This window comes from Paraburkholderia sp. BCC1886 (genome assembly GCF_900996245.1).
GTDB lineage: Bacteria > Pseudomonadota > Gammaproteobacteria > Burkholderiales > Burkholderiaceae > Paraburkholderia.
Genome location: NZ_CAAJGK010000011.1, coordinates 168,010 through 279,483 on the forward strand (window position 1 = coordinate 168,010; position 111,474 = coordinate 279,483).

The 111,474-nt window shown below is 58.0% G+C and carries 134 protein-coding genes and 4 tRNA genes (2 of these 138 cut by a window edge); 19 read left to right on the plus strand and 119 right to left on the minus strand.

Going from position 1 to position 111,474, the window contains the following annotated elements:
• Positions 1-766 carry the 5' portion of a hypothetical protein gene (locus FQ746_RS00955; protein WP_144106737.1) on the minus strand. Its footprint begins 209 nt before the window's first position, so 766 of the gene's 975 nt are visible here — the first part of the coding sequence; the start codon lies at positions 764-766; the stop codon falls past the left edge of the window.
• A 91-nt stretch (positions 767-857) separates the two neighbouring features.
• On the opposite strand from FQ746_RS00955, the gene FQ746_RS00960 reads away from it, so the two are divergent.
• Positions 858-3,377: a hypothetical protein gene (locus FQ746_RS00960; protein ID WP_144106738.1), complete on the plus strand. Its 2,520-nt coding sequence runs from the start codon at positions 858-860 to the stop codon at positions 3,375-3,377.
• 13 nt (positions 3,378-3,390) lie between these two features.
• Positions 3,391-4,266: a hypothetical protein gene (locus tag FQ746_RS00965; protein WP_144106739.1), complete on the plus strand. Its 876-nt coding sequence runs from the start codon at positions 3,391-3,393 to the stop codon at positions 4,264-4,266.
• A 63-nt stretch (positions 4,267-4,329) separates the two neighbouring features.
• On the opposite strand, the gene FQ746_RS00970 is transcribed toward FQ746_RS00965, so the two are convergent.
• The gene (locus FQ746_RS00970) at positions 4,330-5,583 is read right to left on the minus strand and encodes a hypothetical protein (protein WP_144106740.1); all 1,254 of its coding nucleotides are present in this window, start codon (positions 5,581-5,583) and stop codon (positions 4,330-4,332) included.
• A 189-nt stretch (positions 5,584-5,772) separates the two neighbouring features.
• On the opposite strand from FQ746_RS00970, the gene FQ746_RS35070 reads away from it, so the two are divergent.
• The 5 genes from FQ746_RS35070 to FQ746_RS00995 all read left to right on the plus strand — a co-directional run bounded on the left by FQ746_RS35070 (position 5,773) and on the right by FQ746_RS00995 (position 13,716).
• Complete coding sequence (locus FQ746_RS35070; protein ID WP_144106741.1) at positions 5,773-8,061, plus strand: hypothetical protein; 2,289 nt, start codon at positions 5,773-5,775, stop codon at positions 8,059-8,061.
• A gap of 112 nt (positions 8,062-8,173) precedes the next feature.
• Positions 8,174-9,583, plus strand: a complete 1,410-nt coding sequence (locus FQ746_RS00980) for a hypothetical protein (RefSeq protein ID WP_144106742.1) — start codon at positions 8,174-8,176, stop codon at positions 9,581-9,583.
• Between the two features lie 21 nt (positions 9,584-9,604).
• Positions 9,605-11,011: a hypothetical protein gene (locus FQ746_RS00985; RefSeq protein ID WP_144106743.1), complete on the plus strand. Its 1,407-nt coding sequence runs from the start codon at positions 9,605-9,607 to the stop codon at positions 11,009-11,011.
• Positions 11,012-11,049: 38 nt separating this feature from the next.
• Positions 11,050-13,062 (plus strand): hypothetical protein, encoded by a 2,013-nt coding sequence (locus tag FQ746_RS34610; protein ID WP_186310590.1) that lies wholly within the window; start codon positions 11,050-11,052, stop codon positions 13,060-13,062.
• Between the two features lie 135 nt (positions 13,063-13,197).
• Positions 13,198-13,716: a hypothetical protein gene (locus FQ746_RS00995; RefSeq protein ID WP_144106744.1), complete on the plus strand. Its 519-nt coding sequence runs from the start codon at positions 13,198-13,200 to the stop codon at positions 13,714-13,716.
• A 41-nt stretch (positions 13,717-13,757) separates the two neighbouring features.
• Here FQ746_RS00995 and FQ746_RS01000 read toward each other — a convergent pair whose 3' ends face one another.
• From FQ746_RS01000 to FQ746_RS01030, 7 genes are all read right to left on the minus strand, one after another.
• Positions 13,758-14,726, minus strand: a complete 969-nt coding sequence (locus tag FQ746_RS01000) for a hypothetical protein (protein ID WP_144106745.1) — start codon at positions 14,724-14,726, stop codon at positions 13,758-13,760.
• Between the two features lie 12 nt (positions 14,727-14,738).
• The gene (locus FQ746_RS01005; RefSeq protein ID WP_144106746.1) at positions 14,739-15,236 is read right to left on the minus strand and encodes a hypothetical protein; all 498 of its coding nucleotides are present in this window, start codon (positions 15,234-15,236) and stop codon (positions 14,739-14,741) included.
• Positions 15,233-15,619, minus strand: coding sequence for a hypothetical protein (locus tag FQ746_RS01010; protein WP_144106747.1), 387 nt, complete (start codon positions 15,617-15,619; stop codon positions 15,233-15,235). The genes FQ746_RS01005 and FQ746_RS01010 overlap by 4 nt, the downstream gene beginning before the upstream one ends.
• A gap of 39 nt (positions 15,620-15,658) precedes the next feature.
• On the minus strand, positions 15,659-16,198 hold the full coding sequence (locus tag FQ746_RS01015) for a hypothetical protein (RefSeq protein WP_144106748.1): 540 nt from the start codon (positions 16,196-16,198) through the stop codon (positions 15,659-15,661).
• Positions 16,192-16,770 (minus strand): crossover junction endodeoxyribonuclease RuvC, encoded by a 579-nt coding sequence (locus FQ746_RS01020; protein ID WP_144106749.1) that lies wholly within the window; start codon positions 16,768-16,770, stop codon positions 16,192-16,194. Before FQ746_RS01020 ends, FQ746_RS01015 begins: the two co-directional genes overlap by 7 nt.
• A 2-nt stretch (positions 16,771-16,772) precedes the next feature.
• Positions 16,773-17,621, minus strand: coding sequence for a hypothetical protein (locus tag FQ746_RS01025; protein ID WP_144106750.1), 849 nt, complete (start codon positions 17,619-17,621; stop codon positions 16,773-16,775).
• Positions 17,622-17,711: 90 nt separating this feature from the next.
• Entirely contained in the window at positions 17,712-19,961 is a 2,250-nt protein-coding gene (locus FQ746_RS01030) for a hypothetical protein (RefSeq protein WP_144106751.1), read from the minus strand.
• A gap of 103 nt (positions 19,962-20,064) precedes the next feature.
• Here FQ746_RS01030 and FQ746_RS01035 point away from each other — a divergent pair, with 103 nt between their 5' ends.
• Entirely contained in the window at positions 20,065-23,139 is a 3,075-nt protein-coding gene (locus tag FQ746_RS01035) for a hypothetical protein (RefSeq protein ID WP_144106752.1), read from the plus strand.
• 78 nt (positions 23,140-23,217) lie between these two features.
• On the opposite strand, the gene FQ746_RS01040 is transcribed toward FQ746_RS01035, so the two are convergent.
• From FQ746_RS01040 to FQ746_RS01070, 7 genes are all read right to left on the minus strand, one after another.
• Positions 23,218-23,622 carry a hypothetical protein gene (locus FQ746_RS01040; RefSeq protein WP_144106753.1) on the minus strand — a complete coding sequence of 135 codons (405 nt, stop codon included), beginning with the start codon at positions 23,620-23,622 and terminating at the stop codon, positions 23,218-23,220.
• A gap of 97 nt (positions 23,623-23,719) precedes the next feature.
• On the minus strand, positions 23,720-24,106 hold the full coding sequence (locus tag FQ746_RS01045; protein ID WP_144106754.1) for a hypothetical protein: 387 nt from the start codon (positions 24,104-24,106) through the stop codon (positions 23,720-23,722).
• A 51-nt stretch (positions 24,107-24,157) separates the two neighbouring features.
• The gene (locus FQ746_RS01050) at positions 24,158-26,134 is read right to left on the minus strand and encodes a hypothetical protein (protein WP_144106755.1); all 1,977 of its coding nucleotides are present in this window, start codon (positions 26,132-26,134) and stop codon (positions 24,158-24,160) included.
• 70 nt (positions 26,135-26,204) lie between these two features.
• Positions 26,205-27,848, minus strand: coding sequence for a hypothetical protein (locus tag FQ746_RS01055; RefSeq protein ID WP_144106756.1), 1,644 nt, complete (start codon positions 27,846-27,848; stop codon positions 26,205-26,207).
• Between the two features lie 37 nt (positions 27,849-27,885).
• Complete coding sequence (locus FQ746_RS01060; RefSeq protein WP_144106757.1) at positions 27,886-29,079, minus strand: hypothetical protein; 1,194 nt, start codon at positions 29,077-29,079, stop codon at positions 27,886-27,888.
• A gap of 329 nt (positions 29,080-29,408) precedes the next feature.
• A complete protein-coding gene (locus tag FQ746_RS01065; RefSeq protein ID WP_144106758.1) occupies positions 29,409-31,685 on the minus strand; it encodes a hypothetical protein in 2,277 nt (758 codons plus the stop codon).
• A gap of 56 nt (positions 31,686-31,741) precedes the next feature.
• On the minus strand, positions 31,742-32,317 hold the full coding sequence (locus FQ746_RS01070; protein WP_144106759.1) for a hypothetical protein: 576 nt from the start codon (positions 32,315-32,317) through the stop codon (positions 31,742-31,744).
• Between FQ746_RS01070 and FQ746_RS01075 the strand changes: the two genes are divergently transcribed.
• From FQ746_RS01075 to FQ746_RS01090, 4 genes are all read left to right on the plus strand, one after another.
• Positions 32,299-33,624 (plus strand): DnaB family ATPase, encoded by a 1,326-nt coding sequence (locus FQ746_RS01075; protein WP_144106760.1) that lies wholly within the window; start codon positions 32,299-32,301, stop codon positions 33,622-33,624. The two genes, FQ746_RS01070 and FQ746_RS01075, sit on opposite strands and share 19 nt — an antisense overlap.
• A 323-nt stretch (positions 33,625-33,947) precedes the next feature.
• Positions 33,948-34,379: a DnaB family ATPase gene (locus tag FQ746_RS01080; RefSeq protein WP_144106761.1), complete on the plus strand. Its 432-nt coding sequence runs from the start codon at positions 33,948-33,950 to the stop codon at positions 34,377-34,379.
• A gap of 145 nt (positions 34,380-34,524) precedes the next feature.
• Complete coding sequence (locus FQ746_RS01085) at positions 34,525-35,727, plus strand: hypothetical protein (RefSeq protein WP_144106762.1); 1,203 nt, start codon at positions 34,525-34,527, stop codon at positions 35,725-35,727.
• A gap of 24 nt (positions 35,728-35,751) precedes the next feature.
• Positions 35,752-36,423: a hypothetical protein gene (locus tag FQ746_RS01090; RefSeq protein ID WP_144106763.1), complete on the plus strand. Its 672-nt coding sequence runs from the start codon at positions 35,752-35,754 to the stop codon at positions 36,421-36,423.
• Between the two features lie 33 nt (positions 36,424-36,456).
• Here the strand turns inward: FQ746_RS01090 and FQ746_RS34615 are convergent, their stop codons facing one another.
• Positions 36,457-36,606: a hypothetical protein gene (locus FQ746_RS34615; protein WP_186310591.1), complete on the minus strand. Its 150-nt coding sequence runs from the start codon at positions 36,604-36,606 to the stop codon at positions 36,457-36,459.
• Between the two features lie 58 nt (positions 36,607-36,664).
• Here FQ746_RS34615 and FQ746_RS01095 point away from each other — a divergent pair, with 58 nt between their 5' ends.
• Complete coding sequence (locus FQ746_RS01095) at positions 36,665-38,770, plus strand: DEAD/DEAH box helicase (RefSeq protein WP_144106764.1); 2,106 nt, start codon at positions 36,665-36,667, stop codon at positions 38,768-38,770.
• Between the two features lie 12 nt (positions 38,771-38,782).
• Here FQ746_RS01095 and FQ746_RS01100 read toward each other — a convergent pair whose 3' ends face one another.
• The gene (locus tag FQ746_RS01100; RefSeq protein ID WP_144106765.1) at positions 38,783-39,094 is read right to left on the minus strand and encodes a hypothetical protein; all 312 of its coding nucleotides are present in this window, start codon (positions 39,092-39,094) and stop codon (positions 38,783-38,785) included.
• 221 nt (positions 39,095-39,315) lie between these two features.
• Between FQ746_RS01100 and FQ746_RS01105 the strand changes: the two genes are divergently transcribed.
• From FQ746_RS01105 to FQ746_RS01115, 3 genes are all read left to right on the plus strand, one after another.
• Entirely contained in the window at positions 39,316-40,662 is a 1,347-nt protein-coding gene (locus FQ746_RS01105) for a hypothetical protein (RefSeq protein WP_144106766.1), read from the plus strand.
• 72 nt (positions 40,663-40,734) lie between these two features.
• Complete coding sequence (locus FQ746_RS01110; RefSeq protein ID WP_144106767.1) at positions 40,735-42,003, plus strand: hypothetical protein; 1,269 nt, start codon at positions 40,735-40,737, stop codon at positions 42,001-42,003.
• A 10-nt stretch (positions 42,004-42,013) separates the two neighbouring features.
• Positions 42,014-43,333, plus strand: coding sequence for a hypothetical protein (locus FQ746_RS01115; RefSeq protein WP_144106768.1), 1,320 nt, complete (start codon positions 42,014-42,016; stop codon positions 43,331-43,333).
• A gap of 177 nt (positions 43,334-43,510) precedes the next feature.
• On the opposite strand, the gene FQ746_RS01120 is transcribed toward FQ746_RS01115, so the two are convergent.
• The 32 genes from FQ746_RS01120 to FQ746_RS01260 form a co-directional block, all read right to left on the minus strand.
• Complete coding sequence (locus FQ746_RS01120; RefSeq protein ID WP_144106769.1) at positions 43,511-44,368, minus strand: N-6 DNA methylase; 858 nt, start codon at positions 44,366-44,368, stop codon at positions 43,511-43,513.
• Positions 44,328-44,660, minus strand: a complete 333-nt coding sequence (locus FQ746_RS01125) for a hypothetical protein (RefSeq protein ID WP_144106770.1) — start codon at positions 44,658-44,660, stop codon at positions 44,328-44,330. The genes FQ746_RS01120 and FQ746_RS01125 overlap by 41 nt, the downstream gene beginning before the upstream one ends.
• A gap of 12 nt (positions 44,661-44,672) precedes the next feature.
• The gene (locus FQ746_RS01130) at positions 44,673-45,083 is read right to left on the minus strand and encodes a hypothetical protein (protein WP_144106771.1); all 411 of its coding nucleotides are present in this window, start codon (positions 45,081-45,083) and stop codon (positions 44,673-44,675) included.
• Entirely contained in the window at positions 45,080-45,472 is a 393-nt protein-coding gene (locus tag FQ746_RS01135; RefSeq protein WP_144106772.1) for a hypothetical protein, read from the minus strand. Before FQ746_RS01135 ends, FQ746_RS01130 begins: the two co-directional genes overlap by 4 nt.
• 87 nt (positions 45,473-45,559) lie before the next feature.
• The gene (locus FQ746_RS01140; protein ID WP_144106773.1) at positions 45,560-45,796 is read right to left on the minus strand and encodes a hypothetical protein; all 237 of its coding nucleotides are present in this window, start codon (positions 45,794-45,796) and stop codon (positions 45,560-45,562) included.
• Between the two features lie 16 nt (positions 45,797-45,812).
• Positions 45,813-46,277, minus strand: a complete 465-nt coding sequence (locus FQ746_RS01145; protein WP_144106774.1) for a hypothetical protein — start codon at positions 46,275-46,277, stop codon at positions 45,813-45,815.
• A gap of 101 nt (positions 46,278-46,378) precedes the next feature.
• The gene (locus tag FQ746_RS01150; RefSeq protein WP_144106775.1) at positions 46,379-46,741 is read right to left on the minus strand and encodes a hypothetical protein; all 363 of its coding nucleotides are present in this window, start codon (positions 46,739-46,741) and stop codon (positions 46,379-46,381) included.
• Between the two features lie 17 nt (positions 46,742-46,758).
• Positions 46,759-47,337 (minus strand): hypothetical protein, encoded by a 579-nt coding sequence (locus tag FQ746_RS01155; protein WP_144106776.1) that lies wholly within the window; start codon positions 47,335-47,337, stop codon positions 46,759-46,761.
• A gap of 134 nt (positions 47,338-47,471) precedes the next feature.
• Positions 47,472-47,921, minus strand: a complete 450-nt coding sequence (locus tag FQ746_RS01160) for a hypothetical protein (RefSeq protein WP_144106777.1) — start codon at positions 47,919-47,921, stop codon at positions 47,472-47,474.
• A gap of 234 nt (positions 47,922-48,155) precedes the next feature.
• A complete protein-coding gene (locus tag FQ746_RS01165) occupies positions 48,156-48,740 on the minus strand; it encodes a helix-turn-helix domain-containing protein (RefSeq protein WP_186310592.1) in 585 nt (194 codons plus the stop codon).
• A gap of 172 nt (positions 48,741-48,912) precedes the next feature.
• Positions 48,913-49,206, minus strand: a complete 294-nt coding sequence (locus tag FQ746_RS01170; protein ID WP_260853845.1) for a helix-turn-helix domain-containing protein — start codon at positions 49,204-49,206, stop codon at positions 48,913-48,915.
• A 19-nt stretch (positions 49,207-49,225) separates the two neighbouring features.
• The gene (locus FQ746_RS01175; RefSeq protein ID WP_144106779.1) at positions 49,226-49,603 is read right to left on the minus strand and encodes a type II toxin-antitoxin system RelE/ParE family toxin; all 378 of its coding nucleotides are present in this window, start codon (positions 49,601-49,603) and stop codon (positions 49,226-49,228) included.
• Positions 49,604-49,733: 130 nt separating this feature from the next.
• Positions 49,734-51,233, minus strand: coding sequence for a hypothetical protein (locus FQ746_RS01180; RefSeq protein ID WP_144106780.1), 1,500 nt, complete (start codon positions 51,231-51,233; stop codon positions 49,734-49,736).
• 129 nt (positions 51,234-51,362) lie between these two features.
• Positions 51,363-51,854 (minus strand): hypothetical protein, encoded by a 492-nt coding sequence (locus FQ746_RS01185; RefSeq protein WP_144106781.1) that lies wholly within the window; start codon positions 51,852-51,854, stop codon positions 51,363-51,365.
• Positions 51,851-52,375 carry a DUF6817 domain-containing protein gene (locus FQ746_RS01190; protein WP_144106782.1) on the minus strand — a complete coding sequence of 175 codons (525 nt, stop codon included), beginning with the start codon at positions 52,373-52,375 and terminating at the stop codon, positions 51,851-51,853. Before FQ746_RS01190 ends, FQ746_RS01185 begins: the two co-directional genes overlap by 4 nt.
• Complete coding sequence (locus FQ746_RS01195) at positions 52,372-52,977, minus strand: proline hydroxylase (protein ID WP_144106783.1); 606 nt, start codon at positions 52,975-52,977, stop codon at positions 52,372-52,374. The genes FQ746_RS01190 and FQ746_RS01195 overlap by 4 nt, the downstream gene beginning before the upstream one ends.
• 681 nt (positions 52,978-53,658) lie before the next feature.
• Complete coding sequence (locus FQ746_RS01200; protein WP_144106784.1) at positions 53,659-53,847, minus strand: hypothetical protein; 189 nt, start codon at positions 53,845-53,847, stop codon at positions 53,659-53,661.
• A gap of 14 nt (positions 53,848-53,861) precedes the next feature.
• Positions 53,862-54,302 (minus strand): hypothetical protein, encoded by a 441-nt coding sequence (locus tag FQ746_RS01205; protein WP_144106785.1) that lies wholly within the window; start codon positions 54,300-54,302, stop codon positions 53,862-53,864.
• Positions 54,303-54,399: 97 nt separating this feature from the next.
• Positions 54,400-54,558 (minus strand): hypothetical protein, encoded by a 159-nt coding sequence (locus FQ746_RS34620; protein ID WP_186310593.1) that lies wholly within the window; start codon positions 54,556-54,558, stop codon positions 54,400-54,402.
• A 178-nt stretch (positions 54,559-54,736) separates the two neighbouring features.
• The gene (locus FQ746_RS01210; protein WP_144106786.1) at positions 54,737-55,042 is read right to left on the minus strand and encodes a hypothetical protein; all 306 of its coding nucleotides are present in this window, start codon (positions 55,040-55,042) and stop codon (positions 54,737-54,739) included.
• Positions 55,043-55,223: 181 nt separating this feature from the next.
• Positions 55,224-55,376: a hypothetical protein gene (locus tag FQ746_RS34625; RefSeq protein WP_186310594.1), complete on the minus strand. Its 153-nt coding sequence runs from the start codon at positions 55,374-55,376 to the stop codon at positions 55,224-55,226.
• 15 nt (positions 55,377-55,391) lie between these two features.
• Complete coding sequence (locus FQ746_RS01215) at positions 55,392-55,715, minus strand: hypothetical protein (RefSeq protein WP_144106787.1); 324 nt, start codon at positions 55,713-55,715, stop codon at positions 55,392-55,394.
• Positions 55,716-55,821: 106 nt separating this feature from the next.
• Positions 55,822-55,989, minus strand: a complete 168-nt coding sequence (locus tag FQ746_RS34630; protein ID WP_186310595.1) for a hypothetical protein — start codon at positions 55,987-55,989, stop codon at positions 55,822-55,824.
• A 56-nt stretch (positions 55,990-56,045) separates the two neighbouring features.
• Positions 56,046-56,507, minus strand: coding sequence for a hypothetical protein (locus FQ746_RS01220; RefSeq protein ID WP_144106788.1), 462 nt, complete (start codon positions 56,505-56,507; stop codon positions 56,046-56,048).
• 152 nt (positions 56,508-56,659) lie between these two features.
• Positions 56,660-57,268, minus strand: a complete 609-nt coding sequence (locus tag FQ746_RS01225) for an RNA 2'-phosphotransferase (protein ID WP_222105832.1) — start codon at positions 57,266-57,268, stop codon at positions 56,660-56,662.
• 40 nt (positions 57,269-57,308) lie between these two features.
• Positions 57,309-57,767 (minus strand): hypothetical protein, encoded by a 459-nt coding sequence (locus FQ746_RS01230; protein WP_144106789.1) that lies wholly within the window; start codon positions 57,765-57,767, stop codon positions 57,309-57,311.
• A 29-nt stretch (positions 57,768-57,796) separates the two neighbouring features.
• Positions 57,797-58,120: a type II toxin-antitoxin system PemK/MazF family toxin gene (locus FQ746_RS01235; RefSeq protein ID WP_144106790.1), complete on the minus strand. Its 324-nt coding sequence runs from the start codon at positions 58,118-58,120 to the stop codon at positions 57,797-57,799.
• Positions 58,117-58,356 carry an antitoxin MazE-like protein gene (locus tag FQ746_RS01240; protein ID WP_222105833.1) on the minus strand — a complete coding sequence of 80 codons (240 nt, stop codon included), beginning with the start codon at positions 58,354-58,356 and terminating at the stop codon, positions 58,117-58,119. The genes FQ746_RS01235 and FQ746_RS01240 overlap by 4 nt, the downstream gene beginning before the upstream one ends.
• A 49-nt stretch (positions 58,357-58,405) precedes the next feature.
• Complete coding sequence (locus tag FQ746_RS01245; RefSeq protein ID WP_144106791.1) at positions 58,406-58,819, minus strand: hypothetical protein; 414 nt, start codon at positions 58,817-58,819, stop codon at positions 58,406-58,408.
• Positions 58,812-59,186, minus strand: a complete 375-nt coding sequence (locus tag FQ746_RS01250) for a hypothetical protein (RefSeq protein ID WP_144106792.1) — start codon at positions 59,184-59,186, stop codon at positions 58,812-58,814. Before FQ746_RS01250 ends, FQ746_RS01245 begins: the two co-directional genes overlap by 8 nt.
• Positions 59,187-59,237: 51 nt before the next feature.
• Complete coding sequence (locus FQ746_RS01255) at positions 59,238-59,675, minus strand: winged helix-turn-helix domain-containing protein (protein ID WP_144106793.1); 438 nt, start codon at positions 59,673-59,675, stop codon at positions 59,238-59,240.
• A 193-nt stretch (positions 59,676-59,868) separates the two neighbouring features.
• On the minus strand, positions 59,869-60,078 hold the full coding sequence (locus FQ746_RS01260; protein ID WP_144106794.1) for a hypothetical protein: 210 nt from the start codon (positions 60,076-60,078) through the stop codon (positions 59,869-59,871).
• A 199-nt stretch (positions 60,079-60,277) separates the two neighbouring features.
• Between FQ746_RS01260 and FQ746_RS01265 the strand changes: the two genes are divergently transcribed.
• A complete protein-coding gene (locus FQ746_RS01265) occupies positions 60,278-61,321 on the plus strand; it encodes an inovirus-type Gp2 protein (protein WP_144106795.1) in 1,044 nt (347 codons plus the stop codon).
• A gap of 141 nt (positions 61,322-61,462) precedes the next feature.
• On the opposite strand, the gene FQ746_RS01270 is transcribed toward FQ746_RS01265, so the two are convergent.
• The 24 genes from FQ746_RS01270 to FQ746_RS01380 form a co-directional block, all read right to left on the minus strand.
• Positions 61,463-61,538: transfer RNA gene (locus FQ746_RS01270), tRNA-Gln, on the minus strand.
• A gap of 6 nt (positions 61,539-61,544) precedes the next feature.
• A tRNA-Ser gene (locus tag FQ746_RS34635) sits at positions 61,545-61,636 on the minus strand.
• Positions 61,637-61,652: 16 nt separating this feature from the next.
• Positions 61,653-61,730, minus strand: a tRNA-Asn gene (locus FQ746_RS01275).
• A gap of 14 nt (positions 61,731-61,744) precedes the next feature.
• Positions 61,745-61,831, minus strand: a tRNA-Tyr gene (locus FQ746_RS01280).
• 672 nt (positions 61,832-62,503) lie between these two features.
• Positions 62,504-62,893, minus strand: coding sequence for a hypothetical protein (locus FQ746_RS01285; RefSeq protein WP_144106796.1), 390 nt, complete (start codon positions 62,891-62,893; stop codon positions 62,504-62,506).
• Positions 62,890-63,516, minus strand: a complete 627-nt coding sequence (locus FQ746_RS01290) for a hypothetical protein (RefSeq protein WP_144106797.1) — start codon at positions 63,514-63,516, stop codon at positions 62,890-62,892. Before FQ746_RS01290 ends, FQ746_RS01285 begins: the two co-directional genes overlap by 4 nt.
• Positions 63,513-63,836: a hypothetical protein gene (locus tag FQ746_RS01295; RefSeq protein ID WP_144106798.1), complete on the minus strand. Its 324-nt coding sequence runs from the start codon at positions 63,834-63,836 to the stop codon at positions 63,513-63,515. Before FQ746_RS01295 ends, FQ746_RS01290 begins: the two co-directional genes overlap by 4 nt.
• The gene (locus FQ746_RS01300; protein WP_144106799.1) at positions 63,833-64,054 is read right to left on the minus strand and encodes a hypothetical protein; all 222 of its coding nucleotides are present in this window, start codon (positions 64,052-64,054) and stop codon (positions 63,833-63,835) included. The genes FQ746_RS01295 and FQ746_RS01300 overlap by 4 nt, the downstream gene beginning before the upstream one ends.
• Positions 64,051-64,761 (minus strand): ClpX C4-type zinc finger protein, encoded by a 711-nt coding sequence (locus FQ746_RS35465; RefSeq protein ID WP_144106800.1) that lies wholly within the window; start codon positions 64,759-64,761, stop codon positions 64,051-64,053. The genes FQ746_RS01300 and FQ746_RS35465 overlap by 4 nt, the downstream gene beginning before the upstream one ends.
• Entirely contained in the window at positions 64,727-65,050 is a 324-nt protein-coding gene (locus FQ746_RS01310; RefSeq protein ID WP_144106801.1) for a hypothetical protein, read from the minus strand. The genes FQ746_RS35465 and FQ746_RS01310 overlap by 35 nt, the downstream gene beginning before the upstream one ends.
• A 90-nt stretch (positions 65,051-65,140) precedes the next feature.
• A complete protein-coding gene (locus FQ746_RS01315; RefSeq protein WP_144106802.1) occupies positions 65,141-65,368 on the minus strand; it encodes a hypothetical protein in 228 nt (75 codons plus the stop codon).
• A 10-nt stretch (positions 65,369-65,378) separates the two neighbouring features.
• The gene (locus tag FQ746_RS01320; RefSeq protein WP_144106803.1) at positions 65,379-66,437 is read right to left on the minus strand and encodes a hypothetical protein; all 1,059 of its coding nucleotides are present in this window, start codon (positions 66,435-66,437) and stop codon (positions 65,379-65,381) included.
• Positions 66,438-66,450: 13 nt separating this feature from the next.
• Positions 66,451-67,062: a hypothetical protein gene (locus FQ746_RS01325; RefSeq protein ID WP_144106804.1), complete on the minus strand. Its 612-nt coding sequence runs from the start codon at positions 67,060-67,062 to the stop codon at positions 66,451-66,453.
• Positions 67,062-67,808, minus strand: coding sequence for a hypothetical protein (locus FQ746_RS01330; RefSeq protein WP_144106805.1), 747 nt, complete (start codon positions 67,806-67,808; stop codon positions 67,062-67,064). Before FQ746_RS01330 ends, FQ746_RS01325 begins: the two co-directional genes overlap by 1 nt.
• 46 nt (positions 67,809-67,854) lie before the next feature.
• Positions 67,855-68,505, minus strand: coding sequence for a hypothetical protein (locus FQ746_RS01335; protein WP_144106806.1), 651 nt, complete (start codon positions 68,503-68,505; stop codon positions 67,855-67,857).
• Between the two features lie 126 nt (positions 68,506-68,631).
• Positions 68,632-68,958, minus strand: a complete 327-nt coding sequence (locus tag FQ746_RS01340) for a hypothetical protein (RefSeq protein WP_144106807.1) — start codon at positions 68,956-68,958, stop codon at positions 68,632-68,634.
• A gap of 76 nt (positions 68,959-69,034) precedes the next feature.
• Entirely contained in the window at positions 69,035-69,418 is a 384-nt protein-coding gene (locus tag FQ746_RS01345; protein ID WP_144106808.1) for a hypothetical protein, read from the minus strand.
• Between the two features lie 131 nt (positions 69,419-69,549).
• Positions 69,550-69,798, minus strand: a complete 249-nt coding sequence (locus tag FQ746_RS01350) for a hypothetical protein (protein ID WP_144106809.1) — start codon at positions 69,796-69,798, stop codon at positions 69,550-69,552.
• Between the two features lie 283 nt (positions 69,799-70,081).
• Entirely contained in the window at positions 70,082-70,741 is a 660-nt protein-coding gene (locus FQ746_RS01355; RefSeq protein ID WP_144106810.1) for a hypothetical protein, read from the minus strand.
• 61 nt (positions 70,742-70,802) lie between these two features.
• Positions 70,803-71,699 (minus strand): alpha/beta hydrolase family protein, encoded by an 897-nt coding sequence (locus tag FQ746_RS01360; RefSeq protein ID WP_144106811.1) that lies wholly within the window; start codon positions 71,697-71,699, stop codon positions 70,803-70,805.
• A gap of 36 nt (positions 71,700-71,735) precedes the next feature.
• Complete coding sequence (locus FQ746_RS01365; RefSeq protein WP_144106812.1) at positions 71,736-72,215, minus strand: lytic transglycosylase domain-containing protein; 480 nt, start codon at positions 72,213-72,215, stop codon at positions 71,736-71,738.
• A gap of 31 nt (positions 72,216-72,246) precedes the next feature.
• A complete protein-coding gene (locus tag FQ746_RS01370; RefSeq protein WP_144106813.1) occupies positions 72,247-72,684 on the minus strand; it encodes a hypothetical protein in 438 nt (145 codons plus the stop codon).
• Between the two features lie 13 nt (positions 72,685-72,697).
• A complete protein-coding gene (locus FQ746_RS01375) occupies positions 72,698-73,303 on the minus strand; it encodes a hypothetical protein (RefSeq protein ID WP_144106814.1) in 606 nt (201 codons plus the stop codon).
• 35 nt (positions 73,304-73,338) lie between these two features.
• Entirely contained in the window at positions 73,339-73,578 is a 240-nt protein-coding gene (locus FQ746_RS01380) for a hypothetical protein (protein ID WP_144106815.1), read from the minus strand.
• Between the two features lie 182 nt (positions 73,579-73,760).
• Between FQ746_RS01380 and FQ746_RS01385 the strand changes: the two genes are divergently transcribed.
• Positions 73,761-74,621 carry a C1 family peptidase gene (locus tag FQ746_RS01385; RefSeq protein ID WP_144106817.1) on the plus strand — a complete coding sequence of 287 codons (861 nt, stop codon included), beginning with the start codon at positions 73,761-73,763 and terminating at the stop codon, positions 74,619-74,621.
• A 50-nt stretch (positions 74,622-74,671) separates the two neighbouring features.
• Here the strand turns inward: FQ746_RS01385 and FQ746_RS01390 are convergent, their stop codons facing one another.
• From FQ746_RS01390 to FQ746_RS01605, 44 genes are all read right to left on the minus strand, one after another.
• Entirely contained in the window at positions 74,672-74,995 is a 324-nt protein-coding gene (locus tag FQ746_RS01390; protein WP_144106819.1) for a hypothetical protein, read from the minus strand.
• A gap of 26 nt (positions 74,996-75,021) precedes the next feature.
• A complete protein-coding gene (locus tag FQ746_RS01395; RefSeq protein WP_144106820.1) occupies positions 75,022-75,366 on the minus strand; it encodes a hypothetical protein in 345 nt (114 codons plus the stop codon).
• An 18-nt stretch (positions 75,367-75,384) separates the two neighbouring features.
• On the minus strand, positions 75,385-75,603 hold the full coding sequence (locus FQ746_RS01400) for a hypothetical protein (protein WP_144106822.1): 219 nt from the start codon (positions 75,601-75,603) through the stop codon (positions 75,385-75,387).
• A 9-nt stretch (positions 75,604-75,612) separates the two neighbouring features.
• Positions 75,613-75,969, minus strand: a complete 357-nt coding sequence (locus FQ746_RS01405) for a 2OG-Fe(II) oxygenase (protein ID WP_144106824.1) — start codon at positions 75,967-75,969, stop codon at positions 75,613-75,615.
• An 11-nt stretch (positions 75,970-75,980) separates the two neighbouring features.
• Positions 75,981-76,514, minus strand: a complete 534-nt coding sequence (locus tag FQ746_RS01410; RefSeq protein WP_144106826.1) for a hypothetical protein — start codon at positions 76,512-76,514, stop codon at positions 75,981-75,983.
• A gap of 94 nt (positions 76,515-76,608) precedes the next feature.
• Positions 76,609-76,872, minus strand: a complete 264-nt coding sequence (locus tag FQ746_RS01415; RefSeq protein ID WP_144106828.1) for a hypothetical protein — start codon at positions 76,870-76,872, stop codon at positions 76,609-76,611.
• Between the two features lie 21 nt (positions 76,873-76,893).
• A complete protein-coding gene (locus FQ746_RS01420) occupies positions 76,894-77,256 on the minus strand; it encodes a hypothetical protein (protein ID WP_144106830.1) in 363 nt (120 codons plus the stop codon).
• 79 nt (positions 77,257-77,335) lie between these two features.
• Positions 77,336-77,764: a hypothetical protein gene (locus FQ746_RS01425; protein WP_144106832.1), complete on the minus strand. Its 429-nt coding sequence runs from the start codon at positions 77,762-77,764 to the stop codon at positions 77,336-77,338.
• A gap of 2 nt (positions 77,765-77,766) precedes the next feature.
• Positions 77,767-78,057 (minus strand): hypothetical protein, encoded by a 291-nt coding sequence (locus FQ746_RS01430; protein WP_144106834.1) that lies wholly within the window; start codon positions 78,055-78,057, stop codon positions 77,767-77,769.
• Entirely contained in the window at positions 78,044-78,454 is a 411-nt protein-coding gene (locus FQ746_RS01435; protein ID WP_144106836.1) for a hypothetical protein, read from the minus strand. The genes FQ746_RS01430 and FQ746_RS01435 overlap by 14 nt, the downstream gene beginning before the upstream one ends.
• A 73-nt stretch (positions 78,455-78,527) precedes the next feature.
• The gene (locus FQ746_RS01440) at positions 78,528-78,881 is read right to left on the minus strand and encodes a hypothetical protein (protein WP_144106838.1); all 354 of its coding nucleotides are present in this window, start codon (positions 78,879-78,881) and stop codon (positions 78,528-78,530) included.
• Positions 78,878-79,117 (minus strand): hypothetical protein, encoded by a 240-nt coding sequence (locus tag FQ746_RS01445; protein WP_144106840.1) that lies wholly within the window; start codon positions 79,115-79,117, stop codon positions 78,878-78,880. The genes FQ746_RS01440 and FQ746_RS01445 overlap by 4 nt, the downstream gene beginning before the upstream one ends.
• The gene (locus FQ746_RS01450; protein ID WP_144106842.1) at positions 79,114-80,013 is read right to left on the minus strand and encodes a hypothetical protein; all 900 of its coding nucleotides are present in this window, start codon (positions 80,011-80,013) and stop codon (positions 79,114-79,116) included. Before FQ746_RS01450 ends, FQ746_RS01445 begins: the two co-directional genes overlap by 4 nt.
• Before the next feature lie 171 nt (positions 80,014-80,184).
• Positions 80,185-81,918, minus strand: coding sequence for a nicotinate phosphoribosyltransferase (locus FQ746_RS01455; RefSeq protein WP_144106844.1), 1,734 nt, complete (start codon positions 81,916-81,918; stop codon positions 80,185-80,187).
• Between the two features lie 28 nt (positions 81,919-81,946).
• Positions 81,947-82,774 carry a ribose-phosphate diphosphokinase gene (gene prs / locus FQ746_RS01460; protein ID WP_144106846.1) on the minus strand — a complete coding sequence of 276 codons (828 nt, stop codon included), beginning with the start codon at positions 82,772-82,774 and terminating at the stop codon, positions 81,947-81,949.
• Between the two features lie 37 nt (positions 82,775-82,811).
• A complete protein-coding gene (locus FQ746_RS01465) occupies positions 82,812-83,204 on the minus strand; it encodes a hypothetical protein (protein WP_144106848.1) in 393 nt (130 codons plus the stop codon).
• 12 nt (positions 83,205-83,216) lie between these two features.
• Positions 83,217-83,903, minus strand: a complete 687-nt coding sequence (locus tag FQ746_RS01470) for a hypothetical protein (RefSeq protein WP_144106850.1) — start codon at positions 83,901-83,903, stop codon at positions 83,217-83,219.
• A gap of 68 nt (positions 83,904-83,971) precedes the next feature.
• Complete coding sequence (locus tag FQ746_RS01475; protein ID WP_144106852.1) at positions 83,972-84,400, minus strand: hypothetical protein; 429 nt, start codon at positions 84,398-84,400, stop codon at positions 83,972-83,974.
• 21 nt (positions 84,401-84,421) lie between these two features.
• The gene (locus tag FQ746_RS01480) at positions 84,422-84,949 is read right to left on the minus strand and encodes a hypothetical protein (RefSeq protein ID WP_144106854.1); all 528 of its coding nucleotides are present in this window, start codon (positions 84,947-84,949) and stop codon (positions 84,422-84,424) included.
• A 6-nt stretch (positions 84,950-84,955) separates the two neighbouring features.
• On the minus strand, positions 84,956-85,270 hold the full coding sequence (locus FQ746_RS01485) for a hypothetical protein (RefSeq protein WP_144106855.1): 315 nt from the start codon (positions 85,268-85,270) through the stop codon (positions 84,956-84,958).
• 71 nt (positions 85,271-85,341) lie between these two features.
• Entirely contained in the window at positions 85,342-86,115 is a 774-nt protein-coding gene (locus FQ746_RS01490) for a hypothetical protein (protein WP_144106857.1), read from the minus strand.
• An 18-nt stretch (positions 86,116-86,133) separates the two neighbouring features.
• The gene (gene dcd / locus FQ746_RS01495; protein ID WP_409932347.1) at positions 86,134-86,721 is read right to left on the minus strand and encodes a dCTP deaminase; all 588 of its coding nucleotides are present in this window, start codon (positions 86,719-86,721) and stop codon (positions 86,134-86,136) included.
• Positions 86,722-86,950: 229 nt separating this feature from the next.
• Positions 86,951-87,520: a hypothetical protein gene (locus FQ746_RS01500; RefSeq protein WP_144106859.1), complete on the minus strand. Its 570-nt coding sequence runs from the start codon at positions 87,518-87,520 to the stop codon at positions 86,951-86,953.
• 212 nt (positions 87,521-87,732) lie between these two features.
• The gene (locus FQ746_RS01505) at positions 87,733-88,914 is read right to left on the minus strand and encodes a hypothetical protein (protein ID WP_144106861.1); all 1,182 of its coding nucleotides are present in this window, start codon (positions 88,912-88,914) and stop codon (positions 87,733-87,735) included.
• Entirely contained in the window at positions 88,911-89,123 is a 213-nt protein-coding gene (locus FQ746_RS01510) for a hypothetical protein (protein WP_144106863.1), read from the minus strand. The genes FQ746_RS01505 and FQ746_RS01510 overlap by 4 nt, the downstream gene beginning before the upstream one ends.
• A gap of 18 nt (positions 89,124-89,141) precedes the next feature.
• Positions 89,142-89,579: a hypothetical protein gene (locus tag FQ746_RS01515; RefSeq protein ID WP_144106865.1), complete on the minus strand. Its 438-nt coding sequence runs from the start codon at positions 89,577-89,579 to the stop codon at positions 89,142-89,144.
• Between the two features lie 80 nt (positions 89,580-89,659).
• On the minus strand, positions 89,660-90,208 hold the full coding sequence (locus FQ746_RS01520; RefSeq protein ID WP_144106867.1) for a hypothetical protein: 549 nt from the start codon (positions 90,206-90,208) through the stop codon (positions 89,660-89,662).
• Entirely contained in the window at positions 90,209-90,616 is a 408-nt protein-coding gene (locus FQ746_RS01525; protein ID WP_144106869.1) for a hypothetical protein, read from the minus strand.
• 20 nt (positions 90,617-90,636) lie between these two features.
• Positions 90,637-91,170, minus strand: coding sequence for a hypothetical protein (locus FQ746_RS01530; protein ID WP_144106871.1), 534 nt, complete (start codon positions 91,168-91,170; stop codon positions 90,637-90,639).
• A 175-nt stretch (positions 91,171-91,345) separates the two neighbouring features.
• Entirely contained in the window at positions 91,346-91,597 is a 252-nt protein-coding gene (locus FQ746_RS01535) for a hypothetical protein (RefSeq protein WP_144106873.1), read from the minus strand.
• Between the two features lie 53 nt (positions 91,598-91,650).
• Entirely contained in the window at positions 91,651-92,013 is a 363-nt protein-coding gene (locus tag FQ746_RS01540; RefSeq protein WP_144106875.1) for a hypothetical protein, read from the minus strand.
• A 160-nt stretch (positions 92,014-92,173) separates the two neighbouring features.
• Positions 92,174-92,896, minus strand: coding sequence for a hypothetical protein (locus FQ746_RS01545; RefSeq protein ID WP_144106877.1), 723 nt, complete (start codon positions 92,894-92,896; stop codon positions 92,174-92,176).
• 102 nt (positions 92,897-92,998) lie between these two features.
• A complete protein-coding gene (locus FQ746_RS01550) occupies positions 92,999-93,871 on the minus strand; it encodes a hypothetical protein (protein ID WP_144106878.1) in 873 nt (290 codons plus the stop codon).
• 75 nt (positions 93,872-93,946) lie between these two features.
• Positions 93,947-94,339 carry a hypothetical protein gene (locus FQ746_RS01555; RefSeq protein WP_144106880.1) on the minus strand — a complete coding sequence of 131 codons (393 nt, stop codon included), beginning with the start codon at positions 94,337-94,339 and terminating at the stop codon, positions 93,947-93,949.
• Complete coding sequence (locus tag FQ746_RS01560; protein WP_144106882.1) at positions 94,339-94,629, minus strand: hypothetical protein; 291 nt, start codon at positions 94,627-94,629, stop codon at positions 94,339-94,341. Before FQ746_RS01560 ends, FQ746_RS01555 begins: the two co-directional genes overlap by 1 nt.
• A 77-nt stretch (positions 94,630-94,706) precedes the next feature.
• Entirely contained in the window at positions 94,707-95,585 is an 879-nt protein-coding gene (locus tag FQ746_RS01565; RefSeq protein ID WP_144106884.1) for a hypothetical protein, read from the minus strand.
• Positions 95,586-95,624: 39 nt separating this feature from the next.
• Positions 95,625-96,809: a hypothetical protein gene (locus FQ746_RS01570; protein ID WP_144106886.1), complete on the minus strand. Its 1,185-nt coding sequence runs from the start codon at positions 96,807-96,809 to the stop codon at positions 95,625-95,627.
• 8 nt (positions 96,810-96,817) lie between these two features.
• On the minus strand, positions 96,818-97,522 hold the full coding sequence (locus FQ746_RS01575) for a tail fiber domain-containing protein (RefSeq protein WP_186310596.1): 705 nt from the start codon (positions 97,520-97,522) through the stop codon (positions 96,818-96,820).
• Between the two features lie 45 nt (positions 97,523-97,567).
• Entirely contained in the window at positions 97,568-100,600 is a 3,033-nt protein-coding gene (locus tag FQ746_RS01580; RefSeq protein WP_144106890.1) for a hypothetical protein, read from the minus strand.
• A 323-nt stretch (positions 100,601-100,923) separates the two neighbouring features.
• Positions 100,924-102,309 carry a radical SAM/SPASM domain-containing protein gene (locus FQ746_RS01585; RefSeq protein ID WP_144106892.1) on the minus strand — a complete coding sequence of 462 codons (1,386 nt, stop codon included), beginning with the start codon at positions 102,307-102,309 and terminating at the stop codon, positions 100,924-100,926.
• A 15-nt stretch (positions 102,310-102,324) separates the two neighbouring features.
• Complete coding sequence (locus FQ746_RS01590; protein ID WP_144106894.1) at positions 102,325-102,729, minus strand: hypothetical protein; 405 nt, start codon at positions 102,727-102,729, stop codon at positions 102,325-102,327.
• A complete protein-coding gene (locus tag FQ746_RS01595; RefSeq protein WP_186310597.1) occupies positions 102,726-104,732 on the minus strand; it encodes a tail fiber domain-containing protein in 2,007 nt (668 codons plus the stop codon). Before FQ746_RS01595 ends, FQ746_RS01590 begins: the two co-directional genes overlap by 4 nt.
• A 172-nt stretch (positions 104,733-104,904) precedes the next feature.
• On the minus strand, positions 104,905-107,727 hold the full coding sequence (locus FQ746_RS01600; RefSeq protein WP_144106897.1) for a hypothetical protein: 2,823 nt from the start codon (positions 107,725-107,727) through the stop codon (positions 104,905-104,907).
• Between the two features lie 91 nt (positions 107,728-107,818).
• Positions 107,819-109,915 carry a hypothetical protein gene (locus FQ746_RS01605; protein ID WP_144106899.1) on the minus strand — a complete coding sequence of 699 codons (2,097 nt, stop codon included), beginning with the start codon at positions 109,913-109,915 and terminating at the stop codon, positions 107,819-107,821.
• Between the two features lie 108 nt (positions 109,916-110,023).
• On the opposite strand from FQ746_RS01605, the gene FQ746_RS01610 reads away from it, so the two are divergent.
• Positions 110,024-110,689, plus strand: a complete 666-nt coding sequence (locus FQ746_RS01610) for a hypothetical protein (protein WP_144106901.1) — start codon at positions 110,024-110,026, stop codon at positions 110,687-110,689.
• A gap of 147 nt (positions 110,690-110,836) precedes the next feature.
• Here FQ746_RS01610 and FQ746_RS35555 read toward each other — a convergent pair whose 3' ends face one another.
• Positions 110,837-111,474, minus strand: partial view of a tail fiber domain-containing protein gene (locus FQ746_RS35555; protein WP_144106903.1) — the 3' portion only. 403 nt of this gene lie beyond the right edge of the window; only the last 638 of its 1,041 coding nucleotides appear in the window; its start codon lies off the right edge, out of view; it ends in the stop codon at positions 110,837-110,839.

The window sequence follows — 111,474 nt, forward strand, 5'->3', positions numbered from 1 at the left end:
CGTTGTGCGTGGTCTGGGTCGACTGGATCGTGGACTGCGTCGCGGTGACATTCCACGTGGTCAGATCCATCGTCAGCGTCTTGGTCTTCATGGTGATCGAATCGGGGATCGTCATGGTGAGCGTCGTGCCCATCATCTGCAAGACAGACTGGTCCCCGTTACCCAACTCCCAGCGGTTCTGGGTGGAGTCGAGCGTCAGGTAGTTCCCCATGCTGTCCTGCAGTTGCACCTGACCGCCTTTCGCATTGATCTGGAAGTCGTAGGTGGCAAATTCACCGTTCGCTTTGGACGTGTGCAGGGTGATCGACCCGGTGTGCGTCGAGACTTCGAGGAAGTAGCTGTTGTCCGCGGTGGTGCTCGCGCCTTCTTCCTGGGTGCCACTGAACGCATAGATCACCGTCTCCAGCTTACGCAGGTTCGAGTCATCCATCAGCGTCATCCAGAAATACTGGTCGGCGTCCGCAAACTGGTAAACCGCTACGTATGCGCCGCGCCGCACATCCGGCGATGTCTTACGGTTCCCGACACCCTGCTTGAACCACGTCGCCTTGATGGTGTTGGACGTGGCAACAGAGGTGTTGTAAGCCGTGCCGGTTGCATCTGTGCCGGTCGCGGTTTGGGTTGTGCCAGCGTCCGTGATAGCCCCGTTCAGAAAGGGCAAGTGTTCGATGGGAGTGACCTCGATGACGTCACTGGAAAGCGACTTGTTGGCAGCCACAATCCCCACGCTGTAGAACTTCAGCATAGAGGCTTTGATATCAGGCATAGCGTGCTCACAGACCGCGTGCTGCTCCGCGGATAAAAGTTATCTCACACGATTATTCTCTGTGGGCAAAACCGGGAAGAGAGACAACGCTATGCGCTATGCCGAATTGCTGCTCAAAGGCTATAAACGCTTGCAGCTCAATCAGGTCGAGACATTCATTCTTCGACCCACCCAGATCGTGCAGCTGATCCTGGGTACGAATGGTTCGGGCAAATCTTCCCTGCTCAGGGAATTGACACCGCTACCAGCCAACTCTGCCGATTTCGCCAAGGACGGTAAAAAGGCCATCACCATCGAAGACCGGGGACACACATACGTGTTGACCAATGACTTCGGTGCAGAGAAGAAACACAGCTTCATCAAGGACGAAGAAGAACTCAATCACGGCGGTACGGCCGCGGTCCAGAAGGAATTGGTCAAACAGGAATTCCAGATTACCAACGACACACATGAGCTGGTGACGGGGCTGGAAATCTTCACACAGATGAGTCCGTCGCGCCGTCGCGAGTGGTTCACGCAGCTCTCGGATGTCAACTACGACTATGCGATCTCACGCTACAACCGGTTGCGTGAAGAGTTCCGCAATGTGTCGGGTGCGCTGAAGCTCGACAAGAAGCAACTCGTGGTGGAGCAGTCGAAGGTCATCACGGAAGAGGAGCAGCAGCGCCTCATTCAGGAAGTCCGAGCACTGCACGTGGAGATGACCCGGCTCATTGAGATGCGCTCGCCGATCGAGCGACCCATCGAACAGGTGGATCGGGATCGACTGGCGGCCGAAGAACAGTTGCGCCTTCTCTCGGAGCGCCTCCTGCGCCTTCGAGTTGAAGCGCCAATGAGCATGGTGCGCAATGAGTGGGGCGAATTGCAGCGCGCGACGTTCGCTTCGGTCGGGGCAGTCGACCAGCACGTGGAAAACATCCGGCATCAGATCACGGCGCAGGAAGCCGTGCTCAGCAAGAGCGTAACGGATCACGAAAAGCTCAAGGAGAATGCAGACATCCTGAAGCGCCGTGGGACCGATGGCGTGAAGTCCGTACAGCTTCGCATCACCGCGGCGCGCGAAGCCCGCGACGAGCTTCTAAAGGGGCGTCAGCTGGGGTTGGAAGGGTTCGACCCGCGCGCTGCGCTCAAAGCGCTTGATTCGGTGGACCGGACACTCGAAGGGCTGCTCATGGAGCTGCCCGTCAATGAGGATCAGCGGTTCAGTTCGGCAAAACTCAACGAGCAGCGCGAGATCTCGGGACAGGTCAAACAGCAGCGTACGGCGAAGGCCGCCGAAGTGGCGCATTGGGAAGGCAAGAAGCAGCACCTCGAACAGCACAAGGCAAACGGTCGCACCGAGTGTCCGAAATGCCACCATGTTTTCACGCAAGGGGTGAGCGAAGAAGCGTTCACCGTGCTCACCAATCAGATCGAGAAGGCGAAGGCAGAACTCCGCGGGCTCGATGAAAGGCTTGCCGGTCTGGACGAGGTGATCGGGACCAACCAGTCCTATGGTGAGCTTTTCCGGGAGGTGCAGCTGACCTTGCGCGGGACGCCGGCGCTCAGTCCATTCTGGGATCACGTCCTGGAAACGCGCTTCCTGCAGAGCGCCCCGAAGCGAGTCGTGACCTTGCTGCATGCCTTGCGGCAGGACCTCGAACTGGAACTCAAGGCGCAACGCCACATCGACGAAATCGGCGAACTCCAGAAGCTCCTCGTGCAATCCGAAGAGCTTGGCGACGCCTCGCTCGCCGAGGTGACGCAGCAACTGGGTGAGGCGTCGCTCGTCATCGAGTCGCTCACGAAGGCGCTAGCTGGTGCCCGCCAGCAGTTGCACGCGTTTCAGACGTATCGCCGTCAACTGACCGAGGCTTTTGAGCTGCAGTTCAAGATCGAACAGACGGTCAAGAGCTTTGAGACCTTCACCCACCATCAGGTGGAGACACTGCGTCGCATGGCGATCCAGCGCTGCCTGGAGCAAACGCAGAGTGCACTTGCGCGCAAGGAAGAGATCCTCAACGTCCTCAACCAGCAAAAAGCGATTGTGGCAAATCTCACGCTCACGATCGCGCGTCGCACGCTGGAAGAGGAAGCGCTCAAGATGACTGTGCGCGCGCTCTCGCCCACGGATGGTCTGATTGCTGATGGCCTGCTCGGTTTCATCAAGAGCTTCACGCAGCAGATGAACCAGCTGATCCGCAAGATCTGGGCGTACCCGCTGGAGATCCTGCCGTGCGGGATGAGCAGTGATCGGGGCACGGAACTCGACTACAAGTTCCCGTTGATGGTCGGCACGCGCAGCAACGTCGTTGATGACATCAAGCGCGGCAGCAGCGGGATGCAGGAGATTGTCGATCTCGCTTTCAAGGTGGTCGCGATGAAGTATCTGGGGCTCGATCACGGTGCGCTCCCCCTCGATGAGTTTGGCAAGACACTCGACATGGAGCACCGCACGACGGCCATGCAGGCGGTCAAACAACTGATGGAGACGCGTCCCTTCACACAGTTGTTTTTAATAAACCACTACTCCGAGCTTTACGGATCGTTCACGAACGCCGAAGTCTGCGTGCTCGATTCACGCAATATCGCTGTACCGCAAACCTACAACACGCATGTGACGATGCATTAACTGAGATAGGACCATGAAACACAAAGACTTGACGGAGGCACTCACCGCCCTGAACCTGCGCGCCGGTGAGTTGCAACGCGACACGCTGCGGTTAAGCCTGCGCTTGCAGAGCGAAGGGATCGAGCCCGATGCGAGCGAAGGGGTCGCCGATCGCGATGCACCGACCGCCGTGCAGCCCGGCACCGGAAGCAGCGACGGCATGGCGGAACTGATCGGCGAGATCGATCATGTGCGCACAGAGCTGTTGTCGCACACCCCCTCGGCCGAGGAAGCGCTCACCAAGGCCAAGGATATCTTCCGCAATCAGGCCGAGCGGCGCGGCCAGTCCCATCTGGTCGGTCTGATCGATAAGGTCACGCTCGACGATCTGAAGGGGCGCTTACCCGCGAGCGGCACGGTGGTGCACGGCATTCAGGACAGAAGTACTGCCGCGCCTTCGGAACCGGTCGAACCGGGTCCCACACCGATCTACGATGCGAAGTCGCTGGAGAGCACGGGACTCGAAGGCTTGATCGGTCCAGGCAGCATCTTCCTGAAAGAACTCGACAGCATGACGATCACGGGCGGGTGCGGACGTGTGGGTCTGAAGACGCCGGCGTTCTCCCAGCACTGGGACAACGACGTTCTCACCATCGTGCAGTCGCGTCTGAAGAAGTGGCCGTCGGGCTTCTACCGCGACGAGAAGACCAAAGCCCGCCAACTGATGATCAAGACGGAACACTTCGCGATCGTCCTCGAAGGCTTGCCGGCCAACAATGCCACGCCACAAGTCCTGTGGTTTGGTCGCGAGGGCGGTTTCCAGCCGGTGAATGCTTATCCGGTGCAGGATCGCCAGCGTGTGTTCAACCTGACCAGTATCGCGCTGCGCCAGCTGGCCGTTGAATCCTGATCAAGCTGCCGTCATAGACGCCAGAGAGAGCGCAAAGCTCTCTCTGGCGCTTATGCCGTCTGGTTAGCTACCCGTGGTATTCAGGTCGCACCCGATCTGGAGCATGAATGCAGGGCTCAGGCACTGGGGCAACATCGGAATCCGTGCGCTACTCAACGTGGTCTGTTCCCGAGCATTCACGGTGCGCCAGAGGAAGTTATCCTTGAGCGAGTCTTCCACGGCCAGACTCCACTGCCCGGCATCGAAAGTCGACCAATACTCCGAGACCTTTCCATACCCCAGCACGAGCGGATAGTCTGGCTTGACATAGCTCACGTATGCATTCGGCCACGGAGCAGTCTGTACCGGAACCTGGTTCGTGAAGATCTCCGTGTTATCCAGCAGCACGATAAAGGACTGCGAGAGCGTAAGCAGGGCCTCGATGGTCGCGTCGGACAACATCTCACTGACGGTGAACGCTTCCGGGTTGTTCGGGTTCGGTGTCAGCGGTAGGCTCGACAGGTCAATGAACTTCTTCGACTCGACGTAGCGCTCAAAGAGCGGGTAGTTGTTGAAGTCGATCATGATCGATTGGGAGCCGACCAAGCGAAAGGTTTTCGTATCCAGCACATGTAGATAGCCACCGATCACGAGCATCACGGTCTTGTCCGTCAGGTCCTGCCCGACGTTCAGATAGGCGTGGTTGCAGTAGGACTGCTCGCTCGTCTGTTTGTAGAGCATGCTGCTCGTGATCGGGATGTAGGTGAGTGCGCCCAAATCCTCGAACGAGACGATCCCCAGCTTGTTCTTCCCGCACTGCACGGCGGACTTCATGCCGTTGATCACCCAGATACCGGTTTCATTGTCCGTCTCGAGCAGATGGAAGAAACCGTTGACCGAGACCATGCAGCTCTCAAAGAAAGTCTCGTAACTGATCCCGTCTTTCGTGAGTAACAGATCCGGCTTCGTTGCGGTGACCGCAGGACTGGAGAGCGAAGCCGTGTCCGAGATCGGCTGGATTGTGTAGCCCGCGCGGACGCCATCCTGATAGCGCGCGTATTTCGATTCGAGCGTGGGGATGGTGGTGGACGTCGGTAAGGCCGTGTTGGCCAGCGCCGTCAGGTACGCATTGAACGTTTGCGTCTGATCCGTGATCGTCGACAGGATGTCATTTAAATCGAGGCTCACTTCCCCCGTCACGAACGGGTTGGTCAAGACCGCATAGACCTTGGAGTAGCTTTGCGAGATGGTGAGAAACGTCATGTCGCCCAGATCAATGGCGCTCCACTGCTGGCTACCAGTGAGCGATTTTCCGATTGCGGAGACGAGCGTGTACATGGGTTTTCCTCTTCGGAAATCGAGTCTGTAGATAGCGTGTTTTCGTGCGACCCTTGATGCCGAATGCCCCTGTTTCAATGCCGTTTTATGCACTGTTAGGAGTCCCTAGCGGGCTAGAGCGGCGTACATCGTATAGTCAAGTCGACACAACCATACGATGGGCTTTCCGGATTTTCGGGGGTTTCAAGCATGACCACATCTTCAACTCTTTCGTATCCGTTCGATCCGACGGGTTCGTTGGCGTCGAATCTGATTTCGGGAGAGCAACAACAGTTGGTTGCTCAGAATTTCCGGGATCAGCACTTCATCGTTCCGCAGTTCGCCCCGTTCTTTTCGGATTCGCTGCAGATCACGTATCAGGACACGTCCGGCACCGTCAAGACCTTGGTCGAGGGTGTCGATTATTACGTCACGCACTGGTTTATTTCGGCGTCGCGCTCCTGTGCGATGCCGGTTTATGGCTCGATCAGTTTTATCGATACCGCCCTCGCTGGGCTTGTGTCGCTGAACTATCAGACCGTGGGCGGCGACTGGACCGTCTCTGCCTCCCAGATCGCCACCATCCTCGCCGATACCACGGACAATCCGCGCGTCACTGCGTGGGAGCAGGTGAGTGGTACGCCGTACGCGTTCCCGCCCGAAGCGCATAGCTGGGACATCACAGACCTCGTCGGGATGAGTGATGTCGTGACAGCGCTGGGTGCTATCCAGTCCACGCTGCAAACGACCGGTGGAGCAGGCCTCGCTGCGCACGAAGCTGATCACGATAACCCTCACGTCGTGACCGCGGCACAGGTAGGGCTGGGGAACGTCCAGAACTATGCCGTCGCCGCAGACTCCGACGGCGCCATGGGCACGTCGAGCACGCTCTACATGACGCCCGCGTCAACCGCCGCAGCCATTCAGACGCAGGTGCTGGGACTCATCGAAGGGCACATTGCCAACTACGATAACCCGCACCAGACCGATGCGGACCAAGTGGGTCTTGGCAACGTGCAGAACTACGGCGTGGCTGCCGACAGCGATGCGGCAAGCGCCACGTCAACGACGCTCTACATGACACCGGCCACGACGGCGGTGACCGTGAACACGCTGGTGGGTAACACGTTGTCCGCGCACATCCTGGACTACGACAATCCCCACGAGACGACGGCCGACCAGGTCGGCCTCGGACTGGTGCGTAATCTCACCACGGCCACGAACGACGACGCCGCGGCAGGGACGAGCAACGACCTGTACATGACACCCGCCACCGTGATGGCGGCCATTACCTCGACCGGTACCGCGGGCGCGCTGCAGGCGCACATCACCAACTACGACAATCCGCATGAAACCACGGCGGATCAGGTAGGGGCGTTCTCGCAGGACGAGATCAACACGATGTTGCAGGGCTACGTGAGCACCACGGGCACCGCAGCGAATTCCACTTTGGTCTACAGCCTCACCCAGTCTGAGCTGACGTCGGCCATTCTCGCTGGCACCGCCAACAACGCGGCGAACTTCGGGGGATTGACACCCGCACAGTGGCAGACCTACCTGCTGGGCCAGACCTCGGCGAACTCGACGCTCTTTGGCGACATGAGTGTCGACGACTGGCAGACCTACATCGCCAACGCCACTGTGGCCAACGCCACCCAGTTTAACGGGATGACGGCTTCGGCATGGACGGCGCAAATCGCCGGCATGACGGTCGCCAATGCGACGACGGTTGGTGGTCTGAGTGTAATTGCGCTGACGACGCAGATCCTCGCCGGGTCCGCGGCAAATGCGAACCTGGCTTATGGCCTCACGCAAGCGCAACTCACGACGGCGATTCTCTCGGGCACGGCGAACAACGCCACGTCGCTGGAAAACCTCACGGTCAACCAGTTGCAGGCGCAGTTCATCACGGCGTCGAATGCACAGCTCTGGACAGCAGGCACGGCCGCGGCACAGGAAACGGTCCCCGCGAGCACGGACACAACGGACGCGACGATCTGGACCGCACTGGGCAAGCTGAACATGCCGGGCTCCGCGCAATCGCAGAAGAACTTCCCGGACGTGCAGTGGATCGTCGTTGGGGGAGAGGCGAGTACAGACACGCAAAGCGGCGCATGGCTTGTGCGCTGCTCGGTACGCGATACGACGCAGACCAATAACGTCAACCTCCAGGTGATTAGCCTGATGGGTATCAACACGACGACGACGGTCTTCGGCTACACGATCGATAACTCGGTCGCAAACGCACCCGTACTGACCATCTGGACAAGCGCGCCTGGCGGGACCAACCCGATCACGGTGACGTCGCTCTCGGAGAACAGCAGCGAATTCCAGGCAAGCATCGCCACGGTCGTTGCGGAGCCGAGCGGCATCGTCTACAGCACCGCCGATACGTTTGCGCTCGCCTCCGAGATGAGCAACATGCTCACCCAGTTGACCACGGCGTTCACCGCCCTCGCCAATGCCGTCAATGGCACGAGCGACGGCACCAGCAGCTGACCTGTAGCACAACCACCAGCGTAAGCGACCTGCGGGGTGCAGTACTGCCCTGCAGGTCGTCTATTCCTTGTGCTGAACCTTTCTGATTCGGCTCAAGCCGGAGTTTTAGAACATGACGACAACCGCGATCACGCTTGCGCTGGATAAGACTGGCACGGCTGCAGCAAATCTGATCAGTAACGAGATTCAGGCGATCGGCACACGCGAGATTCGCGCGTTCCCGGTCAACTACGGTCTTTTTTTCCGTGAATCGCTGGTAGTGACCGATGCCGCCACCGGCGCGGTGCTTACGGAAGGCACGCAGTACTACCCGACACAGATGTCATATAAGGAGTCGCTCGATTGCGGCGCCGAGATTGACTCCGTGGTGGTCATCGTTGACCAGACGGTGAGCGCCAGTGTCTCGGTGACCTATCAGGCACTGGGTGGCATCAACAATGTCTCCCAGGTCGCGCTCGATAGCGCGATCGCGTCGCTCGATCTGAATGACGGCGCAGTGACCTGGTCGGAAGTGACGAACAAGTGGTCGAAGTATCCGGTAGCACCGCACCAGCATATTGGTGCCGATCTGTACGGGCTGGAATTCATGGTGAGTGCGCTGACGCGACTCTCCAGTTCGATCCTCATTGGGCAGGGCGCAGCACAGGCCCAGTTGCAGGACTATGCGCAGGATGTCATCGCGGAGCTGGAGGCAGCCATCGCGGCGGCCAACGCGACGCTCACCGCGCATGAAACGAATTACGACAATCCGCACGAGACGACCGCCGAGGAGATTGGCGCGTACACGACCGAGCAGACCACGGCGGCCATTGCCCTCGAAGCAACGAACCGCACGGCAGCCGATAACGCGATCCAGACGACACTCACGCAGCACGAGGACAACGACGATAACCCGCATGAGGTGACGGCACCGATGCTAGGTGGCTATTCGACGACCCAGAGTGATGCGGCGATGGCCACGATGAAGGCGGCAGTGACCGCGAGCATTGTGGCGAACGAAACGCTGATGTCTTCGCACTTCAGCAATTACGACAACCCTCACCAAACCACGACCACCTCGATCGGTACGTGGACAGCCAGTCAGATCACCAGCGCCATCACGGCGGCGGCGACGCCTGCGCAGGCATCGGTGACGTCGTACGAGACCAACCTGAAAGCGCACGAAGCGGACTACAGCAATCCACACGACGACACGGCCGCGGACGTCGGGACGTGGACGTACGACACGATCGAATCGACGATTGTCACGCCGTACGCATCGCACGCGAACAACATGAGCAACCCCCATGACGTGACTTATACGGAATTGGGTGCGTACGCCACAGCGACGATCAACAGCTCGATCTCGTCGGCCTACACAAACATCGTGAATCAGGTCACGGCGCTCAACAGTGAGCTAAGCGCGCATGAGACGAACTACAGCAATCCCCACCAGGACACGCTGGCCAACACCGGTGCCTCGGGGTACACCGCTGCCTATCTGCAGGCGCTGATCGTCGACACGCTCCACACCCCGACTTGATCGCGATATGAGAGAGATGAGATGACTCGCAACATTTATCGATATCCGCTGGATGTCACCGGCACGGCGCAGAGCAACTACGTGACGGGCGAGGAGCACGCCATTGGCGTTGCACCGAATCGAGCGATTGCGCCGACCTACGGCGCGTTCTTCGATGAGAGCGTACAGATCGTTGATCTCAACACGCTCGCCACACTCAATCGCAATCAGTTCCAGTTTCAGAATCTGCACACGGAAGCCACGTCGCTGACCGGGATGGCCGTCTGGGCGATTGTGGTCATCATCGATCCGAACGTGAGCCCGAACGTCAGCTTGACGTACCAGGCATTGGGCGGTGAGCACGGCATGCCATTGGCGGCCATTGCTAACCAGATCCAGACGCTTTCAACCGATGCGCGAACAGTTGCGTTTAGCAACATCACCGACAAACCCAGTACGTACACGCCGGTGCTGCACATGCACGCGATCGGTGACACGTACGACTGGGATTACGTCGTGACGGCGCTGGAGATGTGTCTGAATGCCGTGCAGTTGGCCGAGGCTTCGACCTACGACACGACGCTCGCCTACATCGATGCGCAAGTGGCGATGCGCAATGCCGACATCGCGACGTTTCTGCAGCAGTTGAATACGCACATTGCGAATTACAACAATCCGCACCAGACGACGCTAGCGCAGGTCGATGTGTTTGCGACGACCACGGTGCAAAGCCTGATCGCACAAGAGGCAGCGAGCCGACTGGCAGAAGACACGACGCTCACCAATGAGATCGTGGCCCATGCGACGGACTACAGCAATCCGCACAAGGACACCGCCGCAAACATCGGGGGTTACACGTCGGAAGAAGCCGATGCGAATCTCACAGCGATTTCCACTGCGCTCAATACCACGCTGACAGCAGACGCGGCAACGATGGCGGCACACGTCGCCAACGATGACAACCCGCACCAGGTGACAGCAGACCAGATTGACGGGATGAGCACGGCCGAGATTAACGCGGCAATCAGTGCAGCGATCACGCCGATCGCGACACAGCTCTCGACCGATGAGGCGTCCATGAACGCACACATCGCGAACACGGAAAACCCACACGAGTTGACCCTTGCTCAGATTGGTGCGTGGGACAGCGCTGACATTGCCACGGTCCAGAGCGAGATCAACGCGCACATCGCCAATACGAGTAACCCGCACCAGGACACCGCGGCGCTCGTGGGAACGCTGACGTCGACGCAGATCACAACGGCGATCGCCAACAACTATGTCACACCCGCTGAGAGCTCGTATCTGACGCCTCAGACAAGCAGCTTCAACGCACACGCTGCCAACACGAACAATCCGCACGGTGTCACACCCGCGCAATTGGGAGGCTGGACGTACGCGCAATGGCAGGCGGCGGTGGCGGCGCAAGTCGCGGCGCTGTCGTGGTAGTGGACACGCCGCTCTAGGCGCTAACGGGATTTTTAACCATGTCAGACATTTTGACTTTGCCGCTCGATGCAACGGGCGCGGCACCGACAAATCTGATCACGAACGAGAGTCAGAGCATCGGGACCGATCCGGTGCGGGCATTTGCACCGGACTACGGCGCCTATTACACGTCCAGTCTAAAGATCACGGACGGACTGACGGGTGCCGCGCTCACAGCGGATCAGTTCTTTCTGGCGGCGAGGATGGATCTCCCGACCACGAAGTACGGTGCGCCGCTCGGCACGAAAGTCGCCACCTTGGTGGTCATCACTGACGCCACCGTATCTGACACAGTGCTCGTAGAGTATCAGGCCCTTGGAGGCGGGTACGCCACGCCGCAAACAGCGCTCGCGAACGAGGTGGCCACCTACGAGCCCGCCACGCGGAGCACGGCGTGGCCGTCGGTGATCGATAAAGAGATTGACGCGCCGTCATCGGAAGACCTGCATGACGAGGGTCAGGAGGGGTTGATCACGTTTGAATACGTGGTCCACGCGATCGACCGGATTTCACAACTCGTGCTGATGGGCGATCCGGTGTCCCAAGGCAATGTGCAGACCTACGCCAACGATGCGGAGAATGCATCGGACGCGACGCTGGATGCGGGCATTGCAACGATGGATGCGCACATCGCGAATACCGACAATCCCCACGAGCTCACGCCCGCGCAACTGAGCGCGTGGACGAAGGCCCAGCAGGATGCCGCGATCCTCGTGGAGACGAACAATCGGGAGAGTGCGGACACGACCGTGACCGCGCAGCTGACCAGCCACACGACCAATTACAACAATCCCCACCAGACAACCCTTGTGCAGGTTGGGATGTATTCGGTTGCGCAGGCAAACGCGCAGATCTCCACCGCGCTGACGGCTTTGAACGCGACGGTGAGCAGCAACGCGACGGCGATCAATGCCCACATCAACAATCTCGACAATCCCCACAAAGACACAGTGGCGGACGTAGGGACACTGGCGGTGGCGGACATCCAGGCGGCAATCGCGGCCGCAGCTTCACCTGTGAATCAAAGCGTGGCGAGCGCAGCCAGCACGCTGGCAAGTCACGTTGCAAACGTGAGCAACCCCCACCAGGTGACGCCCGCGCAACTGGGGACGTGGACGGCGGCAGCGCTGCAGACGCTCACGAATACGCTCACGGCACACGTGGCCAATACCAGCAACCCGCACGAAACAACCCTTGCTGATATTGAGGCGATGAGTGAAGCGCAGTTCACGGCAGCGCTGGCTGCAGCGAACACCACCACGGCGGCACTCTACAACAGTAATGCAGCGGCCATTTCGGCACATATCGGGAACTACAATAATCCACACGACACGTCAGCAGAGACGATCGGTTGTGTAGGGTCGTGGTCCCCGCTGAGCACTGACTTGGCTAATGCACAGGCGCAGATCAACGCGTCTGGCTACCAGATCGTCGAGTGCGGTACGCAGTATTACGACATCAACTACTCGGGCTCGAACGCCACCAACTTCGGTACGTCGCTCTACATTGGCCAGGCTGTGGGCGTGTTTGCCCAGTCGGGTGGTGATAACGATGTAGTGGGGACCTGGACGAACCAGCCTTGCCCGGGTGGCGGGACCATCGCGGGACTGTATCGCTACGGTCCTTACCTCAGCATGTACGTGTATGAAGGTTCGCTGCATGGCGTGATCTTCCAGTCTTCATTGGGCGATTACGTGGAGTTCAGCAACGGGAGCTCGTACACCTTCATCTCGGGCTGGACCGTCTACTGCGTGCAGACCCAGGTGAGTCAGCTCAGTGCCTGTACGAGCTACGCCTGGCGGCTCATCGGTTCGCCCACAGAAGCACAACCGCCGTACGGTTACATCAACGGTGCGGCGCCTCCTCCACCCCCGGCCACAGATGGTGGTGGTGGCGATGGCGGTGGTGACACCGGTGACACTGGCGACACTGGTGACGATGGCGATGATGGTGACGATGGTGACGGCGATGGTGACGGCGATGGTGATGGCGATGGTGGTGATGGCGGTTAAAGCGTCCTGCCTGCGTATCTGAACCAGCGCATTCATGCGGCCCGTGCGGGAGCAATCCTGCACGGGCTGTATGCCCCCTTTTTCTTATGAGGCAGACCACCATAACCCGACCCGAAAGTCGAAGGACCACCCGCTATGCCGGCCCCATGCACCCCGCTCAACAAGTCCGCGCAAGATCTGCTGCGCGATCGAATTTTCCACTCCAATGGCTTCCTTGTGCCAAAAACCGGGATGCTGTACGGGGTGCCCAAGGCCGTGACGCCACTCCCTGCGGATGTCTACGAGCGCGATACGGTGATCCGTGTCAGCGTGGATCCGACGGTGCCGTTCCAGCGGTATCGGGGCGAGAAATGCTTCCTCTATAAGCGTACCGATCTCTCAACCCTGACTGCAGTCTCCAGCACACCCACACCGATTGCGGTGGCCAGTTATCCCACCACCACGTATGCCTTGCTGGTGCAGATCAATGCGTACTACGGTCTGCAGCTGACCGAGGATGATGTACAGGACATCACGTACGCGTCGTCTCTCTCACCGATCATGGCAGCAACCACAACGTCCCTGAACTATACGGGCAACCTCACCCTGAACCTGACAGGCACGTCGAGCGTGAGCAGTGACGGTGTTTCCGCCTCCGATGGGGTGACGGCATAGAAGCCAGAGAGACCGACCGGGTCTCTCTGGCCTTATGTCCGTTACTTGGTAATGGTCGTGCTCACAATGCCTGCGTGTGTGAACTGCGACCCGGTGCTCGCGGCCGTGGTTCCTTTGCCCGCAGGATTGGGGACCTGGTAATGCTGACCCGCGACTTCCATGGGAACGCTCGCCGGTGCACCCAGCTGCGCTTTTGCGTGCGCCTCCGCATGGGTCAGATAACCAAGCCCTTCAGGCATGTAGACCGAACGGGCACCCATCGCTTGCGTTTGCGCGGTCGCAAGGGGGTAGGGGTCGGTTACTCCCGCCGGGCGGGCACCCGATGCCACCACGCCGGTTGGCGCAACCGCGGAGTAGAGGTTACGCGTGAGGAACATGGTGTCGTAGAGCGAGCGCACCAAGGTTTCCTCTTCTTCATTGCGCGCGCCGGTCTGCGTGACAATCCACTGCAGTGCTTCGAAGGGGAATGGCGGGAACTCGATTTCACTGGAACGCAGGGGCGAGACGAACTGCTTTACTTCCAGATCGATCTTGACCCACGGGTGATAGCTGCCATCCGGCTTCAGGAAGAAGTCACATTCCCAGACCAGCCCCTTCCCCATGCCGGTCGGAACATCCTTGTCGGCGATCGGATAGCTGTAACGGTCCTTGATCATGCCGCGGTCCGACAGCACGCGAAACAGGTCGAAGTTCGCCTCGGTCGCAGCGATCGGACACTCGTCGTTCGCACCATCCGGGTGGCGGACCTTGGTGGTCATGACGTAATCGGGCTTACCCGCCTTCTTGCCTCGCAACTCCACCGTCTTACGGATACGGATACCGCCCTGACCACCATTCTGCTCGGACTTCGGGATTTTCAACTCCCACTGCTCCTGATGCTCCACTACGGCGTTATAGCCCGGCGGCACATCGACCGGCTCGGCGAGCCGTGCATAGAGGACGTATTCCTTCTCGTCGAACTTCTTGCCATGCGCCGCTTCTTCCAGCGCCAGTTTGAGCAGTGACTGCATTGCCGCTTCCTTTTATCCCGTTTTCAGATCGAGCCAGAGTTCGACGATCTGTTTAGCTGTGTCGAGCATGCCGCTCAGTGCTTGTCCCGAAGAGAGCACCCCCATGTGAACCGCCGTGGCCAAGACCAGGCCGATCATCACGGCAAAGAGGAAGAAGACGAACGCACCACCTAACCAGTAGATCTGGCGTTGCAGCGACTTCGTCTTTTCCTTGAGGACCTTCGGGTCGTACTCGTTCGGGGTGGTCAGATCCTTGGTCGCCTTGCTGTACCGCGCAAGGATGGCGACCTGTTGTTCAGGGTCGAGTGACTTGATGGCGTCCTTCAGGTCACGACCAGTGGAACGCGCATCGAGGTTACGCAGATCCAGGCGCGGGACCGACAGCGCACGGTACGCCAGCACCACCTCGGTAAGCGGGGAAGGGCCGGCGATCTGCCGATCGAGGAGCGACTCGTCGTCGATCCCGCAGAGAATACTGTCGACCAGGTTGCTGGTTTCTTCGTCCATCATGAGCTTGTCTTCGTCCCCGGGGCGCTGGCTGCAGCGGGTGCGACAGCGGTGGCCGGTTGGTTTGCGGCGTTCGCTTTATCGACAATGGCTTTCTGTTGCGTCCACCAGCTACGCAGTTGCGCCTTGTCGATGTTGCAATTGCCGACGTTGACCGTCTGGGCCGAGTACGAGTGGTTCCAGGCGTCTTCCTTGCCTTCGGCCGTCATCGTGGTGTACGCCGTCTTGTCGGGTGGGGGTGCGACCGGACACGGGGTCGTCAGGGTCGACGGCAAATCCGGCATCCAGTTGTTGTATTTGGTCTGCAGCGTGGGCAGGCTCGCCGGACATGCCGTGAGCGAGAGTAAGGCGGCGATGCAAAGCGCTAAGCGCAAGATGTGCTTCATGGTGTTCCTCGTAAGGTTTTGTGTGGGTCCGGAAATGGGCTAGGGTGCCGCGCTCGTAGTGGACGTTGGTGGGCTGGTACTCATCGCAGGGGTGCTGGCAGGCGTCGTGCTCGCCGCGGTGCAGCCCGCTGTGCCCGCTGGCGTGTTGTTGCAATAGGTTTGCCATGCGGCGTCGATTTGTATCGTGCTAATCGCAGTTTCTTCAGCCTGCTGATCCTGCGTAGAGAGGACCTGTGTGGTTCCCTGCGGCTGGTAGTGTTTCTTCACCGCGATGATCTGTGTCTGGGTGCTCGCGTTCACCGCGACTTGCGTCGTATTCGCTGTCGCTTTCTGTGTGGTGTCGGCTGCAGCCACCTGGTCATTCACCTTGCCCGACTGCTGTAGCGTCTTGATCTGTGCAGTCAGGTTTTTGTTCGAGTTCGTGAGGTCGGTGATCTGCTGTGTGGCCTTCCCGGCCTGAGAGATCAGAGACTTGACTTGATGGGCTTCGTAAAGGCCGTACCCACCCAGGCCAAGAATGGCCGCGACGACAAGCGTCCCGATGATGAGGGTGGCATATTCCTTGATCGTGTCTAACATGCTTGTTCCTTGAATTGTTTCCAGACGGTGAGCGCGACGGCCAAAGCGTCGATCGAGTGCTCGTCCAGGTTGTCGAGGGGGATATCCCCGCTGTAACGCAAATCCGGCAAGAGCATCAGCTTTGCCTTGACGCCGTCCTTATCAGCATTGCCTGCTGCACCGACGGCGTTCTTCACCGTGGGTGGATCGAATACGTACAGCTTCTTCCACGCGTCATAACGCATCACTGCATTGCGGATACCGCACATCACCTCTGTGAGTGCAAGTCCGGCCTGCGGGAAACGTTTATTGATGAAGGGGGCTTCTGACCCGATGAGGAAGGGCTGTGTGAAGAGGAACGTGCCGAGCAGTTCTTCCTCGAGTGCGGCAATGCGATTGAGTCGATCACCAAACATCGTGCTGGTCCAGGACTCCCGGTAGTACCGGTCACCCTGCAAGGTGCGAGCATCGCTAGAGACGATCTGAAAATTCGAGAGATCGACCCAGATCGTGCCCACACCCAAGGTGTTACTACCTGGATCGATGCCGATGATCGCTGCGATGGACGACGCCCCGTGGGGCATCGCTATCATGGTCAGCTCGTCGAAGTCAGGTTGTACAGCGGTTCGGTCGAGCCGGTATTCAGGTCGATCGTCACGCCGTTGTTCAGATATTTCATCGGATAGAACGCATCGATGAAGGAGCAGATCTGCGCACAGATCACTTCGGTCATGTTGTACGAGCCCGACGAGCCAGTGACGGTCGTGACCTGATCGACACCCGAGACCAGACCGATCTCGGAGATGATGGCAAGTCGTGCGTCGCCATAGATGATCGTCGCGCAGTTGACCAGCTCCGTCGCATCCTGCGCACTGAACGTCAGCCCCACGACCGACGCGGTCGAGATGTAGTCGCCCGAAACGACGTTGACGGAGTCACTCGAGACAGCCGGTGGCGTCGGATTCAGGTTCGAGGTGGTCGCCGCGTACGGCGTCGTGGTGGTCACGCCCGCCGACACGGTATTCATCGTGATTTCGGCTTCGACGTCGGTGAAGTCCATACGCCGCAGGTAATAGCAGGCGTACTGGATGCCGCCGTACGTCTCCACCTGACGCAAAGCATATTGAGCCTGTTGCGTCGTGGTCAGATCGCTTGTGACCGGACGCATGATGAAGGGCAAATGCTTGAAGAGCGTCGAATCCGTTGCTTCGTGCTGCAGCTCATCCGGCGCCGGAATGTTGTCCGCGCCGACTGCCAGACCATGCGCGCCATTGCCGATGCAGTAGTAGCGCTGTGCCGGATAGATACCGGCCGCTGGCGCGACCCCCGAAAGCACATCGAACTTCTCGTTGAGCGTCGTGTCCGTCATCATCGTGAACGGCAGCTGCTGCAACAAGCAGGTCTGCAGATACGCGCCCCAGGCGGTCCGAGTAGTGGTTTCCATCTTGTATTCCAGTACGAGAGAAGTGTTGAGACGCGCGTCACCCTCATGGATGGGCATCCCATGACACAGGATTTAGAAGCGAAGGTTTTCTTACTGCGATGTGGGCGGCGTATAGACCAGACCACTCAGCGTGGAGACCGGAAACACGTCGGTGATCTGCGCAATGGGCGTGTTGGCGGTGTTGTAGTTGGGGGAATAGACATCCACCAACGATTCAATCTGCTGCTCGGGCGTGAGCGCGAGCCACAGGTCCAGCCCCAGAACCGGGCGCAGCCCCCGGCTATTCGTCGGCAGGGGCGTGGCGGGACGCACTCCGATGCTCGCGATCGGCGCAATGCTGGTGACAAACGTGGGATGTTTGACGGGCCAGACTGTGTTCGCCACCGGGTGGTGAATCGTCGTGACGGCGGACGCACCAAGCATCTCGTTTGTCGCGGAGTTGATGTCGTAGCTAAGCTCGACTGAGCCGGTCACCGTCTCACCAATCACATCCGCGGTCGTGTTGCCGTCGTAAATGACCGCCCCGGCTTCCGTATCCACATCCCCCACGCGCACCATCGGCCAGTCGATGTCTTCGATGGTCGAGGTATTGATCGAACTCAGGTATTGCACGGAGTAGCTGGAGAGCTTCTCCATGATCCCGAGCATCGCCGCCTGGATGTTGGCAAGGGTCGTCGCGGAGTCGAGCGTCAGACCCGTTGCCGCTTCGATGAAGCTCTTGTAGAGCGACTCGTAATCGGCCGCCCCGAATGTCGACACGTCGATGTTGCGTGAATCGAACCACTCAGCGTACGTCTGGCCCGCACTGTCGCCCATCTGAATCCCGCAATCAGCGTAGATGCGCTCCACCATCCCGTAGACCATCCCACGGCGAACGTAGTGCTCCTGGAGGGCAACATAGCCGCGCTGATTGTTGGCCGCTGTCCAGATCTGGCTTGCTGCCGCATAGAACGACGTCACCGAAATCATCGGCACGATCGCGGGCGTCCAGCTCAAGACGTCCTCAGCCATATCTTGTGTCACGAGACTCGTGTCGACCACGGACATCAGGTCGGACACACTGGGGGTCGGTATGCGCTGCACGCGCTTGGCGGTTACCAATGGCACCGGCTCGTCGGTCAGGTCGATCCCAAACGACTGGCAGTAGCAGTACCACATGAAGACGTAGCCGTCCTTCGCATTCATCGGGACGATGGCATCGCCCGTCACCGGGTTGTCCACGACGATATAGGCCGTGTAGAGGCCCTGGCTGCTGAACCAGAGCCAGTGATGCAGAAGGATGTCCTCGAGCTTGTAAGGCGTCGAGTCCGACTCATCGATCATCTGCGAGCTGAGCACCTTCGTCTGGAGCGAGTTCGATTTGCTGTTCTGCATCGCGAACTGGATATCTGACTCGACGAGGGTTTGAATGGTTGCGTTGTCGGTGGCTTCACCTGCCTCGTTGGTGAGCATCGTGTCGAGCGTCCACGTCGTATCCGGCACGAGGTTGTAGCCGAGATTGAGCGGGGTTGCCTCGAAGGTGATGGTCGGCACCAGTGAGGTCGTCGGCATTAACGACAGATCGTGCTTCATCAGGTACGCCGCAAGGGGCACATTGCGTGGCGTCAGGATCTGGGCGATCAGCGTCTGGAACGTCTCCTGACGCCCGCAGTTGCGCTCCAGGTAGTTGATGTTCCGGTAAAGCCACATCGACTGCGAAAGCGTGAGCTGCGGGATGTATTCATCCAGCCCTAGGTGCGAGGCGAGGTATTGCTGCACGTGATAGCTGTGTGCTTCAGCCGTCCCGCAGGCTTCAAGTCGGAACGTCATGATGGCCATGAACAGGCCGAGATACATGTTGGCCAACTGGATCGTCGGGTAAAGCGCGTCACTGATCGCGTACTGCGGATTGATCCAGCGCTGCTTGAACCCTGTCACCCAGTTTTGCAGCTTCGCAATGAGGCTGTATTCATTCTCGTCCACATAGGTGGATGGATAGCCGAGGATCGTGCCGTCATCGGCGTCGATCGCCGTCGTGATGTCCACGGGATAGATGATCCCGAGAATCAGCGATACCTGCGCCGGATACATCGCCACTAGCGCGAGGTATTCACGCGTGCCGTACACATAAGCCGCAGCCGTTGCTGTGTGAATCGTCAGGTTCGCCACCGTGAAGTCAATGACCTCCATGGTGTCGAGTGACGTGACCGTCATCATCGTGTCGGTGAAATGGTACTGCCCCGAGATGTTCATGTAGTACTTCCATGTCGTCGGGTCGGTTTCGTCCACGTAGGACGCTCCGTAGTAGTCCGTCACGTATTGATTGAGGCCATCCACACTCTCCTGCGACTTGATGGCCATTGTTGCAGCCAGGCTCTGGCAGTCACTGACATAGAGCGAATAAACGTTACTGGAATTGGTGGATGCCACGAGGTTGTCCCCAGGAATACAAAAGAGGTTTGCAATGACGTCAAATGCTTATAAAAGCGCCATTGAATTGGCGGGAAGCGGTAAGAAGTTTCCCGTCATGCAGATGGTTCGGCAGGACCCGGGGATGGCAGCAACTATTGCCAAGCTAGTGCCGTCGCAGCACCCCACGCAGTACGACAACGCGGGTAACCGTGAGGTCACGCAGCCCAATCTGTACAACTTCCGCAATACCGCTGAGCAGACCGCGCAGAACGTCAACGACGCTGAAACGGTCATGCAGTTGCTGCCGGACATGGAGCTGGCCCAACAGATTCTGGTGTCGAGCGTGGGCTCTCCCAAGGACATGATGTCGTTGGAGTTGACCTACACACCGCCAGAGGGGCTGATGGCCTCCGATGTCAGCTCGGCTTTAATCGAGCGATATCGGCAGCACTTTGAACAAGTCCATAAAATAAAGCCGCTCATCCCCAAGATGCTGCGCGATATGCTGTTCGCAACCGGCTCGTATGCGATCGCCGTCATCCCGGAAAACTCGGTCGACGAAGTGATCAACGGGCAGGTGCGGCTGTCGATGGAGTCCCTCGCGGATCATCTGTATCCGGACGGTACGGTGAAAACCGTGGGGCTGCTGGGACCGGTACAAACCGAACAGCCCACTGAGACACGGCGCGCCGTGGGTGTCTCGATGGAGTCCTTCACGGACTACCGTTACGACACCAACAAGGACGTTGGTCAGGTGCGTTTTGAGAGTTCGCTGAAGTCGCCGCTGCACACAAGTGACGTGTTCCTGACCGTCACGGACAATCCGACGGTGCTCAAGGTCCCGCAGATCAATGCGAAGATCCGCGAGCAACGCATCATGCAAGCGATTGGTTCGAGTGCGCTGGAGTCGATCGGTTTTGGCCAGCAGTCGCTGACCAAGATGAACGACCGGGAACTCACAGGTCTGCTCTATCGCAACAAGACCTATGGTTACCAGCCAGTGGCCACCGTCAAGACGCAGGAGCAGCTGTCGCGCCGGATGATCGGCAACCCGATGGTGCTGCACATCCCGTCAGAAGCAGTTATCCCCGTGCATGTGCCGGGTAGCCCGAAGCATCAGATTGGCTTCTTCGTCTTGCTGGACGTGGATGGTCATCCGGTCGTGCGTCAGGAAATCACGGACAACTACCAGCAGATGGGGCAGCGCATGTCGACGAGCGGGAATTTCCCCTCGGCCATGCTCACGAAGGTCAAGAGCCAGATGCAGGGCTTTGACATCGGCAACAAGGACCACCTGGACTTCAGCTCGCGCGTCTACGGCGAGATGGTGGAGCAGGATCTGTTGGCGCGGCTGCGTAACGGGGTGTACGGACAGGGTGTGGAGTTGGCAAAACGCGAAGAGATCTACCGGATCATGTTCTCGCGGGCCTTGGCCAAGCAGCACACTCAGATGCTCTTCATTCCGGTCGAATTCATGACCTACTTTGCGTTGCGCTTTAGCAAGGACGGGATCGGCGAATCACTGCTCGATGAAATGAAGGTGCTGAACAGCCTGCGCACCATGCTGCTGTTTGCGAACGTGATGGCGGGGATCAAGAACTCGATCGGGCGCACGGAAGTGAAGCTCAAGTTCGACGAGGACGATCCCAACCCGGAGAAGACGGCCGAGATTGCGCAGGCTGAAATCATCCGCAGTCGCCAGAACTTCCTGCCGCTGGGGGTGAATTCACCAGCCGAGTCCGTGGACTTCATCACGCGTGCCGGGTTTGAGTTCACGTACGAAGGGCACCCAGGCATGCCTGATGTGTCGATTGACTTCGGCGAGAAGAACACGAACTACACACGACCGGATACCGATCTGGAAGATAACCTGCGCAAGCGGGCGATCATGAAGACGGGTATCCCCCCTGAGACGGTGGATGCGGCCTACCAGCCGGAGTTGGCGACGTCGGTGGTCACCAACAACATCCTCCTGTCCAAGCGCGTCATGCAGATCCAGGATGAGTTCCACCCGCAGCTGGCCACCCATATGCGGATCCACGCCATGAACTCCGAGCAGCTCATGACGGATATGAAGGAGATCTTGCGGCAGAACTTTGCCAAGATCCGCTTCTCGCGTGAGGACCATGCGACCGCGCGCAATGGTGCGGTCCCCAGTGCAGACACGAAAGTGCATGCGCCGGTGATCGAGGAAAAGCGCAAGACACCACAGATCAACGATGACCAGAAGGAGTTTCTGATCCAGCAAACGCTGATCGAATTCCTGATGAACATCGAGGTGTCGCTGCCGCGGCCGAACAGCTCGACGCTGGAAAACCAGGTCACAGCCTTGGAGACGTATATCAAGGCGCTCGACATGGGGTTGGAGGCATGGTTGTCCGAGACCTTCTTCACGACGGATACCGCCGGAGATATCGCCGAAAAGATCCAGCCGTTGAAGGAAACGGCCAAGTCATACTTCATCCGGCAGTGGATGTCGGAAAACGGCATGTTGAGCGAGCTTGCGCAGCTCACGACCACCGGCGAAGATGGCAAGCCGCTGATGGACGTGTTCAAGATCCAGGGCGAGCACATCGAACAGTTGAGCAAGACGTTCGGTGCGTTCTTCAAGGACATCATGCCACGCATCAATTCGACGAACGCTGAGTTCAAGAAGGTCGAGGACAAGAACACCACGCAGGGCGGTGGCGCTTCCTCGGGCGGTGGCGACGGAAACAGCGGCGGCGGTGGCGACGACATGTTCGGCGGTGGCGACCAAGGTGGTGAAGGCGGCGGTGGTGATGGCGGCCTCGGCGACATGCCAGACTTTGGTGGCACGGATGACACGTCCACAGGCGGTACGGGCGAAGAACCGGCGGCAGGCGGCGAAGGAGGCGGGAATGAAGGTGCCAATTCGGGTTCGGAAGGGAACGACAACTCGACGAGTGAAAACACCAGCAAGCCCGACAACAACGCCGAAGGCAGCAACGACAGCAATGATGGTGGTGGCGAAGGGAACAACGACGCCAACAACGAAGAGCAGTCGCTGAACGCAGGGACGGATGACGAAGACGAGAAGGATAAGGACAAGGACGAGAAGGACAAGGACGACAAGTCCAAGTCCGACAAGGCCTCGCCGAGTCTCTAAGCGTCTCTGAAACCAAAAAAAAGTGACGGCATACGGCCCACACCCGAAAGGGTGTGGGCTTTATGACGATTGCTTGGCTTACGCGGCGACGTCTTCGAACTCCACGTCGGTCACATCGTCGGGCAGCGGGGCATTGGCTTCGATGATCTCTTCCACCACGGCCGGGTCGGTGCCATAGACAACGCTGGCGATGCCCAGCGTGTCCGGATGGTCCACCGCGAAGGCCACGACCTCTTCGGGCGTGGCGATCTGCTTCACAGCGATCGGTGTGTCGAAGAGCGCCGGGCGTTCGGTGCGAACGAGATCCAGCAGACTCGGGATCTGGCTCACGTTGGCTTCGGTGTCACCTTGGGGCGACTCCACCGTGATGTCGGTAAAGCCAGCTTCCGTCAGGGCGTTCTGCACGACGCCGTAGACGAGGGCGCTGGTCTCGACGTCGCCGCCTTGGACCAGTACTTCGAGCGGTGCGTGTTGATTCGACATGTTGCGTTTCCTTGTGGTGATGACAGCTAGGTTGATAAGAAAGACAGGGGCGTCCTTCTGTTGATAAAGGCGTGCAGTAGGAATTACCTACCGTCCATCAGGCATCAGTGAGCTGGACATACTCCATCCACTTCTCACCTGAGGGCAGGCTTCGGAAGAATCTGGCAGATTCACGTTCATGCGGTTCGAGTTCGATGTGTCCCCCGCGCAAGATCGCACCAAAGAGGTAGAAGACGTCGCCCTGTACGGGTGCGCCGTGAGACTCTTCGATGCCGGCGAAGGTCTCGGTCGATGCCAGCACTTCGTCGTAGAAGAGGGTCGCGAGCCGTCCGCGCTCGGCTTGGATGTGGGTGTGTCGAATACCCGATTGCACGAGTTTCGTGGTTTCTTCAACGTCGTCTGGCAATGTCACGCCTTTGATGATGTCCAGATCGAGCATCAAATTACTAACGTCTTGCTGGAAGTCACTGCATGAATAAGTCATTGGGCCTCCTTCTGGGCATAAAGCGGAGAGCCGAAGCTCCCCGCATCCTGATTACTTCAACAGGCGGATCACGAACAGCTCGTCGCCCAGGAAGCCCACGTCGGCTTCGAGGATCTTGCCATCCAGCGTCTGGATCAACACACGGTCAACCGTCGCACTGAACGACTGCGCTTCTTCCACAGCATCCTTGATCACCTGATAGAGCACAGGCGTCTGGCTCTTCAACAGCACGGCCGGGATATCCTTCGCGAATTCGATGGACAACTGATGCGACAGGCAGTTGAGATACGTGAAGCTCACGTTCGAGACCAGGAACGTCAACTTTGGCTTCTTGCCCTCGATTTCCGCTTCGCCCAGGATCAATTCCGTCAGGGCGTTGTGCGTGTCTTCGCTTACTGTTTCGAAGATGCCGCGAATCAGCGTGCGCTGGTTCTGCACGAACGCCTTGAAGATCAACTCGCCCATCGAGTCGTTCAGATACGCGAGCAGATCTTCGATGTCGTGCGTGAAGGAATCGATGGACACTTCGGTGACGCTCATGTTCAGCGCGAGGACGCGGTTGACCATGTCCGTTGCACGCTTGTTCGCGCGATACCACAGCGCCGGCGAGACGTCGCCGAATGCATTGTTCAGCGCTTCCTTCAGTTCCAGGAATGTCTCTGCGTCGCGGAAGTTGTCCACGAAGGCCGATTCGTCCTCCAGACCCACTGCCGCTTCGGTTACCTGAGCGTAGAGGCGGAAGATTTCCGGCTTGACACCGTTCTCGGTCGAGTTGGCCCACTCGACTGCGCCCTTGAGCCAGCAACCCGCGACCGAGACATCCGCGTACCAGGCTTCACGTACACGCGTGGTGAGCTTGGCCGGGAGTTCTTCCGTGCGTTGCACGCGCTCCTGCTCGATTTCGACGACACCGCGGTTCAGATTTTTCATGATCTGATCGGTGTTGGTGAGATCGAGTGATGGGGCCATCGGTCCGAAGGCGCTGCTTGTTTTGTGACGATCGTAATCCATGATGTCCTTGCGTTGCGTGACGAACGCGTTGACCTGCCCCGAGGCCAACCGTTGATAGAAAAGCTGGTGCGTCACCGGGTTGTAAGACGGGTGGTATGGCTGGTGTTCCGATGGCGTCCACTTCAACTTAGTCGTCTGTGCGTCTTCCAGCGGCCCATCAGTGGGTTCAGCGATTGCGTTCACGGGTGTTCTCTCCTGGACTGCGTGTTGGACCGGCGAAGGGGCCTCCTGTGCTGCGGCGTAGCGGGGGGTAACCATGTTCGGCAGTTCGGCCGAGGAATAGCGATCCCCCATCGTGCGACCCTGTGGGTTCGCGGGCACTTGCTGCTGACCATTCGTGAATGGCGAATTCGCACCACCAGCGGCGTAACCCATGCGTTGCTGCTGCTGCTGGCCGCCGCCGAAGCGGGGATCACCCCCGGGATGACGCTGTTGATAGCCGTTATAGCCACCTCCACCGCCATTGCCGGCGTAACCACCCCGCTGTTGGTTGCTGTACTGCTGCTGAGGCGGATACTGGAGATAGCCGTTTTGCTGACGGAAGCGCTCGATGCGCCCAGACAGATTCTCGAAGCCGTAGATCAGGTTGTCGATCGGTTGGGATGAGTTCGGATTGATGTAGCGGCGCAGGCCCCGATAGAGCTTGAGCATGGTGGCCACCAGCATCTCGATGACTTCCGGCACCGCACCCTCGATCACGTTTTCCATCTGGCGATGCGGCTGTTCGCACACCGTCATCACGGAAAAGTCGATGATCGCCTGAACCAGATTCGTGAACTCAGGGTTGTTGAACTGGTTTTGCGCCATCAGGTTGAAGAAGAACTTACGGAGCGGGTTCGACTCGGCGGTGCGCTGAATCTCGTCTGCTGCGAGGCCCGCCACTAGCGGGACGTAGTTCCCCATCCAGTTCTCGATGGTCAGCTGCCCGACCATCGGCGGATTCTGCGGACCGAGATTCAGATACGGCCATTGCAGCTGATCGGCGCTGACGGGCAGGTTGTCCGTATTGTTGTACATCGCTTCATTCCTTGTTTGTTTGTCGGGCGCTGATGCGGCGCCCGATTATTAATGACTAATGCTTGGTCTTTTACCGCTTGCGTCGCGTATCTTCACTGTATCGATCGAGCATCGGCGCGAGGCGTGGGTCGCGTAGCACCAGGCCGGAGTGATCGAGCTTCAGGCGCTGGTTGATCCGGGAGCCGCCGGTCGGAGCGGACTTCGGCAGATTGCTGTAGCCACCCACTTCCGCGAACGAGACATGCAGGAACTGCGTCGGGTCGTTCAGGTTCGCGCGCTCTTTCAGGTTGCCCTGACGTGAGCTGCTGGACTGCGGCACGAGTACGTTCGTGATCTTCAGCGCCTTGTTGTCGCCCGAGCTGGCAATTGTGGTCACCTCGTTGTGCTGCTTGGTGATACGGAAGATCAAGCCCGTGCTGATGGTCTTGTTCATCCGGTCCACGATGTCCTTCTCGGTCAGTTCCTTTTTGGAGGCTGCCTTGAGCTTGAAATACAGCTTGAAGATTTCGGTGGTGATGTCCTTCAGCACGAAGTAGAGGATGGACAACTCTTTGTCGTACATGCTGTTGACCTTGTCCGCCGCCACGAACAGCCAGTCGGTGATCTTCTCGATGATGATCCCGAAGAACTGATACAAGTCCGTGGCCGGGATGCCGATCTCGATGAACTTCTTGAGCACGAGGCTATCGATGTATTCGTCAAGCGATCGGATGTGATCTTCCACATCGTCCGCAAGACGCCCTTCCGGCAGGTTCCCTGAGAAGAGCACGTGACCCATCAGGATGATCCAGGTACGCGTGTTGTCCATGTACTGCGGCAACGTGTTGTTCACGTACTCCGGTTTCACGCGTGTCGGGAAATGGTCGACGACATAGAAGAGACCGGCGATCATATTTCTTACCATCGTGCGCTCGTAGTCGACTCGCTTCACAGCGATTCGCAACGTCGAGGGCTCGTACAAACCACGGCCGAATCCCTTCGGCTTCACCTGTGTGCTGCTGCAGACGACCCATTGATCGGACGGGTACGTGTCTTCGTTGATTTCCTTGCCGCCCAGGATAGGGGTGCACTGGGCAAACATCTCGAAGGTTTTCATCAGCCCGTACTTACAGAACAGGTAATGCACCATGGTCGAATGCGCGCGCACCGTCGGCTTGATCTTCCGCATCTTGGCCGACTTGTGATAAATCATGGCCCACGCAACGTTCGCCTGTTCCCGATGACCGTTCACATTGAAGTTCTGCGTGACCCGCTCGAACGTCAGCACGTCGCGTAACAACCGTACGAACACGGTATCGGTGCCCACGCTAATCACACGGTCGGAGAGGACCGGCGAAATAAAGAAGCGCGAACCACTAATCGTGATCGAGCCTGCCTCCGATACGAAGGGCAGGTACATGTACCGCACAATCTCCTTGCCCTTGAAGTTGAAGAAATACTTCACCATGTAGAGGTAGGACACAGCGACATCGAACATGCGCTTGTTATTCCCCTTCTTGCGAGATGCCTCGTTGAGTTCCTCCATCGGCGTGCATCGTCGCCAGCCGGCATAGGTCAGTCCTTCCGGAAAGCCACGCGCTGCCGAACGAAACACCGAATCGATGTAGTTCAGCACTTCCGCTTCTTGAAGATGAGTGACAGCGAGACCATTTGCAATCAATGGGTTTAACTGCGCGCAATTGACATCGATGAGCCGCTCGATTTCGTGATCCACAGTTGCTACTTCCTTAGATGTTGTTCAGGTCTTTGTTTCATTTTTTGTTTGCGCTACTGGAGTTCATCTGAGCCGTCTTGTACGCGAGGTACGCCACGCCCAGTGCGCCCAGAATGGCCGGCAACTGTTTCAGCCATTCCGAGGTCTCCTTTGCTTCTTTCTTACGTTCCTGGGTGGCCTTCGCATCGAGCATGAGGCGCTCGTAGTGGGCTTTCATGCGGTCGAGTTCCATCTTTGCCCGAAAGGCTTCCTCCGCGAAGGCGGCTTGGGCACGCTCTAGCGCCTGCTGGATCCGCGTTTTCTCGACTTCCCACTCATGCTGTTCGCGCATCTGCGCCTGCTTAGCTTCAGCAAGTTCGCCCTTTGCTTTCAGGAGCGATTCTTCTTTGGCGAGGAGTTCCTGCTTGCGCTTTGTCTCTCCATCGCCACAGTGTTCCGCCTCTACGTAAGTTTTGTACAACTCCAGGATGTCGTCGGCCTCTTCCAAGGTGTAGCGATGCCAACCCACAGTCGAGGGCAGTCGCGTGTTTTCAAAGGGTTTGTTCCGGATTACCCAGACGCCATCCTCACGGGTGGCATCCGGAGTCGCAGAGATGCGATAGATGCTCCCGTTACGGTTGATAAAGCGGTCCCCGAACCGGCCCGCGTTATCAACGATCTTGATGGCCTCGTTGAAGGCTTCCCGCTCACCTCGCGCGACACTCTGGTCGAGTAAGGCCAGTGCGCGCCCCATTTCACTGAAAGGGTGCGGCCCAGCCTCGATACCGCGGAAGGTTGAGACGACGATATCGTGGTGATGGTCATAAATCTCGAACTTATGCTGGCGTAACTCCTCGTGGGTAATGGTCTCCTCTGTGCGAAACAGCATGTGCTGCTCAAGAGGGCCGAGCTGATGTTGGGTAACAATTTCCCGTAGGTCCCGAATCTGCTTCGATTCGTTTTCCCGTACCATCTTGATCCAGTTGATAAACGCCTGATGCATGGATCGGTGCACACGCCAGTCCGTGCGGATGACGAACGCCGAGCGCATCGGATCAGGGATCGAAGGAAATTCCCACTGCAACCCGTTACGTTCTATGACAGTAACGACGCATGGCAGGAAGTTGAAGTACCGGGTTCGGACCTCGAGAAGATCGTCGCGCTGGTTGGCACTCAGGTGTGCGAGGCCGAGCTGCGTGATCTCTACCCGCCCGTAATGAGCATCGGGTAGGAAGTGGTCCATCACGTTCATACGTACCGTCCATTTTCATTGCGAGCGAAATGGATCGCTTGAAAATCATGACTTTACCGAGTCAACTAATCGTCAAACCGCATCGCCTCCAAAGTTTCATCGTCAGGGATCGATCCCTTTTTACTGCTCATTACGATGATATATGTCTCAAACTGGATTGACGGTTTGTCAAGAGGCGATAAATAAAACAGATGGCATAAAAGCCCACTTGAGATACCCCGGAGGGCATCCCAAGCAGGCTTTCATCCCAGGGTACAACTCTCTCCCCACTGTCAACGCTTGGCAGAGACAGGTTTTCACCCGCTCTGCTATCGCGTCGAACCCGTCGATTAAACGGTGTGGAAGTCGACCGGCACCTTGTTGTAGGCGATGTTGCTGATGCCCGTCACGTTGATCACGCCCAGCACCGGCAGGTTCGTCACGTGCAGGTACGACGGCTGCACGGTCAGTTCCTTCGATTGCGCGCCGTTACGGATCATCGGCAGCACGACGGTCATTTCCGGCTTCCACGCCATGTTGCCGAAGTGCAGCGGATTGGGCACACCAGCGCGTTCGGCCGAGAAGTCACCGAACGACAGGACGATCTTGCCGCTCATGCGCTTGTTCAGCGTCGAGACGATCTTCACGTCGAACTGACCACCCAGCGTGCGCAGGTCGCCCGTCACCATCAGGTAACGTGCGATGTACGGATCGGTACCGATGATGACCGTCGGAACCGGAGCCACGCCACCAGCCAGTGCGTCAGCACCTGCCTTGTAGCCCGACTGCACGTACAGCGTGTACGAGATGTCGCGCAGCGCGTTCACCAGGGTAGCCTGGATGTCCGCAGCACGTTGATGCGCCGACAGCGAGTCGGTTTGCGTATCGACGGCCAGATCCTTCTCGATGTAGGCCGGCTGGATCACGAAGCGCGACACACCCATGATCTGCGGCGTGTCTTGCGGATCGTTCGGTGCGGCCAGCGTGTTCAGCGCGCTGGTCGTTTCCGCCAACAGGTCTTGCACGCGCAGCAGCTCGTCGACCGCGCTGTTCGACGTACGGATACGCGTCGTCGTGATCAGGGCTGCCAGATCGCTCGAGTCGTTTGCATCACCAACTGCCATCGGACGCGGGATCGTGATCGGAGCCAACAGCGGCACCGTGTAGATCTGGTTGTAGTAGTTGGTGTTCAACAGCTGACCGCGTTGACGGCGGTTGGTGTTCGTGCGACGTGCATCGAGGTCGTAGCCGATCACGACAGCGCCGTCGAAGAGGGCAGCCAGCGTTGCAGCGGTACCCGAGCTCGTGTCCAGCGCGCTGTCCGAGCTGTTCTTCAGCGACGTCAGCGAGACGCTCGAAGCGTTGATTTCGGTGTTACCCAATTCGAGGTTCACCGAACCGAACATCGACAGACCGATGCGCGCTTCGTAACCACCCGTGACGATCGGCGCCAAGATTGCCGAAGCCGCACCGTCGGCCTGCAGGGTGTTCGGACCAACCAGCAGCGTGTCGGTCTTGTACTGCAGGTTCATCTGACGGTAGACGTCTTGAACTGCGTAGTTGAACGTCGCCAGCGGCAGGTTCTTCGTGTTGAACTTCACGACTTCGGTCGTCGTCACGTCGTTGACCGTCTGCGTGAACTGCACGTACACAGCCGCCAACGCGAGTTGCGTGTCGATTGCATCGGTGATGTCCAGCAAGCCGGTTTCCAGCAACGCTTCCGTTTGCGAGATCGCGAGCAGCGAGAACTTCGCGCCGACCTTCAACGGTGCGGTCGTGACCGACGTGTCGTCCGACAGCAATTCAGCGTACGGCTCGACAGCCGACGAGGACACGAAGTACTTCGCGCTTTCGTCACGCACGACCGGGATGATCTTCGTCTGGTCGTTGCGCAGGATCGTCGGATCGATCACGGCTTGCACGATGTTGCGACGGTCGAAGTTCTTCGTCGGGTCGCCCGAGATCGGACGCTTCGGTTCGTTGTACGCTTCGATCAGGCGGATCGACACCGTGTAACCCACTTGGTCCGGTGTGACCACGACTGTCGGATAGAACGCTTCGCCGAATTCATCCTGGCGTGCGGCGTTCAGGTTGTACGCGACGGAATACACCACCGCGTTCTTGTTTTCCTTCTCGTCGTACGCTTCCAGCGCGGGCTTGACGCGCTCGAACATACGGTCTGCGCCGGTTTGCGGCGTGATGAACTGCATGCCTTCAACCGAGACACGGTCGTGCTTGACCGGTGCCTTCAGGTAGCCGGGAATGTCGCCCGTGATGGCGGCCATCGCGGTGGCCGCTGCCAATTGCGCGTCGGTGTACACCGGGTCGAACTTCGCACCGTGTGCGCCGTCGTGTTGACCTTCGACAGCGATGTGACGAGGTGCATGTTCCTTCACGATGCTGGCCAGTGCGCTGTGCAAATTCACAACGGACGAATCCAGATCTTGCTGCAGCATCGGGTCGATCGACTCGAGCGACCATGCGGCGCGCGATACCGAATCGGACACGAACGTGCCGCCTGCGTTGCGGCTCGTTTCTTCGCGCAGGGAGGCTACGACCTTATCCAGGATCGTCGCCGGCTGAGCCCCGATACGGCTTTTGTTTTGGAACAGGGAAGGGGTGGTCATGAGCAATCCTAACCTTAACAGTGGAAAAAGAGAGTTACTGGCGGGACCAGTGAGGCTCAAACTGTCAGCTGTTTGGCAGACAACAATCCGAGATAACGCTTAAACAGAGGCGTCGACGACACCTCGTGGCATGCGCTGTACGCATACAATACCTTTAGGATTGCTACGGTTAAGGCCGTGCGATACCCATCGGCACCGGCTTCTTCAGTGAAGAAACCAGGGTTCACCACGACGCCTACTGCTTCACGCGTGATGTCATAGATATAAAAGGGTTCTTTGTGGTGCGGGAGGCGCGACTCCGGTGAGAACAGCCGCGCGCGCAACTCTTCGTCGAAGGTAGGATTTTCCAGCAGCGGGAGAATAGTTTGCGAGAGGAACGTTTTGTTCTGACCTTGCGCGCTGTTCAACCACGCATCCAACAGATAGAGGCTCCACGTTCCGTGGGGTTCTCCCACCATTCGCCCCATCAACACCTGCGCGCTTAAAAAGCAGAGCAGGTCATTGGTGCTGGATACCGGGCGCAATTGCTCAAAGTCGAGACAGGCGGACAAAGGAAGCTTGTGGCGAGCGAGTGTCTCATGCACCCAATAAGGGATGAGCATCACCTGCTTGAGTGGACGGGCAGCGGACACGAATCTTTGCTCCAGCAATAAGGGAAGGAAGTAATAAAAAGAAAACGACGTTTTCTTCTATGTCCCGAGAAATCAAATTCTTCACACTATTTATCAAGATGAACCACAAACTGCTGCTGGTGAAGTGCATTACGCTCCTGTTCCGTGAGAGCCAGCTGCCGGGGGGTCATGAGAATTCCGCCACCTTGGTGCGCAACGTCATTGCGAATATCAAGGAAGCTCAGATCTCTATCGGTCTGGATCACGAACGCGAAGTCACCATCGCACTCAAGAAAATGGCGATCACCATGTGTGAGACGCCCCCTGATCACGAACACGATGTGGACGAAGCGCTGCAGCAACTGAAAGTTGCGTGCGGCGAGGATGAAACGCTTTTTGATTCGTTTCGCGAAGGGATCGAAAAGGAACTGACTGAAAACCGCACGAAGAAGATGGCGCTGAATCTGCGCCGCTCTTTGAACGAGTATTTCCGCGAGGAGAAGATCCAGGAGATCATCTTCAACGCGTCGAACAAGCTGCGCTTTAACCGCGGGCAGGTCATGAACATGAAACAGTTCGTGGCTGAAACCGTGGCGCTTCTCGAGCCGTATCAGGTCGACAGCGAAACGAAGGATCCGGCGATTGTCGCTTCGGTCAATCTCGCCATGGCCGAAGAGGTCAAAACGATCTTCAAGAATGTGCAGAAGGCCGAGCAGGGCGGGGGGATTCTGCGCACGGGATGGCAAGGCGTGAACCGCATGTGGCGGGGTGGCTTTCGCCGAGGTCAAGAAGTGGTGATCGGCGCGCTGCAGCACAACTTCAAAACCGGCTTCTCGCTCGGGGCCTTTATCGGCGTGGCACTTTTCAACACGCCCGAGACAGCATTCCCGGAAATCCTCACACCGAAGAAGCCGCTGCTCTATCGGGTCTCCTTCGAAGACGACCTCGAGCTGAACTTCCAGTACATGTACGAAGTGCTCATGGCCTACGACGGGCGTGAGAACGAGATTGTCGTCAAGACGAAGGAAGACTTCGAGGCGATGACCGCCGAAGAGCTCGAAGGCTATATCGACAAGATCTCGGCGTACGTGATGGAGCGCATGCGCGTCAATGGCTTCGAAGTGATCATGGAGCGCGTGAATCCGTCGAACTGGACGTACATGCATCTGTGCAATCGGATGCTCGAACTCGAATCCGACGGCTACGAAGTGTTCATGTGCATGGCGGATTACCTACCCATGTTGCCGACCACGGGCTGTCTGCAAGGTCCGGCCGGCACGGACATGCAGGACATGTACCGTCGTATCCGTAACTTCATGTCGGCTTAAAGTAATTTGAAAAACTTGTCAAGGGATTCGAATTCCAGGCCCTCGTGTAGGAAACTACACAAGTAAAACTCTTTGAATTGACGGGAAACCCCTGAGAGCTCTTCCTACCAAACGCATGGAGCAATTCATGCGCGGCCAGCGTAATGACCTGGGTACGGTAACAAAGGAAGAGATTGGGCAATCCGCAGCGAAGCTTCTCTGTGAGAAGAACGTTCAACGACTATGGCGTGACTGCCAGTACCGAGCAAGCGCTTGGGAAGTGAAGAGCACCTGACCGGCCACTGCCGAAGGTGAAGATATAGTCTGCTCCATTGGGAAAGCCAATGGCGGGTGTCATCGCACACCGGCTCCGTCTAGCGAACGGAGTGGACAACAGGAAGAAGATCGCGTTCCCGACCCCGCACCAGCTCTCGACCGACGCCAAGCAGATGATCCGCGATGGCAAGAGCGACTTCGTCAAGGAGTTGCCGGGTAAGGGCTATTACAAGGGCTGCAAGCAGATTGATCAAGAGGTTGATCTGGAGACGTATATCCACATCGAGAAATCGAACAACGAATCGTTCCTGACGATCCAGCGGGGCAAGCATCGGCTTATCGGTCAGACCAACCCGAAGGATCTCTACTGCGTGCTGCCTTTCACGAAGTACGGTTTGGCGTTTGATGTGGATCGTGCCGACACCACGCGCAAGAAGGTGGGCGGCGGTCCGATCGGCAGCAACGAAGAAACCCCGTTCTGGGAAACGATGGAAGCGTAACGCGGCTCCGGGTCGCGAACTAATCTTGTGTAACAAACGCCCGCCAGTAACACCGGGTCTGCTCAGGAACCCTGGCTCCACGAGGGTGTCCTGAGCCGTTCCTTTATGCAGTCTCCTTACCCTCCACCCCGTCGGCGCAAAAAAAATGAATACCGCCCCTACTTTTGACGTCCCTGCTTACAACGAAACCGATAACGACGCCCTGAGCACGGAGCTGTCGCACTTCGTCCTGGATCACGCTGATCATGAGCACAGCGTTCAGCTAATCGGCGAGATCGACGAATACCACACCCATGTCCTGCGGGCAGAGTCCGAGCTTCACCAGCTCCTCGTGCCGGCACTGGAGTCGGATGGCCAGACGATCGCGCGGGAAAACTTCATCGATACGCTGGGCGAGTACTGGCAGAAATTCCTGGCTTTTCTCAAGCAGCTTTGGGAGAAGATCGTCCAGTTCTGCATGCTCCACTTCACGATCCTCGGCCGCCGCCAGCTGTACGTGAAGCGCATGATCAAGCAGGTCAAGTCGCTCAGTACGAACCCCGAGGTCTACCAGCGGCTCCAAAAACAGGGCGATTTCACGATCGACGAAACCGCGGCGAAGTACTTCTGCTTCGAAGGCCACTACTGTTCGAACTTTGGTGAGCTCCAGCACGCGCTCGCCAAGACGGGGGAAGTCGTCACGTTCCTGACGGGCGACTATCCGAAGCGGGTCATCGCCTGTGGTGCGAAGATTGAAAACGCGATCCGCAGCGCCACGGTCGAAAACGCCAACGAGACGATGCAACAGCTCAAGGGCGAGCTGACTCGTATCGGCTATCACCGGATCGATGCCGGGATGCTGGGTGATGTGAGGGTGCGCTCCGGTTATACGGAGAACGAGCAGGGCGAAGATGCGAAGCTGACCGGACGGCAGGTGGTCTTCACACAGGGCGACGCAAAAATCACGGGTGCCAGTTTCAAGCCCATGACGATCGAAGAGCTTGCCCGCATCTTCACGTCGATGGATCTGATGCTTGCCCAGATCGATACCTTCAAGGGCGGACTGTACAAGGAAGTCGTCCAGCACTCCAGCTCGATGATTTCGGCCACGGACAAGTTCGTGAACATCGTCACGTCCTATCTGAAGTCGAACAAGTCGGAAGATGGGCAGCCCGGCAACGCCACGACGTACCGCGAGATCATGGGCCTGAACCGTCAGTATTTGAGTTGGGTGAAGGTGCCCCTAACCGATCTCATCACCAATCTCACCGCTATCTGTCACGGCGTGAGCACGGGGATGGAAAAGAACATTCAGATGTACGCCCCCGAGCCCGCACAAAACCTCTTCACGGTCATCGGCATTGTCTGACGCCTTCAGAACAAAGGAATGAAAATGTCTCGTTCATTACTGGGCTTCGCCCTCTCTTCCATTGCGCTGGAGGAGGTCATCAATGGTCGTCAGGCCAGCACGCACTTCACCGATGATTCGGTTCTGGCCGGCTCAGGCGGTGCCTGTGTTTTTGTCTTCTCGCAGATGTGCAAGCTTCGGTGCGGCGTCTTCCTCCGTGAACACAAGGACGGTATCCAGCAGGCGCGGGAAAGCAACAATCCCGGTCTCGTGAAGGAAATCGGACAGGTGATCAAGACGCCTGCCGACACCTACCTGATGCTCTTCAGCAACGAGCTTCGCTCACGCCTGGATGCGGCCGAATTTGAAGCTGTCTATCAGCACGAGTGCGGACACATCTACCATCGCCACCTCGAGCAACGCCAGCAAGGTACGTACGACGAGTTCATTTCGCGCGAGCTGGAGGCGGATGCACATGCCGTCAAGACGGTGGACCCGGGCGTGATGATGTCGGGGCTGGAAAAGGCGCTCACATTCGGCACGGAGCAGCAGGTGTTGTGGTCCCAGGGCACGTCGAACTCTTTCATCCGCAAGCTCTTCGATAGTGACATTATCGACGCGCTCACGTTCAAGACCGTTTATGCGATGAACAAGGCGGCGCACATCCGTCGGTTCAAGACGCTTGAAGCCTTGAAGAAGCAAAAAAATAAGGAATAGCGCAGTGCGGGGATATCCCCCCGCGCCGCGATGTCATTCCTTATCGTCACTCTCTTCCTTCCTTTTTTCTGCCGGCTCTGCATGGTCGCCCGTTTCCGGGTTTTGCACGATGTAGTCCGGTCTGAAACCCAACGACTTTTGATACTGGAACCACCTTTCAAGTAGTAACGCTTTGAGGGACATGATCCGACTCCGGTGAGGTTCATCAACTTAGTGATATGTATCTTCAAAAAGTTGAGATATGTTTTCTGCACTCAGAAGGTTAATTGGCCTCATCGAGGTCAGCGAGCAAGGCGATCTCATCAAGGTCTCCGGTCTGCCTGGCGACTCGGTCGCGGCGACCATCAATGAAGTCTGGGGCACGAGCAAGATCGTCGCCAATATGTTCTCGAAGGTGTCAGCCTCCGACATCACGTTCAACAAGTGGTTTGCCCCGGACGTGGTCTATTGCTTCGCGCGTATTGTCGCCGAGAAGCGCAAGGGCCACAACATCCGCGCGCTGAAGAAGGTCATCACCGGCATCTACGAAAACACGTGGATGAAGCAGACCCTCATCAAGCACCCAGATATTCTGGACTTCAACCAGCTACACCAGCTGGAGTGGAGCCCGCTTGATCACCAGATGAACTTCTTCAAGTGGTTCAACGAAATGCTGCCGCGCTTTGGTCTGAAGGGCGCAATGTTGGGTGCGGGTCCTGGTACAGGAAAGACCTTTATGGGCATTGCATTGAGCCTGATGCTCCATGCCGATGTTGTCATCATCGTCTGCCCAAGCCGGGCGGTGAAGAAGGTTTGGGAAGACACGATTTCTACCCAGTTCAAGCGCATCCCCAAATACTGGCACTCGCAGATGGGGACGGCGCCGACTCCTGGCAAGCAGTACTACATCGTGCACTACGATTCGCCCGAATCGCTACAGCGCTTCATGGTGTTTGCCAAGACCCAGCACTGGCACCGGCCGGTGATCCTGCTTGATGAGTCGCACGGCATGAATGAGGAGATGGCGCTGCGTACGGACCTCTTCATCCAGCTCGTGGTCCAGACGCGCTGCCAGTATGTGCTGTGGGAGTCAGGGACGCCAGTGAAGGCATTGGGTGGGGAGATGGCGCCGCTCTTTCGCACCATTGATGCGATGTTTGATCCAGATGCCCAGGAGCGCTTCCGGGCGATCTACGGCAAGGCCAGTTCGCGCGCGAACGACATCCTCTCGCACCGTCTGGGGAAGGTCACCTACAAGGTCGACAGCAACCAGGTCGTGACGATTTCGACGCACCACCATCCAACACCGGTGGTGATTCCGAACGGCAACGACTATACGCTCCAGTCGATCAGGAACGAGATGCGGGCTTTCATTGCGGAGCGGGTCAAGCACTATTCGGGGAATATGCGGCAGTACGAGCGCATGTTCGAAGGAGCGTTGAGCCACTTCTACCGGTCGCTGGTGACTTCGCAACAGAAGGATGACTTCAAGCAGTACGAGAAGTACATCAAGATGATCAAGCGGGGCTATGACCCGAAGCTGCACAAGGCCGAAGCCGCGTGGTGCAACAAGTACGAGAAGCAGGTCATCATGCCGGGCCTGCCCAAGCCGTACCGGGAGGAATTCAAAGAGTCGAAGTCGGTGGTCAAGTATTACAAGTTGAAAGTGCAGGGCGAAGCCTTGGGCCAGATCTTGGGTCGCAAGCGGGCCCAATGCATCATGGACATGGTGCCGCACATGGGGCTTGAGAAGATCATCGACGATGGCTTGAAGAAGACCCTGATGTTCACGAGCTACGTCGGCGTGGTCGATGCGGCCGCCGACTACCTGAAGCAGCGCGGCTACAAGCCGCTTCGGGTCTACGGCGAAACGAATAACGAGCTGGCCAGCATGGTGACCGAGTTCGGCCGCGATGAAGATGCCAACCCGATGATCGCCACCTATCAGTCGCTTTCATCCGCTGTTCCGCTGGTCATGGCCAACACCATGGCCATGGCCAACTCCCCGTTCCGCTCCTTCGAATACGACCAAGCGGTCGCCCGCTGTAAGCGTCTGGGGCAGGACGAGGACGTGAACGTCTTCGACATGGTGCTCGACACCGGCCAAGAGCCCAACATCTCCAGCCGCACGATCGACATCATGAACTGGAGCCGGGAGCAGGTCGATGCCTTACTGGGCTTCGAGAACACGCCCCTGATCGCAGCAGAAAGCGCTGACGGAATCATCGCCCTCTTTGAGCACCACATCGCTCACGAGGACATCGTGGATCAGGAGTTCGACGAGGAGATGATGGCGCTTGAAGGGGTGCAGGACTACACCTATTCGATGCGTCGGGAGCCCGCTTGGGCGCAATGGGCGAGCCGGTAAGCTGGCCGTCAGCTACTTCTTGCCCTTGGCTAACACCAGGGTGGTGAACACTGCCGTGGCGATGGTGGTGCCCACCTTCAGCGCCGCCTTGCCCACCTCTGCCGCGACATTGCCGGCCGTCTCCGTGCAGTCAGGGCACAGCTCGTGATCGTAGACCGCGGTTCCCTTGGCAAAGTCGTGACATCCGGGTGTGCGACAGACATAGAGGGGCTCACTGCATTCGGGGCATTTCAGCTTGTCCCGACGCACGGTGTTTTCTTCCACGATCTCAGGCGTCACGGCCTGATTGCAGAATGGGCATTTTCCTTTTTGTTTCGTTGGCATGGTCGAACCCGCGAATGGATTTTGTTGTTTTGGACCGGTCTATTAGCGCCGGCGCCTCGGTCCGGAATATACACGAGAGACGCACCACCATAACGACAGTCTTGGCGCTTTCTTTAAGACGCCAAGTTACCACGCATAACTTTACGAATCGCCTTCGGACTCGGTTAATTCTTTGAGCGTTTCGTCTCATCCATTCAACGAAATCCCGGAACCCAAAAAAAATGAATATCTTGCGTATGGCGCTGGAAAGCAGCGACAAGCCCGTCGACGAAACGCTCGACATGAGCGTGCCCGAGGGCGACGATCAGTGGCTGGCGGCCAATGCGGCCGCAGTGGACGATGCGTTCGAAGCGAACGAAGACGTGGCGATCGCAGCGGAAGCCATTTTCGCCTATCACGACCAGTTGGCCGACATGGTTGCTGCCAAGAAGACCAACCCGGTCGTGACGGGTCTGATCCTGCACGGCGTGAACCGTGAACTGACGTCGCTGGGTCTGGAAGCGATCGCCTTGCCGGCACTGGAAAGCGAATCGGAACTGGACGCGCAGAAGCAGGCAGAGCTGGCGTTGGAAGGGATTGCCACGTCGCTGAAGACCTACTTCTTCCAGGACGTCGTGATCCACTTCAAGCACTGGAAGGACATCGTGCTGGATTCGTTCAAGGGTATCGGCTCGAAGGTGTCGAAGTACGAGCAGAAGACGGCCGAGAACAAGCGCGAATTCGAAGCGAAGCGCCACGAGTTGCGCGGCGGCACGGAAGTGAACCTGCACGGTCTGTGGTACTTCTTCACGACCCAGCAAGGTCAGCCGGGCAACTTCATGGGCGCACTGTCGAAAGACTTGGGCATGTCGACCTACGTGTTGACGAAGTACCCGGTGGCCGTGATCCAGGAAATGGAAAAGCTCGCACAGGCTGTGCGTTCGGGTAGCGCCAAGTCGCCGGCCAGCATGCAGCAGCTGGTGAAGAAGGTCGAAGCCCTGAAGTCGCCGACCGAACTGTTCGAGTCGTCGTTCCTCGGTGAAGGCAAGTTTTTCAACGTGACGGGCCTGCATAAGGGCGAGCACGCCGTCGGTGGTTCGCGTCTGGATCAGATGAGCCGCCACGGCGCTGTCACCATGAAGACTTCGGGTTCGCACAAGCTGGCCAAGGGCGCGATGTTCGCGATGCGTCAGGTGGGCAAGGGCGTGGGTATCGGCCCGCTGAATGTCAAGCAGATCGCCAACATCAGTTCGGTCTCGGCCTCGGAAGAAGTCAAGCTGTCCGAGCGCGATGTGGCCGACGTGTTCGATGCGGCGCAGACCTACTGTGACAACGTGAAGTTCTACCTGGGTCTGGACGACAAGTTCGCAAAGGCAACCGACAGCCTCGGTGCTGCGATGGCTGCGCTTGCGCAAACCGCCGGCGACAACCACGATCGGGACACCGCGATGCTGGGTGAACGAATCGAAGCGTATGGTCGCACCCTGACGCGCGCGTTCCAGAGCCCGGCCCTGCAGGAAGCGTCGCGCTCGCTGCGCGGTAGCAAGTACTGCAACTACTTCGGCCTTCGCGCCATCTTCAACGCGTAAATAACGCGTGGTCCATCCAGGGAGACAGGGGCTTCGGCTCCTGTCTCCTTTTTCATTTGTCTGGGAAAAGCAATGAACACACAAACCGTGTCGGCCGACAGGGAGCTGTTGGCGTTGGAGGGCGAGATTGGCACGCTGCTGGCGGTCCGGTCCCAGATGCTCGCGCAGGGCTTCACGACCCACTTGGCACTCGAAGCCGACCAGCATCTTGGCGGCAGCCAGTACGCAAGCCTCGCCTTCTCGGGCAAGACCCGAAGCGTGAAGCTCCAGATCGCCATCGAAGGGATCACCACCACGGTGTGGGACGGCATCAAGAAGATGTTCCGTAAGCTGAGCGAGCTGATCAAACGCTTCGTTGCCTGGTTCAAGGGCGATGGCAAGAAGTTCGATGCTGCGCACCTGCAAGGTGTGGATGCTGCGGCCAAAGCCGTGTCGGACAGGATCCTGCAGCTGGACCGCATCATCAAGTCGCCGGAGCTGCGCATGCGCTTCGAAGAGACGCTCAATAGCGAACTCTCGGGCACGATGCCGCAGTCGGTGCGTGCCATGCTCGATGCGAACTCGAAGTACAGCGAAGCCATGACGGCGCTCTCGGGCGCCTTCGATCAGGGCGACTATTTGCAGATCGTCGAGAAGGGTGTGGCAGAAGTGATTGCGTGGTTCAACAGTCACCAGTCCAAGGCCCAGACCATGGATGCGACTACCGAGACCAGTCACAACGATCTGGAAGGCTTCGCGAAATCCATCCAGTCGATGGGAGGGGCTGCTGAGACCGCTGAGAACCCGCTACCAGCCCGCGGCGCGGGTCAGTCACTGCAACTTACCAAGTCGCGGTACGAAGCGCTCAAAGAGGCCAAAACCTCAATCAGTAGCGGTCAGTATGCAGCCGTGCCGCGCGAGATCGGTGGCTTGCTCAAGGTGGTGCTGGAAGCCCAGGGTCGTATCAAGATCACGGCGGCCGCCAATGTGATGCGCACTGCGCAGAACACGCTCGCCGACATGCAGAAGCATCTGGACACGATCAACCAGTCAGCCGAACGGCTGGCCGGGGAAGCAGGCGATGGCAAACATCACGGCGCCCAGATTGCATTGACGCACGCCTACTCCGCGCACCTGCGTGAACTGATCAGCCAGTTCCACACGGTGCTCTCCGCCCACGACTTCCTCTACGAGGTCTGGATCGAGACGCAGAAGGAAAGCCTCAAGATCTGGACGCAGATCTTCAAGATCTACGACAGCGTCGTGCCCGATGAAGCCATGTCGGATGCCGCCCGCACGGACCGTGCCGAAATCGAGAAGCAGGCCAAGGCCTCGCTGAAAGTGTTCGCTTCGGCGATCTAAGGGGAAACACATGCTACCGGTATTAGCAACAGGTGAGTTTCTCGCGCTCGAGGCGGAGATCCAGACACTGACGCAGGTGCGGGAGCGTCTGGTGACGGCGGGCGGCTTTGACATGCGAATCGCCATGGAGGCAGACGCATTGATGGGCTCGTCGGATCTAACGCGTTTGGCGTTCGAACGACGGCATAAGTCCGAGAAGCTGCGTGTGGCGCTGGAAGGAATCGGTGCCCGGATCTGGGAGGCCATCAAGGCGTTCTTCAAGAAGATCGGGGAATGGATTCGGAAGGCCATCGACTTCCTCTTTGGCAAGCGCGGCGTGAGCGAAGAGAAAGTCAAGGAGTTCGAGCAGACAGCTGAGGAATTCGAAGCCGGTATGAACGAGTTCAACGACGGGCTTCAGCAGATGACGCGCGAGGTTCACGCGGACAACACGACGGACGACCTTCTGAAGGAAGCCATCGCTTCGTTTGAGTCCGGCATGTCAGGTCCGATCAAAGCAGTGATTTCCGGCGGACCGGGAGTGCTGAGCCCCTACAACAAGGCAGTGTTGCATCTGGTGATCAGAATGCGAGACGATCCTGTTCAGATGGTCGGAAAGAGGCTCCGGTACATGGAGGAGTGGCTGGAGAAAGCGTGGCAGGTAGCGAGCAAATACGACGCGGATGTCGACGGACTTTCGTCTCCGTCAAACAGCGAGACCGTAACGGACGCCATCAACCACCTGAAGAAGGTCAACGACGCCGCTATCCGAGCCGACTACAGCCACGATGTCGGCCGCGGGTTGCTGAGCGATCCTGAGCTCGTCAAAGAGGAGATCAAGACGATCGGGGACATCCGGTCGTCGCCGCCAAGCAACGCTTCTGGCTCCCTGCGTGGGAACGTGAAGATTGTTACGCGCCGCATTGCTGAGATTCTGGAGGACGCGTACGTCAAGCTCGGAGGCAACCTCGACAAGACGCTCGCGGAGTTCAAGCGACTCGGAGCCAATTTCGATAAGTTCAAGGATCGCCTCGAGAACAAGCTGAAAGAAGCGCAGGCGGACCAGCAGCATGCTGCGCGGGAGAAAGTCGTCAACCTGTTGATGGATGGCTGCCGGAAGTTCGCCGAGGAAGTGCAACTGATCACGGCAGCTCTCATGACCATCACGACGCACTACCGGGACTCGCTGGATGCCGTCCTGGCATTGCAGAAGATGCTCATTGAGACCTTCGGTAAGGCTCTTTCCCATACCGACGTGAAGGGCACGAAGTTCGCTGCCGGCCTCGAAGAGAAATTGGGCCGCGCCAAGGCGGCGCATGCTGAAGCCCAGAAGATCCGCGCCAGTATCTAGGCCAAAAAAAGAAAGACGAACATAGTGCCCAGCCCCTGAAGGGCTGGGCTTTATGCTGCATTGCAACGTAGATCATTTATTTTACGTCAAATTGAAGGTGTAAGTAATACAACGTAAAACGGTAGATTCCTACCGTTTTACGAGGGCAACACGACATTACTCGGATAATGTCGGGTATCAAGCGGCTTCCTGCATCGTCGACCGCGCAGGGGTCGGCGCAGGGTCTTTTTCCTTGAAGGACCCGATGCCATCCAGCAATTGCCTGAACGTCTTCTCCATCCGGCGCTGCTGCAGCTTCTTGGGCCAGCCCGCTATGAAGAACGGCGGGGTGTACCAGGTGTCCCATTGCTCGAGCGTCAGGGCGTTGCCGTGGACGATCGTGGCCGCCACCCCCAGTAGCGAAAGCTGGACGTAAGCCATGTGGACACAACGGGGATCGATGTCGATACAGACGGCGTGCATGTGTTGCGGGTAGTTGAGACCGACCTGATGCATGGCGTCGGCCGTGGCCACCACCATGCCGGCCGATCCACAGGCAGGCTCATGCAGTTCGATGAAACCCTGCTCGCGGATGCTCTTGCCGTCCCCGATCGTCATCTGGGCCATCATGAAACTCACCGTGTACGGGGTGAAGAACTGACCCGCCCGGTCACTGCCGAGCTCCAGTTCCATGTAGATCTCACCCAGCACGTCCCCCAGCCCCTGCATCCGGTACTTGGCCATCCCTGGCTGCCCGTTCTGTTCGATGCGGTCCTGATAGAGCTGCTGCAGGTGCGCAAACATCTTCGCGAGCCGGTTCAGTTCCTCCTTGGTGTACTTGCCGATGATTTCGAAGTAACGCTTCTCCCGCCGATCGAACTCACTCAGGTGGAACTTGTTGGAGAGCGCGATCGCCGAAATCTCGATGAAGTCACTGAAGACATTGAAGAGACTGTGGCGAAGGGAGAATTCCCGCATGGCCTTGATCAGCTCGCCGCGGTGCGGCTCCACCCAGTTACGAGAGGCGCTGAGCTTCTGTTTGGCTCTTTTGCTCATGGCTGATCTCCAGGGGTTTCGACAGACGCTCACAGATCGCGAGCAGGTCGCCGTAGGTCGAGAGGGTGGAATCGAGTTCGTGCGTCTTGCAGAGGAAAGCCATCTGGTGGACGATCAGCCGAATGGCCGGGTCATCGCAGACGCCCTGCGTGCCGAGGCTTTCCTGATGGCACTGGTTGATAGCGCGCACGAGAGCGCGGGATACCCCACTGAGGTTGCTGGCGCCGGCCGTGATGGCCAAGGCGTCTGAGTGCCGATTGCGCGCGACAATCGACATGTCGTTGATGCTCATTGTGTTTCCTCGCTAGTTGCTGAGCGTCTCGTAGATCGGCTCAGCGAGAAAGGCATAGCACTGGTCTTCAGTGACGATCTGCGCGCTCTCCCAGAGATGTCGCGCATCCGAAATGAACTCCGCGGCTTCGTCACCAAAGAGTGCGATGTCCGGACCGATACTCACCACGTCCCGCAGCTCATCCACTTCGACACTGACCCGCCGCATGCGCCAAGCGCCAATGCGAATGAGCTCGTCGAGGGGAATGCCTTGGCGTTTGAGGTGCAGGCTGATGCGGCGCTTGGCGGCCGCTTCAGTTTTGCTGCGTATGGCGGCGTACCCCGGTCCTTCACGGTCGAGTAACAGCGCCTGCCAGTACGTTTGTTCGGGGGTGAGTACCTGCTGGACCTGATGCCCTTTGTAAGGGATCGTGCGGATGATCACGCAGCCGCTCGCTCTTCGTAGTAGACGTCCTCGACATCTTCCACGTCGCCAGAAAGATCGATGAACCATGACTTCGGCATGTTCGACCCATCGATCTCTTTCATGCGATGGTTCGCCTTGAACTGGCGGCTGCCGATCTCGATCATCGAAACATTGGGCACGTCCTTCTTCCACATGTTCGGGATGAGGCTGTAGGGCATGGAAATGTAAAAGCCCGTGAACTCCCCCTCGCGCATGACGCGATAGCGAAGTCGGCCCTCGTAGCGCATATTGGTCAACGGGGGCGTCTTGCGGGGGGCTTTGAGCGGCAGGTCGAGTTTGGGCGTGCGTGCTACGACCTTGAGCGGTAAACGCATACGCGTCGCGCTCCGAGCACGATTCGGAATCATGGAGCCTCCTTGAGGCGAAAAGGGGATGCGGCAATATGAGAAACAACCGAGATGCGGGAAACCCGCTGGGATAAGCAGAGTGTTTTCTTAGGGCTGATTGATGTAAGCAAGAATGTGGCGCTTGACATCCAGCACGTCGGGCTTGGTGTTCCTTGCCTCAACGGTAAAGCGATCGAGTTCCTGGGACTCGCTATAGGGACGGACACGAACAACGACGGTTTTGGAACCACGTTGCCATTCGAAGTGCGCGCTGCAGTGGGTCGCAAAGTAGAGGGTGTGGATGGCTCCTTGACGAGATTCCCGGGAAACGTTGATGTAATGCATGCGCATGCCGGCCATGTCACACAACGCGATTGGTGAACATATGCACATTGCGCGAGCCAACGGCCTTGGGCAGCTGGTAGTTGCGCCGGATGCCCCATTGCTTGGTGCTCGACGGCATCTCCTGCATCAGCTTTTCGTAGTTGGCCAGCAACTCATCCGTGAAGAGGCCCACAGTGGCGTCCTCTCCCCGGTAGACGATCGCTTTGGCTTCCATCCGTAGGAGCGCGAACTCGGCAAGCTGTCTGAGGCTGTGGCGATGGAGCATGAAGCTACCGATCGCGGGTTCATCCTTGACCCGTGCGTTCCACGGCCGCGAGACGATGCCTTGTGGCGGAAGGCCGAAGTAATCGAGCAGCAAGGCACACCCTTCCGCGTTCACGTCGCAGAGGATCCGGGTGCTATAGGCGCAGGCCTCCCCAGTAAGTGCGTTGATGCCGAAGTGTTGCAGGTCCTGCCAGTTGTTGATGTGAATGGAGTCCATAGAGGCGATTGGATGAAAAAAGGAGAAACGACATGGCATAAAGCCAGAGAGGACCGAAGTCCTCTCTGGCGCTTGAAAAGAAGGGATGTGGGGACTGCGGATTACGCTGCGACAGGACTGCCGGAGAACGTGTAGCTATACGTCTGGACCGTGGAGACATCAGCAACGTAGATGTCGTCGTTCACATTCAGACTCACCGTCACCGCCGCGTCCCAGTGATTCATGTAGGTAGCCCCGCCCCGATAAAGACTCACCTGCAGCACCCAGGCACCGGCGAGCGTCTGATAGGCCCAGACGGCGAAGTGCACGGTGTCCGAGGGGTAGGCAGCCTGCACGGTCGTGAGGGCTGCCTGGATCGCTGCATTGAGTGTCGCAGCGTCCGCACTGTTCGCAGTAAGCTGCGGGGTGACTGCATCCTCCACCTGCGAGAGGTTGCTGAAATTCTGTCTCGTCGATAAATCCATAACTTGTCCTTGTCGCGTTAGGGCGATCCGAGTGCTGCGCGCACGATGTCGATGGGGTTGCGATAGGCGGCCCGGATGCGTATGCCGTTCTTGTCTGCGTGGAGATCCACCGCAAACCGTTTGCTTCTGAGGGCCTGGAGTTCTTTCGCAGCGTCAAGCAGCTTATTGAGCGCTGCTTCTTCGGCGGCGTTCGTGCGCCAGTTGCATTCCCGTGCCTTCTGAGCCACAGGTGTTTCGTCTGGCAACGACAGCGTGATGGCGCCGTCGGCCGACTCGTTCAGTTGCATGGACAACTCACTGACCACCCGGCCGGTGTGGTGATGTGTGCCCGGTAAGACGATTTGGATTTTCACCAGCGCGTGCCCCGTCTTTGGATCCACGGCGCAACCGAAGGTGTAGCGCGGCGAGAACGCTTTGCCGCCGTTCAGCACAAGCGAGCGTTCGTAAAGCTTGTCGAGCCGCCTCACGACTTCGTTGACCGTATCCTTGGCCATGTAATCCGCCAATTCACCCCGCAGGAACCAGCTACCTGTCACGGACAGGGCCAGCAGCTTGCCTAACGCACGTCGGTCTACAACCAAACTGCTGTTTGCCATGATCAGTCTCCTGTCATCGGGTCAATTAGGTTAACGAAAAGAAAGGCCTTCAGGACCGCCCCTCATACGAAGAGGGGCGGGAAGAAATTACTGAAGTTCGGGAGTTTTATTTCTGATGGTGGACGTGACGACGCCTACCGGAACAGCCTGTTTCTGCGGTCAGAGACGTAATGCAGCTCTGTGTGAAAGAGCAGCGAGTTCTCGACGATAAATACTGATTCTTGTTGATCAGGCTTCTCGAGCATGGCGCTCGCAGTGAGGACATCGTGGTTGGGGTCGACCGCGATGATCTGACTACGAAAGCGGATATTGATGGTGCACGAGCGCCCGTTAGGCAGATTCGGAATACGCTCCAGTCCCGTGAAACTCACGGTAAAGAGTGGGGTGTGCGTATCGATGACCCGGAGTTCTTGTGGATCCCGGATCTGGCTGCGAATCGCCTGTTCAAATTCACCTGCTTTCTCGTAGCTGCCCCGAAATGCAGGGACCACGAGGTTGCCGATTCCCTTGAGGGAGAAGGTTGTCAGCGCTTGCGCGGTCTCGATCCACGTACCAGGAGGCTGGATGGGGTTCAAGTCGCGCATGGGGTGTTCCTTTCAGTTCGTGTTGTGTTTGTGATGGGTGTGCGTGCTGCGGTCCTACGTCGACGGCCTCGGAGCCGTCGTCCAGCGTGTCCTGCATTCAATCCTCCGAACGGACATAAAAAAAGAGGAGCCAAAAGGCTCCTCAAAGTCGGGGTCAAACTAAAGCAAGTTGGACGTTTTGACGGTCCATACTAAGGACTGAGCGCATTAAAATTGCCCAGGTCCACAGTGCGTTCAGCGCCAGCGCGGCACCATCGGGGACACATAGCCGCCTGCGGGGAACACGCCAGCACCAGCGAGTGCGCCCGCGTATCCAGGCATCGACATCGCATGGACTGTGCTTTCGTCGAGCGCTGCGCCGCTATCGAGCCACTCACGGAACTTTTCATCGATGCAATATCGAACGACGGTCGGACACTGACTCGCTGAGATCGGCAGATAGATGCCCGGACGGTTGCGCAGGCTCATATAGCCCTTGCTCTCGAAGAAAGCATCGGCGAACCGGAGCAGATCATCTGCGCCTTCTGCGATCACGTCGCTGGAGAATTCGAAATGCTCGCGCAACAAAGGAGAGATGCCATCACCGCAACGCAAGAACTCCGAGGGCTGCACATTGAAGACGCGCGCAACATCCACGAACTGGTCCAAGGTGATCTCGCTCGCGCCTGACTCGAGCTTGCTCCACCACGAGGGTGACCTATCGAGTTGCTCAGCGAGAAAGGCCTGCGTGAGACCGCGCTCCAGTCGCACCTCTTTTATCAGGACACGATAGACGGAGGAGACGTTCGTTTGCAGCTTGGCCTTTGCTTCATTGCTCATGGTGTTTTCCTTGTGACTTCGTTGGTGTAGTAAAGACTCGACACACATCTTCAGGAGAGTGATGTGTGCCTGAGATTGGTTTGGATCAGGTATCGCGTGAATCGGGACGAAAAAAAGCCGACCTCTTTCGAGACCGGCTTTCTACTTCTTCAACTATCTTCCCGTTACAGCTTTACAGAATGGCTTCGAGGCCCTTGCGGTCCAGCAGGTTCAGCAGCTTCGCCGCCGTACCCGTCGGTTTCTTATCGCCGCCTTCCCACGCCCGAACGCTCGACGCGCTTGCGTTGATTGCATCGGCGAGCACCGCTTGGCTCACATTCAGCTTTTTGCGAAGTGCCTTCACCGCGGCCGCGTCGTATTCCGGCACCGGCACGAGACACAGCTCATCGTACTCAGCCATCCGGCGCTTACTGATCACGCCACTCTTGTGCAGGTCACTCGCCAACTCATGCATTTCTGCCGCCATGCGACTGCGCGGCTTGGCCTTAACAGTCATTGCAAATCTCCTTGAAAGTTCCGTTTTCAATCTCGAGCTCAAGCGCTCTGGTCGTCATGGTCAGCACATCCCGGGCTGCTTTCTGAATGATCTTCAGGTCGGCCGAACTGATATTGTCCCGTTCGTTCTTCTCAAACCCAAACATGAAGAACCACCGGGAGCCCCGGTTGGTGGCCAGCAAGGTGCGGGCGCTCCCACTCTTGCCACGCCCGGGTAATGCGACCCTTTTTTTCACGACGTTGCCGCCTAGGTCGGCGTCAATCAGCCCGGCGATCATTTCGTCGACTGCCAGACACAGCGCTTCGTCGGTCAGCTCGGTCTTGCGCATCCAGCGCCCAAACGTTCGTGTTTTGAATACCCGTTTCATCGTCTAAACTATACCACTAAGAAGTATATTTTGCATTGAGGGGGTCCGGGATGATGTTAGAGGAATCGGTGCGGTTTTTTCTAGACGACATAGGGGCCCGGGGAGGAACCCCGGGCCTTATGCCGCTTGCTTACTTGTTGAACATGTTGCCAACATCGCGACTGAAAGCGCGCAGCGCTCCGACCAGATCGTTCAGCTCTTCGCGGGTGAACTGGGTGCCCTTGATGGTGTAGCTAGCCTCGACCAGCGTCGCCGTCTTGGGTGCGTTCTCGCGGAATCCTGCATCCACAAGTTCGCGATACAGTTGCTTGAGTTCCTCGAAACCGTAGGCGACGCCCCGGATTTCGATCTTTGCCACAAAGAGGGGCACGGGGGCGACTTCGGTCGGCACGACCTTCAGGAGCGTGCCGGTTGTTGCGGTGGGAGCGGACATGGTGGTTTCTTCTTCCTTGTGTTGGACTTGGTTGAGGGGGAGGTCAGCTTGGGGCTGCGATTCCTGCCGTGGTTCGTGGACAGTCGCCGGAGCAGCGGCGCTCGCTTTCGATCGCGGCTGCAAATCGTCGGGCATTTCGAGACGCTTCAAACGGTAGGTGTAGACAGGCTGGTTCCGCTCGTTCACTTCGGTGCGACGCGTTGTGTAGCCTGCCTGGTAGAAGCGCGTCATCGTGCCGGAGATCGATCCGGGCTTGAACCCGAAATCGGCCAGTAGGATCGTCACTTCGCCCGCGGTGTATTCCTCACCATCCGCCATTAACTTCCAGATCGCGACCATCACGTGATCAGTGCTGGCGATGGGGTCGTACTTCGGCTTGGCCGGCTCCTGCGTTAAACCCAGGCGGTCCAGCTCCGACTTGATGGCAGTATCCAGATCGTCGAGCATACGACCGCCGGCATCGGTCGTCGGGTCGCTGTGGGCATAGTCGAAGCACGCGCTCGGCTCCTCGTTTGCGGTCGTGACCGCCGGCATCGGGATATGCGCCTTCAGCTTGTAGAGCATGTTCCTGCCGCCGTTGCGCCGATCGAAGAAGCGATTGCTGTGAATGCGCCCATCGAGATGACGAGCGGCCTGCTGGTGATCGAAACCGAACTCCCGTAACAGTGCGTCCATCTCCTTCGAGGTGCGTTCCTTCCCGTCGCTCATGATCTTCCAGAGCGCGACTGCAACGCCCTCCTCAAGGCGGATCTGCCCTTTGGGATCGGGTATGTGCGCGGCCGCGATCTTGAAAGCCTTCGGGTCGGTTTTCTTCCTTGGTTTGATTTTTAGATCGTCGAGGGTGCGACCGCGACGCATGTGGTAGCAGGGGTTGCCAGCAACCACAGACGTTTCAAACCAACCCTGCGCGTGGAGCACGAGCATGGCGGGTTTGATGGATTCGGCCGAGTCGGCAAAACCACGGTTCATCAACTGCTCGCACACTTCGTCTGTGGTGTAGCTCCGGCTATCCATCATCAGCTTGATAATGGCGACTTCAACCGCGTCTTCATCTGTGATGGTGGATGCCAGATCGTCTGGAACCGTCGTTGGCAGAAGCGCTTTCTTCATTCCGAACTTACCCCTATTACTCTTAGCTCTGTAGAGATTGCGCAGGTCGCGCAGGTGATCGCCACGTGTCCCTTGGTCATTCAGCATTGCTAAGCCTCGTTTATTGGTTATAGATAGAGTCATCCTGGATGGATGCTCACCCACGTTATATAGGTCCCAAATCTTTTTCGATTGCAAATACGCGGCATAAGGGGAGGGCCGAAGCCCTCCCTAATGTCACCAGTCGAGATACGAGGGGCGTTGCTTTTCGTCGTCGTCGAAGTTGAACGACAGGCGCTTGGTCGCAAGCCACAGGTGCAGGTCAATCTGCTCTTGCATGCGGATGCCGGCCGAGATGGTGGATTGCGTCTTCCATTCGGTCAGGAGCTTGTTGTGGGCGTTGTCGTTCTTCACCCACTCGTCCTGCTCGAGGTTCGTGATCGTGTACAGATAGATCTCGAGCGTTTCCATGTCGCTGCGCGCAGGAATGCGGTTCTCCGGCACGCTCAGCTCGATCACGTTGCCATGCGCCTTGTAGCGCGTGATACCGCGAACCTTTTCCATCATGGAAGCGAAGGCCTGACCGATGGCTTCCTGCTTGTCGGTCGTCGCATAGAGCCACTCATTGGACTCGGTCTTGTCCCATCGGACGATCACACCGGAGCGCTTGAAGCCCGGCATGAGTTCTTTCTGGTTGTAGCCAGAGCCGTGGTAGAGGATCGGTCTCATGCGGCACTCGTGCGCTGGGCGAGGTAGTTCTCGATCGTAGCCCGTGCGGCCTGCGTGAGGGCACTGCCATGTGGCGGGTGAACAAGCCGGCTCAGCATGGTCAGACCCAGGCCCTGTTCGAGCAGATTCGCAGCTTCGATGGCCACGAGATCGGTCCGGTCTAACTCCGTGATAACGAGCGTCTCGTTCGTATGGCGATGAACCATCGTGAGCGATCCCTGCGCATCCAGAATCGCCTGCGGCCGCTTGGTCACGCAGAACAGGTAGGCCAACCATTCGGCGCGCTCGCCGATCAACTGCTGGACCACTTCGCGCTCGCCGAGCCGTACGCCGTCAAACTTGAACGCGTTCGTGCCGTAGATCGAATGGAAGAGACCCGCCAGCTGCACCTGCTCCGGATAGCCCCATTCAGCCAGCAACTTCTCGGTGCCCAGCAGATGCATGATGAACGCGCGACCGGTGTGACGCGTCATGCCGGTGCCGCGCTCACGCAGGAAAGAGAGGATGAGTTCGCGGTTCATGCTGCCATTCCTTTCGGAACGACCAACCGAGGCGCCACCTGCGATTTGAAAACGACACACTGACGCAACTCCGGACACTCGCGTGTCGGCGCGTTCGCTTTGTGCGGGATGTGTCCCGGGAAGCTCACGGCGCGGAACGGCATCGCCGGGACCGCCTTCAGGATGTCGCGCTCGCCAAAGTCGAAGAACAGCGTCTCGCCGCCCCAGGAACCCTTCCACTGGTCGGCCGCGTAGATGATCGTCGAGTAGTAGTTTTCCGTGTCCTTGTTGTCGACGTGCACGTAACCTTCGATGCCGTACGTGTGGGCATTGGCATAAACGCGCAGCGGCTCATGCCCCTGCAGAATGGTCTTGGACAGCAGGTCCCACAGTCGCGCGATAGGGACGGCGTTACGGTTGTTGGCCAGCTCGTCCGCACAACCGGTCCGGTTGTTGTGGTCGCCACCAGCGAAGTGCGCATGCCAGAACTGGAACCGGTCGTTCTTCGAGTTCGACTTCCAGCCGTACCGCCAGATGTTGCGCTTGAGCAAGGCAAGGATGGATGCCTTGAGTTCTTCGGGCACGAAGTTATCGTGCACAGCTATGCGTTCGGCCAGCGACATTTGTTTGCTCGTTTCTGAGGGTTCGGGTTTTACCGCATCCCGCAAAGCACTGTAGTGAACCAAGGCCAATTCCCTGCTCTGATGGAGAAACAGCAGAACAAGGAGGGCACAGGGGACCAGCGTCACACAAGACACTGACTCTTACGCACGAGTGTCTCCGAGGAAACACGCGCATGCGCACAGAACCGCAATGCACTGCAGGCTGCGCACTGAGAGCGGTGGCTCGATCAGTGGCATGTGCCTTGGCACACGCACTTCGCACAACTTCCTGGTGACATCTTCAAAGCCAGGCGTACCGATGAAGGGGACATTGCGTCAGCCTTCGCAGTCCGTTCTTCCGCCCAAGGAGAACGTTGGCCATAATCGGTGATAGATAGGCGACCGTGACCAAGACGACTTAAACAACGAGAAGGGTTTCAAGATGGTCCATCAAGGAATGCGTCACTCGCTGTCTCCCGACAGTGATCGCGCCCGCGCGCGGGTGACATACTCTGGCTTCTCGTAACTACCCGGGATGCGGTCCCAGTGTCGTCAAGGTTTCGCAGGCCTTTCACCTGGGTGAGGCGACTGGATACGCGGCATTGCACCACGCACCAACCCACTGGGGACTCGAACCCCTCATCAGACAGTTTCCAAGCGATGGCTGGCATCGCTCGCATACCATTACGTACAGGGTAATTCTTACTGCAACAGTCGCATTACTTCGCGCAGGCGTTCGTAGGTCAGCCCCGCGTTCGCTCGCGCGGTGCCCGGCGGACAAAGCAACAGGTAATCCGTCCAGGCGGAGGCGGCTGCATCGAGCGAACGCTGTGCGCGCACGCGCGCCATCTCGATGGCGTCTTCTTCGCTCAGAAAGTTGTCGTGAACCATGGTGGTCTCGATAGTTATCGGGGTGCGTGAGGTCCCGGTGCACCATCTCCATCGCTACCGTCGCCATCCCCATCGCCGCCGGCGCCAGGGTCAGGTGCAGGGGGTGGAGGCGCAACAGCGGGAACATTCGGGAACGGCGCTTCTGCGTTCTGCTTCAGTCGCACGCCCGCGGCCGCCGCGATCATCTGGACGGCGAGGGCGCTTGCCCCGGTCGCAAAACCCATCTGATTGAAGACGTGGTGAACGTGCGTATCCCAGATCGACATCCAGAGAAACGCCAAGCCGTAAAGCAGGATGAGCGCATACACTAGCCGGGCCGGGTCGAAGTCGCCATTCCAGTTGGTAAAGCAGTCGGTACAGACTTTCCAGATGGTGTGTCGAATGCGTTTGAGCGTAATGATGGCTTTGGTCTTTCGCCAAAGCCGCTTTTGCCATGAGATGGGCTTTTGCGTCATAGGGGGTCCCCGTAGATAACGTGTTGCACAGGATTGCCACCCGGACTGCGAGGAACAAAAAAAAAGAGGGATCCTCTCCTCTTTTGTGCCTGATCACTCAGGCGCCAGCGTCGATACTATCGATCAGGTTCGTGGCCGTAAGACGCTCGCGATCACTCATCGTCATGGCGATCTCACGCATCTGGCGAAATAGCCCATAAGCCTGTTCCCGCAGCTCATGGATCTGATCCATCTTTTTCTGATCGTCGTCGTTCACGAGTGGGTACCCTGTTCTGCAGCGAGTCGCCGACGGGCTTCGTCGGAGATGCTGACGGTGTAATCGAGGCCGGGCGTGCGGGGTGCTTCAACGACCGCCTTGAATCGCCCCATCTCCTGGCAATTCAACTGGCGGGACGTCTGCCAACAAAGTGGCACGATAGGGGTGATCGGTGTTGTCATGCGGTCATGGGTTCCAGTACGGGATCCGGCAGGAGATGCAGCTTTGAGGGGCGTTCATCGCCGGTGAACTTGTTGAACAACCCCTCCCAGAAAAACTCACTGAACCCAGGCTCTGCGAGGCGCACGACGCCACTACCCAGATCGACATAGGCGCAGGAGCGATGCATCAACTGCGGCTCGCCACCGCGGCGGGAATACCGCGTGAACTTGTTGTAGGCATTCGCCAGTCCCACGCCGAGCGTGATTGCGGAAGGCGCTATGAAGCAGAGCGCGATGACCATCAGCGAAAAGTTGGTATGCATGAGATAGCTCGGTGAAGTAGAAAAATAAAAGGACACCCGAAGGTGTCCTGAATAGTTGGGGCGCAAAACGACAGGCGGTGCTACTTGCGACTGACCTTTTCGTCAAAGACAGCCTTGAGCGTCAGGCCAAAGAGAAAGCCCATGCCGACGTATCCTGCGGCCTTTAAAAATCTGTCCATGGTTACTCCTTAGCGGGTTGGGTGGGTTCAGCGGGCTTGGCTTCCTTGCCGACCTTCAGGGCAATCGGCAAGGCGATGGCGAGCGCTACGCCCGCGGCGAAGAGACACATGGCAGCGCCGTTGCTGAGCGGTGCGGTGTCTTCGGATTCGTACATGGTGATGTCCTCGATTTAGAGCGTGACCAACATGGCGCTGAGTTGGTCGATGCGATGGTGATACTCAACCACGCGTTGGTAATCCTCGTGATCGTTCGGTGCGAAGGCGAGCGCCATCGCGTCGTTCCACAAACGCGTACCGGCAAACTTATCGAGCAGGGCGTGGAGTTCGTTCAGGACGAGTTCTGCTTCGTCCATTGCCTTCTTGGTGTGCTCCGCACGATCGAGTCGTTGCTGGAGTGATAGTGGTCCGACCGGCTTGGCCTGCTCGTCAAACTTCTCAAGCGTGGCGCGTGCGATGTGAACAGTGCGAAGCAGTGCGTGGTGTTGGTTGTGCATGATGTCCTCAGGGAGTCAGTTGCGTACCGTTTGGAGAGCCCGCGCGGCGAAAACGGGTTCTCCGAACGGCACACGGGGCGGATGCCCCACGTGTCGCCGGATGGCCTTAGGCTGCTGCCGAGCTGGAGGCACCCGTGGCTTGCGCTGCGGTCTTCTCGACCGCTTCCTGCTCGCGCTTGTTCAGGTACTTCTCGATCGCGACGACCGCCTTGTAGCCAGCGTAGAGACCGACGACGGTGCCAGCTGCGGATGCTGCAGACTTGAAGAATTGCATGATGTTTCCTTGTGATGAAATTGGATGGATGACTTACTGCGACAGGGTGTTGGCAATCAAGCGGCTTGCTGCTCGCTTTGCTTCTGCGCGTTTTGCGCTTCAGCGCTCAGGCGCGCTTCTTCTTCACGTGCTGCATCGAGCAGGGCTTGTGCGGAACGGACACCTTCCTCCAGGGCTTCACGACATTCACGTGCTGCCTCGGCGGCCGTCTTCGGCGCTGCAGGTGCGGCTGCTGCTTGGGGTGCCGCTGGCTGAGCAGCGCTCGGCGTAGCGGTTTGGGGTTGTGTGGCTTCGGCTGCCGGCGTGGTGGCCGGTGCTGCAGCCTCGGTCTTGGCTTCGCCCTTACGGGTCGAGACGTAGACCGCCGCGCCAGCGCCAACTACGACGAGACCGAGGCCGGCGGCAATCAGCATTTCGTTGTTGGTCATGAAGGGGCTCTTGGTGCTGCCGGTTTCAGCAATCGTGTCAGCGTTGTTTTGCGCTGCGTCGAGGGCCATCGAGAACAGGGACTTGAACATGGTGTTGCTCCTAAAAGGTCGTAGATAAGTGGGTTAATCAATTCCATTCGTGGTCTTGATTCAGCGTGGTCATATAGGTCTGTCTTTTTTTAGAATCGTGGTTTGGGCGGGGCAGACGGCATAAAGGCCAGAGCTTTCGCCCTGGCCTAGGTTCACGCAGAGGTGTGGGTGCCGTTTGCTTGCGCGTTGATCCGCTCGGCGATCTCGTGGTTGGAGACGAAGTGTCCTACCGGGACCTGGTCGACCAACCAGACGTTGTTGTCGGACAGGTAGAAGACGAAGCCATTCTTCGCCATGGTGAGCGCATCGATAATGAGCACCACCGGCTTGCCGTGTCGCGCACCGACACTCTTGGCGGTGTCGAACGTCTCCGACAGATGCACGTGATGTCGACCGGCAGGCTTGATCCCTTCCTTGCGGATCGAGTCCATGAAGCGTTCCGCGGTCCCGTGATAGAGATACTCGGGCGGCAACTTCACCGCATAAGTCATCTCGACGGTCTGGGTCGAATGACCCTGATTTGCCCGAACGCGTAAGCCGTCTTCGGAGATGGCGTATCGCTGCTTGTCGCAGGTAGCAACCACGTGGTCCAGTTCCAGTCGTGTGAAGCCCTGCCCATCGAAATGGGCCTTTTCGATCAGCGTACCGATATCGGTCCATCCCTCCGAATCCAGCGTAATGCCGAGGTATTCGGGTTTGTGCCGCAGCACAAAGCTCAGCAGCTTGCTGACCTGTACTGCCCGCTTCTTGTCCATGTCCATGCTCACCTCCCAGTGGTTGACATAGGGTGGAGCGGTCACGTTAATTAAAACCGAACGTCGGGGTATAGGGAGCGGCCGGTGGGAAGGCGTGTCGGGAGTTGGACAGCTCGCCCGCAAAACGGATGTTGCCCGCACTGCCAATGACTAGATCCAGTCGCACGTATTCGGGCTGGTAATAGTCGGTGCTGAGCATGCCGGAGGGGCCCGCGATGACGGCCAGCTCCCCGGCGTTGTTGTTCCAGAAGTAATAGAAAGTGAGTGCTGTGCCTGTCGGCAAGCTCAAGGCATTGGCGTAGACGACGAAGCGCTGATACGCCTCGTCGATATGTTCCCCGTTTGACGTCGCCGGGCCGGCATAAGTGGCAATCTGGGCTTCGAGATCGGCCGGTGTAACGGCGACAAGCGTCGCGCTCTGGACATACTGCAAGATGCCATTCATCGTGAATTCCCTTGGATGGTGATGATCCAAAGGATTTCGGGCAAAAAAAGAGGCACCCATAGGCGCCTCGTTTCATTGTGGATTCCTAATTAATGCAGACCCAGAAAATGGCGCAGTCGGATATCAACCTGCTGCATGTGCTGGGGCGCCAGCTCACCGAACGCCTTGCCGACTTTTTCGACCACCAGCGTGAAGATCTTGTCGATCTGGACCTGAGAGTATTTCTCCAACCCGTTTGTCGGTGTCGGCTCGACGTCCACGCGAAGGAGCGGCAACTCCGCCAGGTGGCTCGTCACGAGTAACACGACCATCGACGGATGTGAGGTGTGGAGATCCGACTGCACCACCAGGGCGGGTCGAGCTTTACCGAAGTCACCCTGAAGGGCGACGGTCACGAGGCTGCCGCGTTTCATTCTTCTTCATCTCCCCAGTGATGCTTGTAAAGCTCCTCCAAGAATTCCATTTCTTCTGGATCCTTTCTGTGCAGCTGACAGGCGAGTTCGCTTTGCCGCCGCGCTTCCTCGGCAAACCCGGGTGCGTCTGGATCGAGCACGTAGGCGACGACCTTCTTGTAACCGGCCGCCGTCAGTTCGTCATCAGTCATGTCACGCCCGTCGATCTGCGGGCGCTTGGCTAGAGTGGATGCCATGTTGGCTATCTCCTTGCGTACGGAGTCATTATAGTCCGGCGTAGTAGGGTCAGACCGTCTGAAGCAGCTGGGCCTTCATCAGGCGGATTTCGTCAGCGATGTACTGACTCGTATTACCATCGCGACCGCTCTCGAAGTAGACGGCAAGTTCCTCTAGTACCTGGTTACGTGTCTCATGGCGCTGTAGCTGGGCCTTCTGGATATCCCGCAGGGCGATGACTGCCGCCATCTGTACGCTGGTCTGCGCAGCATTCCGGCCCTTGGTGGGATCGAAATACTGCGTGACACCCCGTGGCACGGGCATGCCTTGGAGAAATTCGCGCCAGCACCGCTGGAGCGCCTGGTCGCCATACGGGAACGAGAAGGTCTTCGCGAGGCGGGTCAGTTCGGCTTCAGAGAGCTTGTCCGGCACCACCGTGTACATCGAGGGATCGATTTGTAGAGTAAGGAGACCGTCAGACATCTCCGCGCTCCTCAAAATTGGAATAGCTGTCGATCACAACCACCGACACGTCCTTCGGCAGGTCCTTAAATCGTTCAGCCCACACTCTCGGATCAGGGAGCGCTGACCTCGGCGCAGGGTGGATCGACTCTACAGCTTTCGGGACACCGCCCAGTCGCACACCGAACACATTACCGCGATGCCAGCCCCGTTCCATGAAGTCACTGAAGCCGGTGTACGGGCGAATCGGAGTGAGCGGTGCCCAGGATGAAATAGAAGGCTCACGCAGCTGACGTGAGATAAGCAAATACTTGCCGGGATGCTTCAGACGGTATTGCTGGCGCATCCGATTAAAACGAATGCGGGTTTTGGTTTCTTTGCTGAGCATGAGCGTTCTCCAAGGAAGGGGACCGGGGAGGGCCTGCTTCCGTAGGGTTGGTTATACCCAGTTCGACACAGCCAGTGCTGCATTGATGGGTTTCTGGTTCGTGGTGCTTTTCAGCACGCGGTCGGGTGGTGTGCCATCTGCTGCTTTCATTTGCGGCTCGAGCGAATCCGGATCGTTCTGTCGCAGATGCTTCAGGTCGGCCGAAATGGTCGAATCATTCACGCCGATGAGTTCGGCAATCTCCGAAGCCTTGAACCCGGACTTGTACATCTGGGCCACCAGCCGGCGTCGGATACTGGAGTCGAGGTAGTGGTGATAAATCGGCGATTCATCCAGAAACCAACGGCGCTCAATAATGCCATTAATCTCGGCGGTAATGAGCGTAAAACCATCGAAGTGCGACATCTGCACACGGCCCCGATAAGGCGGTTTGCAGGCGAGCGCATTCTGGGAGGCCTCGACGTAGTGCTGCAAAAGGGGCGTCAGCATAGCGGTATATTCAGTGGAAGGTTATGCGTAGGAAGTCATCGGATTGCGCTGGTCAATCAGAATTACCCAGTCACGCGAAAGGCACGCGATTAAGTGCTCACCTTCGTGATATACGGCTGAAATAATCTAACGGCATAAACAGAGAGACGACCCCCTGGCCGTCTCTCTGTCTTAATACGCGGATGCACGTGGGTTAAACGCCGTTTCTTATTTTCGCTACGTCGACGCCGGCGGCAGCGGCATGAACGCTCGAGACCGGAATCGGTGCAGCCACCGGTATCGACGAGAGCACGTTTCCATCAGCCTCACGAATTACCCGCTGGGCAAACAGGAAATGCTTGCCGTATCGGGCGACGCCCAAGGCGCCTGCAATGACGAACAACGCCATCAGTGATTGCCACATGGTTCCCTCCGTGGGGTCAGACGCAGGCCCGGCCTGCATAGGATGACCGCTTCCCGGAAAGTCAAAACCGCACCGTCTTGGCTCGACGCTATTCCTACGACGAAAAAGAACTAACTCGACGGCCGCTAGGAACTAATTGTTGGCCGAAACTGCGGTAGAATCGGCAGCCTTTACGTGAGACCCAAGTCGTGAGGCAGTTGTGTTCGGTAAGTTTCAGCAGGAAGTAGATCACGGGGTGCGCGAGCGCATCCATGCGTTTATGCACGTGCCGGGTGGGTTCCGCCGGGCGAGCGTGCACGAGGAGAACGCCCAGCTTGAGACATTCGTGCGGCTTATCGAGCTGGTGGAGCTGCTCAAAAAGCAGACGGGTGACGCCGTCCCCCTCAGGCAAAATCCCCAATCCAAGCGCGTGTTCATTCCGAAGACCAAATTCACGAATCTGCTTCGCTACTGGATTGATAGCGAGCCCGACAATATCCAGCAGCATTTCCCGTTTCATCGCCTGCATCCTTGGCTGCATATCCTGACGGAGTTCGTGCCGAAACTGTCACGGCATCGAGATTGGCTGGAAAACCCCAGCCTGTTAAGCAGGGCTGCATTAGTCGAGCGGGTCGATGCGATAAATCAGGTAATCACCACTACCAAGGCTCACCTGTTTAATTCGGAGACATTGAGCGCGGCGAGCGACTTCACGCGCAACGCGAACAAGAATAGGCTGAGCCTCAAACGTTATACCGAGTCCCTCCTGGACCATTATGGTCCGCTGCAATCGCTTCGGCTCGATCTGGGTTATCTGGATCGGGTCACGTATGCCGCTCGCCATTTACCGGATATTGCGTTTCTGGATATGGAACAACATCGCAAGCGATTAATTGAGTACGTTCGCCGCCAATTAGCCCCGTCTCCGGTCGGCTATATCTGGAAGCTTCAGCATAGCGCGACGACTTCCTACCGGTTTCATCTAATTCTGCTGTTTCGACAGGACGACCTTTCGTTTGCGCAGTTACGGGGGGACCAGATCGGCCGGCATTGGGTACAGGCAATTGCACAGGGGAGGGGCGGATATTTCAACTGGAATGTGCCCGATAATGAATTCGAGCGAAACGGCACTGGCTATATCCGCATCCCCAGCGAACTCAAGAGCACCATCGAATATGTCACGCGTCTTGATCGGTATATGCGACTCACCACGCCCGTAAAGTCCCATACCCTTGTGAAGGGCACGATGCCCAAATCCAAATGACGGCATAAAGCCCGGGATTGCTCCCGGGCGATATACCTCGAAGCGCAACCGACTCGGTCTGATTCGACAGTACAGTCAGCGGCAGGTTAGTGCATGCAAAGTAAAGGACATAGTTTCACGTCCGGTTACGCTTCGACTCACTGGCAAGGGTGGCAGGAATCGAACCTACGACACGCGGAATCAAAATCCGCTGCTCTACCAACTGAGCTACACCCCTAGAGTGTGGCGGAGAGGGTGAGCTTCGAAGTCACGGAAGGCCCTCAAGCCCTCACTGGTTTTCGAGACCAGCGCCTTCGACCGCTCGGCCGCCTCTCCTAGATACTGCTGAAACTGGCTCCGTGACCTGGGCTCGAACCAGGGACCTCCGGCTTAACAGGCCGGCGCAATCTACCAACTGAGCTATCACGGATCTACTACGGAAACTGGTGGGCAGGGTTGGATTTGAACCAACGAAGGCGCTAGGCCACCAGATTTACAGTCTGGCCTCTTTAACCACTCGAGCACCTACCCAGGGTGTAGGAACAACAACCCGATTTATTCCTCGTGATCCTTTTCGGATCCTTGTCAGTTGTCTTCACCGGCAGCACATGCGTCCACCGGATGCGGCGCCTACGGACCGCCGGTCCGTGCTACCTTGACGCCGGTTGATTAGTCCGGCCCGACAATTAAGAGGTATGACTCGATTCACCCCAGCTGACCCCGCCATCAGTCGGTGCCTTCTGAATGGGTGCGTGCCGTTGAGTCTACTTCCGCTGCCCGCGCCTCGAAGGCGGACAGTAGCCATGAATCTGCAGAGCGGCCTAAAAGGTTGCCTGGCGATGGGGAGGACCCATTAACATGGTTCTTGCTTCGATTAGTGCGGTTGCAACTGTTACGTCGAGTATGGTCATTGCTCTCTGAGGCGGGATTCGAACCCGCATCTGACTTTCGTCACACCCAATGACAGGCGGCCAGTGTAATCCCCTTGGGAGGGAGCTGATTCACTGACGTGAGCTTCTTGCCTTTCGGCTCATCCCTTTATATACCGATTTCACCACTCGTCTCTTCGTAATCGTCTTACCTACTTTGGCGCGTACAGCGAACATCTTTCAATGTCCGCGTCACGGCTAAGGTTTGGGTCTGAGGTCCCTCGTCCGTGAATTGTGCTGCTCCTACATAGAAATAGGCTTGCAGTGTAAAAAATTACTGCGCCGCCGCCTCCATGATGTCGATTTCGAGGATGACCCACTCACCCTTGTAGGTCCTCAGCTCATTCAGCAGATCGTGACCACCGATCATGACATCTTCATCAGTCCACAGATACCCAGTCGCTTCAGAGTAATGCGCGCCGAAATCGCAGTTCGCAAACCCCATGAGCTTATGCACAAAAGCGATCTCAGCCTCCTCCCTTGCGACCTCTTTATCCGTGATCCAATACCGAACGGAGACAAACTTGCCGGCAATGTCACGCTCGAGAACCTCTGCCAAAGGTTCATCCAAGGATTCGATAAAGAGTAGGTCTGAAGCCTCTTCGTGATCCCGCTCGATCAGCTTCCCGGCGTAGGTTTTGGTTTCGCTTATACGTTTGGTCATTGTTCCTCGAGATCAGTCGTTTGGGCGCTGCGCAGTACCATCGCCAGGCGCCGTTCCAGCGGATACGCGAGCACTCGGATATGGGCCCGGATGTCAGCCTCCGTCAGGGGCACTTCCGTCCACCCATTGCTGCTGTAAATCCCGCGTGTCGTTCGCCCCTTGTTCACGATGAAGGGCTCGCCGGATAACACTTCTGCGGGCGTCAACTCATTCAGGCTGTCGTCGACCGTAACGAGGAACGCATTCTGGTTACCGGGTCGATCTTCCCGCCCGTTCGCCATTGCAAGAATCGCTTCAGGTGACTGCAGGCCTGCAAAGCAGCCTTCGTCGGAGAGGCGCTGGATAAACTCGACCAGCGTGGTCGTCTTCTTTTTCGCAATGGGAACTGTTTGTTCGTCCATGATCTTTCTTCCGTCTCGTTTGAGTTTGTCGAGTAGCTGCAGCAACCGCTTCTCCCGCCGCTCCTGCTTCATCTGCAAATCGGAGTAACCTTCCACACCACAGGACGGACAACAGATGCCGCCCCTTCTCCAGAAGTCACTGGACAGTTTGCTCAGGTAGTCGCCGGTCTTCCGGATCCGGCGCCGAAGGTGTGCGAGTTCAGTGCGCAGTGGTCCAGTCACGACATCTCACTTCGGGACTTGTGATAGCCCGCTGCAAAGTCCCGCATCTGATCCATCGTGTAAAGCGCAGATTTCGGGTCGTCGGTTGGGTCGTGGTAATGCAGCCGCGCATCACCGGAAGGCATCACGCGCAGCTTCCAATCAAGTGCGTCGTAGCGCCCGATGAAGACCAGGAACGAAATGCGGATGCGCCGAAGGAGCTGTACGCCCCAGTAGCACACTGGTCGAACGGGTTGCCAGCCCAGTACCGGATCGAGCTGTCGCACGGTCTGGATGTGTTCTTCCAGATTGCGAATGTTGAAAAGGTGCGGGACGTTCACTTGTTCTTCTCCAGTATCAGTTCGATCTTTTTGCGACGCCCTTCGAGTTCCGCCAGATAGGGAATGCCAACTGCTTTCATCCGCTGCTCGGAGTAGTTCACGATGGCGCGCTTGTAGTTGTCGATTTCTATTTGAGCAAGCTGCACCAGATGTTCGAGCTTGCCTGCGGTCAGCTTCTCGATATCCCGATGCTCTTTGCCGTTGATCCAGATATTCATCGTGGCGTCTCCGGCTGCTTCAGCACACGAAGGGTCTCATCGCAGATGTCCGCGATCGTGCCGCGGGTATGGGTGACCTGCGAGTCTTCGCTCCAACGCGGATGACGATCTCCAATCACAAGCGACTTGATCCGCATGAGCGCGCCCATCACAATGCCAGCGCGGGCTTTGGCCGCGGCCTGTACCTCAATCGGCTTGTTCACCAGGTCACGTAACGCCGGATCGTGCTGCGTCTGTGCGTTAACGATCACAGAGGGGATCGGTGCAGTCGGCGCGTCTACAACTGGCGTGGGCACCGGACCCTCGCGAGCACGCGTCGCCTCAACCATCGCATCGTAGTTACGGCTCGAGAATTCACCGGCGATATACGAACCGCTTTCTCTCAGGAACGCCGGCATCTCGGTCGGCAGCAAGATCCTCGAATGCTCGCGAGCGAACGCGACACCGCTATGGAAAGCCGACGCGATATGGTTACGCACATTGGGTGCCGGATCACGTTCAAAGCGCGACAGGATCCCGACCATCGCCTCGCCTTCGAGTCGGTCGTAGTCTTTCTCCTCCGGTGCCTCGTAGACGATCTCGCAGCACACGTCGACGCATTCGTTGCAGATATGAACGTTGTGCGGGCCTGCGACGAGATTCTTCACCTGCTCCTGATCTTTGCCGCAGAAATCACACGCCAGCAGTTTTTTGGTCACGATGCCCATCGTCTTTCATCTCCTCAATCATTGTCAGAATGCTGCGGACCTTTTCGAGCATCTGCTCTTGCGCCAGCGCCTTCGCTTCTTCCAGCGTGCGGCCGGAGGCGAAGTACGACATGGCGTCGCTGTCCCACGAGACGGCGTAGCTGTCGTATTCCTTCCAGCTCTTCCATGTGATCATCACGCGACCCAGCGGACAGTCCGCAAACACATGGTCGTAGTAGCTCGTCTTGCCACTGTCCGGCTTCGCGGGCTCGCTCCACTGGAGCGGTTTCAATTTCAGTTCAAGACTCATCGTCCACTCCGTTTCACTCACACTGGATGGACGAGGGGAGTAAGAATTCACGAGACGGCATAAGCAGCAGGCCGAAGCCTGCCGCGTGGCTTAGAGCTGCAAGCCCAGATGGATGGCCAGCTTTGCGATTCCTAGCGTGAACGCGAGGAAGAACGCGAGTGACCAGAACTTCAGACGCGCCACCTTCTTCTCTACGACACGCACGCCGTACTTGGCGCGGTGTTGTCTCAGACCGTGTGTTTCAACTTCGACAAAGAGAATGATCGTGATCGCCAGTGCTGCCACCGCACAGACGAGGTCGTTACCTGTGATTTCCATGACGTACCTGTTAGCCGAGGGTGTCGGTTGCCCGAATGAGCCCATCGGCGCCCCGGCCGAAGGCATTTGCGCTGTAGGTCGTTTGCGTGATCAGCCCATAGAGCGATCCGATCTTCAGCTTGTTATCGCAGTAGTGGTCCATTTCCGTCGTGTATCGGCGAATGAATTCACGGGCCGCCTGCTTGTAGTTGTACTGACTGGGAGATGCGCCCCACTTCGCCATCTTCCCGCTCATCGAGAGTTGCTGGAACCGCTCGGTATTAAAGAAGGTTTCGAAGTTCTTCAGGTCCGCCATCGCCACCGCGCCCCCGTTGGCAAACACACCGGTAAAGCTCAGGGTGCGTAAGGACACGCTTTGCCACTTGCAGGTGAAATTGACCCACCACATGAAGTCGGCCATCGTCTTGACAGGCAGGGGACACTTGCTCGCGAGCTCTGCCATCTGCACGAGGAGCTTCGCGTGCGCTGTGGGGCGCAGGCGCAAGGAGGTCAGGAACTTGTTTAGGCCGGTCTCACCGTAGCGTTCCTGCAAAAGCCATGGGTGTTTGAGCACGCGATCGCTACCAAACATCTGGTCAGCGTTTTCCCCCTGCACGTAGCGCTCTCTGAGATCGCAGTTCTGCAAAGTCTGGAGGCTCGACTCCAGCTGGAAATGCGGCCGGATATAGCGCTCCCAGAACACCGGGTTCTCCGACACGGATGGGGGCGTGGCAGAAATCACGACCTGATCCCAGCTACCCGTCTGCTGGCAGGCCAGATAGAAGGCGAGGGCAACTGAAGTGCTATCCAGTCCGCCGCTATAGAGGATGTGGACCCGCTTTCCCTCGTTCAGGATGTCATGCGCACGCTGCACGCAGGCATCATCAAAGCTGAAGTCCACACTTTCCACCGCCGGAACCGGATACATGTTCAGATACTTGAACGGCGTCTTCAGTGTTTGCGTGCGATCGATCACGCTTGCATTCACGTTGACGATCTTGAACAGCTCGCAGAAATCGAGCAGATCCTCGTCTTGTTCGGCCACTGCTTTCTTCGCAAGGAAGAGCGGCATGTAATACATGATTTCCATGGCTGCGCTCCCGTTAGACCTGGCCAATGCCGATGACGTTATCCCGCACGATGGTCTTCCACTCTTGCAGGCTCTGTCGGGTGGTGACCTGTTTGAGCGTGCGACCATGCACCCAAAGCAGTTCCTTACGCCGCAAGGTGATCTCCAGCATGTTGCGGTGATCAAACTTCAGTTGGGAAAGGGCCTCGTGCTCCGGAACGTCGTGGCACTTTGCGTAGAGCTGCGCGTAGTCCATCGGAAACTGCACGAACATCGGCAAGTCATGCATCTCCAGACTGCACGTCTGCTCGAACTGCGCGAGGACACTGCCGGCGTGAAAGAGCAGGTAGCGAATGCCGGTCGCATAGATGTCGGCCTGTTCGAGCCGGGCCCGGGCCTGCTCCGCCACGTGCGCGTACGGAATCATGCGGTGCTCAGCGTCCTTGCCGATAAAGACGGCGCCCGGCTGCCCCGTCTTTGCCAGCTCCTCGATGCGCTGGATACTGACCTCGTTTAAGCGACGAATCTGCGTGTTGAGCATGCTGCTGCCCACAAAGTTCGCAATGTCGTAGCTCACCTTCGCCACCAGCGCGAGGTTGCTCTCGCGATCGATGACGTAGTAGTTCCTGTAAGTCGGCAGGGCCATTACGCCCCCTTCTTCAGGTAGGTGCGGTTCAGCATGGTGTGGTTGTGATCTTCCGGACCCCAGTCACCGTCGGGATGGAAGGCGAGCACGTCCATCTGGCTCGTCTCCGTGATGAAACGATGCTGCTCCATCTCTTCGATGTACCAGAGCATGCCCGGCTGGAGCGCCGCCGTCGTTTCACGACCGTCCTCGAACGTCGAGGCGAGACCGCTCCCCGACACCACCATCCCTACGCGAAAGCTGGGATGGATATGGACTGATTGCAGGATGCCCGGTGGAAAGTGCAGATGATTCAGCGAGGGATCGCCCAAGCGCGGCGGGTAGATGAGGAGGGAGTCCGAGCAGCCATCGATGTAGCTCAGACGTCCCTTCGCCTCGACCGCCACCCCGAAGTTTTGCTGGCCAAGGAACCCGTATCGCACGACCAGCATCACAGCCACATCTTCCAGATCATCATCGAAAATGCTGATGAATGGGTCCCGCTCGACACTACCCTTGATCGGAAAGCTGAACGCCTCGCCAGCGAACAGGGTGCGACTCATTCCGTTGGGATTGCCCGCCCACTCGTGGAGGAGTTGCGCTGCGACGTCGCCCGTTTTCTTACCGGACTTGCTCAACACATAGCCGTAGACGGTAGCGCCCCGGGCCTTGATATCGATCGAGGGTCGCCGCTCATCGAGGAGGAACGCTTCCGTCGGGTACATGGAGTCCCGCAGGTCGATGTGATTCTTGTCTGTGATTTTCATGGTCTTACTTCGTAACGGGTTTTGGACAGCACAACAACGGTGCAACTTACGACGCGACTTTCGCGACGGTCGGGAACGGATACTTGCCGACGTAGTCGGTGGTGTAAGCGCTCGTGTAACCCTGGACGGTCGTCAGATCGGTCGCCGCGATGATCTTGGCGGTCTCCGTCACCCGTGCGACTTCGGTATGCTTCAGGTTGCCCTGATAGGCGGCTTCCTGAGCAAGGACGGCCACGGCCTCCTGCGTGAGCGACAAACCGCTTGCGTTTGCCGAGGCGAGGAGCGTCGGATAATTGCCTGGCACGATCGTCGATCCCGCTGCGACGTCTGCCTGATATTGGGTCGCCTCCGCCTGCTTGAGCTGATAGGCGAAGAACTGACCCACCAGCGTTTTCGCATAGAGGTGACGCGAGTTGCCGATGGCTTCGGTCAAGGCCTGCAGTGCCGCGCACTTGGCGCTCAGCAGCGCGACCGCTGACGCATCGGCCGCAGCAATCGCCGTTGCGGTGAGCGACTTGGCGCTCGCGTCATACACGTAGCCCGTGACGGTGCTGTTGTTAAAGCCAGCCGGCTTGGCCGTATGGAAGCGCGCTACCGACAACACACCCGTCTTGGTGAGCGGCTGCAGGTAGTTGTTGTACGCGTCGTTATAGAAGATCGCGCGGCCCGACGAGGGCACGTAATAGACGAAAAACATGGAGTTCTCCCGGGGGTGGCTGGACGTCAGTCACACCATGGCCGCGTGGCGGCAAAAAAAGATAGGCAGACATAAGCCGGGAACCGCGTGGTCCCCGGACTTACTTAGTGCGTAACGCGTTGATGCTTAGCTGCTCGCGCCGTCGCTCGATGCGCCGTCGCTGGAACTGCCATCGCTGTCGGGCGTGGTGGTCGTCGTACCGATCTGGTAGGCGTAGCGCGGGTCCCCCGGGACGATCGGGGTATTCGTGCTGCCGTACGGCACGTACGGAATGCGGCGGACCTTGAAGTTTTGCGGCTGCGACGGGTCGGTCACGACGATGTCGACGGGACCGTCTTCCCAGACGTGAACGACGGCCGCGTCAAGCGGCGTGGCGCCCGTGTCGCCGTTGATGAACTGCACGGGCTGATCGAGCGTCGGCGTCGTGATGGGAGCGGTGCTGGTGGTGGTCATGAAGTTTTCCGATGAAAGACGAGGGAAAGTAGATGGCCATACAGTAGCCACCGACATACGATTCGTTCTTTCGTCGTTACGCTTCCCACCCGCGAGGTATCCGCGCATCACCGAGAATCAGCACGCGGGTACCGATTCGCCCTCTGTAACGATAGGGCAGGACACCTCGCTTCGGATGGTAGGCGCCCGTCTCGATGAGCTGCCGGTAGAGTTCCCGATAAAGGTTAGAGATAGTCGGTCCAATGAGATCCATCTGGTTGACCGGAAAGCTGTGGTCGTGGAGATGCACCAGATAGGCCTGCAGCGCCGTCATGGCATCGGCACGCTTTCGCAGTCGCAGAAAGAGCGCTTCGAGAATTGTGTCGAGCCGTTTTTCGTTATGGTCGAAATGTCCGAGCCACGTGTCGAGGATTGACACCTCATCAACGGCGGCCAGGATAATGGAAGTAGGGGTGGTCACTTTCGGCTCCGATGCTTTCATTCTTCTTCACTAAATTGATCGGGTAGAAAAAAATCACCGAGTGGCCTTATCGAGACAACAAAAAAAAAGAGGACCCGAAGGCCCTCTCTTCCTCTATGCACTCGCACGAGTTACTGCTTATCCATCATCACGAGCGTTGCTTGTAGTTTCGCAATCAATGCACAGATGTCGTCGCGTTCCAGCACGAACGCATCACGACCCGAGACGTCCTTGAATAGCGGGACATCGATCAGCCTCTCAAAGCGCTGGTTAGTCACGACGTTGAAAGTAGACGGAACGTCGTAGCAGTGTTCCGCGGGATGCGCGTAGATCGTTCCGGGTGTCTTCAGCAGCAGGTCGTTCTCATTGACGATTTTCATGACGTTATTCCTATCCGAAGATCCCCTTTCTTTATGCCGTCTGGCGTACAAACGCATTGCTCGACAATTCCAGGTCAGCCCACTTCGTCTTCCCGTCGTCCGACTCACGGTAGTTCAGGGGTGTCGCGCAGATGACCGAGCTTGTCAAACCCAAACCAGTTTCAATCCAGACTTCGGTCGGGTTGCCGTCGTCGTCTTCCTCCGGCCAGTCCTGAAGCAGGTGCTTGAGTTACCGCACCGTCATGCCTTCGTAGATCGTCTTCTTCATCATGTTCCTGCTCCTTTATTGCGCGAGCATCCAGCCGTTGTCGGTGTTGACCATGTTGATAGTCGCCGTCATCTCTGCCTTCGTGCCATCAAGCAGCTGGGAAACCGACTGGTAGACCACATCGCGCATGCCAACGCTGCCCATACTGCGGCAAGCACCCGCGACCGTGTTCTGCCATTGCGCTGTTCCCTCGTTGTTCAACTGGTATAGCTTGATGCCCATGTCATGCACTTTAGCGTTCAGTGCATTACTTTGCTGCACGTCCGGATTGTCAGCCATCATATCCTTGAGCTCACGATGATCGTCCGGATGGGTACTGGTGTACTCGTTTTCCTCTTGCAACACTTTGTTGTCAAGCTCCGCGGCCTGTTGCTTGAGGGGTTCGAAATCCTCCAAAAGCGAGGCCTGCTCCTTCATTTTGTCAGTGAACTGGCTGTCCGGCTCCTGAAGCTTCAGGACGTACTTGACCGACACGCTATAGCCATTGTCGCCTTCAGGAACACCGTTCACCTTCTCGAAACTATCGAGTTTGATGTATTGGCAATCGCCGATGGCTTGCTCGAAAGCGGCTTTGGCTTCACTATCCGAGGGCTTGTCCGAATGACATGCGGACAGAGAGAATGCGATGCCCACTGCGGCCGCGAGTTTGGAGACGTTGATGAGTTGCTTGTTCATGATTGGTTTGGCCTTGTAATAGTTCGTGATACAGCTTGTCGTGAAATGATTGACTTCGGAATTACTGCTCGATCGCTTTAGCAAATACCTTCGCATCAGCCGCTGCTTTGACTGCTTCCTTATCGGCCGGAATGACTTGTGAGTTAAGCCCCAGTCCGTCGAAGAATTGCCAGAGCGGCTTGTCCCATGCGTAGTAGCCGTCCTTGCTGAAGAAGTGATGGGCGTCACCATCGGCAAAGTTGCCCTCGTCGACATAGGTCGAGTTCGGGTTGCCAGCGTGATACGCCGAGAAGAACTGCTTGGAGAGGGTCCCATCTCCCCAGTGACCGTCGTTGTCGCCGTAGAAGAAGATGGTCGGGATCGTGGAGTCAGCGCCGTAGGCTTTGTAGGAATCAACCAGCCCGCCCTCCCAACCACCGCAGCGTTCGTCGCGGCTCCCGCCGGCGAAATTCACGATGCCCAAGACGCCCGGCAGATTGCGCTCACCCAAGGCAACGGAGGTGATGCCTCCTTGGGATTGCCCGATGACCACGATCTTCTTGTCATCAATTTCAGGCAGCTTACGAGCGTAGTCGATCGCGGCTTGCACGCTCTCGGCCCAGACACGTGCGTTGTCTTTTACATCGCATCCACTGATATAGCCGCCAGTGGACTTTCCAAGACCGGGGCGGTTCGGTGCCAAGACCGCATAGCCGCGCTCGAGGAAGACACGCGCCTGCCACTTGAACATCGTGTCGGGCTGCATCTGGCCACCCGGTGACTTGCCGTGATTGAGGACCACGAGTGGGAAGGGACCTTGACCGGGCGGCAGGTACAGATAGGTCGAGAGCTTCGCTCCGAAGAAGCCCTGCTTCATCGGAATAAAGAAGTGTTCAAAGCGCACCGTGCTGTCTTGCGCATGCGCGATTGAAAACGTGAACGCAGCCAAGACTGCGAAGAATAAACGACGCGATTTCATTTTGTTACCTCTGGCTTTCAAAGGGGTTTAATTGGCTTACTGCATGGCGAGCAAAGCCGCGGCGTACGCCTGATGCGCACGCTCACGGGTGAGTTCTGCCCAGACCAGGTGGAGGTATTCGCGGTGAAACTTGGGTGTGGCTGAGTGATAGTTGCCCACAGCGGTCCAAAGACTTTGATGCGCATTGAGATTGCGTCTTAATAGCCAGGCCGCAGTGTAGATGTTCTTGCAACTATTGAGGAGATCCCGACGATGGATTCCTCGCTTATTTAGCTCCGGCATATGCACTGTGTTGATTTGCATAATGCCGATATCGATCGACCCGTTGCGGTTATGCCGGATCGCTCTGGGATTGCTATTGCTCTCCACGTGTGCAATCGCCCGTAATAATCTCGCGCTCACGCCTTCTGCAGTCGCGGCATGATCGAAGCAATCCGCATGGGCTGACAGGCTGATGAAAGCCAGCGTCACGAACCATAAGGCTGCGACGTATTGTTTTACTGTTCGTGCGGACATCGCGTTTGTGAACTCCTTTGTGTGTGATGCATTAGTTGTGGGCGACGGCCCAAGCGATAGCGCGTAGCTCGTCGCGATTGGCGGGGGTGTTCTCACTCGCGCGGGCTTCCAGGACCCGCTCGTACCACTCCATCTCCCGCTCGAGCTCACCGATACGAGCAGGGTGTCTGACGTCGGCGAAGTGACGCTCCATGGCCAGCAAGGTCACGTCATAGCGGTGGTGTGCAACCCAGATGGCCTTGGCATGCAGCAGCTCCATGCGAGCGCGATACTGGATGAGCTGCGCCACGGCAAGGCGCGGCCACCACTGGTCGCCTTGTCGCTCGAACATAAGCAAGTCGTGATTGATCATCGCCTGCTCCGTTGGCTGGAGATGCGCGAAGAGCGGGCTGGGATTACCCATGCGCTGCACCACTTTGATTACGCGGCGGGCTTGGTAGTCGAAGTCAAACGCTGCATTGACAGACATAGTGGTTTCCTTTTTATTCGGCGACAGTGGGGACGCGAAAGGTGTTGCTATAACGCTTCGCTCTTTCCCGGAGCCGTTGGTTGAATTTCGTCATCGCATGCTGCCTGCGCTCGGTCGAAGGTAGAGCTTCCGGTGCAGTTCTCCTTCGACGATCGAGATAGACGGAACGGGTGTGCAGATAGTCTTTCGGGCGAATCCATACGCCTGCAGTCCAATGACGCTGATCCGGATGCCGAATGATCGATTCGGGTGTCGGACACTGGTCAGCTAGTAGATGGAATAAGATCGTGAAGGCCAGTTGCTCAATCGACACGTTCTCTCGCGACACACGGGCTGACGCGATGCCGGTCTCGCCAGAATCCCAAGCCTCCTGCCTAGCCGAGACTATCGATACGAAATACAGTTCTATCTCGCCGCGAGGCGCCGGACCAGCGAAGAAGAATCGGTCCGTTCCTGCAGCACACAGAGACAGCGCCTTCTTCCCATCGACTGAAACGTTCGCTTGAACTGTTAGTTCAGTATCCGTTCCAATTTTTAATACCGAAAGATGCTGACAAATTTCTTCGAAACACTGTGCCCATGGCGTATTGAGTGCCGGTATGTAGTTTGTGATTTTCATTGGTGATCCCTGTTTTAGCGTTGGTTCTGTTTGCCCTAATAAAACACCCGGTCATTCTTGATGAGTGTGTCGATCGCGTTATAGCGATCGGAAAGTACCCAGCGTCCGCACTGGTCAGGCGGCACTGTCTCGAACTTCTTCTCGACCACGTTTAACAGCAGCAAGATCGGTTGCTTATCGGCGATGACTGCATCGAACTGCTGACGCGTCGTAATGGCCCGTTTCTCGACCGTGGCAACGGCTTTCGCCTGCACGTCGGCCTTGGGCTTCTTCATGTCCTTCTTGTCGTTCTTGTCTTGCCTTCTCATCACACTCTCGGAAACAAAGGCGTGGATCGGGAAGTACTGCGACTTCTCTACACGGCGGTTATATAGGGCTGAAACTTCTTTCAATCGAAGCAAGAGTTAAAAAATACAAATCGTGTGGCACTACCCTCGTCAAACCCAAAGGGAACCACATGACACACGCAACTCATGCCGCACCCGTCGCTTCCAAGCCGACCCGGGTGTACAACCGCAAGAAAAAGACGCTCGACAACCGCGATCGCGGCTATGCCGGTCACATCCATTTCGGTGATGCAGCAATTCCTTCCAAGGTCAGCCTGCTCGCCCACGTTTCCCCGGTGAAGGACCAGGGTCAGCTCGGGAGCTGCACGGCCAACGCCTGCGCTGGCGCGCTGGAATACGAAGAGAACATCGCGCATAGCTACGACAGCGCGTTACCGCTCTCGCGTCTGTTCCTGTACTTCAACGAACGTGCGAAGGAAGGCAGCGTCGACTCGGACGCCGGCGGTGAGATCCGGGACGTCGTGAAGGTGGCGTCGAAGTTCGGTGCGCCGCTGGAAACCACGTGGCCGTACAGCGACGACGGTCAGCAGTTCAAGTTGAAGCCGTCGACCGAGGCCTACGCTGAAGGACTGGGTCACCGTGCCGTGCAGTACGAAGCCGTGCCGCAGAATCTGGATGCGTTCTTCCATGTGCTGGCGGTCTACAACCGTCCGATCGTGATCGGTATCACGGTGTACGAGAGCTTCGAGGCAGAATCGACGATGGCTTCGGGTGTGATCCCGATGCCGAATACGGAAACCGAGCAGTGCATGGGCGGCCATGCGGTGCTGGTGGTCGGTTACGACAAGGACAAGCAGGCGTTCCTCGTGCGTAATTCGTGGGGCAAGGATGTCTATCCGGAAGCGATCCCCGGCTCGGGCGAGACCGGTTCGTTCTGGTTGAGTTTCGACTTCATGATGGACCCGAACCTGGCGGACGATTTTTGGGTGCTGAGGGCGGTTTTTGATGATGCCGTGAAGGGCGTCGTCTAAGCAAAAAAATAAAGGCAGAGGGGGCTACGGTCCCTTCTGCCTTTATGCCGTCAGATGCCTGGTCGATGCGTGGTAAGCACGGCCACAATCTTCCCGTCCACGACTGGAAAGTAGATGGACTGGGCGCTGAAATTCATCTCGCCCTCCCAGATAGTCAGGCTGGTGAGATAACCCATGAGATCTTGGTCACACCCCGAATACGTGGGTTTGACTCTGATCCGCACACTCACGGGGCCGACATTTCGTTCTTGTAGGGTGTCGACCGTTTCCATCAAATACTTGGTGACGTAGGTGGTAGTATCTACCCCGTCCATGGCGTTATTTCGCAGCCACCTGATGAGATCATCCGTACTCTGAATGTCGCTGTGATTCATGTCTCTTTCCTTTATGCCGCTACGACTTACCACCAGTAAAGAATCACTCGTGTGTCCGCCGGCATCGCTTCAATGTACGCCACCACAGCTGCGTCGCTTTGATCGTAAATAGCATCTCGAAGTATCGGCGCAAGCGTACCGGCTGATAACCAGCATAGTGGACTGCCATAATTGTCCGTCGTCAGCACGACCGATCCCTTTTCGTCATCGTGGGCGTCGAGACCCGCGTCGAGTACTATTGCGATGGATCGGACCGCTTCTTCTATACGCCGTGTATAGCCGCTAAACCGCAGACGCGTAAAAGGCTGAACAGTGCCATCAGGGAGCCCTTGGCGATTCTGATCGATAATCAAACTGAGCGATAGGCTCATCAACACTCCTTTAAGTCGTCATTTCTGACGGGCGTTGAATTCTGCCAGTCCATTGAGGAGCGCATGCGTAGCTGCGCCCGCCCGAACGGCATAGCTGCACATGTACGGGATTGGGATGCCTGCGGCACGGATCGCCTCCCATGCAGCATTCACATGGGCACAATGCTCGTGATGATCGTTATCCAAAAACACAATCTGCACGTCACCTTTCAGTAACGCGTCCATCAATCGAGACATGTTTCCTCCTTATACGGCTGTCTTGATCCGCCGCTTCCAACCTATGCTTAGGAGGAGTCGCTGGCCTTCGTCAATGTTCGTGACGCTGTGCTCTTCGATATCAGGACGAAAGAACGAAATCCGCCAGAAACGGAAAAGACATCTGCCGCACTGAAACTCGCCCCCACGCTTCGCCTTCCTGACTTCGATGTTCAGGCGATAGTGACCATGCGTGGGTTCGACCGGATCCCGATGTGGCGGGATAGAGGAACCGGTCGGGTAGGCGATCAGATGCATGTCCAGAGCAAAGCGTTTCGAGTTGATCATGGTGAAGAGGCGGTACCCGGTATTCTGTCGACCCTCCTGCCACCGGAACAGCTTGCCCATCGATATTCCCCTTATGCCGGCTCGGAAGTCGGGTGCTTCAGATATTCACCCATGGAAGCGAAGAGTTCGTCGTAGGACATAGACGTGCTCGTGGTCGCCATCACGAAACGGGTCAGCTCATGCTGCACACGAACAAAAAGGTTGGCGAGTTCCTGCTCGCCGTCCACGTTCAAGGTCTCTTCGACCGTATCCGCGTCCTTGAAATAGCCCCACTCTTTCGCCTGCCACGCAAGCCGAAACCAGAAGTGAACGAACGCCACATTGAACGCATCGGACACCATGTACTTCGCGTAGAACGCCTCGACTTGTTCCGGCGACATGTAGTCCGCCATGATCATGGCCGAACCGCTAACCAGTAGCTCGCCACCCTTGATTTTTGCGATCTGCTCGTCGGTTGTCCATTCGGCATAGGTTGGTGCGGCCAGCTGGTAGGTCGATAAAATCAGCTGCTGCCGGCTGAACATCGTGCCAAGGGAATCTGCCCAGCTTTCCAGCTCTGCGACGTCTTCCTTGGCATAGAGTCGCTTGGCAAGGCGCTGCTTCATGTTATCGGGGAGCAAAGGGAGCCTGAATACCGCGTTTCCCAGTGCCAGTCGTAAGTTTCGATTTCTCGACATGTCTGTCTCCAGGGAGGGGCGTTCAGTAATGGTTGCGGATCTGGGAGATACGCGACTGGGTGAGATCGAACGCATCGGCTAGCTGCTGGGCAGGCATGTCGGCATTGCGGATGTAAAAGTCGCGCAGCTTGCGCGCGCTCTGCGAGAGATCACGCAGTTGCTCGACTTCTTCTTTCGAGAGCAGATGCTTCTTCTGCTTGATCTCGACCATGGCTTCGTCCAGGGCAGACTGTGCCTTGGCGAGTGTCTTGACGGTGCGTGGCGATAGGACGAGTTGGCGTTCCATTTGTGATACTCCCTTGTGTTGTTATGGTTGGTTCAAACGACGGTTGTCGGTGTAGCGTCGAAAGACCACGGATTTACCCATGACGCCATGAAACTCGTAAGGAAAGGTTTCGTCCTCACGGGTGTAGACGCCGTACTTAGCGAACTCTTCAATGAGAGCGCCCCCGAGTGCATCGGCGGCCTCCATGAAGATTTCCATCTGGTCATCTGGAACACCGGAGGTGGAGTAGCTGATGTCGGCTACCGCGTTCCAGATTTCCGCGCCGGCGTTTGCCTTGGTACTGACATAGCAGGCGAGCCAGCTCAGCATCGCGTGAGGGTCAGTATCAAAGTCACCAGCCAATGCCTTGACCGATTCCGTGTAGTCGCGAATCGGAATGGTCATGTCCAGCACGATTGTGTCGGGGTACTGCGTGAGCGGACTCGGGGAGGAGCGCTGCACTGTGATCAAAATAGCCTCCAGCTTATGCGGGAAGGGGAAGGGACGGATCGTTGTCGTGCCAGAGCAGAGGCAGCTCGTCCCGCTCCGCGACCCGTTCTTTGAGCACGACACCGGCGGTGGTACTGATCATGACTTTCCAGAGCCGCAGCTTCACGCCGCGGCGTATCGTCACGGAAAAGCCACGGGCGTTGTTCCTCGCAATCGTGCCGATGAGCGCGATCTTTCGGGTGAGCCACGTGGCGTCAAGCTGCCGACCGCCAGTGCCTTCGAAGCGGGCATCGCGCAAGCGCACCATCGCGCCCACGGCGAGATGCATCTCCTGCACCTTGTAGATGCGTTCACCATTGCCGTACTCACCGAACGGATGGATCTTGACCATATCCGGATTGAGCCAGCCTTCCTGACCATCGGGAAAGACCACCGAGATGGCGTAGTAAAGTTTGCCGTCCACCTTCAAATCTCCGTCAGCGGGAAAAGCCCCAGCGAATCGATCCAGCGAAAGAGCGCGCGGTAGCCAACCAATGCCCGCGGCATGCCTTCGACATGGATCACAAAGCCGTCGACCGGACTGATGCGTCCGCCACCCAATTGCACTGCAGCTGAGCGATTGACGAACGTGGTCACCTCAAAGCGGGCATCCTTCAGCATGCGCTCGCACATCTTGAATTCGAGGTGATCGACAACAACCTCGTCGGTCATGATGACTTTGGCCGAGTGCCGCCGGACGCCTTTAGGTAGGCTCATGTGTAGCTGTCTCCTTCTGGCTTGCTTCAGCGACCTTTTCGCTACGTGCAAATTCGTCAAGGCACTTCGTCGCGATTTCCTGGCTGAGGACCAGTCGCTCCACCAAGCTCGCCATTTCGAGTGTCTCAAGGTCACTCATGCTCGCTTCGATCTGGGCGTCAAAGCGTTCGTCGCGTACGCAGTGCTGGGCGAACTCGCTATGGGCCTTGCGGTGCATCTCGAACTGTTCAACGAGCTGCTCGATCGGGTTGACCGTGACGCCGAGCCCGTGCAGGCTTCGTGTCACTTGCAGCTCGCGGATGTAGTGACCGGGACCGTTCAGTGCCAGCAACACGTCCTGGAGGGCAGTGAAAGTCACGGCGAATCGCGTGTTCAGGGGAACTGTTACGTCACTCATGAGGCGTCTCGTAGGTCTTTGGAAATAAAAAGGCAGCCCGAAGGCTGCCCGTTATGCCGCTCACTCGCGCGACTTAGAACGAATGAACCGCCGTATCGTCTTCAGCGCACCACGGTGTAGCGGGCGTTTGCGACGGGAATTGGGTCCCCGCCGGCGATGCGATGGAAGTGACGTCCGAGGCCAGATGGCCAACCGAGGCGGTCTTCGTCGCCTCGACGAGCTGGTAAGCGAGCAGCTCGCTCGCATCGATGTCCGGTACGGCCGCTTCCAGTTGCTTTGCGAACACGGCCTTGATCATGTTCCCCTTGATCAGGCCGGTATCGATAAAGGCTTGCAGCTCATCGACGCTGAGTTCCAGCTTCTCGGCAACGGCTGCCACGTCCTGCTTGACGAGGACTTTCTGCAAATAGGCGACGACGATGTTCATGGTTGTTCTCCCTGTGTGAAGGTGGGTGTTGGAATCGATGCGTTGGGGTCAGGCCTGTCTATCACCCAGATCCCCAGTAATGCGATAGCAGCCACGGCGACGACCGCGATGAAGAGCGCCACCACCACCCAGACTGGCGATAGCACCGTCCACCACGACCAGTGAAGCTGGTCAAAGGACTTGAGCACGATCAGCACGATCGTGACCGTGAGAAGGATTCGCCCGAGAGCTTTCATGTTTTATCCGGGGGAGGGAAGGAATCGCCTGGCGGCAGACTGATTAGACCGGTGGCGCCAGACGTCACGACGGCCGTGCTGCTGTTCTTCCTGCGCTCCGCGGCCAGCTTTTTGCGCAGTTCCTTGATCGTCGCTTTCAGCTCGCTCTCTTTAGCTTCGCGTTCGTCGAGCTGGCGGACATACTCGGCGTTGTCTTCGGCAGAGACCGCCACGACACGGTCTAGCGCACTTTTGCGCACATAGGTCAGGGGCAGAAGTTTTCGAGGAAGCGCTGAGAGAAACCGACCGACCGACTTTGACGGAATGCCCTCGGCCATGCCCACGCGATTGAACGACGGCATCGTGTGCTCGTCGCCGGCGTCGAATTCCCAAACGTCGATCATGCCGCCGGAGTGCGGGTCAACGCGGAACGTCTCGTACATGGCGCGTATCGGATCGCCGTGCTCGGCAACGAACTTCGTGAAGAGCTTGGCGCCGGACCCGTAAGCGAGCGAGACGTCTTTCTCCACCTTTGTGTACTGAAAGCCATCCGGTCGCATCGCGAACTGATGGTTGAAGCGCTCCCCGATCATCAGCAACTCGAAGATGTTGCCCGTCTCCACCACAAGCGCTTGCTCGGCGACCATCTGGTAGAACTCGAACACGGTTTCGAAGCTCTGGTTCTTGTCCGCTTCGACTTTGCGCAGCTTCGTAACAAAGGCTTCCATGGCGGGCTGACCACCCGTGCCCGCGAAACCCAGGATGCGGTCCTGGATCTCAAAGCCCTTGATGCTACTCGTGATCTCCATCGCGGGATGGATGCGTTTGATCTTGCTCAGCGAGTCGAAAAGCTCGGTTCCCTTGACGATACGGGAGTCTGCGTAGAGGCGGTTTTCGGTATAGACGATGCAGGTCATGGCGGTGGTTAGTTAGAATTGGTGGATGCTATTTGTTCCAGACAACCGGTTGGTTCGCTGGGAGGTTCAGGGACGTGATATATGTCCCAGATTCCTTTCAGAGCCAAAAAAGAAAAGCGCTTGAGAACCCCCGGGCCGAAGCCCGGGAGTCATCTAGCGCGAGGCTCGCGATTACTCGAACACAACCGTACCCGGTTCCGGGCAGATCCACGATGCGCGCAGGCGAGCACGCATTTCAGCGACCGACGCTTGATTCAGGAGGGTGCCATTACGGTAGATCGGCTTCAGCTCACCGCCTTCGAACTGCTCGAGCGTCTGCTCCTCGTGCAACACATAGCGACCACCTTCCTTTTCCACCCGTAGCAGACCCTTGGCCGACTTCTTCGTGCCGTCGTCCGTTGCGGGGTCCTTGTAAATCGCCACTTGCACGTCGCCCACCTCCGCGTAGATCGCCTTCATCGCCCAGCCGAAGGTGTCCCGCGAGAGCATGTTGTACGTGTACGAACCGATCCCGAGCACGACGTTGCAAGATGCAAATCCGCGACGCATCAAGCGCTGCATGATCTGTACCGCGCGCTTGAGCGTGATGCCATCGCCGTAGATCAACCCGACGTGCGAGTCCAGAACACGATATCCAATCGATGTTTCGGTGCCACCGAAGATATCCCACAGGCACTCAACAGAGCCTTTGAGCTCAGCTTCGGTAATCATCTCGCCAGTTGCTTTTACACGGTACTTGCCACCCATGAGACACGGCTTGCCGGTGGACGCCCAGCAGACAACTTCATCATCGAAGTAGCCGGTCAGAATCTTCACGGGATCGCCCGAATCCGGACGGAAGACCACCTTCGCCTGTCCCAGTTCGTTTGTTGCGCGAGCGAGAATCTCGTCCTTCAATTCCCGGGCCGCCACAGTGATGGTGTTCCAGTAGTCAAAGGAATCGGCTACGATTGAGATGATGCCGGTGGGATAGTCCACCGTGATCAACTCACGAATGACTTCCTTCTCGGCCTCACGACGACGCAATGCGACAGCGTCAGCGTGCGCGTATTCACCCGGCTCGCCCAGTTGCGCAAGCTTGAGCAAGATCCGAAGCGTCATCACGCTGTGTTCCGTAGCCGGGACCGATGCACCGATCAGCTCGGTTTCCGCGTCGGCGTTGTAGAAGTCTTCGAGATAATCTATCGCCGGAATCGTGTCCGTGCCTGCGAAGGAGAGCAGGTGCCCCGCGCCACAACGCATTGCGTCATGTACACCGCTCATCCCCCGCATCGAGAAGTCATGCCCCTGAAAGTCAACGAACTCTTCCGGTGAGGCCGTCATCTTGGCGAAGTACGTCAACAGCTTGCGGAACTCGAAGGCGATCGTGGCCACCGTCGACGGCTTCCAGTTCTCGCAACTGAAGAGCGTCTCGAAGTAGGTCGCGAGCCAGACGAAATCCGGGTGCGTGCTGATGAAGAGGATCGGAGGCACCTTGATGTCCACGCGGGTGCCTTCTGCCAGTGCTCGAATTTCGAGTGGTAGATAGCCCAGATCGTAGAGATCCTCCAGATTCTTGCCCGTCACAACGCCCTTGCCCAGGGACGTATCCATGCGGCGCTTGTACTTCTGGACGGCGCGTGCTTTTGACCCCGCAGCAAAGAACTCGTCGCTGAACAGGCGGATCAGGTATTCCTTGATCCACCCCTGGAGGCCAAACCAGACGACCTTATTGTCGAAGAACTCCTTCAGCACCGGCGCATACTTGGCGCTCCGGGGCGTGAAGTTCGCGACGAGCTTGGTCGTCTCAGCGGGGTACATCGAGGGATGACCAGTCTTGTAGAAGTCCGCCAGATTGAACGGCACCAGATTGTTTGGAACTCGGGTTTCGTCGACGTTCCCTTCGTGGTCCTGATAGTCTTGCATAGTTTCTTTTCCTTGTTTTGAGGTTCGTTTAGACCGTGAGACAGCGGGGGTCGTCGATCCAGTTATTTGAACTAAAGATACCGTCGAAATGCACCAGAAGGTCATCCAGACCTTTGCTGAATATGCCGTGGGTGACGTACAGGTACAGGTAGCTCGCGCCGGGAAGGACTTTGCCAAGTTCGATGAAAGTGCGGCCTCCGTCGCAGATGTCGTCGATCACGAGCAGCGGTGCATCCGGGACGATGCCTTGCACTTCCGTACCGGTGATCGCGCCGGTCTTGGTGTCGCGCACCTTGTCGGCGTAAATCACCTCCAAGTTCAGAGCTTTCGCGATTTTCAACGTACGCTTGCGAGCCCCGGCGTCGGGAGAGATCAGGACAGGAGCCTGACCGGAGTGTGCTACCACCTGCGTCACCACGCGCGCGATCGCCGGGAGAGGATCTTGCACCACGACGCGATCAAGCAGCGCTGTAGTCACGTCGCTGTGCGGTTCCTGAATCGTCACGCTGTTGTAGTTCTGCGCATTGATGAGACTGCAGAACACTTTACTGCTGTGCGACTCACCCGGGTTGTTCACCCGGTCCTGACGTGCGTAGGGCACGTACGGCATGTGGAGATTCAGCGGCGATCCGGGGTAGCTGCGCCGTAGCGCGTCGGTCACCATCAGCAGCTCCATGAAGGCGTCCGCATTCGGGAGATGCGCAGTAATGTCGAATTCGCACAATCGATCCCCCTTCATGGCGGATACATGCTCACCAAGCGTCACGTGAATTTCACCCCCGGGGAATCGAAGCGCCGTGTGGGGGAGAGCCACCGGGTCACGACCGAACATCGTCAGGCCAGTCAGTTTGATCATCTTGTTCTATTCCTTGCTTGCTTTGGTTGGTTGTTTGTCACAGTTCGCCAGTCGCAACGAACTTGTGGAGGTGGGGTAAGAGCTGCGCGACCGTCTGCCGGTCAAGAAGCATCCGGCGTCCTTCGTCCAGTCCGAGCCAGACATGTTGCTCCATTGCGGAACTGGCTTCCTGAAGCCGCGCCGAGCGCTCCGCAACATCAAGAAAATCAACACGCTTCAGACCGTCCGCGTCGCTCACCTTCAATTCGGTTTCGATCGGGGGCAGATCGAATGCACCGAAGAGCAGCATGCCGTCCGGACAGTTCTCCCAATCCCACTCAATGTGATCAAGGGTCTGGACTTCAGCGTCCGGGTACGTGCCGTCCTCCATGCTCGCCTCGCCCTTTGCAACACGGGCAATCGGAACGAACGCTTGTGTGGCTTTTGTCATGAGCAAGACCTACTACTTCAGGAGTTCATGTTTGCCCAAGAAGCTCTGTGCTTCCTTGTGCAGCTGCGGACTCCAGCCCTTCTTGACGTAGCGTCGAAGCAGCCGAATGACCGCGTTCACGTCATCCGCTTGCGTGAGGGGCAGGTCTTCATGCGCTGGCATACTTGTCGTCGCTTCCAGATGGGCCTGGTAGGCCTCTGCACCATCGAAGTCCGGTGATCCGGGCTGGGCTGACGTGTCGTAGTCTGGCGATACCAACGAGGGCGAGCGGTGCCGCATCAGCGCCCGATGGGCTTCGGAGCGACAGTACGCGAGCGAAGAACTCGCCCAGATCTTTCCAACCGTCCCGTAGAGGTCGTCGGCCTTGCTCCGCTGCGCCGCTTCGCCATCCACCCGTTCGGCCTCTATGGAAAGCGTGGGCTCAGGAACGGACTTCGCGGGTACATTCGCCTTCAACAGTGCCGTGTCCAGCGCGCCCCGGGAGTCGAGCCCCAAGGTTTCGCTTCGACCAAAGCAGGTAGCGTTCTCGACGAAGCCCGCTGAGATCACACTGCCTTCTTCGTGAAGTTCCCGCCGCCAGTTGCGCTCCGAGCCAAAGCGGATGGCTTGCAGCGCCTCAGCCATGCGGTCGTGGTCCACGCTACGTGGGAAGACGAAGATCGTCTCCTTACCTTCGATGACTGCAACTAGATATTTCACGACGCGTTCCTTGTTTTGGTTTGTTCTCGTCGCGCATGCTCGCGACGTGTGTTTTGGGTCTGATGCGTTCAGGTCGCCATGAACCGTGCCAGCAGCTTCTTCGTCTCGTCGTGGCTCTTCTGGATCTCGCTGTTCTTGACCACCTTGATGTAAGTAATCGGGCGGGCGTCGTGATCCAGTTCGATGTAGCACTGGTACACCGCCATGACTTCAGCGATCTCATCGACCTTTTCTTCCGTCAATTCCCCTTCGATGGCCGGGACCCCGACGAGGCGCATCCGCCACGCTCGCACTGTCGGTCCGTCGATCAGTTCAAGGTCTTTCACTTCCACTACGGAGAAGGTGACCGGCCAGTTCGTGCGACCCATGACCTGCAAGTCCGCGAGACTCTCCGCGACGAAGTTCCGGAAGTCATCGGCGAACACCGTCGACATGACATGCTCTTTGATGAAATGATTCGCCTCTTCGCCAATAGCGATTTCTTTCACGATATCCATGATGTTCCTCGTTGGTGATGCCTAGCTGGCTTGTTGGGCGGCCGCGGTCGTCTCTCTTCTTTTTGCTTCATCGCGCTCCCGGTAGTTCTGCTGCACCTGACGCAGATTGCGCATCGTGCCTTCGAAACTCCCCACAAACTGGTAGGCGGCCTTATACATGTCGACCTGCTGGCGTCGGGTCGTCAGTTCCTGGACTTCGTCGGTGAGATTGAGCGCATCTTTCAGCTGGCGCATCTCGTCGCCATTCAGACCAAAGGTCTCGACACGCTGGTAGCGCTCGCCCACCGCGATGAGACTGTCGATCGCTGCTTTGTAGACGACATCGAGCGTTTCTTGATCGTCCGCATACACCGCGAGACACGCACCCACGATCACGCGAAAGGCGACAGACGCGAACTCCGCCTTCGTCCCGCGCCGATCGAAGATCGCTTGCAGATGTTGATGTGGAATCAGCTTTAACTTCAGGTCGTCGTTTGCTGAATGTCGAAAGATCGAAGGGAGTTTCGGCGGGGCTTTCTTTTGCTGTTGGTAGAATTGTGGTCGTGCCATGTATCGTTATCTTCCAATAACCTGAATGCGGCGAATCTTGGCCTCCGCACCAGGGATCTTCGTCTGTAGGTCCTGAATCATCCGCAACTCATCGTCACTGAGACAATGCGTCTGATGAGTGATCTTCTGGCGGGCGGCCCCAGCGTCTTGTATGGCCGCTACAATGTGTTTGAGGAATGCGAGCTCGGCCTTTGCGTTCGCCAGTGCGGCGCTGTTGACGCGGCGCGGTTTCGCTGGGATGCGCAGCGCCACCTGGCTCTTGAACTTGAGCTTCTCGAAACGGCGGTTGAACTCGTCGTAAGACGGGGGAGCGTCAGCCATTTCACACCTCCGATGGACAGAGTGGATGGGAAGTGCGCTTGGCGTCGAGCGAGCAACGCCAGCGCGATCAATCACTTCTTCTTATCTCCTGACTTCTGGCGCCCGAACGCCGCTGCACGACTCACGCCGCGCTGCTCCACGGCACCACTGATCAGGTCTCGTAGCGTCGTCGGCTGGGGTGTGGCTTGCTCAAGCTTTGGCGCAAGTACGAGACGCTTCGTCGTGCTCGGCCTCCCAGCAGGTCCACCAGCTGACTTAGGAGGCGTCTGCGAAGATTTGAACGCCATCGGCTTGCCGTCGGCATCGACCAGCGCGGAGCGCAGTGTGTTGCCATGCGCACCCGCCGTCGCATTGCGTTCGAACTTCTCGCGCGCACCCACCAGATTGGAAACCACCTCCGAGGGATTGTGCTTCGCGCGGCTCTTCATGAATTCCTTGAGCCGATCGTTGTGCATGGTTTTCACTGCACTGATCCACGCTTCTTTGGACTCACCTTCACGGACTGTCGCCAAGCTCTCGATCGACATCCCAATGACGTTGCGAAGAATGGCTTGCGTCAAGGGAATGTTCGTGTACGCGTCCCGAAGGGGGTACTTGTACCAACTCAACTCGAAGGCAATCGGGCGGAAGACAAAGTTCTTCTCTGTGCCTAAGCCGCACTGGGGGCAGAGTGGTTTATCGCACCAGCAATACGGACGGATTGAAAACACCGCGTTGTCAAACTTCTCGCCGTAGCTGTCCTGACCCATTACGTCAAGGAGCGCGGTAAAGAGCGGTGTGTACGTGTCGCGATCAACCTCGTGTTGGCCACGCGAATGACCAAATAGCTCGTTTCCCAATTCCATAGTCAGCTTCTCCTTTGATCAGACCTTCGGCACGATAGGAGCAGGGGCTTGCCCCATGTACTTGCCGCCCCGGTCCTTGTAGGACACTTCGCACGGTTCATCCGACTGGAAGAACAAGATCTGCGCAACGCCCTCATTCGCATATATCTTTGCCGGTAGCGGGGTCGTGTTGCTAAATTCGAGCGTCACGTAGCCTTCCCATTCCGGCTCAAAGGGCGTCACGTTGACGATAATTCCGCAGCGGGCATAGGTCGACTTGCCCAAGCAGACTGTCAGCACATTGCGCGGGATCTTGAAGCGCTCGACTGTGCGGGCGAGTGCGAATGAATTTGGCGGGATGATGCAGGCATCCCCTTTGAAGTCGACGAAGCACTTGTCATCAAAGTTCTTCGGGTCGATCACCGTGGAGTTCACATTGGTGAAAATCTTGAACTCATTGGCGCACCGAACGTCGTAGCCGTAGCTGGAGGTTCCGTAGGAGATGACCGGGGTTGTCCAACGGTAGGACTTCATCTCGAAGTTGAACGGATCTGCATCCTGCTCAGCCCTCACTTCCTCCGGCGTCTTGTCGGGATCAGTCGACGAGAGGTGCCATTTTTCCCGCACCTGCTCACCATGGAAGGGCACGATCATGGGACCGACCTCTTTCATCCATTGATCTTGCTCGGCCTGCGTCAATTTCCTGATGGGTGTCGCTGTCGCGTTTTGTACGGGGAAGCCGTTCTCACGGATGACCCATTGGCCTGCGTCGTCCTTGTTCAAGAGAATATGCCCATTACCCATGGCAACGATGCCTTCCGGGGCCCGACACATCCGCTTGATCCAGCCATCACTCTTAATGCTCATGTTCTTGCTCGGTTAGTTGGTTATTGGTTGCAGTTCGTTGGCTGTGCGCCCTGTCCATCAGCATCTTGTACGCGAGGTCATCCATGTCCAGGTCATCGATCCGATCGATGTAGATGTCCCTCTGGACGGTGAGTGAGTAGAGGTCCCGGAGTTTCTCCTGATCCGCCTCAGCATCCGTTTCGCTCCAGTAGAACTTTGCAGCGCGAATGTCGGTTCCACGGCAGGGCGAGCCCTTGAACTCTGAGTAGTAGTCGGTCCAGCCCGGCACGTTCGATTCGGTGTGGAGGACAAAAGGAATCGCTTCTTCAACAGGTTGTGTAAATTCTGGAGTAGCGACAATCCGCGCTACGGCCATTCGCATCTTCACGTAGTCCTCGCCCCGAACGAGGTAATAGAAGTGCTTGCCGATCTTGGTCGATCTGCCTGCCTGATAACTCAGAAGCAGGTTATGGGCCCTTAGAGCGGCGGCGTAGAACATCAAAAACAGCATGAGGACACCCGTAACGAGGCATCCCCACGCAAAGTCTTTGGAATGTTGCAGGTAGGCGATGTAGTCCATAGGTGCGTCAGGTCGTGGGAGGGAAGAAGCGCTCGTACTGTGCGCGAGTGATGCCGCCGGCGGGGTATGCGACGACGTTTAAAGGATGTTCCGTGAGCTGCGTGCGGGGCGGAATTCCTACATCTTGAGGTTGTCGGTTGGCTGCCCACTGTCTCAATTTCGTGTAGTGCTGCCGGTAGTGCTTGTAGCGCCACCTGATAATCCGACGATCTTTATTCCATTTGATTCGGTCTCTCGTTTTTCTGTTCAGCATTGTTGTTATCCTTGTCGCAGAAGTTGCCCTCAACCATCAAGCCGATCTTCATACCCTCGTGCAGAATCCTAGTCGCCGGTAGCTCGACCGCTACTACGTCACGCTCCACGCCATCGATGACGCAACTCGTGCGCAACAGTCCACCGATGACATCGCGATCGCCGCCGGTCGGACACTCGATCACGAAGCCCGTCCAGTTCTTGCTGGCGAGATACCACTTGCCGATCGAGGCGTAGCTGATGATGCCGCGCTGGAAGAAGCGCTCCGCCGGACTCAGGTTTTCGAGAGGAGCCGCTTCAGCAGGCTGAATGACTCGATCCGGGAAGCGCGCGTTCCATCTGCCTGTGATCTCGTGGAAACACATGGCGTAACCGTGTGACCCCGGTGGGTATTCCTTCGGGATATTCGCAACGCGCTCTACGAGAACTGCATGAAGACGATCCTGCTCGCCTTCCGACATGGTGTTCCAATAGTCGCTATCGGCCTGACACCGCGTCACGAAGTCCCGGATGTCGCCAACAATGTCTTCTTGAGACTTGTGATCGACGATGTCGAAGCAGCCCGTCAGCGGATCACGTTCGAAGTTATCCTGACTCAGTACTCTCATCGGGCCATCACCGGGTCCAAACTTCAGGAAGCGTTCCGATAGTTCCGCGCCGGTGTACCGTGGGTTGTAATCCGGCTGGCCATACAGATCGATGAACCTATCGCTGCGGTGGCCTTCCAGATTGACGAGTAGCGTCGGCTGTTCCCACATGAGGGTGCTCAAAAACGACACCCGGTTCCGACTTGGAAGAAGCGGAACGGTTATCGGCGTCAACTCCCCACGACGAAAGCCACCCTTCGCTATTTCCGGAAGTCCCGTTGGCAACTTGATGTCATCCGGGACCAGGTGCTCGATAAGCGGAAGAATGAAATCCCGTGTCCGCTGCGCCGAGTCTTCCAGAACCATCCTGAACGGCTTCGTGCCCGCCATCAGAACTCCTCTGGTCTGCAGTTCGAGGGTGTTCATGATGGTGCGCTGGAGTCGCAAAACCCTTTGAAGCTCTCTTTCTTCGCGTCGACCGGACGCGGTCCGCATGCGGACCTTGCGGCGTTTGTTTTGCCTGATGCGTTGTTTCACTGCCTTGCTCAGCATCATCGTCCCCAGAGTGCGTTATCGATCAATTGCATCTCGGCCTTCAATCGCGCCTCAAGCGGAATGCTAAATCCCCCGAGGTGGTTGTCGCAGAGAGCTGTCACGCCCAGATCCGCCTCGTGGACGTAGAGACCTTTCACCTCGATCCTGCGACGCGATACACGCCGCAGGCGGTTGGTTCGAATGCGTATCCTTACGGCCTTGCTGCGCATGTTCCTTCTCCTGGTTGATCAATCGTCCCGGACATCCTCCCCTGACGTTCGATCGAAACCCAACGAACGACGGCGTTTGAAGATCGCAGCACCTTCCGTTGCGAGTCCCGCGAAGTAGTAGTCAAAGAATCCGTCCCTTGAGTAAAAACCGTACTGTTCTATCTGGCGAGCCATCTCCATCCCGAGACGCGAGGCGGCCACCGACAGACAGTGAGCAGCACGCTCGTTGCCGGTTTCCTTGGCACTGTCGAAAAGGAATGTCGCGGCGTCTTCCATTTCGTCAGCAGCGTTGCCGCGCACGGTAAATCGTTTCGTGAGAAACGAAACCATGTCGACGGGGTCCGCTTCAACGATGTGGGCGATCGATTTGATTGTTTTTGCAAAAGTCTGCATAGGCCGGCCCAGATCGAGAACGACTGTCTCGGGAGGATCAGCCAGCACAGCACGATGAGACATAGTTCCGCCGAATGGGAGAGACAGCATAAGGACCAGGCTGGCCGAAGCCCGCCTGGTCTATGCCGGTAAGGTGGTTTTTGTTAATCGTCCGGATTCTCGAGATCGATTTCGAGTTCTTCCATGACGAGGATCATGCTCGGGCGCAATCGTTCGCGCTCGCGTTCGTTCACTAAGTTCCTGAACACTGCGGCATTACCTTCAGCGCCAAGAAACCCAGCAAAGTAATACTCGAGGCTGCCATCCGGGGCATACATGCCGTGCTGACCGAACTTCTCAATCAGGGCTTCCCCAAGACGGTCGGCTGCGGTCGAGAAGCAAAGCGCGGCTTTCTCGTTGCCTTGCTCTTCGATATTGTTGCGAATGGATAAAGTGATTTCCGCAAGCTCGTCCTGACAGGTGTCACGTGCGTACAGATTCTGGCTAATATGTTCGACCATGTATCCGGCGTCTGGGCGTCTCAAATGACGGGCCAGGGGTTTTACCGTCTTTTCATAGGCGTGCACGCACTCTGCAAGATCCACGACGATGCTATCGGGTCCGCGGGCGGGGGTTTTCTCTTCGGACATAAGGCGACCGACTAAAACGTTTTGATTTGTGATGTACTGCGCGTAACGGGTAGTGACCTCCACTCATTCAAATTCCAGTAGACGAAAGACCGCCGTGCGGCTGGTCGGTGAGAGGAATCGCTCGAAGGTATAAGGGAACTCGTCGTTATGGTCGTAGAGTCCCATCTCATCGAACTGCTCCACCACTTCACAGCCCAGCTCCATGAGGATGTCGCCGAACTGCTCAGCGGTCTTCTGCTTGCAGACGTCCCCTTCGATCATGTGGTCGACCATGTCGTAGATCGCCTCGCTCAAGCCACCCTCAGCCCATGAACGGGCGAAGATGTTGGTGGTGACGAAATCGATCGCGCTACTGAGATCTGAATTGATGAAAGGTTCGAAGGGCCGGATCTTCTCTTCGAACATTTTGGCGCGCTCACTGAAATCAACAATGAGCGTTTCGGGGTGGTTCTGAGTTTCCTCTGCTGGCATAGGCGAGCCCTGCAGGAGGGTTAAAGCTCGGACTCGTCAGAGTCGGTTGTCACATTCACACCGTCTTCAAACGAGAACTCGGGGATCCTGAGCACGCGAAGACACAGCACGCGAAGGATATCGCGGTATTCCTCCTTGCCGACAACATCGGGATAGTAGGTGTTGAAGTGCTTGAGGTTCCACGCATGCAGATCCAGCACATCCAGTGTCAACGAAAGCCACATCACCGCGAATAGTGAGAGCAGGGCCGTTTGATCACTCGGCGCAACCATGTCACCGAACCATCGCACGGGACCCCATTGCTCGCCCCCTGTGCCGAACCAGAGTTCGAGCTGTCCCGTGTCATCGAGGCGATGCAGCGTCATGTGCACGCCGCGCTCGTAGATAGAGAGGGCATAGGCACCGCCGGGATTGATGTCGGTGGGGATGGTGAGCTTAGGGTCCAGTTCCTTGATGTTTCGGCTCTGGATGTCGGCGAGAATCGCCTGCAGGATCGGATTGATCTCGTTGTACTGGCTGCCCGGGAAAGGTTCGGGCTGGTAGTCGGTAGTCATGGTGGGTTCCGGTATTGGACGCATCAGGGTCGTCTCATACCGTTTGTCGTATCCTCCTAAAAACTTCTGATGATCTGGCTAAGAGGATAGGGGAGCGCAGTAAAAACTCTCCACCGTGAGCTGACGGCATAAAAGCAGGCGCGACTGCGCCTGCGACCATTACGTTGGCTGTCCCTTAGGCGCCGATGCGCGTGCAGCGCTGCACGCGCACGCTATAGGGCATTTGACGCATCCGCTCGGCGAGTTGTTTATCCTTCTTCAGCCGCTCGCTGAACTTGTTCTGGAACTGTCGCTTGCCGTCTTTCACGACTTCATCCGGATCTTCCTCGAGTGATTCGAATTCGAAGGCGGGTTCACGGACCAGCGTGCGGGCACCCGTGATCACACGTACCGCGACGTGCATGCTGTATCGGTTTGCTGCTGTCATGATGGTGTCGGGACGGATTTCTTGGACCCGTCTTCCTTTAGAGGTGGCGTGAATTACATCTGCTCGTCTTCTGGCATGTCGTCGTCGTCCATCCTGTCCAAGATGTCGCTCGTCAACTGGTCCTGCAATTCCTCTTCAGGATCGTCGTCGTCCTGGGTTACTGCCGCCTGAGGGGTCGTGCCCAATCGATGAACCCGGTTCTCCGAGGCCTCATGCGGATCGGTCAGACCCGACATCACCGCAGCCTGGTAGCGACTGTACCCTTCCTCGAGCAGGTCGCGATAGCGCTTCTGATCGTCGAGGATGCTGGGATACCAGCAGTTGCAGCAGATGCCACTGTCGTCGACACCGCCATCGGTCAGTTCTCTTTCACAATCTTTCGTTTTGTAAATGCGCTTGCAAATACTCTCTGGCATGTTGAGCTCCTACGTGATCCATTACCTAAGAAGTAATATAGGTCCAAGACGGGGTGCAATCTTGCCTCAGATAGCATACGAATTGCCCCGCCCACAAAAAAAAAATCACATCAGGAAGGACAGGGTCTCCCCCGTACTTTCCGATGTGATTAACGTCGCCTTACTGCGTGGCCGTCCCCGCCCTGATGTTCTGGGCTTCGGTTTCCACCGACTGGATATGCGCCATTGTCGAGAGCTGGGCCTTTTGTTCCGGCGACAGATTCTTGAGAAGCGCCTCCTGTTGCTGATCGGTGAGTGCGCCGACCGTGTTCACGGGTGCCACCACCTTCACTGGGGGATCCAGTTCTGCCGCGCTGTACGGCTGACCCGAGATCGGATCGAGCAGAGGCTCACCAGCCTTGTGCCAATCGGCTTCCGACATTGGGCACGGACGGTAGACCACGACACCATCCTTACGGGCGTATGCAATACCACCGGTCGTAGCGATCGCATAGCGAATCACGGGTCTTGAACACATAACCCCAATGGCGGCCTTCGGCTGTCCATGCGCGTAGAGGAGTTGTGAAAAGTTGGCGGCTTGGCAGTCTTCGTCCTTCCACGTCGAGCCGATGGAGATGCTGACGACGTGGGCAGAAAGCGCCGACGAGGATGAGCCCATGCAGGTAGCGAGGCCTGCGACCAGTCCGGCCGGAATGGCGCTCGAGGCGGCGTACTTCACCGTCGACGTGCTGGTCTCGTTCGGTGCGTAGACTACCTGACCGCCGCTGGCGCCCGCGCTCGCGGTGCCTGTGCCCGTGCCGGTCCCAGATGTTTGCGCGAAGGCGAGGCTGCTGGTGAGCAACGCGCCGATAAAGAGTACAACTGTTGCGAATGGCTTTTTCATGTTGTCTATTGAAATAATTGGATGAAAACGGAATAAAGAGGAATGCGAAGCGTCCCGAAAGGCGCTCCGCATTCCCTTATGTTTGTCCTGCTTGTGGTTGGCTTAGAAGTTCGAGCCGACCGTACCCAGCACGTTCGACGACACGGCTTGGCCGGCGACCGGAATCACGGCTTGTGCAACGCCCGTCGACGTACCGCCGATTGCCGCGACTGCAGCACCGCCCGATGCGGAGGCGCTGTAGTTGCCGTTGCCGCTGGTGTTCGACAGTGCCGGGGCCAGTGTCGTGGTCACCGGGTTGCCATTGGCGTCGGTCCCCGTGGTCAGGTTGATCGTGCCCGAGGAACCGGACACAGCGACATCACCCGAGGTCGACGAAGTCAGCGTTTCCGAGTTGGTTTGGCTGCTGTTGTCGTTGTTGCCAACGGACAGCGCACCCGAGCCAGTCGTGGCGGAAACCGAGACACCCAGCGAGCCCGACGAGCCGCTGTTCACCGTGGCGCCTTGGTTCGTCAGCGCGTTGACGGAATCCGCGGTCTGAACCGAGACACCACCCGCACCCGACACGTCGCCCGAGACGCCAAGGGACTGCAGACCTTGCAGCCCGACGCTTGCGACATTGACACCACCCGCCAGCGCAGCCTGAGAGGAACCGTTCGAGTTGGCCGTGCCCGTGCCCGTACCGGTCGAGTAGTTCCATGCGTCACCCGTGCCCGTCGTCGTGACGGAGCCCGTGATGCCCGCGGTCGCCGCGTTGACATTGGTCGTCGTCACAGCGGCGACGTTAGCAGCTGCCGTTTGCGTGTTGATCGAGCTGGACTCGCTGCTGCCGCCGTTCACGATGTTGGCCGAACCCGACACACTGGAGCTGATCTTCAGGCCGGTTACCGAAATGGCAGCCGGGTTGACTTGGGCATGGGCGCCCGTTGCGAATGCGAGAGCGACGAAGGCAGCGATAGCGAATTGATGCTTCTTCATTTTGTTCTTTCCTTGATTGATTAGATGGAGAGCACTAGGGGTAGGCTCACAATCGTCATATGTGTCCATCTTTTTCTAGGATCGTCGTTCCGCCTCTGCACGCGTCATGATCCGGGTGAGGTACAGGGTGCGTAGCCGATCGCGACTCATGAAGGTGTAATCGACGAGGCCCTCGCGATAGACACCGAACTGCTCGAACTGGCTAACGAGTTCGTGCCCAAACGCCATGACGCCATCGGCGAGTGTTTGGGCGGTGCCCGCGTCGTACCACTTGGCATGCCGATATCGCTGCGCATCCGCGAACGTCATGAGGCTGGAGATCGCCATCGTCCGGTCCATGAGGCAATCCATCACGCCCTCGATGAGCTGGTCGATGTAGTCGTGGTCTGAGACATCCTGCGCGCGAGTCACGTCGTGGATCAGGGACAGCGCTCCCCGTATGTCGAGGACGAGCGTATCGGGCTGCATCAGATGACCTCGTAGCGCGCCTTCACGTACCGCGTGAGGATCCGCGTTTCGGCATTAGTGCGGTTATCCGTGCTGGAAAGCTGGCTGTCGCGGATACCGAAGTGCTTGCAAAACTCTTCGCCCAGACGCTCGCCGACTTTTCCGAGGTTGGTGCGCGGACGCATGTTGACCGTTTTGCGCCAGGCCTGATACTGCTCGTAATCAATCTGACGGCCGGCAGGGCCTGTGATGGGCAAAAGGAACTGTTGAAACAGACGACGCAAGAAAGGCTTTATCATGATCGTTCTCATTGGTTAATCGACGATTCGGACAAACCATGCGTGCTTGTCCACATCATGACGGGGGAGGGTAAAAAACGGCAATCGCATCAAGACAGCTCGATCATGAGCACGATGCCAGGGGCAGCCACGCCACCCGTATAGCCAGGTTGGCTCCCACCCGAAATGACCCCGCCACCGCCTGAGCCATAGCCTCGACCGGGCGCACCGTTCCCATTGAGTACAGATTGCGCGCCCGCACCAAACATCGAATTGGCGGCCACGGAGAACTGCGCGAAGTTGGCTTCCGAGTAGTTATTTGGAATGGCTGAATTACCGGGGATATTCAACAGGGCGCCCCCGGTCGCATTTCCCCCGACAGCAGTACCTATATTGGTGCCTCCACTTGACGCACCTGGACCGCCCCCGCCACCGGTCCCACCCGTTGCAGAAGCGCTACCCACACTGCTGGTTCCGCCTGTGCCACCCGTATCACCGACCGCGCCCGCAGTACCCGCAGCACCGACAGTAATCTGGATCGTGGAGCCCCCGGTGACACTGCGAAGGTCGATCGCAAGCGCGCCCGCCCCGCCATTCCCAGACGCCGCCACCGAAGAGGAGCTCGTTGCGACTACGCCGCCACCACCGCCACCGCCGCCTTGAATGAGCGAGATGTATTGCGTGGTCAGTGCCTGAAAGGTGAAGACTTCAGACGCCGCGACAGGCGTGATCTTGATCAGCCGACCATTGACGGACGGGAGGTTGAGTGAATCCCACGGGACCCCAAGACCGAACATCGGTCGCTGCGAAAAGAAAGACGATCCAGTGACCTGGAACTTGCCATTTCCCGCATCGGTGGTCGCTCCCACCAAGATGTTCCCCGCGGGAGAGACCATCAAGTTCCCATACAACTTGGTTGGGTCCCAGCTTGCCTGGGGGCCAAACAAATCCACGAGGCGCGCAAGCGCGCCCTGTACGCTCATGCCCATGTCGCACCTACGATGTTGAGACGACTCTCGTTAAAACGCTCAGAGCTCCGCGCTGAATGCGAAGGCCGTCGCGCCCGTGAACCCGAACGGCCCGGTTGCCGTGATGGTGGGATTGACCTGAAATGCATCGATCGTGGTAGTCACCACGGATGCAGAGCAATTGCTCGTTGCAAAAGTCCCTGACTTGAAGACTGGCGCAATCCGTTTCATAACCTTGAATGGGAAGGTGAAGCCAAAGACGTTGCCAGCGTTTGCGTAGCCGTATTCGATAAGCGTGTAGACCACCTCGTAGTACCGCTGACAGTCCAATAGCGCATCGGAATAGATCTTTCGCTCCACTGGCGTGCAGACCGGCCCAGCCTCAACTTGCAGGTCCGATAGGGCGATAAAGTTCCCAGCCACTGCTGTCCAGTTCGTCGCGTTGGACGCGCACCGATAAATACCCGTCTGCCATGCATTCAGCGTGGTGGTCAGATAGGAACCAAGGTTGACGAAACCAATGATCACGCAAAGCGCCGTCGTGGCGTTCGCGCCTAGCCCCAGCGTTGCGGGTATAGGGAGGTTTTGCAGCATGATCTGCTGGGCACCCGCGACAGCCGAAAACGTCGTGACGTATGAGTACTTACCGGCATAGTCACATAGCGTGAACGAGTAAATCCCGGCCACTTTCGCGCTGAACAGGAACCGCACAGATATGACGCCGCCCTGTACCTCGTAGGAGTTGAATCCCTCGATGTAATGGTTTATGCCGGTGAGATAGTTCGTTCCCGAAAGTACTGTGGGCGGAGTGGTCACTGTCTGGACAACTGCGGGGTAGCTCACACTGCCGAATACGATCGTGCCCGCTGCCTGGGTAAAAGCACCCCCGGTTGCCCCAACGTTGCCTGCGAGGAACCGATCAACGCCGCCGTAAGCCGTGCCGGAATTACTGGCGAACGCGACGCTAGCCGCGTATTGCTGGACCCGACAGTCTCCATTGATCGCCTTGTTCTTTCCCGCGGCGCCACTGTATTGCTGGCTGCCGTCCGGGAGAATCAGTCCACTCCCTCCCAGACGTGTCGTCCCATTGACTTGCAGCTTGTTGATACCATCGTCGGTCGAGGTACCGATCAAGATGTTTCCGTTAGGAGACACCGTGAGGTTGCCATACAGCTTGGTCGGGTCCCACGTGGCCTGGGGGCCAAATAGGCCGATGACGCGCGAGAGCGCATCCTGCACACTCATTACCATGATCAGTTCCCCCCGGCGAGAGCGGCTACCTGGCTCTCAAGCGCACACACGCGAGCCAGTAATTGCCTGAGCACAGACGTGTGAATGGGGATGACCTGATCGTATTCGACGGCGAACCGAATGTCTTTCGGACTTTCAAAGCCGTCTTCGTCGATGGTGGCTTCGAGCCCCTCATCCGGAGTGAGCTTGAGGAGGTTGGGAAATCCCAACTTGGCGATGTCCTGCGCCATGAAACCAAAGCGCACAGCACCCTCGGGCAGGTGCTTCCATCTGTACTCGTAGCTCTTGGCTCGTTCCACGAAGTCGAGACATGCCGAGTCTGACATCTCTTTGATATCGCGCTTCGCGCGACGGTCGGAGATGGCGTCGAACTCTAGACTGACGACCCGGGTTGTAGGGCAATAGACCCCCAGACCCGATACCGAAGCCGCGGGGTAGGGTCCGGAACTACCCTCACCGCCGGAGGTGAACGCATAGTACGCCGCGAGATTGGCAGCGAACGTACTGGAGGCGACGTACAAGCCACCGTTTATTAAGCTGTTGCCAGTGACTTGAAATTTGTAGCTGGTCCCTGCGTCGGTCGTCGTGCCGATAACAACGTTACCGGCCGGCGACACCATCAAATTGCCATAGAGCTTGGTGGGATCCCAGCTCGCCTGAGGACCAAAAAGTCCGATGAGGCGCGAGAGCGCGTCCTGAACACTCATTACCATGTCGAATCCATACAGTGAATCAAAAGCGTTGGGACAGAATCACGAACCAAACCAGACCTCCGACTGCGTGCTGGTTGCCTGCGAGGCCTTCAGGCGCTGCGCCCGTTTGACTGCCCGCATGTGACGAGCGAGCGATGCTGTCTGCGAGCCGTAAGAGCCTCGCAACTGGACAGCAAACTGGGACAGGTTCGTCGAGGCAAACTGGAAGGCGAGGGCGTCACTCGCATCAAAGGCGACACTCTCATCCGTCGTGCTGAAGGCACCGCTTGAAAAGCCACCGCTATCGCTCGCGGTGAACACGATCGTGCCAACCTGCACGCCCGTTGGATTCGCCTCGTTGTAGGCGACCACGTTCACCGTGGCGCTGGTGCCGGAGGCAAACTCGGCCATCGCGACCGAATCCGCGAAGTTGCCGGGAAAGGTGCAGGTTTCCGTGAACGGATAGACGACCGGTTGCGAAAGGGTCGGCTCACCATTCACACAGCAGGTGATGCGCGCATTCATCAACGACGCTGCGACGCTCTCTGCTGCGGCAGTCGCGGACGCTGCTGCTGCCTGGGCCTGTACACTCGCGGAGGCTTCCGACGCCTGTGCCGCTGAGGCTGAAGCCGACGCAACACCCGCCTGGCTGGTAGCAACACTTGCCTGGGAGGCGGCCGTGCTCGCCTCTGCCTCTGCATTGGACGCCGAGGTGCTGGCTTCGGCAGCACTGCTCGATGCATTGGACGCAGCTGTTTGTGCAGCGCTCGCTTGCGTCGTCACGCTACTCAGCGTGGCACTGGCCTGCGCGGAAGCCGTTGCTGCGTTACTCGCTGCACTCGATGCTGACGTGGAACTCGCCGCGGCACTCGTTGCCGATGCGGAGGCAGCCATGGCGGAATCCGACGCCTGTGCGGCAAAATAGGTCGCCGATCCGGTTTGCCCCGTGACCAATTCCGCAGCCTCATCGACCGAAGACGCAGCAGCCGCGGCACTCGTGGCCGCATCACTTGCTGATGACGCTGCCTGCACCGCGCTCGTCGCAGACGCACCGGCGTAATAGCGCGCCGAGTAGAGACCACTGTTACTGACGAAGCCTGTCGCCTGCGACGCCCATGCCAGCGCGAGGGTGACCGCGCTTTGCGCATTCGTTACCTGCGACGTTGCCTGCGTGACGGATGTTGCCGCAGCAGTAGCGGAATTAGCAGCGGCTGTGGCCGATGCACTGGCACGAGAGGCGGCACCCGTCGAGGAGGTCGCATAGCTCTTCGCGTTTGCGGCGTAGCTGCTCGCATCCACAGCGGCCGCACCAGCTTGCGAGGCAGCGTTTGCTGCTACGACCGTGCTCGTTTGTGCTTGTGAGGCATATTCAGCGGCAGCGCCAGCAGAGGCTGCCGATTGGGTCGCCGCCAAGGTGACGTTCGCAGACGCGCTACTATCCGCTGCGCTTGGGGCATTCCAGACCGTACCATCCCACGTCATGACGACTGCGGGCGATTGGCTGGTGTCCTCGTACTGGGCACCCGACACCAAGGCGTTGCCGTCGTTATCCGTCGTTGGTGCAACAGCGTAAGGACCGAGCCACAGTGGACCCAGTGCTGCGATGGCGCTGTTGATTGACGCCGCCGCGGCGGCTGCGGTCATGGCGCTGGAAGAGGCATTAGCCTCCGACGTGGCGGCGGTCGCGGCACTTGTCGCGGCACCCGTCTCGGAGCTTGCTGCCGCGCTCGCGGAATTGGATGCCTGCACGGCGTACTGCATGGCCGAGCCGTAGCCCGTGCCGTTCACCACGCCGGTTTCTTGGGCTGCCCATGCCTCGGACAACACTGCCGCGCTCTGCGCACTGGCGACACTCGCCGTAGCGTAGACCACTTGCGTAGCGGCGTTTTCGGCCCAGTACTTCGCCGAGTAGTTACTTCCGTCGACGGTCCCGGTTTCCTGATTCGCCCACGCCTGCGCGGTAACGACAGACGCCGCTGCATCCGCGGCGCTCATCGCGGCGTCGTTCACCGACACCACCGCATCAGCCGCCGACGCTGCGGCGTTAGTTGCGTTTGTTGCAGCCTCCCCGGCGTAGTAAAGCGCCGAGTAACTCACGCCATCCACGGTTCCTGATAGCTGTGCCGACCACGCTTGTGCGGTGGACACCGCATCCGTCGCTTGTCCAACCAAGGTCGTCACCGTCGCGATATAGCCTTCCGCCTGCGACGCGTAACTGCCTGCCTGACTGGCGCTGCTATCGGCATCCGTTGCTGACGCAGCTGCACTCGAGGCACTGTTCCCGGCATTGGAGGCATACATCCCCGCCTGTCCCGCTGCCGTGGAAGCGGTCGATGCGGCGCCGCCTGCTGCGCGTTGCGCGGCGCGCGCCTGCGATGCCGAGCTGGAAGCGCTACTGGCTGCCGTACCCGCATTCGCGACCAGGGTGCTCACCGTGGTTGCCTCAGCCGCAATGGTTGCCACGGAGGCAGCGGCATCAGAAGCCGACGCGGACGCTTGTGTGGCCGATTCAGCGGAGGCAAGCGCGGCGTTGTTCGCCGCATCAGCCGACGACCCGGCATTGGTCGCATAGAGGTAAGCCGAACTCTTGCCGGTGCTGCCCACATCGCCCGATGTATCGACTGCCCACGCTTCGGCGCTCGCCGCGCTCGCCTCGGCACTCGTCGCTTGCGTCGCAGCATCACTTTGACTTTGCGCAGCCGCTGTGGACGACGCGAGCGCATTCTCTGCATCCGTCAGCGCCGCGGCGGCCGACGCCGCAGCCGCGGCCTCACTGACCGTCGCGATGGCTTGCGCGTTCGCTGCTGCGGTCGCACTTTTGGCTGCCGCGGCCTGGGAAGCTGCCGCAAGCGCTGCAGCCAGCGACGCATTGGCTATCTGCTGCGCCGCAGTACCGTTGTAGTCCTCCCAAGCCACGTTCAGGTAGATGCGAAGGACATTCGGGCTTGAAGCGATATTCAGATAGGCCGCGCCGTTGACGAGTGGATCGTTGTTCAGGTCGACCGTCGGGTCACTCGTCTGATTGCCCAGCCACATGGTCCCGAGGCTCAGCACCAAGGCCGACATCGAGACCTCGGCAGCATTGACTGCCACCAATGCATTCGCTGCACTCGCTGCCGACGCTGCTGCCGCATTTGCAGACGACGCCGCGGCGGTGGCTTGATTCTTCGCGTCTGCGTCCGATACCTGTGCGGCTGACGCACTTAGCGCCGCGTTTGCTGCGAAAGTCTGCGCCGCAGTATCAGCACTGCTGGTCTGTGTAGTGGAGTCCTTTTCGACGCCCATGTCGTATCCCCGGAATGAAGTCAGTCATAGCATTCCGAGAGGCCGGCGACGGGCGACCGGCATAAGTCCCCCGCATCACTGCAGGGGAAATAGCCATCCGACAAAACAACACAGGCAGCACTGAACCTTTGCTAAACCGCAACGATCGGAATCATCTTGCGTCGCGGGCGCTCAATGTGTTCCATCTCCGTCCCGAAGATGTCACGACGATCATCGGGTAAGCCAGGGGCATCAATCAAAACAGGGATGTAGCCCGTCATCTTCTCGAAGGAAAGCGCGAAGAGGGCGATGTTGTCGGAGTAGGAATTCGCGCACGAGACATCCCAGTACTCGCCCTGCAGATACATGCAAGACCCCTTGCACAAATGCAGGACTGGGCACGCCGCGCAATTCGCCCGGTTTCTCCAGTGCGTGGCGCTTTTCAGCTCTACCTCCTCGATCTTCTCAATGTTGCCGCCGAGATGCGGTGCGCCGTTCTTGGCGACTTCACTGGCCGACACGTTCTGGCAGGTAATCACATTGCCGCGCAGATCGATCGCGATATTGCCTGGCTTGTCCATGCCGCACTTCTGACCAAGCGAGCTGGCCGGGCGATGCGTGAGCACGCCCGTGGTAAAGCCATCCACCTTGCCCAGAATCCCGCCGAAGCCAATCTGCCCGTCATTGGCAAAGACATCGTTGAATGCACGACGGCGAAAGGCAAAGTGGTCTGCCTTTGTCGCGAGCGAATTCCCGGTCCCGCCTTCGTCGTACGCGTCAATGACTGAGCCTTCCCCCAAGGGGACAGACGGATCGCCCGTGAAAGCGACAAACCACTCGTAGATTTCCCGACGTCCGTAGTTGCTCTGGTTGAGCATGGCGTTGAAGCTAAAACGCCCCCGCGGACGCAGTTGCCGATAGAGTGAGCGCACGGCTGAGCGCGTGATATCGTCGTCGAGTGGATCCGGCCCCCGCACAGCCTGGCCCGGTCCATCGTGACTCATGGCGACAATGAATTCGTTCTCCACCAGCCACTGTACGATCTCGCGATTGAGAAGCGACCCATTCGTGATCATCGAATAGACCGGCTTCTTTTCCCAGCCTGCAAAATACAGGTCCAATGCTTCCTTTAGCGGGACCAGTGTTTTCCAGTAGACGAGGGGCTCCCCTCCCCAGAACTCAATCTTCAAACCCCGTGCTTCATTGAATTCCAGGTTGCCCAACCGGTCGATGAAGGCCTCGATGTCCTTCCTGCTCGTCTCGGGCGCGTGCTCCACAAACCGCTGGGAGCAGTAGTCACAGGCGTAGTTGCACGAGAGACCCAACTGGATCTTCAGCGTACGGATCCGCTTGGATTTACGCAGGGGTTCCTCGGGTGAGAAGGGCACCACCGGCGTATGCTTGCCCGCGTGCGCCTCACAACCACCAGAGCTGAAGACTTGCCCCGAGGCATCGCTCAGGGTATTCGTCTCATTGTCGTACACAAAGACCTGACGGCCCTTGTCGTGGAGCCGCTGCCCCGTGATGTGAAAACGCATCGTGTTTATCCTTGTTTAGCCGCCATCACCGTCGCCGTCGTCGCCGTCGTCTCCGTCATCGGAGTCACCGCCACAATCGCAATTGCAGTTGTAGGTGACAGCATTGGCCGTGCAGTTGTAGGTGCAGGCACAGTTGCAGTTCGCCTGCAACCATGCGCGCGCATCGCAATTCGTACAGTTGATCGCGGAGACCGTGCAGTTCGTGCACTGGATGTTTCCGCAGTTGCAGTTGGCGGTACAGTTGCCGTTCGCGCAGTTCCCACCGGTCGTGCTTTGATACCAGGCACGACCATAGAGCGATGCGAAGTTCGCCACCGCGTCTTTGGTGTTTTGTTCGACCCAAAGCAAGGAGTCCGCTGCCCCACCGATCTCGGTGTTGATGTCGGACATCGAGATAACGCCTGAAGACTGGAGGGTCATGCCGCCACCTCCTTGCGTTTGAAGAGCCGCTTGTACCAGCTCTTCTTCCATTTCAGGGCTTCGACTTCAGCGCGCAGTTCCTTCACGGCTTCGATCAGGAGCGGAACCATCTTCTCGTACGAGACGACGTCGTAGGTGTTGCCACCCATCTCGACTTCGGTCACAGCAGACGGCACGACCTTGCGCACGTCCGTCGACACCAGACCGATGTCTGCCGTGTTCTTGCGACCCAGGAACTCATAGTCTCGCCACGTGAAGTGCATGCCGCGCAGCTGACAGACCTGATCGAGCGCGTTCACGATCGGACGGAAGTCCTTTTTGAGGCGCGGGTCGGAATAGGCCGAAACGTTTCCGGAAGCCACCATCGTCCCGGAGGCCGTGGCGACGTACCAACAATAAGAAGGTGCGCTCCAGCCACCGATCCCGAAGACACCATCCGAGCGCAAGGTCATCTGCAGGCCGAACGTGCCCTGACAGAGCCACGACATCGCAGCGTTGTAGCCATCGCCCGACCCAGACACATTGCGCACCAACACACCACATGCTTCGGCTGTTGTAGGGCTGCCGTTGTAAGCCGGCGTCTGAAGCATCACGTTGGCGCCAGTCATGTTGACCGCGTTCGCAACGTCCAGCACGCCATCCACTGTGAGCGAGCTTTGCAGAAGCGTCGCTCCGGCGACGGTCAAGGTGGAATCCATCCCCACCGTGCCAGCCACCCCCAAGTTCGACTCAAGGGCCGTAGCACCCGTGACGGTCAGCGTGCCACCCACCGTCGCATTACCGGTGGATGTTAGAGTGCTGCTCGTCTTGATCGGTCCCCCGAACACACTACCCGCGCCGGTGTTATCGAACGTGAGTGCCCCGGTGCTCAGATTCCACTGGAAGGGTCGGTAAGCGTTGTACGTTCCTTCTGCGCTGCCGCTCGCCGTCTGCAGCATCCAGAAGGAGCTACCGTCGTTGCGGAAAATCACTCCGTAGTCGTCGTTGATGATCCGCAGGTTGGCGCCTTCCGCATCGTAGGCATCCGATGACAGCGAACCCGCTGCGACCGTATCCGTCGTGATGCCGCCGGTGACACTGATGCCTTTCTTGAAAGTACCAAGCCCCCCGACTGACGTCGCGCCGCTCGTCTGAATCGATGTACTTCCATCGTCAGTGACACCCGCAACAAGGAGTCGTGTCGTCGCGTACACGAGGTTTGAGGTTACCGACGTCGAAAATACTGGGTTGACGCTATTCCAGGTGCTGGCAGACTCTGCTGCAGCGGAGGCAGAGCTGGCAGCCGCGCTAGCGCTGCTCTTAGCAGACTGAGCATAGTTGTCGGCATCGAGTGCCGATGCGTCAGCGTTCGATGCGTAGGTGCTCGCCGAGCTCGCACTGTTCGCTGAGTTAGTGGCATATGTGCTTGACTGCAAGGCGTAGTAGCGCGAGCCGTAATAGGTACCGTCCACGGTCCCGCTCGTTTGCGTAGCCCATTGTTCTGCAACGCCCTCAGCGTCAGCCGCACCGGCCGCACTTGAGGCAGCAGCACTCGCACTGGCATTCGCAGCACCAGCCGAACTGCTCGCGCTCGACGCGCTGCTGGAAGCGGCAGAAGCCGACCCCGAAGCGCCTGATGCACTGGTGGCGGCAGCCGCTGCAGAATCGCTCGCATCGGTGGCGTATGTCTGGGCGCTGCTTGCGGAGTTCGCGGCATTCGTTGCGCTTTGTTGCGCCCCGCTCGCTGAAGAAGAAGCAGCGGTGGCGCTATTGCTCGCAGCGGTCGCCAAGTTGGCCGCTGTTGTGGCACTGTTGGAGGCTGCGGTCTGACTCGCAGACGCAGCAGATGCAGAACTTGCCGCAGCCTCTGCCGCGGTCTCTGCCTGTTGTTCTTCGCTAAGGTTGGTCTTTAGTCCAGTGGCAAGCTTATCGACTTGCGTGACTAAGGACGTTACCTCGGTCGAGATAGTTTGCTGGGGATTCGGCACGGCATCAATCCTCGGATGAGGGAATGGAGAATTCATACGATTTCTTTTCTCTCCACTACTTCTGACGCGCACGTTTCCTCTGAATCTTCGGACGGAACTAAGAGACAGCAAAAAAGCCCGGCTTTTGGCCGGGCTTTTCTGATTTAGCGAAGCACGCATGCTTCGCCGTTAGCAGCAGCAATATGACCTGCAGTACAGGTCAGTGACGCTAGACTGGATACACCGGGTATTGCACTTGGGCGCCGTTGTAGGACATCGTTGCAAAACCGAGCGCCCCGGCAGGGAGGGCCACCGTACCTCCGGCTGCCGTGGACGTCAGTGCTGGCTGCTCGTCCAGATAGACTTGACCTCGAAGCGTCGGGCCGTTGTTCGCATTGAACTGCGCGAGCTGGCCTTCGTTACAGATCGGTGGGAACAACCAGATGATGTCCCCCACCACGGCGTTATCGACCGTGTAAATCTGGAACTCGTACAACGCATTGTTCACGCTACCCGGTACATCGACCGCAAACTCGTTGAAGAGCATGGGCATGAAAGCCGAGTCGGGCGTCATCTGCTGTGTCTCGTTCGGGTAGTACTGGTAGTTTCCTCCTGCCTGTCGGACCATCACTGGCATGACGGTTGTGTTGGGGGTTCCGTCCGCGTTTGCCGCCCGCTGCACTTTGATCCATGTGCCTGTGGAGAGCAACTTGTACGGAAATGGCAGCGCCCGTGTGATCGGATCGAGCTGGGCAAAGATGTTACTCGCCGCCGTCACGCACTCCAGCGCGATCACGACGGGGTCGTCGGTCAAACTCGAGTAGGTGTCAAGCAACGCCTGCGGAAGATCCGATTGCTTCAACGTTCCGGCCGCGAGAAGGGCAGCCAATGAATACCCGGTGATCGTCGAAGAATCACTCCCCATGATCCAGTTTCCACCGTTGCCCGACAGCACGTTGTTGGTGGTACCCAGCGCGGCCGTCATCTGCACTGGATTCAACAACAAGTTAGGCGTGGGCGCGACTGCAGTGTAGCGTCGCAGATCCCCCTTGTTCGCGGGGAACACCGACAGCTCATAGTTCGGACGCGGTGCCGGGTCTGACTTCACTTGCCCGTTCGAAAAAGAACCTGCTGTGCCGTCTCCCAGCTGGATCGTGTCAAACGCAGACACGTTCACGCCACCCTGCAGCCCACCATTCGCGGTGAGCGGGAACATGGCGTCGATCAGAAGCGAGACCTGATTCGCCGCCGGCGGACAACTGTCGGCCGTGTTGTCAACGTAACTGCGCGCGAAGGTGGACCCCGGACAGTCAAGCAGTTCGACGCTACCGAGGGCAAACAGCGCGGCCTGTGCGCCGATCGCAGGCTGCATGTCCGGAGGCAGCATCGTCGACCAGGCGCCGTCGTTCTCCCAACTATCGGACCAAGACGAGACGCAATCTTCCAGCCGCAAGTTCGTGGACGCACCCGGGAGCAACTGGATAGCCGCTTCGCCACAGCTCTCGAAGTGAATTCCCTTCATGAACCCGTTCAAGCCACCGCCCGTACCCGACGTATTCGATACGTCCTGGAACTGGAGAATCGTGAAAGGCGCAAAGCCCGCATGACCATCCAAGTGACGGATCATGTTGGATCCTTCGGTGCCAGCGTTATCTTTGTTGTTGAATCCAAAGCCAGCCAGCACGCCGGTGAAGTTCGTCCCGATCCGGTAGTAATCGTCCGACGCGTTGACCGTGTACGTACCAATCAACCCGTCCCAATTGCAGTAGAACTCACGGATGTGGCCCGTCGTGTTCGTGCGACACATCCCGTGCTTCAACGTCGCCGATGAGCCGCAGTTGTAATAGTCCATCTGCACTTGATCGTCTTGATCGCAGCCAATGAATCCGTAGGCCAGATCGTTCTGATAGTGCGGCAACCGCGTCATCTGACCGCCTTTCCAATACTGGTCAGTGGTGCCCATGGTCTGACGGACGTACGGCGTCGGACCATCGAACCAGATGTTCCACATCTGGCCAGTATTCATGTTCCGGAAGCAGGGCAGGCAATCGTTGGCTGCATCGAGCGGTGTCGCGATCGGCGGCACTGTCGACATCGGGACCGTGGGACGCCAGAAAATGCGGGTACCACCCTGGTCAATACCGCTCACTACTGCGCCACGCTGCACCCGGCTATAGAGGGGCACAAACGTATCGGCCATATACAGGTAGCCTGAATTGACCTTTTTCGGCGCGGGGAAGAGCAACTCGTCGCCCATTGCTGCTGCATAGGCGTCCGCAGCCACGGTAGCAGCCCAGCAATTTGTGGCAGTCTGGTCCCCGTCCTGACAGTCTGGGATGGCGCCGTACTTACGCACATCGACACCAGGCGCTGTACGAAGCGCTGCCCACGCAGACCCGTCATTCGCGATGATCTGATAGCCACCGTCATCGACGTAGGTGCCCGCGGTGGCAGTGTTTGCTGCCGTCACTTGCGCAGACGTTGCGACCAGTGTGTACTTACTGTCGCCGCCGTCATCCACGTTGTTGTAACCGCGAGTGGACGCCGTCGTGTAAAGCGTACTGTCGATCGCGCGGAAGAGCGCAAGCGTGTCGAACTGGACATCGATGCTGACCATCGCAAACGTATCCAGCGGGACTGTATTAACCATCGCGACCGTGTTCAACGTCGTCCACGCACCACTGACGTACTGAAACGTGACCGGCGGGATAGCGGTATTCGTGTATTCATCGGCCTCTTCCAGCGCACTGCCATCCGTGCGAGTGGTCGGAGGCTCGGCCGACACCTGAAAGCGCAGGCCGGTCGCCAGAGCGTACCCTAGCTGAGCTTGTTGTGCTGTGGTGAGGGCGCTTTCCAGACCGCCATAGGGAAGATCATTCCAGTCGGTCACGCCGTCGCCGATCTTGTACTTGTTTAGGCCAGCAGTGGTGCCCGTATCCAGTTCGACACCCATCTCGGCTTCGGCCAGTGTGGGGTTAGCTGCGGTCCATTCCGCTGCCGTCCCGCGTCGAAACTGAACAGTACCTTGTACTTTGAGTGCAGGTGTTACCATGGTCATTCCAAGAAATGAGTCAATAAATGCGAATACACACCGCACCCTCATCATTGCGGGAAGAGCAAACGGTGAGGGTGCGAGTGATCCATTACACCCCGGCGCCCGGACCATAAAGGTTCAAGGAGGTGTAAACCGTTTCGGTGACGGGCTCAGTCAATATCACACGTAGAAATGGTGCGATGACCACGCCGTTCTTTACAGTCTGGTTCCACGTCTGGAAGATCGCGCTAAGGGGAGCACCGTTCGATGTCGTGAGGGCAATGAAGTCCATCCGATTGATACTTGCTGTTTCCTCCAGCGTGAACGGATAGTCAAACGTCTGCCCATCAGAGTGCCCGCCGTATGGATTATCTGCACCAGCCACCGTGGTGGCAGGTCCGTCTTGCACAGTTCCCGCTGGCTGGAAGAGAAGCTGTGGTGCCGCATAGCTAGACGGGATGATCAGACACTGCTGATCGGGTGCGGTAACATACACCTGCGTCGATCTCTGAACGAAACCGAAGCAATTGACCGCCAGCGTGCCATAGGCGTACATCACGCCAATGTTGCCCGGTCCGAACGTGCCAAAGCCGCTACCGTCCTTCCCCCAACGCATCGTGGTGTTGAACATGTTGCCGACGACAATCGCGTAGTCGTAAGGCATGGACTGGATGGTGTAACCGACGCCAAAACCGTACCATCCCAAGTCGTGTACGACGTTCTCCCAGATTCCTTCGGTCAGATAGCCGCCCGGCTGACTCCAAATGAAGGCATTACCCAGTGCCTCTGTGCCCATGTCCTTGAACAGATACCCGGCCGAGATGCCGGCGACCGCGGTCAGCGCTTGGTCCGGGTGGCTATTGGCTTCCTGGAAGAACACGTACGGCGTTTGACCCGTTCGATGGGTATCGACGACCAGATCTTGTTCCCAGCCCGTATTCAACCAATGGTAGAACGCGGCACACTGAATCGACTGGGCATTGCAGTTGATGTACCAGTAATCACCCCCCGTGGTTACAGACGCGGCCCCAGCAAACCCCGCTTGCCAGATACAGTTGATGAACTGCGTATGACCGTTCGTGGTCCGATTGACCGAACCCATGCGACCGCCCGTGAACGTGACATTCACGATGCTGACTTGCAGGGTACTGTTACCGTTCTCGATCGTACCTAGTCGTCCGATCGCCAAGAGATCCGTATTCCAGATCGGCGTGATGTACTTGTTGGTGTTGTCGTACGTAGAAGCCAACTCCACGTTGGCGATCTGGCACTTGATCTGCCCGACGTATTCTTCGTACGACGGAATGCGCCAGTAGTAGCTTTCCGTGTAGGTCGCATCACCCGTCTTGCCCAGATCAACCGTCCAGTTAAAGCGAGGCTTCGCGATGGTGTAGATGCCGCCTGCACGAGCAGGTCCGACCACATGCACGCCCTCTTGCAGGATCTGCTGACCCTCCATCTCGTAAGACGCGCCATTCACGTTGTCTGGCGCCAGAATCGTGGTGCACAGCTTGTAGTCAATCGCAGCCTGTACGGCAGGCCCCGACGGGGTGTTGCCCGTCGCATCGGCACCCGTCCAGCAGATTGAGAAGTCGCTATTCAACAGGTAACCGGCATGCGTGCCGCCCGCCGAGATATCGAAGATATGCTGGTAAGGAGATGCCTCGATAGACGCGCCTGCCCAGTTCATGACGACACCAGCCGCCACCTGGATCATCGCGCCCCACTCGAAGGTGTAATGTCCGCGTAGTCCCGTGGAATTCGTGGCCGTGAACTCATGCAGACCGCGCGGAACGCGGATCGTTGCATTTAACAAATCGACGATGCCGAAGGCCGTGGTCTGGTCCGATGTCGTGTTGAACGGGGTCCCATTCTGATCGAGCAGGGAGACATTCTCGCCTACTTTATCGTTCAGGTTTTGCGGTGTGGAGCCTGCGAGATAGGTGGCTGCAAAGGTAAGCTGGCTCGCCTGCGTTACCGTAGCCGTGGTCGACGTTGATCCCGTATCGGTACCGGGGGGTCCCTGCAACCCGCCGTAGGAAAGGTCAGCCCACGCAGTAGTGCCATCTCCGATCTTGAATTGCTTGGTGTCGAGCTCGATACCCATCTCTCCTTCGGCGAGGATGGGGTTTACTGAGGTCCACTCTGCGGCATCTCCGCGGCGGAACTGGATCGTGCCTTGAATCGACAATGCTGGTTCAGTCATAAAGCCTCATACGCTTTAGAAAGCGCAACCTGGAAAATGGAGAGAAGCGAGGGGATGTGTTAGGGGGTACCTCCATCTACGCCGACGAGTTGATAGTTCAGCGCTGGCGTGACGCCAACACGACCGCCGTCGATCTTCGAGAACGACAACGCGATTCCGGTGGCTGCCACAGCAAGGACACTTGCCGCCGAATCGGCGGCTGAAGCTGCGCTGGTTGAGGCAGCACTTGCGGAGTCCGTAGCACTGGCAGCAGACGAGGCAGCAGACCCCTCACTGCTCGCCGCATCACTCGCGCTCGAGGCGGCTGCACTGGCACTCGCTGCCGCCTCGCTTGCGCTGTCACCAGCTGTAGTTGCACTGTCCGCAGCGGCGCTTGCAGAGCTTGCGGCGTTATCTTCGGATGAACTCGCTGCAGCAGCGCTCGCGGCTGCCGCCGAGGCCGACACGTTCGCAGCAGTGGCGCTATTCGACGCATTTGTCGAGGCTGTTTGTGCCGTACTGGAACTGCTCGATGCAGCTGATGCACTGTTACCCGCTGCGCTGGCGAAGCTCTGTGCATTACCGGCCGACGTGGCGGCGGCGCTGGCGTTCTGTGCCGAGGTGGTGTTGGAGGTGGTGGCAGAAGTTGCCGCGTTGGTGGCGGTGGTCGCGGCCGCTGATGCTGTGACAGCACTGTTGGCCGCGGCCGTTGCGCTCGCAGCGGCATCGCTGGCAGAGGTCGAAGCCGCAGCGGCTGCAGCCGTCGCAGTCTCGTCGCTGTCTGCTACATCTTGAAAACCAGCGCTCACCTTCGAGATCTGGCTAACAAGTGCAGTCACCTCGCTGGAGATTGTTTGTTCAGGGGTCGTCACGGTGGATATGCTCCTCAGGAGGTATGCGGGAAATACATACGATTTCCACCGCGTTTCTGAGGAGGGGTCGCTATTGGGTGCGACCTTGTATCGAAGCCAGTGCAGCCTGGAGTTCTTGTATTTGTTTTCCTTGCTGCTCGACCATCTCAGCAAGCTCCTGGACAGCTTGAACCGTCACGGCGATGATGGGGAGCGGCCGTAGGCTCAAGGGCTGGGGGGTTTGTTTCGGTACTGGTCCGAATTCGGTGTGCTCTACACTTGGTGTCGTGGCAGTCGGGTCACCGTCAACCGCGCTGGGCAGGATCTTGCGAAGTTCCTGCGCGATGAACCCTTCGTGCACGCGACCATCTGCTTCGAAAATGCCTTCGTTCTTATACTCGTAGCGGACGATACGCATCTTCATCACGCTATCGAGACCGCCACGGTAGTCCCGCACGTTTTGCTTGATGCGGGAGTCTGACGAAAACGCGATACTCCCCACGTTCGTGTAGTCGATCCAGCACTGAATAGCGCCGCCGACCCAGTAGAAGTTGAAGACGTTATCGATCGCTCCGCCGACACCCGCTCGACAACGGTAGCCGCCCGTCACAATGTTCCCACCCACGGCGACGACATCGGTACCCAATGTGCCATTCGCGAAAACAGTCCCCTCCCCGGTGCCATCGATGTTGACCGTACCTGTGCTTAGACTCCAATAGAAAGGCCGGT

Coding starts and splice junctions, on each gene's coding strand:
- FQ746_RS01190 (WP_144106782.1), bottom strand. CDS start 52,375: ATGAACCGCGAACTCATCCTCTCTTTCCTGCGTGAGCGCGGCACCGGC.
- FQ746_RS01605 (WP_144106899.1), bottom strand. CDS start 109,915: ATGACTGAACCAGCATTGTCGATTCAAGGCACGATCCAGTTCCGCCGC.
- FQ746_RS01565 (WP_144106884.1), bottom strand. CDS start 95,585: ATGGGCATGAGCGTACAGGGCGCGCTTGCGCGCCTCGTGGATTTGTTT.
- FQ746_RS01405 (WP_144106824.1), bottom strand. CDS start 75,969: ATGGGCAAGCTGTTCCGGTGGCAGGAGGGTCGACAGAATACCGGGTAC.
- FQ746_RS01025 (WP_144106750.1), bottom strand. CDS start 17,621: ATGGAAACCACTACTCGGACCGCCTGGGGCGCGTATCTGCAGACCTGC.
- FQ746_RS01440 (WP_144106838.1), bottom strand. CDS start 78,881: ATGAACATCGTCGTCGCCTATTTGCAGAAAGTCCTCGTCAAGCAGGAC.
- FQ746_RS01595 (WP_186310597.1), bottom strand. CDS start 104,732: ATGAATTCTCCATTCCCTCATCCGAGGATTGATGCCGTGCCGAATCCC.
- FQ746_RS01105 (WP_144106766.1), top strand. CDS start 39,316: ATGAATATCTTGCGTATGGCGCTGGAAAGCAGCGACAAGCCCGTCGAC.
- FQ746_RS01585 (WP_144106892.1), bottom strand. CDS start 102,309: ATGCGTTTTCACATCACGGGGCAGCGGCTCCACGACAAGGGCCGTCAG.
- FQ746_RS01195 (WP_144106783.1), bottom strand. CDS start 52,977: ATGTCGCTGGCCGAACGCATAGCTGTGCACGATAACTTCGTGCCCGAA.
- FQ746_RS01140 (WP_144106773.1), bottom strand. CDS start 45,796: ATGCATTACATCAACGTTTCCCGGGAATCTCGTCAAGGAGCCATCCAC.
- FQ746_RS00985 (WP_144106743.1), top strand. CDS start 9,605: ATGACTCGCAACATTTATCGATATCCGCTGGATGTCACCGGCACGGCG.
- FQ746_RS01010 (WP_144106747.1), bottom strand. CDS start 15,619: ATGAAGCACATCTTGCGCTTAGCGCTTTGCATCGCCGCCTTACTCTCG.
- FQ746_RS01225 (WP_222105832.1), bottom strand. CDS start 57,268: ATGGACATGGACAAGAAGCGGGCAGTACAGGTCAGCAAGCTGCTGAGC.
- FQ746_RS01575 (WP_186310596.1), bottom strand. CDS start 97,522: ATGAGTGTTCAGGACGCGCTCTCGCGCCTCATCGGACTTTTTGGTCCT.
- FQ746_RS01330 (WP_144106805.1), bottom strand. CDS start 67,808: ATGAAAATCACAGACAAGAATCACATCGACCTGCGGGACTCCATGTAC.
- FQ746_RS01545 (WP_144106877.1), bottom strand. CDS start 92,896: ATGAAAAAGCCATTCGCAACAGTTGTACTCTTTATCGGCGCGTTGCTC.
- FQ746_RS01160 (WP_144106777.1), bottom strand. CDS start 47,921: ATGCGCGACTTGAACCCCATCCAGCCTCCTGGTACGTGGATCGAGACC.
- FQ746_RS01200 (WP_144106784.1), bottom strand. CDS start 53,847: ATGGTTCACGACAACTTTCTGAGCGAAGAAGACGCCATCGAGATGGCG.
- FQ746_RS01385 (WP_144106817.1), top strand. CDS start 73,761: ATGACACACGCAACTCATGCCGCACCCGTCGCTTCCAAGCCGACCCGG.
- FQ746_RS01430 (WP_144106834.1), bottom strand. CDS start 78,057: ATGAGCCTACCTAAAGGCGTCCGGCGGCACTCGGCCAAAGTCATCATG.
- FQ746_RS00970 (WP_144106740.1), bottom strand. CDS start 5,583: ATGTACACGCTCGTCTCCGCAATCGGAAAATCGCTCACTGGTAGCCAG.
- FQ746_RS01525 (WP_144106869.1), bottom strand. CDS start 90,616: ATGCCAGCAGAGGAAACTCAGAACCACCCCGAAACGCTCATTGTTGAT.
- prs (WP_144106846.1), bottom strand. CDS start 82,774: ATGATCAAACTGACTGGCCTGACGATGTTCGGTCGTGACCCGGTGGCT.
- FQ746_RS01155 (WP_144106776.1), bottom strand. CDS start 47,337: ATGGCAAACAGCAGTTTGGTTGTAGACCGACGTGCGTTAGGCAAGCTG.
- FQ746_RS34630 (WP_186310595.1), bottom strand. CDS start 55,989: ATGCAATTCTTCAAGTCTGCAGCATCCGCAGCTGGCACCGTCGTCGGT.
- FQ746_RS01510 (WP_144106863.1), bottom strand. CDS start 89,123: ATGCGCAGCAAGGCCGTAAGGATACGCATTCGAACCAACCGCCTGCGG.
- FQ746_RS01420 (WP_144106830.1), bottom strand. CDS start 77,256: ATGACCATTCCGATTCGCGACTACACGGAATCGGTCAAGGCATTGGCT.
- FQ746_RS01410 (WP_144106826.1), bottom strand. CDS start 76,514: ATGAAGCAGCGCCTTGCCAAGCGACTCTATGCCAAGGAAGACGTCGCA.
- FQ746_RS01315 (WP_144106802.1), bottom strand. CDS start 65,368: ATGGAAATCACAGGTAACGACCTCGTCTGTGCGGTGGCAGCACTGGCG.
- FQ746_RS01230 (WP_144106789.1), bottom strand. CDS start 57,767: ATGGGTGCCTCTTTTTTTGCCCGAAATCCTTTGGATCATCACCATCCA.
- FQ746_RS35070 (WP_144106741.1), top strand. CDS start 5,773: ATGACCACATCTTCAACTCTTTCGTATCCGTTCGATCCGACGGGTTCG.
- FQ746_RS01125 (WP_144106770.1), bottom strand. CDS start 44,660: ATGAGCATCAACGACATGTCGATTGTCGCGCGCAATCGGCACTCAGAC.
- FQ746_RS01245 (WP_144106791.1), bottom strand. CDS start 58,819: ATGTCTGACGGTCTCCTTACTCTACAAATCGATCCCTCGATGTACACG.
- FQ746_RS01380 (WP_144106815.1), bottom strand. CDS start 73,578: ATGAAGAAGCCCAAGGCCGACGTGCAGGCGAAAGCCGTTGCCACGGTC.
- FQ746_RS01065 (WP_144106758.1), bottom strand. CDS start 31,685: ATGACCACCCCTTCCCTGTTCCAAAACAAAAGCCGTATCGGGGCTCAG.
- FQ746_RS01285 (WP_144106796.1), bottom strand. CDS start 62,893: ATGACCAAACGTATAAGCGAAACCAAAACCTACGCCGGGAAGCTGATC.
- FQ746_RS00960 (WP_144106738.1), top strand. CDS start 858: ATGCGCTATGCCGAATTGCTGCTCAAAGGCTATAAACGCTTGCAGCTC.
- FQ746_RS01215 (WP_144106787.1), bottom strand. CDS start 55,715: ATGCACAACCAACACCACGCACTGCTTCGCACTGTTCACATCGCACGC.
- FQ746_RS01210 (WP_144106786.1), bottom strand. CDS start 55,042: ATGCATACCAACTTTTCGCTGATGGTCATCGCGCTCTGCTTCATAGCG.
- FQ746_RS01235 (WP_144106790.1), bottom strand. CDS start 58,120: ATGAAACGCGGCAGCCTCGTGACCGTCGCCCTTCAGGGTGACTTCGGT.
- FQ746_RS01505 (WP_144106861.1), bottom strand. CDS start 88,914: ATGATGCTGAGCAAGGCAGTGAAACAACGCATCAGGCAAAACAAACGC.
- FQ746_RS34625 (WP_186310594.1), bottom strand. CDS start 55,376: ATGTACGAATCCGAAGACACCGCACCGCTCAGCAACGGCGCTGCCATG.
- FQ746_RS01180 (WP_144106780.1), bottom strand. CDS start 51,233: ATGCTGAATGACCAAGGGACACGTGGCGATCACCTGCGCGACCTGCGC.
- FQ746_RS01530 (WP_144106871.1), bottom strand. CDS start 91,170: ATGACTACCGACTACCAGCCCGAACCTTTCCCGGGCAGCCAGTACAAC.
- FQ746_RS01415 (WP_144106828.1), bottom strand. CDS start 76,872: ATGGAACGCCAACTCGTCCTATCGCCACGCACCGTCAAGACACTCGCC.
- FQ746_RS01005 (WP_144106746.1), bottom strand. CDS start 15,236: ATGATGGACGAAGAAACCAGCAACCTGGTCGACAGTATTCTCTGCGGG.
- FQ746_RS01240 (WP_222105833.1), bottom strand. CDS start 58,356: ATGGCATCCACTCTAGCCAAGCGCCCGCAGATCGACGGGCGTGACATG.
- FQ746_RS01250 (WP_144106792.1), bottom strand. CDS start 59,186: ATGCTCAGCAAAGAAACCAAAACCCGCATTCGTTTTAATCGGATGCGC.
- FQ746_RS01110 (WP_144106767.1), top strand. CDS start 40,735: ATGAACACACAAACCGTGTCGGCCGACAGGGAGCTGTTGGCGTTGGAG.
- FQ746_RS01260 (WP_144106794.1), bottom strand. CDS start 60,078: ATGTGGCAATCACTGATGGCGTTGTTCGTCATTGCAGGCGCCTTGGGC.
- FQ746_RS01080 (WP_144106761.1), top strand. CDS start 33,948: ATGGCGGGTGTCATCGCACACCGGCTCCGTCTAGCGAACGGAGTGGAC.
- FQ746_RS01365 (WP_144106812.1), bottom strand. CDS start 72,215: ATGTCCGCACGAACAGTAAAACAATACGTCGCAGCCTTATGGTTCGTG.
- FQ746_RS01555 (WP_144106880.1), bottom strand. CDS start 94,339: ATGCAGCCCGATACGCTCGTCCTCGACATACGGGGAGCGCTGTCCCTG.
- FQ746_RS01020 (WP_144106749.1), bottom strand. CDS start 16,770: ATGATAGCGATGCCCCACGGGGCGTCGTCCATCGCAGCGATCATCGGC.
- FQ746_RS01395 (WP_144106820.1), bottom strand. CDS start 75,366: ATGAGCCTATCGCTCAGTTTGATTATCGATCAGAATCGCCAAGGGCTC.
- FQ746_RS01095 (WP_144106764.1), top strand. CDS start 36,665: ATGTTTTCTGCACTCAGAAGGTTAATTGGCCTCATCGAGGTCAGCGAG.
- FQ746_RS01145 (WP_144106774.1), bottom strand. CDS start 46,277: ATGGACTCCATTCACATCAACAACTGGCAGGACCTGCAACACTTCGGC.
- FQ746_RS01550 (WP_144106878.1), bottom strand. CDS start 93,871: ATGAAGAAGCATCAATTCGCTATCGCTGCCTTCGTCGCTCTCGCATTC.
- FQ746_RS01150 (WP_144106775.1), bottom strand. CDS start 46,741: ATGGATTTATCGACGAGACAGAATTTCAGCAACCTCTCGCAGGTGGAG.
- FQ746_RS01320 (WP_144106803.1), bottom strand. CDS start 66,437: ATGGAAATCATGTATTACATGCCGCTCTTCCTTGCGAAGAAAGCAGTG.
- FQ746_RS01300 (WP_144106799.1), bottom strand. CDS start 64,054: ATGAATATCTGGATCAACGGCAAAGAGCATCGGGATATCGAGAAGCTG.
- FQ746_RS01090 (WP_144106763.1), top strand. CDS start 35,752: ATGTCTCGTTCATTACTGGGCTTCGCCCTCTCTTCCATTGCGCTGGAG.
- FQ746_RS01360 (WP_144106811.1), bottom strand. CDS start 71,699: ATGAAATCGCGTCGTTTATTCTTCGCAGTCTTGGCTGCGTTCACGTTT.
- FQ746_RS01350 (WP_144106809.1), bottom strand. CDS start 69,798: ATGAAAATCGTCAATGAGAACGACCTGCTGCTGAAGACACCCGGAACG.
- FQ746_RS01475 (WP_144106852.1), bottom strand. CDS start 84,400: ATGGATATCGTGAAAGAAATCGCTATTGGCGAAGAGGCGAATCATTTC.
- FQ746_RS01450 (WP_144106842.1), bottom strand. CDS start 80,013: ATGACCTGCATCGTCTATACCGAAAACCGCCTCTACGCAGACTCCCGT.
- FQ746_RS01480 (WP_144106854.1), bottom strand. CDS start 84,949: ATGGCACGACCACAATTCTACCAACAGCAAAAGAAAGCCCCGCCGAAA.
- FQ746_RS01100 (WP_144106765.1), bottom strand. CDS start 39,094: ATGCCAACGAAACAAAAAGGAAAATGCCCATTCTGCAATCAGGCCGTG.
- FQ746_RS01515 (WP_144106865.1), bottom strand. CDS start 89,579: ATGTCTCATCGTGCTGTGCTGGCTGATCCTCCCGAGACAGTCGTTCTC.
- FQ746_RS01165 (WP_186310592.1), bottom strand. CDS start 48,740: ATGAGCAATGAAGCAAAGGCCAAGCTGCAAACGAACGTCTCCTCCGTC.
- FQ746_RS01355 (WP_144106810.1), bottom strand. CDS start 70,741: ATGAACAAGCAACTCATCAACGTCTCCAAACTCGCGGCCGCAGTGGGC.
- FQ746_RS01035 (WP_144106752.1), top strand. CDS start 20,065: ATGACGTCAAATGCTTATAAAAGCGCCATTGAATTGGCGGGAAGCGGT.
- FQ746_RS01390 (WP_144106819.1), bottom strand. CDS start 74,995: ATGAATCACAGCGACATTCAGAGTACGGATGATCTCATCAGGTGGCTG.
- FQ746_RS01370 (WP_144106813.1), bottom strand. CDS start 72,684: ATGTCTGTCAATGCAGCGTTTGACTTCGACTACCAAGCCCGCCGCGTA.
- FQ746_RS01085 (WP_144106762.1), top strand. CDS start 34,525: ATGAATACCGCCCCTACTTTTGACGTCCCTGCTTACAACGAAACCGAT.
- FQ746_RS01600 (WP_144106897.1), bottom strand. CDS start 107,727: ATGGTAACACCTGCACTCAAAGTACAAGGTACTGTTCAGTTTCGACGC.
- FQ746_RS01335 (WP_144106806.1), bottom strand. CDS start 68,505: ATGTTTTTCGTCTATTACGTGCCCTCGTCGGGCCGCGCGATCTTCTAT.
- FQ746_RS01175 (WP_144106779.1), bottom strand. CDS start 49,603: ATGAAACGGGTATTCAAAACACGAACGTTTGGGCGCTGGATGCGCAAG.
- FQ746_RS01375 (WP_144106814.1), bottom strand. CDS start 73,303: ATGAAAATCACAAACTACATACCGGCACTCAATACGCCATGGGCACAG.
- FQ746_RS01135 (WP_144106772.1), bottom strand. CDS start 45,472: ATGATTCCGAATCGTGCTCGGAGCGCGACGCGTATGCGTTTACCGCTC.
- FQ746_RS01115 (WP_144106768.1), top strand. CDS start 42,014: ATGCTACCGGTATTAGCAACAGGTGAGTTTCTCGCGCTCGAGGCGGAG.
- FQ746_RS01570 (WP_144106886.1), bottom strand. CDS start 96,809: ATGAGTGTGCAGGATGCGCTCTCGCGCGTCATCGGCCTATTTGGCCCC.
- FQ746_RS01455 (WP_144106844.1), bottom strand. CDS start 81,918: ATGCAAGACTATCAGGACCACGAAGGGAACGTCGACGAAACCCGAGTT.
- FQ746_RS01400 (WP_144106822.1), bottom strand. CDS start 75,603: ATGTCTCGATTGATGGACGCGTTACTGAAAGGTGACGTGCAGATTGTG.
- FQ746_RS00980 (WP_144106742.1), top strand. CDS start 8,174: ATGACGACAACCGCGATCACGCTTGCGCTGGATAAGACTGGCACGGCT.
- FQ746_RS01205 (WP_144106785.1), bottom strand. CDS start 54,302: ATGACGCAAAAGCCCATCTCATGGCAAAAGCGGCTTTGGCGAAAGACC.
- FQ746_RS00965 (WP_144106739.1), top strand. CDS start 3,391: ATGAAACACAAAGACTTGACGGAGGCACTCACCGCCCTGAACCTGCGC.
- FQ746_RS01045 (WP_144106754.1), bottom strand. CDS start 24,106: ATGACTTATTCATGCAGTGACTTCCAGCAAGACGTTAGTAATTTGATG.
- FQ746_RS01485 (WP_144106855.1), bottom strand. CDS start 85,270: ATGGCTGACGCTCCCCCGTCTTACGACGAGTTCAACCGCCGTTTCGAG.
- FQ746_RS01015 (WP_144106748.1), bottom strand. CDS start 16,198: ATGTTAGACACGATCAAGGAATATGCCACCCTCATCATCGGGACGCTT.
- FQ746_RS34610 (WP_186310590.1), top strand. CDS start 11,050: ATGTCAGACATTTTGACTTTGCCGCTCGATGCAACGGGCGCGGCACCG.
- FQ746_RS01435 (WP_144106836.1), bottom strand. CDS start 78,454: ATGAGTGACGTAACAGTTCCCCTGAACACGCGATTCGCCGTGACTTTC.
- FQ746_RS01340 (WP_144106807.1), bottom strand. CDS start 68,958: ATGACCACCACCAGCACCGCTCCCATCACGACGCCGACGCTCGATCAG.
- FQ746_RS01540 (WP_144106875.1), bottom strand. CDS start 92,013: ATGCCAGAGAGTATTTGCAAGCGCATTTACAAAACGAAAGATTGTGAA.
- FQ746_RS35465 (WP_144106800.1), bottom strand. CDS start 64,761: ATGGGCATCGTGACCAAAAAACTGCTGGCGTGTGATTTCTGCGGCAAA.
- FQ746_RS01310 (WP_144106801.1), bottom strand. CDS start 65,050: ATGAGTCTTGAACTGAAATTGAAACCGCTCCAGTGGAGCGAGCCCGCG.
- FQ746_RS01500 (WP_144106859.1), bottom strand. CDS start 87,520: ATGGACTACATCGCCTACCTGCAACATTCCAAAGACTTTGCGTGGGGA.
- FQ746_RS01220 (WP_144106788.1), bottom strand. CDS start 56,507: ATGTTCAAGTCCCTGTTCTCGATGGCCCTCGACGCAGCGCAAAACAAC.
- FQ746_RS01490 (WP_144106857.1), bottom strand. CDS start 86,115: ATGGAATTGGGAAACGAGCTATTTGGTCATTCGCGTGGCCAACACGAG.
- FQ746_RS01325 (WP_144106804.1), bottom strand. CDS start 67,062: ATGGCCCTGCCGACTTACAGGAACTACTACGTCATCGATCGCGAGAGC.
- FQ746_RS01030 (WP_144106751.1), bottom strand. CDS start 19,961: ATGGCCATCAAGTCGCAGGAGAGTGTGGATGGCCTCAATCAATACGTG.
- FQ746_RS01050 (WP_144106755.1), bottom strand. CDS start 26,134: ATGTACAACAATACGGACAACCTGCCCGTCAGCGCCGATCAGCTGCAA.
- FQ746_RS01465 (WP_144106848.1), bottom strand. CDS start 83,204: ATGACAAAAGCCACACAAGCGTTCGTTCCGATTGCCCGTGTTGCAAAG.
- FQ746_RS00995 (WP_144106744.1), top strand. CDS start 13,198: ATGCCGGCCCCATGCACCCCGCTCAACAAGTCCGCGCAAGATCTGCTG.
- FQ746_RS01170 (WP_260853845.1), bottom strand. CDS start 49,206: ATGGCGGCAGAAATGCATGAGTTGGCGAGTGACCTGCACAAGAGTGGC.
- FQ746_RS01590 (WP_144106894.1), bottom strand. CDS start 102,729: ATGACCCTCCAGTCTTCAGGCGTTATCTCGATGTCCGACATCAACACC.
- FQ746_RS01445 (WP_144106840.1), bottom strand. CDS start 79,117: ATGAAAGCTCTCGGGCGAATCCTTCTCACGGTCACGATCGTGCTGATC.
- FQ746_RS01535 (WP_144106873.1), bottom strand. CDS start 91,597: ATGACAGCAGCAAACCGATACAGCATGCACGTCGCGGTACGTGTGATC.
- FQ746_RS01560 (WP_144106882.1), bottom strand. CDS start 94,629: ATGAGAACGATCATGATAAAGCCTTTCTTGCGTCGTCTGTTTCAACAG.
- FQ746_RS01255 (WP_144106793.1), bottom strand. CDS start 59,675: ATGCTGACGCCCCTTTTGCAGCACTACGTCGAGGCCTCCCAGAATGCG.
- FQ746_RS34615 (WP_186310591.1), bottom strand. CDS start 36,606: ATGTCCCTCAAAGCGTTACTACTTGAAAGGTGGTTCCAGTATCAAAAG.
- FQ746_RS01120 (WP_144106769.1), bottom strand. CDS start 44,368: ATGAGCAAAAGAGCCAAACAGAAGCTCAGCGCCTCTCGTAACTGGGTG.
- FQ746_RS01185 (WP_144106781.1), bottom strand. CDS start 51,854: ATGAGACCGATCCTCTACCACGGCTCTGGCTACAACCAGAAAGAACTC.
- FQ746_RS01000 (WP_144106745.1), bottom strand. CDS start 14,726: ATGCAGTCACTGCTCAAACTGGCGCTGGAAGAAGCGGCGCATGGCAAG.
- FQ746_RS01040 (WP_144106753.1), bottom strand. CDS start 23,622: ATGTCGAATCAACACGCACCGCTCGAAGTACTGGTCCAAGGCGGCGAC.
- FQ746_RS01060 (WP_144106757.1), bottom strand. CDS start 29,079: ATGAACGTGATGGACCACTTCCTACCCGATGCTCATTACGGGCGGGTA.